General features: G+C 61.8%; 100 protein-coding genes, 4 tRNA genes and 1 riboswitch (1 of these 105 running past the window's edge). Of the genes, 62 read left to right on the top strand and 42 right to left on the bottom strand.

Going from position 1 to position 115,343, the window contains the following annotated elements; translation table 11 throughout:
* From C0V73_RS05130 to C0V73_RS05145, 4 genes are all read left to right on the top strand, one after another.
* On the top strand, nt 1-974 hold a 974-nt coding region (locus tag C0V73_RS05130), incomplete at its 5' end, for a calcium-binding protein (protein WP_143708308.1).
* 147 nt (nt 975-1,121) lie between these two features.
* Complete coding sequence (locus C0V73_RS05135) at nt 1,122-3,971, top strand: M10 family metallopeptidase C-terminal domain-containing protein (protein ID WP_172450068.1); 2,850 nt, start codon at nt 1,122-1,124, stop codon at nt 3,969-3,971.
* A 226-nt stretch (nt 3,972-4,197) separates the two neighbouring features.
* Nucleotides 4,198-5,238, top strand: a complete 1,041-nt coding sequence (locus C0V73_RS05140; protein ID WP_102018956.1) for a 4-hydroxyproline epimerase — start codon at nt 4,198-4,200, stop codon at nt 5,236-5,238.
* Nucleotides 5,239-5,395: 157 nt separating this feature from the next.
* Nucleotides 5,396-6,130: a Crp/Fnr family transcriptional regulator gene (locus C0V73_RS05145; protein ID WP_102018957.1), complete on the top strand. Its 735-nt coding sequence runs from the start codon at nt 5,396-5,398 to the stop codon at nt 6,128-6,130.
* Between the two features lie 3 nt (nt 6,131-6,133).
* Here C0V73_RS05145 and C0V73_RS05150 read toward each other — a convergent pair whose 3' ends face one another.
* Nucleotides 6,134-6,562 (bottom strand): RbsD/FucU family protein, encoded by a 429-nt coding sequence (locus C0V73_RS05150; RefSeq protein WP_102018958.1) that lies wholly within the window; start codon nt 6,560-6,562, stop codon nt 6,134-6,136.
* Nucleotides 6,546-7,790 (bottom strand): ROK family transcriptional regulator, encoded by a 1,245-nt coding sequence (locus C0V73_RS05155; RefSeq protein ID WP_102018959.1) that lies wholly within the window; start codon nt 7,788-7,790, stop codon nt 6,546-6,548. Before C0V73_RS05155 ends, C0V73_RS05150 begins: the two co-directional genes overlap by 17 nt.
* A gap of 231 nt (nt 7,791-8,021) precedes the next feature.
* On the opposite strand from C0V73_RS05155, the gene C0V73_RS05160 reads away from it, so the two are divergent.
* The 9 genes from C0V73_RS05160 (at nt 8,022) to pyrC (ending at nt 17,247) form a co-directional block, all read left to right on the top strand.
* Nucleotides 8,022-9,047 carry a sugar ABC transporter substrate-binding protein gene (locus tag C0V73_RS05160; RefSeq protein ID WP_102019589.1) on the top strand — a complete coding sequence of 342 codons (1,026 nt, stop codon included), beginning with the start codon at nt 8,022-8,024 and terminating at the stop codon, nt 9,045-9,047.
* A gap of 140 nt (nt 9,048-9,187) precedes the next feature.
* Complete coding sequence (locus tag C0V73_RS05165; protein ID WP_102018960.1) at nt 9,188-10,270, top strand: ABC transporter permease; 1,083 nt, start codon at nt 9,188-9,190, stop codon at nt 10,268-10,270.
* Entirely contained in the window at nt 10,270-11,052 is a 783-nt protein-coding gene (locus C0V73_RS05170) for an ATP-binding cassette domain-containing protein (protein ID WP_102018961.1), read from the top strand. Before C0V73_RS05165 ends, C0V73_RS05170 begins: the two co-directional genes overlap by 1 nt.
* On the top strand, nt 11,049-11,672 hold the full coding sequence (locus C0V73_RS05175) for a nucleoside triphosphate hydrolase (protein ID WP_102018962.1): 624 nt from the start codon (nt 11,049-11,051) through the stop codon (nt 11,670-11,672). Before C0V73_RS05170 ends, C0V73_RS05175 begins: the two co-directional genes overlap by 4 nt.
* 203 nt (nt 11,673-11,875) lie before the next feature.
* Nucleotides 11,876-12,271, top strand: a complete 396-nt coding sequence (locus C0V73_RS05180; RefSeq protein WP_102018963.1) for a response regulator — start codon at nt 11,876-11,878, stop codon at nt 12,269-12,271.
* Nucleotides 12,272-12,287: 16 nt separating this feature from the next.
* Nucleotides 12,288-12,782 (top strand): molybdopterin-dependent oxidoreductase, encoded by a 495-nt coding sequence (locus tag C0V73_RS05185; protein WP_102018964.1) that lies wholly within the window; start codon nt 12,288-12,290, stop codon nt 12,780-12,782.
* 2 nt (nt 12,783-12,784) lie between these two features.
* Nucleotides 12,785-15,040, top strand: a complete 2,256-nt coding sequence (locus C0V73_RS05190) for an ATP-binding protein (protein WP_102018965.1) — start codon at nt 12,785-12,787, stop codon at nt 15,038-15,040.
* 17 nt (nt 15,041-15,057) lie between these two features.
* The gene (locus C0V73_RS05195) at nt 15,058-16,143 is read left to right on the top strand and encodes an HD domain-containing phosphohydrolase (protein WP_102018966.1); all 1,086 of its coding nucleotides are present in this window, start codon (nt 15,058-15,060) and stop codon (nt 16,141-16,143) included.
* Nucleotides 16,144-16,209: 66 nt separating this feature from the next.
* Nucleotides 16,210-17,247 carry a dihydroorotase gene (gene pyrC / locus C0V73_RS05200; RefSeq protein WP_102018967.1) on the top strand — a complete coding sequence of 346 codons (1,038 nt, stop codon included), beginning with the start codon at nt 16,210-16,212 and terminating at the stop codon, nt 17,245-17,247.
* A 69-nt stretch (nt 17,248-17,316) separates the two neighbouring features.
* On the opposite strand, the gene C0V73_RS05205 is transcribed toward pyrC, so the two are convergent.
* Entirely contained in the window at nt 17,317-17,472 is a 156-nt protein-coding gene (locus tag C0V73_RS05205) for a DUF3096 domain-containing protein (protein ID WP_102018968.1), read from the bottom strand.
* Between the two features lie 132 nt (nt 17,473-17,604).
* Here C0V73_RS05205 and C0V73_RS05210 point away from each other — a divergent pair, with 132 nt between their 5' ends.
* The 4 genes from C0V73_RS05210 (at nt 17,605) to C0V73_RS05225 (ending at nt 20,725) form a co-directional block, all read left to right on the top strand.
* Nucleotides 17,605-18,297 carry an orotate phosphoribosyltransferase gene (locus C0V73_RS05210; RefSeq protein WP_102018969.1) on the top strand — a complete coding sequence of 231 codons (693 nt, stop codon included), beginning with the start codon at nt 17,605-17,607 and terminating at the stop codon, nt 18,295-18,297.
* A gap of 78 nt (nt 18,298-18,375) precedes the next feature.
* Nucleotides 18,376-19,302 (top strand): carbohydrate kinase, encoded by a 927-nt coding sequence (locus C0V73_RS05215; protein ID WP_102018970.1) that lies wholly within the window; start codon nt 18,376-18,378, stop codon nt 19,300-19,302.
* Between the two features lie 47 nt (nt 19,303-19,349).
* Nucleotides 19,350-20,141 carry a glycosyltransferase family 25 protein gene (locus tag C0V73_RS05220; protein ID WP_102018971.1) on the top strand — a complete coding sequence of 264 codons (792 nt, stop codon included), beginning with the start codon at nt 19,350-19,352 and terminating at the stop codon, nt 20,139-20,141.
* Between the two features lie 152 nt (nt 20,142-20,293).
* The gene (locus C0V73_RS05225; protein WP_210200152.1) at nt 20,294-20,725 is read left to right on the top strand and encodes a hypothetical protein; all 432 of its coding nucleotides are present in this window, start codon (nt 20,294-20,296) and stop codon (nt 20,723-20,725) included.
* 119 nt (nt 20,726-20,844) lie between these two features.
* Here the strand turns inward: C0V73_RS05225 and C0V73_RS05230 are convergent, their stop codons facing one another.
* The 3 genes from C0V73_RS05230 to C0V73_RS05240 all read right to left on the bottom strand — a co-directional run bounded on the left by C0V73_RS05230 (nt 20,845) and on the right by C0V73_RS05240 (nt 25,231).
* Nucleotides 20,845-21,735 (bottom strand): phosphotransferase, encoded by an 891-nt coding sequence (locus tag C0V73_RS05230; RefSeq protein WP_102018972.1) that lies wholly within the window; start codon nt 21,733-21,735, stop codon nt 20,845-20,847.
* Nucleotides 21,736-21,792: 57 nt separating this feature from the next.
* Nucleotides 21,793-23,421, bottom strand: coding sequence for a glucose-6-phosphate isomerase (gene pgi / locus C0V73_RS05235; protein ID WP_102018973.1), 1,629 nt, complete (start codon nt 23,419-23,421; stop codon nt 21,793-21,795).
* Nucleotides 23,422-23,524: 103 nt separating this feature from the next.
* A complete protein-coding gene (locus C0V73_RS05240) occupies nt 23,525-25,231 on the bottom strand; it encodes a long-chain fatty acid--CoA ligase (RefSeq protein WP_102019591.1) in 1,707 nt (568 codons plus the stop codon).
* A gap of 230 nt (nt 25,232-25,461) precedes the next feature.
* Between C0V73_RS05240 and C0V73_RS05245 the strand changes: the two genes are divergently transcribed.
* On the top strand, nt 25,462-25,857 hold the full coding sequence (locus C0V73_RS05245; protein ID WP_102018974.1) for a PRC-barrel domain-containing protein: 396 nt from the start codon (nt 25,462-25,464) through the stop codon (nt 25,855-25,857).
* 234 nt (nt 25,858-26,091) lie between these two features.
* On the opposite strand, the gene C0V73_RS05250 is transcribed toward C0V73_RS05245, so the two are convergent.
* From C0V73_RS05250 to C0V73_RS05260, 3 genes are all read right to left on the bottom strand, one after another.
* Nucleotides 26,092-26,167, bottom strand: a tRNA-Thr gene (locus tag C0V73_RS05250).
* Between the two features lie 124 nt (nt 26,168-26,291).
* Nucleotides 26,292-27,347 carry a DUF1176 domain-containing protein gene (locus tag C0V73_RS05255; RefSeq protein ID WP_102018975.1) on the bottom strand — a complete coding sequence of 352 codons (1,056 nt, stop codon included), beginning with the start codon at nt 27,345-27,347 and terminating at the stop codon, nt 26,292-26,294.
* A gap of 49 nt (nt 27,348-27,396) precedes the next feature.
* Nucleotides 27,397-28,356: a nitronate monooxygenase family protein gene (locus C0V73_RS05260; RefSeq protein ID WP_102018976.1), complete on the bottom strand. Its 960-nt coding sequence runs from the start codon at nt 28,354-28,356 to the stop codon at nt 27,397-27,399.
* A gap of 264 nt (nt 28,357-28,620) precedes the next feature.
* Between C0V73_RS05260 and C0V73_RS05265 the strand changes: the two genes are divergently transcribed.
* A complete protein-coding gene (locus C0V73_RS05265; protein ID WP_102018977.1) occupies nt 28,621-29,814 on the top strand; it encodes a hypothetical protein in 1,194 nt (397 codons plus the stop codon).
* Between the two features lie 39 nt (nt 29,815-29,853).
* Here C0V73_RS05265 and ppk2 read toward each other — a convergent pair whose 3' ends face one another.
* Complete coding sequence (ppk2, locus tag C0V73_RS05270; RefSeq protein WP_102019592.1) at nt 29,854-30,735, bottom strand: polyphosphate kinase 2; 882 nt, start codon at nt 30,733-30,735, stop codon at nt 29,854-29,856.
* A gap of 202 nt (nt 30,736-30,937) precedes the next feature.
* Between ppk2 and phoR the strand changes: the two genes are divergently transcribed.
* From phoR to phoB, 7 genes are all read left to right on the top strand, one after another.
* On the top strand, nt 30,938-32,218 hold the full coding sequence (phoR, locus tag C0V73_RS05275) for a phosphate regulon sensor histidine kinase PhoR (RefSeq protein ID WP_245407889.1): 1,281 nt from the start codon (nt 30,938-30,940) through the stop codon (nt 32,216-32,218).
* A 187-nt stretch (nt 32,219-32,405) separates the two neighbouring features.
* Nucleotides 32,406-33,446 (top strand): substrate-binding domain-containing protein, encoded by a 1,041-nt coding sequence (locus tag C0V73_RS05280; protein WP_102019594.1) that lies wholly within the window; start codon nt 32,406-32,408, stop codon nt 33,444-33,446.
* A gap of 68 nt (nt 33,447-33,514) precedes the next feature.
* Nucleotides 33,515-34,975, top strand: a complete 1,461-nt coding sequence (pstC, locus tag C0V73_RS05285; RefSeq protein ID WP_102018978.1) for a phosphate ABC transporter permease subunit PstC — start codon at nt 33,515-33,517, stop codon at nt 34,973-34,975.
* Nucleotides 34,976-35,001: 26 nt separating this feature from the next.
* Nucleotides 35,002-36,324, top strand: a complete 1,323-nt coding sequence (gene pstA / locus C0V73_RS05290) for a phosphate ABC transporter permease PstA (RefSeq protein ID WP_245407915.1) — start codon at nt 35,002-35,004, stop codon at nt 36,322-36,324.
* Nucleotides 36,325-36,359: 35 nt separating this feature from the next.
* Nucleotides 36,360-37,145 (top strand): phosphate ABC transporter ATP-binding protein PstB, encoded by a 786-nt coding sequence (pstB, locus tag C0V73_RS05295; RefSeq protein WP_245407916.1) that lies wholly within the window; start codon nt 36,360-36,362, stop codon nt 37,143-37,145.
* Nucleotides 37,146-37,191: 46 nt separating this feature from the next.
* Nucleotides 37,192-37,905 (top strand): phosphate signaling complex protein PhoU, encoded by a 714-nt coding sequence (gene phoU / locus C0V73_RS05300; RefSeq protein ID WP_102018981.1) that lies wholly within the window; start codon nt 37,192-37,194, stop codon nt 37,903-37,905.
* 25 nt (nt 37,906-37,930) lie between these two features.
* Complete coding sequence (gene phoB, locus C0V73_RS05305) at nt 37,931-38,614, top strand: phosphate regulon transcriptional regulator PhoB (RefSeq protein WP_006727960.1); 684 nt, start codon at nt 37,931-37,933, stop codon at nt 38,612-38,614.
* 128 nt (nt 38,615-38,742) lie between these two features.
* Here phoB and C0V73_RS05310 read toward each other — a convergent pair whose 3' ends face one another.
* Nucleotides 38,743-39,279 carry a GcrA family cell cycle regulator gene (locus C0V73_RS05310; RefSeq protein WP_102018982.1) on the bottom strand — a complete coding sequence of 179 codons (537 nt, stop codon included), beginning with the start codon at nt 39,277-39,279 and terminating at the stop codon, nt 38,743-38,745.
* Nucleotides 39,280-39,726: 447 nt separating this feature from the next.
* Here C0V73_RS05310 and C0V73_RS05320 point away from each other — a divergent pair, with 447 nt between their 5' ends.
* The 4 genes from C0V73_RS05320 (at nt 39,727) to C0V73_RS05335 (ending at nt 45,099) form a co-directional block, all read left to right on the top strand.
* Nucleotides 39,727-40,929 carry an aspartate aminotransferase family protein gene (locus tag C0V73_RS05320; protein WP_102018984.1) on the top strand — a complete coding sequence of 401 codons (1,203 nt, stop codon included), beginning with the start codon at nt 39,727-39,729 and terminating at the stop codon, nt 40,927-40,929.
* Between the two features lie 16 nt (nt 40,930-40,945).
* Entirely contained in the window at nt 40,946-41,863 is a 918-nt protein-coding gene (gene argF, locus C0V73_RS05325; protein WP_102018985.1) for an ornithine carbamoyltransferase, read from the top strand.
* A 121-nt stretch (nt 41,864-41,984) separates the two neighbouring features.
* Nucleotides 41,985-42,974, top strand: coding sequence for an Hsp33 family molecular chaperone (locus C0V73_RS05330; protein ID WP_102018986.1), 990 nt, complete (start codon nt 41,985-41,987; stop codon nt 42,972-42,974).
* A 307-nt stretch (nt 42,975-43,281) separates the two neighbouring features.
* On the top strand, nt 43,282-45,099 hold the full coding sequence (locus C0V73_RS05335) for an EAL domain-containing protein (RefSeq protein ID WP_210200153.1): 1,818 nt from the start codon (nt 43,282-43,284) through the stop codon (nt 45,097-45,099).
* A gap of 65 nt (nt 45,100-45,164) precedes the next feature.
* On the opposite strand, the gene C0V73_RS05340 is transcribed toward C0V73_RS05335, so the two are convergent.
* The 3 genes from C0V73_RS05340 to C0V73_RS05350 form a co-directional block, all read right to left on the bottom strand.
* Entirely contained in the window at nt 45,165-46,091 is a 927-nt protein-coding gene (locus C0V73_RS05340; protein WP_102018987.1) for an MYG1 family protein, read from the bottom strand.
* A gap of 80 nt (nt 46,092-46,171) precedes the next feature.
* Nucleotides 46,172-46,564, bottom strand: a complete 393-nt coding sequence (gene apaG / locus C0V73_RS05345) for a Co2+/Mg2+ efflux protein ApaG (protein ID WP_102019596.1) — start codon at nt 46,562-46,564, stop codon at nt 46,172-46,174.
* A gap of 193 nt (nt 46,565-46,757) precedes the next feature.
* Nucleotides 46,758-47,936 (bottom strand): O-succinylhomoserine sulfhydrylase, encoded by a 1,179-nt coding sequence (locus C0V73_RS05350; RefSeq protein WP_102018988.1) that lies wholly within the window; start codon nt 47,934-47,936, stop codon nt 46,758-46,760.
* A 45-nt stretch (nt 47,937-47,981) separates the two neighbouring features.
* Nucleotides 47,982-48,060, bottom strand: a riboswitch (SAM riboswitch).
* Between the two features lie 73 nt (nt 48,061-48,133).
* On the opposite strand from C0V73_RS05350, the gene C0V73_RS05355 reads away from it, so the two are divergent.
* Nucleotides 48,134-49,231: a 2'-deoxycytidine 5'-triphosphate deaminase gene (locus C0V73_RS05355; RefSeq protein WP_102018989.1), complete on the top strand. Its 1,098-nt coding sequence runs from the start codon at nt 48,134-48,136 to the stop codon at nt 49,229-49,231.
* 84 nt (nt 49,232-49,315) lie between these two features.
* Nucleotides 49,316-49,389: transfer RNA gene (locus C0V73_RS05360), tRNA-Gly, on the top strand.
* Between the two features lie 10 nt (nt 49,390-49,399).
* Here the strand turns inward: C0V73_RS05360 and C0V73_RS05365 are convergent.
* Nucleotides 49,400-49,951: an NADPH-dependent FMN reductase gene (locus tag C0V73_RS05365; protein WP_102018990.1), complete on the bottom strand. Its 552-nt coding sequence runs from the start codon at nt 49,949-49,951 to the stop codon at nt 49,400-49,402.
* A 54-nt stretch (nt 49,952-50,005) separates the two neighbouring features.
* Here C0V73_RS05365 and C0V73_RS05370 point away from each other — a divergent pair, with 54 nt between their 5' ends.
* Nucleotides 50,006-51,550, top strand: a complete 1,545-nt coding sequence (locus tag C0V73_RS05370) for a VOC family protein (RefSeq protein ID WP_102018991.1) — start codon at nt 50,006-50,008, stop codon at nt 51,548-51,550.
* On the opposite strand, the gene C0V73_RS05375 is transcribed toward C0V73_RS05370, so the two are convergent.
* Entirely contained in the window at nt 51,499-53,418 is a 1,920-nt protein-coding gene (locus C0V73_RS05375; RefSeq protein WP_245407890.1) for a glycosyltransferase family 2 protein, read from the bottom strand. The genes C0V73_RS05370 and C0V73_RS05375 overlap by 52 nt on opposite strands.
* 140 nt (nt 53,419-53,558) lie before the next feature.
* On the opposite strand from C0V73_RS05375, the gene C0V73_RS05380 reads away from it, so the two are divergent.
* On the top strand, nt 53,559-54,431 hold the full coding sequence (locus C0V73_RS05380; protein WP_102018993.1) for a transporter substrate-binding domain-containing protein: 873 nt from the start codon (nt 53,559-53,561) through the stop codon (nt 54,429-54,431).
* Between the two features lie 37 nt (nt 54,432-54,468).
* Here C0V73_RS05380 and C0V73_RS05385 read toward each other — a convergent pair whose 3' ends face one another.
* The 5 genes from C0V73_RS05385 to C0V73_RS05405 form a co-directional block, all read right to left on the bottom strand.
* Nucleotides 54,469-54,882 (bottom strand): tellurite resistance TerB family protein, encoded by a 414-nt coding sequence (locus C0V73_RS05385; protein ID WP_102018994.1) that lies wholly within the window; start codon nt 54,880-54,882, stop codon nt 54,469-54,471.
* 96 nt (nt 54,883-54,978) lie between these two features.
* The gene (locus C0V73_RS05390) at nt 54,979-55,692 is read right to left on the bottom strand and encodes a thermonuclease family protein (protein ID WP_102018995.1); all 714 of its coding nucleotides are present in this window, start codon (nt 55,690-55,692) and stop codon (nt 54,979-54,981) included.
* Between the two features lie 12 nt (nt 55,693-55,704).
* The gene (locus tag C0V73_RS05395; protein WP_102018996.1) at nt 55,705-56,373 is read right to left on the bottom strand and encodes a helix-turn-helix transcriptional regulator; all 669 of its coding nucleotides are present in this window, start codon (nt 56,371-56,373) and stop codon (nt 55,705-55,707) included.
* 115 nt (nt 56,374-56,488) lie between these two features.
* Nucleotides 56,489-57,136, bottom strand: a complete 648-nt coding sequence (locus C0V73_RS05400) for a response regulator transcription factor (RefSeq protein WP_102018997.1) — start codon at nt 57,134-57,136, stop codon at nt 56,489-56,491.
* A 122-nt stretch (nt 57,137-57,258) separates the two neighbouring features.
* On the bottom strand, nt 57,259-57,693 hold the full coding sequence (locus C0V73_RS05405) for a hypothetical protein (RefSeq protein WP_102018998.1): 435 nt from the start codon (nt 57,691-57,693) through the stop codon (nt 57,259-57,261).
* Nucleotides 57,694-57,790: 97 nt separating this feature from the next.
* Here C0V73_RS05405 and C0V73_RS05410 point away from each other — a divergent pair, with 97 nt between their 5' ends.
* Both C0V73_RS05410 and C0V73_RS05415 read left to right on the top strand, forming a co-directional pair.
* Entirely contained in the window at nt 57,791-58,147 is a 357-nt protein-coding gene (locus C0V73_RS05410) for a DUF952 domain-containing protein (RefSeq protein WP_102018999.1), read from the top strand.
* The gene (locus C0V73_RS05415) at nt 58,147-59,235 is read left to right on the top strand and encodes a quinone-dependent dihydroorotate dehydrogenase (RefSeq protein ID WP_102019000.1); all 1,089 of its coding nucleotides are present in this window, start codon (nt 58,147-58,149) and stop codon (nt 59,233-59,235) included. Before C0V73_RS05410 ends, C0V73_RS05415 begins: the two co-directional genes overlap by 1 nt.
* Here C0V73_RS05415 and C0V73_RS05420 read toward each other — a convergent pair.
* From C0V73_RS05420 to C0V73_RS05430, 3 genes are read right to left on the bottom strand one after another with little or no spacing between them, the layout of a single operon-like run.
* Nucleotides 59,211-60,557: an MATE family efflux transporter gene (locus C0V73_RS05420; RefSeq protein WP_102019001.1), complete on the bottom strand. Its 1,347-nt coding sequence runs from the start codon at nt 60,555-60,557 to the stop codon at nt 59,211-59,213. The two genes, C0V73_RS05415 and C0V73_RS05420, sit on opposite strands and share 25 nt — an antisense overlap.
* 36 nt (nt 60,558-60,593) lie before the next feature.
* Nucleotides 60,594-61,091 (bottom strand): CAP domain-containing protein, encoded by a 498-nt coding sequence (locus tag C0V73_RS05425; RefSeq protein WP_102019002.1) that lies wholly within the window; start codon nt 61,089-61,091, stop codon nt 60,594-60,596.
* 6 nt (nt 61,092-61,097) lie between these two features.
* Nucleotides 61,098-61,364 (bottom strand): DUF6460 domain-containing protein, encoded by a 267-nt coding sequence (locus C0V73_RS05430; protein ID WP_102019003.1) that lies wholly within the window; start codon nt 61,362-61,364, stop codon nt 61,098-61,100.
* Nucleotides 61,365-61,530: 166 nt separating this feature from the next.
* Between C0V73_RS05430 and C0V73_RS05435 the strand changes: the two genes are divergently transcribed.
* The 4 genes from C0V73_RS05435 (at nt 61,531) to pdeM (ending at nt 66,565) form a co-directional block, all read left to right on the top strand.
* Complete coding sequence (locus tag C0V73_RS05435) at nt 61,531-62,472, top strand: methyltransferase domain-containing protein (RefSeq protein WP_102019597.1); 942 nt, start codon at nt 61,531-61,533, stop codon at nt 62,470-62,472.
* A 112-nt stretch (nt 62,473-62,584) separates the two neighbouring features.
* The gene (locus tag C0V73_RS05440; RefSeq protein ID WP_102019004.1) at nt 62,585-63,223 is read left to right on the top strand and encodes a YitT family protein; all 639 of its coding nucleotides are present in this window, start codon (nt 62,585-62,587) and stop codon (nt 63,221-63,223) included.
* A gap of 49 nt (nt 63,224-63,272) precedes the next feature.
* On the top strand, nt 63,273-65,792 hold the full coding sequence (locus C0V73_RS05445; protein WP_102019005.1) for a ligase-associated DNA damage response DEXH box helicase: 2,520 nt from the start codon (nt 63,273-63,275) through the stop codon (nt 65,790-65,792).
* A 56-nt stretch (nt 65,793-65,848) separates the two neighbouring features.
* On the top strand, nt 65,849-66,565 hold the full coding sequence (pdeM, locus tag C0V73_RS05450; protein ID WP_245407917.1) for a ligase-associated DNA damage response endonuclease PdeM: 717 nt from the start codon (nt 65,849-65,851) through the stop codon (nt 66,563-66,565).
* A gap of 49 nt (nt 66,566-66,614) precedes the next feature.
* Here pdeM and C0V73_RS05455 read toward each other — a convergent pair whose 3' ends face one another.
* From C0V73_RS05455 to C0V73_RS05465, 3 genes are all read right to left on the bottom strand, one after another.
* Entirely contained in the window at nt 66,615-67,418 is an 804-nt protein-coding gene (locus C0V73_RS05455; RefSeq protein WP_102019007.1) for a TIGR02186 family protein, read from the bottom strand.
* Between the two features lies 1 nt (nt 67,419).
* Nucleotides 67,420-68,337, bottom strand: coding sequence for a sulfite exporter TauE/SafE family protein (locus C0V73_RS05460; RefSeq protein ID WP_102019008.1), 918 nt, complete (start codon nt 68,335-68,337; stop codon nt 67,420-67,422).
* Between the two features lie 204 nt (nt 68,338-68,541).
* Nucleotides 68,542-72,351: a peptidoglycan-binding protein gene (locus tag C0V73_RS05465; protein ID WP_102019009.1), complete on the bottom strand. Its 3,810-nt coding sequence runs from the start codon at nt 72,349-72,351 to the stop codon at nt 68,542-68,544.
* 393 nt (nt 72,352-72,744) lie between these two features.
* Between C0V73_RS05465 and C0V73_RS05470 the strand changes: the two genes are divergently transcribed.
* From C0V73_RS05470 to C0V73_RS05480, 3 genes are all read left to right on the top strand, one after another.
* Nucleotides 72,745-74,538, top strand: coding sequence for an acyl-CoA dehydrogenase C-terminal domain-containing protein (locus tag C0V73_RS05470; protein WP_102019010.1), 1,794 nt, complete (start codon nt 72,745-72,747; stop codon nt 74,536-74,538).
* A 184-nt stretch (nt 74,539-74,722) separates the two neighbouring features.
* Nucleotides 74,723-75,931 (top strand): acetyl-CoA C-acetyltransferase, encoded by a 1,209-nt coding sequence (locus tag C0V73_RS05475; RefSeq protein ID WP_102019011.1) that lies wholly within the window; start codon nt 74,723-74,725, stop codon nt 75,929-75,931.
* Nucleotides 75,932-76,108: 177 nt separating this feature from the next.
* Nucleotides 76,109-78,325 (top strand): FAD-dependent oxidoreductase, encoded by a 2,217-nt coding sequence (locus tag C0V73_RS05480; RefSeq protein ID WP_102019012.1) that lies wholly within the window; start codon nt 76,109-76,111, stop codon nt 78,323-78,325.
* 72 nt (nt 78,326-78,397) lie between these two features.
* Here the strand turns inward: C0V73_RS05480 and C0V73_RS05485 are convergent, their stop codons facing one another.
* On the bottom strand, nt 78,398-79,429 hold the full coding sequence (locus C0V73_RS05485; protein WP_102019598.1) for a glycerophosphodiester phosphodiesterase family protein: 1,032 nt from the start codon (nt 79,427-79,429) through the stop codon (nt 78,398-78,400).
* 158 nt (nt 79,430-79,587) lie between these two features.
* On the opposite strand from C0V73_RS05485, the gene C0V73_RS05490 reads away from it, so the two are divergent.
* Entirely contained in the window at nt 79,588-81,303 is a 1,716-nt protein-coding gene (locus C0V73_RS05490; protein WP_102019013.1) for a GH32 C-terminal domain-containing protein, read from the top strand.
* 83 nt (nt 81,304-81,386) lie between these two features.
* The gene (locus C0V73_RS05495; RefSeq protein WP_102019014.1) at nt 81,387-82,859 is read left to right on the top strand and encodes a pyruvate kinase; all 1,473 of its coding nucleotides are present in this window, start codon (nt 81,387-81,389) and stop codon (nt 82,857-82,859) included.
* 36 nt (nt 82,860-82,895) lie between these two features.
* On the opposite strand, the gene C0V73_RS05500 is transcribed toward C0V73_RS05495, so the two are convergent.
* Nucleotides 82,896-86,402 carry a PAS domain-containing hybrid sensor histidine kinase/response regulator gene (locus C0V73_RS05500; RefSeq protein ID WP_102019599.1) on the bottom strand — a complete coding sequence of 1,169 codons (3,507 nt, stop codon included), beginning with the start codon at nt 86,400-86,402 and terminating at the stop codon, nt 82,896-82,898.
* A gap of 204 nt (nt 86,403-86,606) precedes the next feature.
* Here C0V73_RS05500 and mscL point away from each other — a divergent pair, with 204 nt between their 5' ends.
* From mscL to galE, 3 genes are all read left to right on the top strand, one after another.
* A complete protein-coding gene (mscL, locus tag C0V73_RS05505) occupies nt 86,607-87,032 on the top strand; it encodes a large conductance mechanosensitive channel protein MscL (protein ID WP_102019015.1) in 426 nt (141 codons plus the stop codon).
* Nucleotides 87,033-87,163: 131 nt separating this feature from the next.
* On the top strand, nt 87,164-88,333 hold the full coding sequence (locus C0V73_RS05510; RefSeq protein WP_102019016.1) for a pyridoxal phosphate-dependent aminotransferase: 1,170 nt from the start codon (nt 87,164-87,166) through the stop codon (nt 88,331-88,333).
* 177 nt (nt 88,334-88,510) lie between these two features.
* A complete protein-coding gene (gene galE / locus C0V73_RS05515; RefSeq protein ID WP_102019017.1) occupies nt 88,511-89,542 on the top strand; it encodes a UDP-glucose 4-epimerase GalE in 1,032 nt (343 codons plus the stop codon).
* Between the two features lie 228 nt (nt 89,543-89,770).
* On the opposite strand, the gene katG is transcribed toward galE, so the two are convergent.
* Entirely contained in the window at nt 89,771-91,948 is a 2,178-nt protein-coding gene (gene katG, locus C0V73_RS05520; protein ID WP_102019018.1) for a catalase/peroxidase HPI, read from the bottom strand.
* Between the two features lie 261 nt (nt 91,949-92,209).
* On the opposite strand from katG, the gene C0V73_RS05525 reads away from it, so the two are divergent.
* On the top strand, nt 92,210-93,118 hold the full coding sequence (locus C0V73_RS05525) for a hydrogen peroxide-inducible genes activator (protein ID WP_102019019.1): 909 nt from the start codon (nt 92,210-92,212) through the stop codon (nt 93,116-93,118).
* Here C0V73_RS05525 and C0V73_RS05530 read toward each other — a convergent pair.
* Nucleotides 93,105-94,067, bottom strand: coding sequence for a helix-turn-helix domain-containing protein (locus C0V73_RS05530; RefSeq protein WP_102019020.1), 963 nt, complete (start codon nt 94,065-94,067; stop codon nt 93,105-93,107). The two genes, C0V73_RS05525 and C0V73_RS05530, sit on opposite strands and share 14 nt — an antisense overlap.
* Nucleotides 94,068-94,113: 46 nt before the next feature.
* Here C0V73_RS05530 and C0V73_RS05535 point away from each other — a divergent pair, with 46 nt between their 5' ends.
* The gene (locus C0V73_RS05535) at nt 94,114-95,325 is read left to right on the top strand and encodes a serine hydrolase (RefSeq protein ID WP_102019021.1); all 1,212 of its coding nucleotides are present in this window, start codon (nt 94,114-94,116) and stop codon (nt 95,323-95,325) included.
* Nucleotides 95,326-95,444: 119 nt separating this feature from the next.
* Here the strand turns inward: C0V73_RS05535 and C0V73_RS05540 are convergent, their stop codons facing one another.
* The 3 genes from C0V73_RS05540 to C0V73_RS05550 are packed head-to-tail and all read right to left on the bottom strand — an operon-like array spanning nt 95,445 to nt 100,683.
* On the bottom strand, nt 95,445-98,525 hold the full coding sequence (locus C0V73_RS05540; RefSeq protein ID WP_102019022.1) for an efflux RND transporter permease subunit: 3,081 nt from the start codon (nt 98,523-98,525) through the stop codon (nt 95,445-95,447).
* Nucleotides 98,522-99,607 (bottom strand): efflux RND transporter periplasmic adaptor subunit, encoded by a 1,086-nt coding sequence (locus C0V73_RS05545; RefSeq protein WP_102019023.1) that lies wholly within the window; start codon nt 99,605-99,607, stop codon nt 98,522-98,524. The genes C0V73_RS05540 and C0V73_RS05545 overlap by 4 nt, the downstream gene beginning before the upstream one ends.
* Nucleotides 99,604-100,683 (bottom strand): efflux RND transporter periplasmic adaptor subunit, encoded by a 1,080-nt coding sequence (locus tag C0V73_RS05550; protein WP_102019024.1) that lies wholly within the window; start codon nt 100,681-100,683, stop codon nt 99,604-99,606. The genes C0V73_RS05545 and C0V73_RS05550 overlap by 4 nt, the downstream gene beginning before the upstream one ends.
* 92 nt (nt 100,684-100,775) lie before the next feature.
* On the opposite strand from C0V73_RS05550, the gene C0V73_RS05555 reads away from it, so the two are divergent.
* Nucleotides 100,776-101,402, top strand: a complete 627-nt coding sequence (locus C0V73_RS05555; RefSeq protein WP_102019025.1) for a TetR/AcrR family transcriptional regulator — start codon at nt 100,776-100,778, stop codon at nt 101,400-101,402.
* Between the two features lie 108 nt (nt 101,403-101,510).
* On the opposite strand, the gene C0V73_RS05560 is transcribed toward C0V73_RS05555, so the two are convergent.
* Nucleotides 101,511-101,585 (bottom strand) — tRNA-Thr (locus tag C0V73_RS05560).
* 235 nt (nt 101,586-101,820) lie between these two features.
* On the opposite strand from C0V73_RS05560, the gene C0V73_RS05565 reads away from it, so the two are divergent.
* From C0V73_RS05565 to C0V73_RS05610, 10 genes are all read left to right on the top strand, one after another.
* Nucleotides 101,821-102,054 (top strand): hypothetical protein, encoded by a 234-nt coding sequence (locus tag C0V73_RS05565; RefSeq protein ID WP_245407918.1) that lies wholly within the window; start codon nt 101,821-101,823, stop codon nt 102,052-102,054.
* Nucleotides 102,055-102,180: 126 nt separating this feature from the next.
* On the top strand, nt 102,181-103,473 hold the full coding sequence (gene murA, locus C0V73_RS05570) for a UDP-N-acetylglucosamine 1-carboxyvinyltransferase (protein ID WP_102019027.1): 1,293 nt from the start codon (nt 102,181-102,183) through the stop codon (nt 103,471-103,473).
* Between the two features lie 138 nt (nt 103,474-103,611).
* Nucleotides 103,612-104,049, top strand: a complete 438-nt coding sequence (locus tag C0V73_RS05575; RefSeq protein WP_102019028.1) for a DUF2948 family protein — start codon at nt 103,612-103,614, stop codon at nt 104,047-104,049.
* A 68-nt stretch (nt 104,050-104,117) separates the two neighbouring features.
* Nucleotides 104,118-105,416, top strand: coding sequence for a histidinol dehydrogenase (hisD, locus tag C0V73_RS05580; RefSeq protein ID WP_102019029.1), 1,299 nt, complete (start codon nt 104,118-104,120; stop codon nt 105,414-105,416).
* Nucleotides 105,417-105,419: 3 nt separating this feature from the next.
* The gene (locus C0V73_RS05585; protein ID WP_102019030.1) at nt 105,420-105,893 is read left to right on the top strand and encodes a UPF0262 family protein; all 474 of its coding nucleotides are present in this window, start codon (nt 105,420-105,422) and stop codon (nt 105,891-105,893) included.
* Between the two features lie 5 nt (nt 105,894-105,898).
* On the top strand, nt 105,899-106,360 hold the full coding sequence (locus tag C0V73_RS05590; RefSeq protein ID WP_102019031.1) for a low molecular weight phosphatase family protein: 462 nt from the start codon (nt 105,899-105,901) through the stop codon (nt 106,358-106,360).
* 143 nt (nt 106,361-106,503) lie between these two features.
* Nucleotides 106,504-106,722 (top strand): translation initiation factor IF-1, encoded by a 219-nt coding sequence (gene infA, locus C0V73_RS05595; RefSeq protein ID WP_004435948.1) that lies wholly within the window; start codon nt 106,504-106,506, stop codon nt 106,720-106,722.
* Nucleotides 106,723-106,761: 39 nt separating this feature from the next.
* Nucleotides 106,762-107,382: a Maf-like protein gene (locus C0V73_RS05600; RefSeq protein ID WP_102019032.1), complete on the top strand. Its 621-nt coding sequence runs from the start codon at nt 106,762-106,764 to the stop codon at nt 107,380-107,382.
* Nucleotides 107,383-107,384: 2 nt separating this feature from the next.
* Nucleotides 107,385-107,597, top strand: coding sequence for a DNA gyrase inhibitor YacG (gene yacG, locus C0V73_RS05605; protein ID WP_102019033.1), 213 nt, complete (start codon nt 107,385-107,387; stop codon nt 107,595-107,597).
* Between the two features lie 205 nt (nt 107,598-107,802).
* A tRNA-Phe gene (locus tag C0V73_RS05610) sits at nt 107,803-107,878 on the top strand.
* A 168-nt stretch (nt 107,879-108,046) separates the two neighbouring features.
* Here C0V73_RS05610 and C0V73_RS05615 read toward each other — a convergent pair.
* The 7 genes from C0V73_RS05615 to C0V73_RS05645 form a co-directional block, all read right to left on the bottom strand.
* Entirely contained in the window at nt 108,047-108,826 is a 780-nt protein-coding gene (locus tag C0V73_RS05615; protein ID WP_102019034.1) for a hypothetical protein, read from the bottom strand.
* 148 nt (nt 108,827-108,974) lie between these two features.
* Complete coding sequence (locus tag C0V73_RS05620) at nt 108,975-110,282, bottom strand: FAD-dependent oxidoreductase (RefSeq protein WP_102019035.1); 1,308 nt, start codon at nt 110,280-110,282, stop codon at nt 108,975-108,977.
* Entirely contained in the window at nt 110,279-111,151 is an 873-nt protein-coding gene (locus C0V73_RS05625) for an NAD(P)-dependent oxidoreductase (RefSeq protein ID WP_102019036.1), read from the bottom strand. The genes C0V73_RS05620 and C0V73_RS05625 overlap by 4 nt, the downstream gene beginning before the upstream one ends.
* A complete protein-coding gene (locus C0V73_RS05630; RefSeq protein WP_102019037.1) occupies nt 111,148-111,567 on the bottom strand; it encodes a dTDP-4-dehydrorhamnose 3,5-epimerase in 420 nt (139 codons plus the stop codon). The genes C0V73_RS05625 and C0V73_RS05630 overlap by 4 nt, the downstream gene beginning before the upstream one ends.
* Nucleotide 111,568: 1 nt before the next feature.
* Entirely contained in the window at nt 111,569-112,678 is a 1,110-nt protein-coding gene (gene rfbG, locus C0V73_RS05635) for a CDP-glucose 4,6-dehydratase (RefSeq protein ID WP_245407891.1), read from the bottom strand.
* Nucleotides 112,679-112,756: 78 nt separating this feature from the next.
* Nucleotides 112,757-113,539 (bottom strand): glucose-1-phosphate cytidylyltransferase, encoded by a 783-nt coding sequence (gene rfbF, locus C0V73_RS05640; RefSeq protein ID WP_102019600.1) that lies wholly within the window; start codon nt 113,537-113,539, stop codon nt 112,757-112,759.
* A gap of 22 nt (nt 113,540-113,561) precedes the next feature.
* Entirely contained in the window at nt 113,562-114,635 is a 1,074-nt protein-coding gene (locus tag C0V73_RS05645) for a hypothetical protein (RefSeq protein ID WP_102019039.1), read from the bottom strand.
* Between the two features lie 363 nt (nt 114,636-114,998).
* Here C0V73_RS05645 and C0V73_RS05650 point away from each other — a divergent pair, with 363 nt between their 5' ends.
* A protein-coding gene (locus C0V73_RS05650; protein ID WP_102019040.1) for a TetR family transcriptional regulator crosses the window boundary here: on the top strand, nt 114,999-115,343 show its 5' portion. Its footprint extends 258 nt past the window's final position; only the first 345 of its 603 coding nucleotides appear in the window; it begins with the start codon at nt 114,999-115,001; its stop codon lies off the right edge, out of view.

A 115,343-nucleotide genomic window follows, 5' to 3' on the forward strand; every position in this document is an offset into this window, starting at 1 on the left:
GCGGGGCGCAGAACGACATCCTCGACGGTGGCACGGGCAACGACCAGATGAGCGGTGGTGCTGGCGACGATACCTATTTTGTCGATTCGGCGAAGGACGTAATCACGGAGGCATTGAACGGCGGCATCGACTTGGTGCGGGTGACGGCATCGAGCTACACGCTGTCGGCCTATGTAGACAATCTGGAATACATCGGTAGCGCTGCCTTCAAGGGTGTCGGCAGTGCCGATGCCAATATGATGACGGGCGGTACCGGCGCAGACACGTTGGACGGTGGAGCAGGCAACGACCGTCTTTACGGCGGTCTCGGCAATGACAGCCTTGTGGGCGGGATCGGCAACGACCTGCTCGACGGCGAGGGCGGTGCCGACACGATGGCGGGCGGCGTCGGCAACGACAGCTACTATGTCGACAATATGGGCGACTTGGTGACGGAACTGGTGTCTGCGGGCACGGACACGGTGTTCACGACGCTGTCGGCCTATACGCTGGGTGCGCATGTCGAGAACCTGACCTATGACGGCTCAGGTAACTTCACGGGAACCGGCAACACGCTGGCCAACGTCCTGACGGGTGGCGAGGGCGAGGACCTGCTTTCCGGCCTCGACGGCAATGACTGGCTCTCAGGCGGCGAGGGCAACGACATCCTCATCGGCGGCACGGGTGCGGACATATTCTTCTTTGATGCCTTTGGCGACGAGAATGCGGATACGATTGGTGATTTCAACAGTGCCGCTGACACGATTCTGCTCGACATTGATGTCTTCACCGATGCCGGAGATTTGGGCGTGCTGCTGGAATCCGCGTTTGGGCAGGGAAGTGAGGCGACGGCGGCGGAGCAGCGCATCCTCTATGATCAAAATTCCGGCAACATCTTCTACGACGCCGATGGCAGCGGTGCGATTGATCCGGTCGTCTTTGCCCGGTTGACCAGTGGAACCGCGCTTGACCACAACGATTTCACCGTCGCCTGAAAATGGGGCTGCCGCCAATTCGCTAAAATTGTTGGCACAACGGTTGGGTGGTGTTTACCGCCTTCCGTAACCAGACTCTAAAACACGAATGATAGCTTCCGGATGCGAAATCACCGCTGGTGCGGTGAAAGCATGGTGGAGCATCGTATGGCATTGTCTTCTTGGACCGATCAGCAGCTGATCAACCAGCTCAATTCGGGTTCCAAATGGTCCGGATCGGTTATTACCTATTCATTTCCGACGGTCGTCACCGGCATGGCGCGTTACAATGGCGAGGGAACGGGCTTTTCGGCCTTCAATGCGACCCAGCAGGCGCGCGCCGAACTTGCGCTGACGCTTTGGGACGATGTGATCGCGACCTCCATTCAGAAAGTTGCTGCCGGCACGACGAGCACCGCCTCGAATATCGAGTTCGGCAATTCGACATCGGGCGTCTCCTACGCCCATGCCTATTTCCCGACCGTTGGCAGCGTCTGGATCAACAGCGCCTACAATTCCAGCCAGGGTACCAACGACCTAATGACGCCGAAGATCGGTGCCCATGGCTTCCTGACCTTCGTCCATGAAATCGGTCACGCGCTCGGCCTCGAGCACATGGGCGACTACAACGGCAGCGCCGATACGCCCTCGTCCTATCAGGACTCGACGGTTTATTCGGTCATGTCCTATTTCGGCCCGTCCTGGGGTTCGGGCTCGGCAAACGGCCAAGGTCTGGTCGCATGGGCAGATTGGGTCGGCGCAGACGCGAAGCTTTATTCGCCGCAGACACCGATGATGAACGACATCATGGCCATGCAGGCCATGTATGGTGTCGATACGACCACACGCACGGGAGATACGGTCTACGGCTTCCAATCGAATGTCACGGGAACGACAGCGGCGATCTTCGACTTCACCCAGAACCTCAATCCGATCATCTGCATCTGGGATGCTGGCGGCACCGATACGTTGAACCTGTCCGGCTGGAATACCGCCAGCAGCCTCGACCTGGCGCCTGGCTCTTTCTCGTCGGCCAACAGCATGACGATGAACATTTCAATCGCACGCGGCGCATGGATCGAGAATGCGGTTACCGGGAACGGCAACGACACCGTACAGGGCAATTCCCGCGATAACGTCATCACCACCAATGGCGGCAATGACACCATCCGGGCACTGGATGGCAATGACACGATCGCCGGTGGCGCCGGCAACGACACCATTGACGGCGGTGCCGGAAGCGATGTCGTGATTTTCAACGACAGCTGGTCGAACATCAGCTGGACCTACAGCGTGGCGACGGCAACCTTTACCTTTATGGGACTCGTGATCGGTACCGATACCGTGACGGCGGTGGAGCGCTTCATCGACTCGCTCAATGTCGAGCGGAGTTTTGAGTCGTTTCTTGATCCCAACCTGCTGCCGGCGCTCGTTTCGGTGAGCGCTGATACGATCGAAGTGACCGAAGGATCGGGTGAGCCGACGGCCGTTACCTTCACCGTATCGCTGAGCAAGGCAGCACTTTCGGAAGAAACGCTGACCTGGAGTGTGGCAGGAACGGGCTCCAGCGCCGCGAATGCGCAGGATTTTGCCGGCGCACAGTCGGGCACCGTGGCGTTCGCCGCCGGTGAGATATCGAAAACCATCACCATCTACCTCGCCGCCGACACGGCCTTCGAGCTGAAGGAGAACTTTGTCCTCACGCTCTCATCCCCGTCGCTCGGCCTGAGCCTTACCACGGCATCTGCGACAGTCTCGATCGTCAACGACGATGTTCAGTTGACGCCAATCGTGAAGCGGGGCGGGCAATCTGCCGATACGCTCGCGGGTACAGATGCCATGGAGCATCTTGATGGCGGCAATGGCAATGACACGTTGCGCGGTGCGGGCGGTAACGACACGCTGATCGGAGGTGCCGGCCACGATATGCTCGATGGCGGAGCGGGCGCCGACCGCATGGTCGGAGGCGTCGGAGACGATACCTATATCGTCGATTCCATCGGGGATGTCGTGGCGGAAGCGCGCAACGGCAACACCGATACCGTGCGGACGAGCCTCCAGGCTTACACGCTGACATCCTGGGTCGAGAACCTCGTCTACATAGGCGATGGCAATTTCATTGGCACGGGAAATGACCTGTCCAACAAGATCTGGGGCGGAACCGGAGACGATGTCTTGTCCGGTGGCACCGGCAACGACAGCATCTCCGGCGGTGGGGGCAACGATACCGTTTATGGCGGGAGTGGGAACGATGTTCTGTCGACCGGCGACGGTCACGACTACCTCAATGGCGGATCCGGCATCGACCGCATGACCGGTGGTGCCGGTAACGACACTTACGTGGTGGACAATGTGCGCGACGTCGTCGCGGAAATCGCAAGTGGTGGCACGGATACGGTACAGACGACTCTGACGAGCTACCGCCTCGGCGCTCATGTTGAGAACCTCACCTATCTCGGGTCTCGCTCCTTCTCTGGAACCGGCAATGAACTCGATAACGTCATGACGGGTGGCAGCGGAGCCAACACCCTCAACGGTGCCGGCGGTAATGATACGGTATACGGGAACGGTGGGAATGATGTCCTCATCGGCGGGACCGGCAATGACAACCTCTTCGGCGGGTCCGGAAATGATCGTCTGGACGGAGGCGTCGGAGATGACTGGCTCTACGGCGGTCTCGGCACCGACACACTCACGGGCGGAGCCGGAGCCGACATGTTCGTCTTCGGTGAGATTGGAACGGGCAATGCGGACCGAATCATGGATTTCGACGGGACCCTGGACCAGATCCTGATCGACGCGAATGTTTTTTCCGATATCGGCTATCTCGGAACCTTGCTCGAGGAAAACTTCGGGACGGGAACCGTCGCCACGACGGCATATCAGCGTATTCTCCATGACACGGCCACTGGCGCGATTGCCTATGATGCCGACGGCAATGGTGCGAGCTCGGCTGTCGTCTTTGCCCATGTGAAAGCGGGTCTGACGCTCCATCACGACGATTTTGCCGCGGCCTGACGAGGTCTCGTCACCGGCTTCAATGACGCCTACGGCAGCGTTGCCGTTTCCGCATTTCATTCAACAAAGCACTTGGATATGCGGTCAAGCTGAATTAACAGTTTCCGGCAACGTTGCAGGTCGTGACCTGTGACGTCTCCCCTTGAGGTCAGGCAGTCAGCTGTGCTCTTGAAGGGCTAGGGCCCGCATCTGTGTGGGCGTATCGACCGACTTTGGGAATTATGACATGAGATGGAAGCGCACGCTTCAGCTGCTCGACGTACATGCCGAAGGTGAAATCGGAAAGGTCGCTATCGGCGGCGTGCCGAAGATCCCCGGGGAAACCGTGGCGGAGCAGTTGCTCTGGCTGAACACGGATCCCAAGGGCGAGGCGCTGAGACGCATGCTGGTGCTCGAGCCGCGCGGCGCGCCCATCGGGTCCGTCAACCTGCTGCTGCCGCCGAAGAACCCCGCAGCCGATGCAGCCTTCGTCATCCTGCAGCCGGATCAGGCCCATGCGAGCTCCGGCTCCAATTCGATCTGCGTGACGACGGCGCTTCTGGAAAGCGGCATGGTCGAGATGCAGGAGCCCGAGACGATCGTGATGCTGGAAACGGCAGCCGGTCTCGTCAAGGCAACGGCAACCTGCAGCGATGGGCGCTGCGAGCGGGTGAAGCTCACCATGGTCCCGTCCTTCGTCCACGAACTGGATGTGACGCTCGACACCGAGCAATGGGGCCGTATCACCTTCGACCTGAGTTACGGCGGCATCTTCTATGCGCTGGTCGATGTCGGCCAGGTAGGTCTCACCATCGAGAAGGGCAATGCCCGGGCGCTGGTCGAAGCCGGCATGATCCTGAAAGAAGAGATCAATCGGAAGATCCCGGTGGTCCATCCCGAAATCCCGGCGATCTCGGGCGTGGCCTATGTGATGTTCCGCGATGTTGATCCTGATGGCGCAATCCGCACCTGCACGACCATGTGGCCGGGCCGTGTCGACCGTTCGCCCTGTGGTACCGGCAACTCGGCAAACCTGGCGACGCTTCATGCGCGTGGCAAGGTGAAGGTCGGCGACACGATGCTGTCGCGGTCGATCATCGGCTCCGAGTTCGAAGTCGGCTTCTCCGCCCTTGCCGAAGTTGCCGGACGCCCGGCGGTCATCCCGACCATCAGTGGTCGCGGCTTCACCTTCGGTCTGCACCAGGTGGCGCTGGATCCCTTCGATCCCTTCGAGCGCGGCTTCGCGCTGACGGATGTCTGGGGACCCTCTTCAGGGGCGATCGGTTGACTTTCTCAGCTGCGTTTCTGCATTGTTCCAAATTGAATGAAATTCTACGATATCCGGTAGCCGAATTGTAAGGGTCTTGGTTTTCGGCATCTTGCTATCGATCAAGGCCAGCGAATAAGTAAGCCTCACCGTCATGAACACGACAAGTAATCTGTAAATGAAAGCAAACGCTACGACAGGTTCCGCCCTGCCGCTTCCGGCAACTACGCCGCCGACACTGCGCGGTTGTGCGATTTTTGCTGGCCTCTCGCCGGAAGAAGACCGTGAATGGCTTGCTCGCTGCCATTCGCGCACCTTGAGTGCGGGGGAGAGCCTGGTCGATTTCGAAGACATGTCCAAGGATGTCTTCGTGGTCCAGACAGGGGAGATCCGCGCGGTCCTCAGATTTTCTGTCGGCAAGGAAGCGATCCTCGGCAGCTTCAAGCGCGGTGATATTCTGGGCGAGCAGGCGGCGATCGACGACATGGCGCGCTCGGCGAGCCTCATGGCCGTCAGCGACGCGACAGTGACCGTCATTCCCTGCATCGTCTTTCACGACATCCTGCGGCAGAGATCAGACGTCGCGCTGACCTTGTTGCAGCTCCTGTCCAAGCGCATCCGCGCCATGAACGACCGTCTGTCGGAGCTGTCCTTCCTCGACACCAAGCACCGCCTCTACAACACGCTGCTCAGGCTGTCGCGCGTGCGAAACGACGGTGGCCGCGAACGCATTATCTCGCCACCGCTCGTGCATGCGGAGCTGGCCGAGCATATCGGCGCGAGCCGCGAGACCGTGTCGCGCGAAATGTCGAGGCTGGCGCGCGAGCAGCTAGTGGAGCGCACCAGCCGTGCCATCGTTCTGAAGAACCCCGTGGAACTGTCCCGACGGATCTCGCGCGCCCTCGAGGGCTGAGGCTTACGGGTAGATCACACCCTTGCGCAGGACGACATTGGCATAGAGCCGCGGCTCGCCGGTCTGCACGACCGTATGGGCGGCCTTCACCCTGTTGTAGAAATCCGCACCGATCAGCTTCGTTACCGCTACTTTCGGCTCATGCTTTGCGCAGCAGTCGATGATTTCCTGGTGCACGGGATCGACCTGGTCCGGCTTGCCGCCGACCACGGAGCGGAAGATTGCTTCCGGCACGAAGTCATCGATCGGCATCACGCTCAGGATCGCGTTCAGCACGGGCACGAGGTGATGGCCGTCGAGGCGCACCAGACGTCGCGCATGTTCTAGCGCCGGGTAGTTGCCGTCGACGATGGCGATCTCGTCGCCATGGCCCATGGCGCGCAGGGTGGCGAGAAGCTCGGGGCTCAGGAGGGGATCAATTCCCTTCAGCATGGGTGGTATCCTTGAACAGTACGGTTTGATCGATGAGGTAGCGGTCGAAGATCGGCAGGCTGGCACCGCCGATCGCGCGGGCCTGGTCGCCGACTTCGCCTTCGACGATGTCCGGAATGACCACGCCCTGAAGGTCGAGGCGGTTCATGGCCTCGATGGTGGCCTTCACCAGACGATGGCGGACCCAGGCCGGGAAGCCGCCGTCGATGATGGCAGCGGCAAAGTCGATGATCGAGGCGGCGGCGATGACGGCCTGGGCGAGGGCGGCTGCCGTGTCCTGCAGCCAGATTTCCAGCGGCTCGCCGAAGTCGATCCACTCCTCTGCGGCATACCAGAGCGGCTGCGGATCGATGCCGCGCTCGCGCAGCAGATTTTCGAGCACGAAGATCGAGGCGATATCGAGCAACTGCCGGGTCTGGCCGTGTTTGTCGCGCACGGGGAGCGGGCCGATCGCGCCGGCAGTTCCGGTGCGGCCGACGAAGAGGGCGGAGTTGACGACAATGCCACCGCCGATGAACGAGCCGATGTAGAAATAGACGAAATCGGGATAGCGCTGCCCCGCGCCAAAGACGAGTTCTGCGCCGCAGGCGCTGGTCGCGTCGTTGCGCAGGTAGACGGGATGCGCCATCCGCGCCTGGACCTCGACCTGCAGGTCGACCTCGCGCCAGATGTCCATGGCTCCTTCGGGAGCGCCGACTTCCTCGGCCCAGTTCCAGAGTTCAAAGGGGGCGGCGATGCCGATGCCCGCAATTCGCGTCCGCATGGTCGCATCCATCTGGGCTTCGATCTCTGCAATCCCATCACAGATGAAGGGGAGCAGGTGGTCAGGATGCGGATAGCGATAGGTGAGGTGGCGCTGCTTGTGGATATTGCCAGCGAAATCCATCAGCACGAGATCGGCACTGCGTCGTCCGATCTTCACGCCGAAGGAAAAGACAGCCTCGGGATTGATGTACATCGGCACCGAAGGCTGGCCGACGCGACCCCGGATGGGCTCGCCGCGCACCAGCAGCTCGTCGCTTTCGAGCGACCGCATGATGACGGACACGGTTTGGGCTGAAAGGCCTGTCAGCCGGGCTATGTCAGCCTTCGAGCAGCCCGGATTCTGGCGGACAAGCGAAAGCACGAGCCGCTCGTTATAGGCGCGCACGCGCACCTGGTTCGAGCCGCCGCCGGCGCTCACCCTGGGCGCCGGATCCGCCAGTCGTGCATGATCATCCTGTGACACTTGAGGCCGCTCCTCCCGACCGCTTCCTTTTACGAAAGCCCCCGCAGAATGTCACACCGATTTAATAATTCAACTGGATTTATTTATTGACAGCCCAAATGTTCTGATGTTCTAAATGGTCTCGTGGAGGAGTGGATGCCTGATGGCACCCGATCGGATCGTCAAGGGGCGGTCCGTGCCGACACGTTGCGGCCGGAGGAGCTGGCCGACACCATTCGGGAGGAATACCAAATGAAAAAGTCTCTGATCACTGCTGCTCTGTCGACACTGGCCCTCGGCGTTGTCTTCGCCGCGCCGGTACAGGCAGCCGACGTTTCCGCCTGCCTCATCACCAAGACCGACACCAACCCCTTCTTCGTCAAGATGAAGGAAGGCGCGACCGCCAAGGCCGCCGAACTCGGCGTGACCTTGAAGGCCTATGCCGGCAAGGTTGACGGCGACTCGGAAAGCCAGGTTGCCGCTATCGAAACCTGCATTGCTGACGGCGCGAAGGGCATCCTGCTCACCGCATCCGACACCAAGGGCATCGTTCCGGCTGTCCAGAAGGCTCGTGACGCAGGTCTCCTCGTCATCGCCCTCGACACGCCGCTGGAGCCGATCGATTCCGCCGACATGACCTTCGCCACCGACAACCTTCTGGCCGGCGAGCTGATCGGCAAGTGGGCAGCTGCCACCCTTGGCGACGCTGCCAAGGACGCAAAGATCGCCTTCCTCAATCTGACCCCCTCGCAGCCGTCGGTCGACGTTCTGCGTAACCAGGGCTTCATGAAGGGCTTCGGCATCGACACCGCCGACATCAACAAGATCGGCGACGAAACCGATCCGCGCATCGTCGGCCACGACATCACCAACGGCAATGAAGAAGGCGGCCGTACCGCCATGGAAAACCTTCTCCAGAAGGATCCGTCCATCAACGTCGTTCACACCATCAACGAACCCGCTGCTGCCGGCGCTTATGAAGCGCTGAAGGCCGTTGGCAAGGAAGGTGACGTGCTGATCGTGTCCGTCGACGGCGGTTGCCCGGGCGTCAAGAACGTCGCTGAAGGCGTCATCGGTGCGACCTCGCAGCAGTATCCGCTGCTGATGGCATCGCTCGGCATCGAAGCGATCAAGAAGTTCGCTGACACCGGCGAGAAGCCGGCTGCCACCGAAGGCAAGAACTTCTTTGACACGGGCGTCGCCCTCGTCACCGACAAGCCGGCAGCTGGCGTCGAGTCCATCGACACCAAGGCTGGCACGGACAAGTGCTGGGGTTGATTTCAGCCTCCTGCGCCTGAACTGAAACGCCGGCGAGAGCAAACTCTCGCCGGTAGGCGCAACGCCCGGCCTTGCGCGGCGGCAGGCCGGGCGTATCCTTCATGTAAAAATTAGAGACAACGGCAGGGAGGATGACCCACATGCAGCCGGCCAATCCCGAGACGCGGACCACGCAAGAATTTGAGAAGGTCCTGTCGTCGAGTTCGACCGAAGTCGCCTCGTTCGACCGTCATGAAAAGAGTGCTCTTGAGCGCTTCCAGCATTTCCTGCATTCGAGCCCGGCAGCCGTCGCGCTGATCGTGCTGGTGCTGTCGATTGCGGTCTTCGGCCTCATTCTCGGCGGGAAGTTTTTCTCCGCCTTCACGCTGACCCTCATTCTCCAGCAGGTCGCCATCGTCGGCATCGTCGGAGCAGCGCAGACGCTGGTCATCCTGACGAAGGGCATCGACCTCTCTGTCGGCGCCATCATGGTGCTCTCCTCGGTCGTGATGGGCCAGTTTGCCTTCCGCTACGGCCTCCCGCCTGAGCTTGCCGTGATCTGCGGTCTCGGCGTCGGCGCCTTCTGCGGCTTCATCAATGGCGTGCTCGTAGCGCGCATGAAGTTGCCGCCCTTCATCGTCACGCTCGGCATGTGGCAGATCGTTCTGGCCACCAACTTCCTCTATTCGGCCAATGAGACGATCCGCAGCCAGGACATCGACGCCAACGCGCCGATCCTCAAATTCTTCGGCGAGAATATCCGCATGGGCGGCGCGGTGCTGACCTATGGCGTTATCGCCATGGTGCTCCTCGTTGCGCTCCTTTGGTATGTGCTCAACCACACCGCCTGGGGTCGCCACGTCTATGCGGTCGGCGACGATCCGGATGCAGCAGAACTGGCAGGCGTCAACGTCAAGCGCATGCTGATCTCCGTCTACACCCTGTCCGGCCTTATCTGTGCACTCGCCGGCTGGGCCCTGATCGGCCGTATCGGTTCGGTCTCTCCGACCGCCGGCCAGTTCGCCAATATCGAATCCATCACGGCCGTGGTGATCGGCGGCATCTCGCTCTTCGGCGGACGTGGCTCGATCCTCGGCATGATCTTCGGCGCGCTGATCGTCGGTGTCTTCCAGCTCGGCCTGCGCCTGATTGGTACGGATCCGCAATGGACCTACCTGTTGATCGGCGTTCTCATCATCGCCGCCGTGGCAATCGACCAATGGATCAGAAAGGTAGCAGGCTGATGACCAAGGACCCCATTCTCACAGCCCGCGGCTTGGTCAAGCGTTACGGCCGCGTCACCGCCCTCGATCAGGCAGATTTCGATCTCTATCCGGGCGAAATCCTCGCGGTCATTGGCGACAACGGGGCCGGCAAGTCCTCGCTCATCAAGGCGATCTCCGGTGCCGTTTCGCCTGATGAGGGCGAGATCAAACTCGAAGGCAAGCTGATCAATTTCCGCTCGCCGATCGATGCTCGTAACGCCGGCATCGAAACCGTGTACCAGAACCTCGCTTTGTCGCCGGCGCTCTCGATTGCCGACAACATGTTCCTCGGCCGCGAATTGCGCAAACCGGGCATCATGGGCAGTGTGTTCCGCAAGTTGGATCGTCCGGCGATGGAAAAGATCGCCCGTGACAAGCTTTCAGAGCTTGGCCTGATGACGATCCAGAACATCAACCAGGCGGTGGAAACGCTCTCGGGCGGCCAGCGTCAGGGTGTGGCGGTCGCTCGTGCGGCAGCATTCGGCTCCAAGGTGATCATTCTTGATGAGCCCACGGCAGCACTCGGGGTCAAGGAGAGCCGCAAGGTTCTGGAGCTGATCCTCGACGTGCGCTCGCGCGGTCTGCCGATCGTCTTGATCAGCCACAACATGCCGCATGTCTTCGAAGTGGCGGATCGCATTCACGTCCACCGGCTCGGTAAGCGTCTCTGCGTCATCAACCCCAAGGACTACACCATGTCCGATGCTGTTGCCTTCATGACGGGTGCGCGGCCGGCGCCTGAGGCCGAGCGGGCGGCATGAGCCAGGTGCTCGACGAACTCTTGTCGGAGATCGAAAGGCGGGCGCATGGGTGCGCCCGTCTGCTTGTCGGCGTGGCCGGCCCTCCGGGAGCCGGTAAGTCGACACTTGCGGATCGGCTACATGAGATCCTCACGCAGAGAGGACTGCGCAGCGCGGTCCTGCCCATGGATGGCTTCCATCTCGACAACGCGATCCTCGAGCAACGCGGCGATCTCGCCCGCAAGGGCGCGCCGCACACCTTCGACGTGCGCGGTCTTTCCGACCTGCTGCGGGCCGTGAAGGCCGGTGGAGAGGTCTTTGTGCCCGTCTTCGATCGGTCGAGAGAACTGGCGATTGCGGCTGCCCGTTGTATTGCGCCGGAGGATCGCATCGTGATCGCGGAAGGCAACTATCTTCTGCTCGATCAGGGGCGGTGGGCAGGTCTTGCCGACCTCTTCGATCTGACAGTCATGGTTGCGCCGCCGATCGAGGAACTGGAGCGGCGGCTCATTGCGCGCTGGGTCCATTACGGTCTCACTCCGGCACAGATCGAAGCGAAAGTGGAAAGCAACGATCTGCCCAATGGCAGGCTTGTTTTGGAGCGCAGCCGGACCGCGGATTTCACCTTCGACCTGTTCTGAAAGTGCCGCTTTTCAGGCGTAGTCGCACCTTCGAAAGTTATTAAGTTCTAATTAAATGTGCCATCCGTAAAATTGTATCGGTTTGGTTCAGCGAATTTCAGCCTCCCCCTGATACAACTCCTCCATGAAAGGTTAACGCGGCACCCGCTGTGTTGACGAGGTTGCTGGAAGCCTCGATCGGGTGCTTTCAAAGGGGGTAGAACATGGCCATTCTGATTGTCGAAGACAATCCGACCAACGCGATGATCATCAAGCATCTCGCGAAGAAGGTGACGGTCGAAGAGATCAAGGTCGCCGGGGATGGAAACACGGCCCTGATGCTGTGTCATGCCGAGAACTTCGAAATGCTGATCGTCGATCACATGCTGCCGGGCATGTCCGGACTGCAGTTCGTCAAGGCCGTTCGCCTCATGGATCGCTACCGAGACGTGCCGGTCGTGATGGTCACAGCGGATGATGAGCCGCGCTTGCGCGAAGAGGCCAAGGCGGCAGGTATCACCGATTTCCTGCACAAGCCGGTCGAAGCAGTCGCCTTCCGCAAGCTGCTGGCCGACCATCTGGGTGCAGCAGCCGTCCATCCTGAACGGCGTTCGGCCTAACAAGAGGAGCAGAACCATGAAGAGCATTCTCGTCGCGCTTCTTGCGAGCGCTTTGACTGCAACGGCCGCCCTTGCGCTGGATGCGCCGACCGGACCTGTCGTCCTCACGGTGAAGGGCACCATTTCCAACACCAATGCCGGCGATACCGCCCAGTTCGATCTTGCGATGCTCGAAGCGCTCAAAGGTCGCAAGGGCGAAATGGAAACACCCTGGACCGAGGGTAAGGTAACCTTCGAAGGCCCGCTGCTGCGCGAAATCCTCGCCGCGGTCGGCGCGACCGGCACCAGCCTCAAGGTCCGCGCGCTCAACGATTACGCCGCCGATGTGCCGGCTGAAGATGCCAAGCTCGATACCATTCTTGCCACCAAGCTCGACGGCAAGCCGATGTCCATCCGCGACAAGGGCCCGCTCATGCTGGTCTATCCCTTCGATCTCGACGCGGACCTCTATAACGAGAAGTACTTCTCGCGCTCCGTCTGGCAGATCAAGGAAATCGAGGTCGGCCAGTGACAATGACCGGAGCAACAGCGCGGAAATTTGCAGGCGGAGGCACAGTTGCCTTCGTCCTGCAGACCGTGTCTGCCGTGCTCCTGCTCGTTCTTCTGGTTCTCTTCGTCGATATCGCCCGCCAGTACCGCATCATGGAAGATGGCGTGCGGGAAAACTCGCTCTGGTCGGTCTACCAGTTGGATCGGGAAGTGCGCCAACTCAGCCACAGCATGGCAAATGTGCGCGGTGGCGAACAGAACCCGCAAATGCTCGATGAGCTCGCCCTGCGCTACGACATTCTCTATTCGCGCACAGCGATCCTCGATCAGGCGAAGTTCGGCACCTATTTTTCCGGCGACGAGAAGATCCGCGGCTATATCGCCGGCATAACAAAGACCGTCCAGGCAGCACAGCCGATGTTCGATGCCTATGCGGCAGGCACGCCGCCGGCCGCCGAACAGCTGGAGCAGTTCGAGGCGTCGCTCGTCCCCATGAGCCGCACGGCCGAGGACTTCCTCCTTTACACCAACACCCGCGTCAGCCACGAGCGTGCAGAGAGCCGCTCGACGATCCTCGACCTCGAGCGCACCTCCACGGTGATGCTGAGCCTGCTCATGGTGTCGGTGGTCTTTCTGGTCGTGACCCTTAATCGCCAGCTCCGTTCGGTCCGCCGATCGAGCCACGAGCTTCAGGTCATGGCAACGCAGCTGAGCGAGGCCTATGAGGCCGCCGATGGCGGCAACCGCGCCAAGTCGCAGTTCATGGCGACCATGGGCCATGAGATCCGCACGCCGCTCAACGCGATCCTCGGCATGTCCGAGCTCCTGGAACTTTCAGAGCTTCCCGACGATGCGCTGTCCAGCGTCAAGACGATCCGCTCCTCGGGCGAGGCGCTGCTCGAGATCATCAATGAGATCCTCGACTTCTCCAAGATCGAGCACGGCAAGCTGGAGCTTGAAGAGCGCGCCTTCGACGTTTGCGCACTCGCTGAGAGTACCGTCAGCATCATCCGGGGCCGCGCCGACGACCACGGCAATACCGTGATCCTCGATCTGCCGGATTCCCTCCACGCGCTCTACGTCAAGACTGATCCAACGCGCCTGCGTCAGGTTCTGCTGAACCTTTTGTCCAACGCCGTGAAGTTCACCCATCAGGGCACCGTCACGCTGCGCCTGCGCGACTTCTACCGCGAAGGCAAGCTGATGATCCGTTTCGAGGTGGAAGACACCGGTATCGGCATCGATGAGGCCGGGCTGGACAAGCTGTTCAAGCCTTTCTCGCAGGTCGATGCATCGATCAGCCGCCGCTACGGCGGAACCGGCCTCGGTCTCACTATCTGCAAGCAGATCGTCGAGAAGCTCGGCGGCGAGCTCGGCATGAGCAGCACCGTCGGCGTCGGCTCCATTTTTTGGTTCGAGCTGTCCGTTGTGCCGGTGACCCGGGAAGAGGCGAACGGACTTGCCGCCAAGGTGGTGGCGGAAGAGACCCTGCCGCGCTGCCGTATCCTTCTCGTCGAGGACAACAAGGTCAACCAGATCGTCGCCACCCGTTTCCTCGCCCGTCTCGGCCAGGATGTCGAGATCGCCAATGACGGTGCCGAAGCCGTCTCGATCTCCCGCGAGCAGGCCTTCGACCTGATCCTGATGGACATGCAGATGCCGGTCATGGACGGGATCGAGGCGACGAAACGGATCATTGCCGAAGGCGGCCCGTCCGCAGAAACGCCGATCATCGCCATGACCGCCAATGCCTCCGACGACGACCGCCGTCGTTGCCTCGAAGCCGGCATGAAGGGTTTCGAATCCAAGCCTGTTACTCTTGAAAGATTGAAGAACGTGATTGCTCATTCAACCTCTTCGACGCGCGAACCCCTTTCGATGCCCGCCACGACCACGGCGCCCCAGAAGCTTGAGCTGCCCGAGCTGGATCTCGGCGAGATGAAGCTCCAGTCCATGCCGGGTCTGGGCATCGAAGGGCTGGATGAAGCCCGCCATGCGGAGCTGGTGGATGCGCTCGGCGAAGACGTCTTCCAAGAACTGGTCGAATCCTTCTTCGACGATGCGACCGGCCTCATGGACGAATTGAACGAGGCTCTGCGCAAGAACGATCCCGAGAAGATCGATCGTGTTCTGCACACGATCAAGGGTGCGGCCTCCAATGTCGGTCTGAACGATCTCGCCGTGAAGGCCAATGCGCTCAGAAGCCAGACCCCGGCGCCTGCAGATATCGAAATGTTCGGCGAGGAAATCCTCGCACTCAAATTCAAACTGGTTGCCTGAGAAGCAAGGAGGCGTTCATGCGTATTTTGTTGGTGGACGACAACAGCACCAATCTGAAGCTCCTGACGAAGCTCGTCGGCAAGCTGGACAATTGCGAGGCATTGCCCTTCGCCAGCCCCGACGCCGTGCTGTCGGCCCTGCCGGAGCTCGATTTCGACATTGCGATCATCGATTACCAGATGCCGGTCTATAACGGCGTCGAGCTCTACACCGAGATCGTCCGCTTTGAGAAATATGCCGAAGTGCCAGTCATCTTCGTCACGGCCGACAAGGACATGACGACCCGCATGGCCGCGCTGAATGCCGGTGCGATCGACTTCCTGACCAAGCCGGTGAACCCCGTGGAGTTCCAGGCGCGCGTACAGAATATCGTGAGCCTTGCCCGCGCCCGCCGCCAACTCGCCGACCAGGCGGAATGGCTGCGCCGCGAGGTGGAGCGGGCCGTTGGCGAACTGCGCGAGCGCGAGCAGGAGATCATTCATCGTCTGACACTGGCCGCCGGCTACAAGGATCCGGAAACCGCACGCCACACGCTGCGCGTCGCCTCCTATTCCGAAGCAATCGCTATCGAGCTCGGCCTCTCCGCACAGCTGTGCCACGACATCCGCCTGGCGGCCCCCATGCACGACATCGGCAAGGTCGCCATGCCCGACACCGTGCTCCTCAAGCAGGGCCGCCTGACAGAAGCGGAGTATCGCCAGATGCAGTCGCATGCCGAGATTGGCAGCGATATTCTCGGGCGTTCCCATTCCTCGCTGCTGCAACTCGCATCCGAGATTGCCGCCAGTCACCATGAGCGCTGGGACGGGCAGGGCTATCCGAACCGTCTGGTCGGCACTGCGATCCCGATCTCCGGTCGCATCGTCTGCATCGCCGACAACTTTGATGCTCTGACGACCGAGCGCCCCTACAAGCCGGCCTGGAGCTTCGAGCGCACCGTGGAGCATATACTCGGCCGCGCCGGCACCCAGTTCGATCCGGATTGCGTGGCCGCTTTCGAGCGTGCACTGCCGCGCATCCAGGCGATCATGGAGCAGGATCGCCGCGAGCAGGCCGAGGAAGCGGAAAAGACGATGGCATCGGCGAACGAACGGGTCGCCTGATCCTTTGATCCGGCTGGGCGGACATGCTAAGGGCGGCGAGTTCTCGTCAAGCCGGAGGCCCCGCCCATGTCATCCCTCACCATCCGCCGCCCCGACGACTGGCACCTGCATCTGCGCGACGGCGCGATGCTGGAGGGCGTGATCGGCGACACCAGCCGGCACTTTGCCCGCGCAATCATAATGCCGAACCTCGTGCCGCCAGTGGTGACGACGGAAGACGCGCGCGCCTATCGAGAGCGTATCTTGAAGGCGCTGCCTGCAGGCGACCGCTTCGAGCCGCTGATGACGCTCTATCTCACAGAGCACACCAACCCTGACGACGTGGAAGAGGGCAAGCGTTCCGGCCTGATCACGGCGGTGAAACTCTATCCCGCGGGCGCCACGACAAATTCTCATGGTGGCGTGCGCGACATGGAAAAGGCTATGCCCGTGCTGGAGCGCATGGCGAAGATCGGCCTGCCGCTCTGCGTCCATGGCGAGGTGACGACACCGGAAGTCGATATCTTCGACCGTGAGAAGGTCTTCATCGACACGGTGCTCGATCCGCTGCGCAAGCGCCTGCCGGAGCTCAAGATTACCATGGAGCATGTGACGACCGAGGATGGCGTGCAGTATATCCGCAGCGCCGATCGCAACCTTGCCGGCTCTATTACAACCCATCACCTGATCATCAACCGCAACGACATCCTCGTTGGCGGCATTCGCCCGCATTATTATTGCCTGCCGGTCGCCAAGCGCGAGAACCACCGCCAGGCGCTGCGCAAGGCCGCGGTCTCGGGCGATGCGCGCTTCTTCCTCGGCACGGATTCCGCCCCGCATGTCGACCCGCTCAAGGAATGCGGCTGCGGCTGCGCCGGCATCTACACGTCGATCAACACCATGAGCTGCCTTGCCCATGTCTTCGAGCAGGAAAACACGCTCGACAAGCTGGAGGCCTTCACCTCGCTGAACGGCCCCGCCTGGTATGGCCTCGCTGCGAATGATGAGACGATCACGCTGGTGAAGCGAGACGCGCCAGTGGAGTTTCCGGGCAAGATCTTCACCGGTGCGGGGCCGGTGACGGTTTTCGACCCTATGTTCCCGATCCATTGGGATGTTGCCTGATACATGAAGAGCCTCGTGTGGGCCCACGAGGCTCTTGGTCGGGTCGATCAGGGCTGGCAGTCCTAGGGATCAGGGTGCCATCGTCGCAAGCTGCGGCCAGAGGCCAAGCACGCCCACAACGATCAGGTAGATCGCCACGACATAGTTGAGGAGGCGGGGCATGATCAGGATGAGAATACCCGCGATCAGGGCGACGAGCGGCTGGATGAGGAGGGCGTTGTCCATGTCTTCAGGATCCTTTGTGGGTTGGTGACCACTAAAGATCTGCTGAGGACGATTGTTCCATGGGGCCTGCATCTGGCGGGCAGGGCAGCTTGCTGCTATTGCGCTTTTGACCGTATCAGACAGGAGAGCGCCATGATCCAGACCCCCTTCACCGACCCCGCCGTCATGGCCGAACTCGTGGCGAAGATGCTCTGGGAGATCAAGGCGGTGCATTTCAATGCGGCCGAGCCCTACAAGCTGTCATCAGGCATGAAGAGCCCCGTCTATATCGACTGCCGCAAGCTCCTGTCTTATCCGCGCGTGCGCTCCGCCGTCATGGATTTCGCCGCAGCCACCCTGATGCGCAATGCCGGCTTCGAGCAGTTCGACTGTATCGCTGGCGGCGAGACGGCGGGTATTCCCTTCGCGGCGCTTCTCGCCGATCGCCTTGGTCTGCCGATGATCTATGTGCGCAAGGCGCCGAAGGGGCACGGCCGCAATGCCCAGATCGAAGGGCATATGCCAGAGGGATCGCGTGTTCTTGTCATCGAGGACCTGACGACGGCCGGCGGCAGCATGTTCAAGTTCATCGATGCGATCAGAGCCGCCGGCGGCGTCGTCGATCACGGCATTGCGCTGTTCTTCTACGGCATCTTCCCCGAAGCTCAGCAGCGCTTCGACGACGGTAAGGTGAAGCTCAACTACATCGCAACCTGGCGCAACGTTCTCGCCGTCGCCCGCGAGCAGAAGCTCTTCGACGAGAAGACATTGTCGGAGGTCGAGGCCTTCCTCGATGCGCCGCTCGCCTGGTCGGGTCGCAATGGTGGGATTTCGTCGCTCGCCTGAGCAAATGCCCAAAGTCGCACTGGAAAATGGGAGCGGCGTGGTTTAAATCGATTGAAACGGAATCCTTGGGAGGTCGAGATGATCCTGTGTTGCGGCGAAGCGCTGATCGACATGTTGCCACGCGAAACCACGCTCGGCGAGCGGGCCTTCTCGCCCTATGCCGGCGGCGCGATCTTTAACACGGCAATTGCCCTCGGTCGCCTCGGCATCGACACAGGCTTCTTCACCGGCCTCTCCGACGACATGCTGGGCGACATCCTGCGTGACACGCTGAAATCTTCCGGCGTTGATTTCAGCTATTGTGCGACGCTCTCGCGCCCCTGCACGATCGCGCTCGTCAAGCTGACCAACGGCCAGGCATCCTATGCCTTCTACGACGAAAACACGGCCGGCCGGATGATCACCGAAGCCGACCTGCCCACCCTGGACGACAGCTGCGAGGCCCTGCATTTCGGCGCGATCAGCCTGATCCCGGAACCCTGCGGCTCGACCTATGAGGCGCTGATGACCCGCGAGCACAAGACCCGCGTCATCTCGCTCGACCCGAACATCCGCCCCGGCTTCATCAAGGAAAAGGCCGCCCACCAGGCCCGCATCGCCCGGATGGCCGACATGTCCGACATCCTGAAATTCTCCGACGAGGACCTCGACTGGTTCGATCTCCCGGGCACCCAGGACGAACGCGCCGCCTACTGGCTAACGCGCGGCGCCAAGCTCGTGGTGCTGACCAAGGGTGCGGAAGGCGCGACTGGCTACACAGCGAACTTCAAAGTTTCTGTGCCCTCCAACAAGGTTGAGGTTGTCGACACCGTCGGCGCCGGTGACACCTTTGATGCGGGCATCCTCGCCTCCCTGAAGCGTCAGGGATTGCTGACCAAGGAAAAGGTTGCGACGCTCTCGGAAGAGGCTGTGCGCGAGGCGCTGACCGTTGGGGCGAAGGCCGCCGCTGTTACTGTGTCGAGGGCAGGGGCCAACCCGCCAACGGCGGCTGAGATTGGCTTCTGAGAGCCCGATCCGCGTTCCGACATCTATAATCTCGAAGGCCATCACGCTTGAAGATCAGGATCATCAGCAGGATTGGCGCCGAAAGCCGGCGCGCCTTTCAGGCCGCACAGATGCAGCGTCTCGGCCTGCCGTTTTCCTTCGTCGACGCCGTTGAAGCGACGGATCTGACCGACGCGTTGTGCCTGGAGGCCGCGCAGACCTGGCCGGGTGCGACGCTACCCCAGGATATCGCCTGGTTTCACTCGCATCGGAAGGCATGGGCTGAGATTGTCGAGGACAAGGCTCTCGGGCTGGTGCTGGAGGATGACGCCGTTCTCGCCGATACGATCGCCTCCGCTCTGGCGATGATCGAGGAAAGATACCGGGACTGGCGTCACGTCTACGACCTCGAATTCACGCCCGAGCCGCACATCATCGCCGAGCGCCCGACATGGCAGGCGAGCGGCGGATTGAGCGCGAGCCGTATCTACCGCAACCGCGTCGGTCTGGCAGGCTATGTCATCGGCCCGGAGGCGGCAGCGCGCATGCTGTCGGAAACACTGCACTACCGCCTGATCGATTCCTACCTCTGGCAACGCCCCTGGATGCAGGGCCAGATGATCGAGCCCGCCCAGGTGGTGCAGATGCGCTTCCTGCCGGACGCACCGGAGACGCCAGCCTTTGTCAGGTCCGCCGAGCCTCGCGTCTTTCGCCCGTCAAGCAGGGCAAGAAACTTAGCCCTTAAGATGGAAATCGAACTGCGACGCGGTTTCTCGCTGCTCCAGGCTGCGGGCAAATCGAAGCGCCGCGAACCGGAAATAGACTGGCAGCGGTTTTCGCCGGAAACGACGCCGGGGTGACCGCGCTTTGCGGCGGGCGTTCGATCAGCCGTTCTAAGAAGGCCGCGTGCCAGGGTGCTGCGACCGCGAGGTTCTCTGCTGCGCCTTGGTGTCGTTACAGCCTTACGCAAGACACGATTGCCAATTTGCGCAAAGCAAAAGGGAAGGCAATCATGAAGGTCGAGACGGGTGCCAGCTATCTGTTCTCTGGGTCGCGCAACCCTGCGGGGTCTCGCGTCGAGGATCAGCAGTTCGAGGCTATCCTATCCGAGCAGACGGCGGATACGCGTGATGAACCCGTCGATAGCCGCGGCGAAGATGGCACGCTCGATTTCACCAGCTTGACCCGGCAGGAATTGTTCGACTGGATGAACGGACAACTCCGCGACGGCGAGATGACGTTTGACGAAAGCTCGGCCTTTCTCGGCATGACCCTGAAGATCTCTGCAGTCACCGGCGAGCAGATGGATTTGGCGACCGATACCTCCCGCATAGACTTCACCGAGAAGGCGCGGCAGGGCATTGAGTTCTACCGCTCTCATTTCGACGATGCGTCTGTCGACAGGTTGCAGGATGCACTGGATAAGATGCTGGCAGGGCGGTAAGGCATCGAGCAGAATCCTGGGCAGCAGATTTTCAGACAGAGATCCGACGCTGACCGGGACATTTCCTGCGATGACCTATCGTTGGTGGACCTTGTCAGCAAAGTCGCGAAGTCGGAAACTCATGGTTCGTCCTCGACAAGTCGAGAAAGCGTGCTTCTGCCGAGATCGGCCATGACGGGGTTGGTGTCCTTGTAGTACCAGACCAAACCGATGGCTTGCTGAAACGCCCAGGCGGCACCTCGCTGCCATTCGACGTCATCGACCTCCAGTGCTTCACGGAAGATCGTGCGAGCATCCCGGTTCATGAGGTGCCACCCGGCAACGAGATCAAGCGCTCTATCGGCTGGACCAAAGCCGCCCGTATCGAGCACCCCGATCAGGCGACCCTTCAGCACCACAAGGTTCGTCGGTATGAGATCCTTGTGACTCATCGCGTCTGCCCGTGAAGGGGGAAGTGCCCGAAGGCGTCTCCACAGGCGGCGCAAGTGAGCGACATCCAGAAGGTTTTCGCTCTTTACGAAGCAAACCTCCATCCAATCATCGTGATCAGTCAGCTTTCCGCCTCGACCGGGACCGGAAAAGGTCCTTCCCTTCAGGTCAACCCTGCGCAATTCGCAAATCAAGCGCGCCAGATCGCGCGCGAAATCAGGTGAAGCGCTGAGGCCGCCAGGAGTGGCGATGTCGCCGTCGATCCAGGTCTGCACCAGCCATGGCATCGGAAATCCTGCGCCCTGTCGCCCGATGCCAACAGGTGCCGGACTGGGAAAGGGGCAGCACTCATGGAACTCGCGACTGGCCTCGGTTTCCTGTTCCAGGTTACGCAGACAGTCGGCCGGATTCATGAACCGGAGAGGAACGCGGGCCGCATATCTCTCGCCAATCCGGAAGATCGCATTGACCGTGCCAGCGGTCTCAAGGCAACGGATTTCCTGGCCCCGGAACTGCGGAAACTGAGCCGCGATCAGGGAGCGGGCTTGAGCCTCGGTGATGGTCAGTTGGTCATTGTGCACGGGCCGCTTACCCCGCAGTCTGGATTGCGTTGTCCTCAGCCCAGCTCAATTCCCAATTTACCCCATCTTCCGCTCCGCCAGCGCCGAGACCAGCCCGACCGTCGAGCTGTCGTGCCCCGTGGCCGCGACCTTGCCCTGCACCACAGGCAACAGCCCCGTCGCCAGTTCCTTGCCGAGCTCCACGCCCCACTGGTCGAAGGAATTGATGCGGAAGATCACGCCTTCGACGAAGACGCGGTGTTCGTAGAGCGCGATCAGGCGCCCCAGCGTAAAGGGGGTCAGCTGCTCGTAGACGAAGGTGATCGACGGGCGGTTGCCGGAGAAGACGCGGTGCGGGGCGAGGAAATCGGCTTCCTCGTCGGCAACACCCTTGGCGGTCAGCTGGCTCTTGGCTTCGGCAAGGGTACGGCCCTTCATCAGCGCTTCCGATTGCGCCAGGCAATTGGCGATCAGCAATTCGTGCTGGTGGCGCAGCTCCGGCTCGAAGCCGTTGGCGGCGATCAGGAACTCGGCCGGGATCACGCTCGTACCCTGGTGGATGAGCTGGTAGAAGGCGTGCTGGCCATTGGTGCCGGGTTCGCCCCAGACGACGGGGCCGGACGCGCCCTGGACCGGCTTGCCGTCGATCGTGACGCTCTTGCCGTTCGATTCCATATCGAGCTGCTGCAGGTACGCCGGGAAACGCGACAGGCGCTGGTCATAGGGCAGGATCGCCCGCGTGGCGTAGTTCAGCACATTGCGGTGATAGACGCCGAGTGCGCCGAGCAGCATCGGCAGGTTCTGGCGAAAGGGCGCATTTCGGAAATGCTCGTCCATGGCATGGCCGCCGGCAAGGAAATCGCCGAAGTTGTCAGGTCCGATCGCGATCATCAGCGGCAGGCCGATCGCCGACCAGATCGAATAACGACCACCAACCCAATCCCAGAAACCGAAGACGCGGGTGGGATCGATCCCGAATGCGGCGACCTTGTCGAGTGCAGTGGAGACGGCACAGAAATGGTGGCCGACGGCCGCTTCCCCGATCGCATCGGCGATGAAGGCGCGCGCCGTCTGGGCGTTCGTCATCGTCTCGATGGTGGTGAAGGTCTTCGACGCGACGATAAAGAGGGTGGTCTCGGCAGACAGCGTCTTCAGCGTGTCGGCGATATGAGCGCCGTCGATATTGGAGACGAAATGCAGGCGCGGGCCATCATGGAAGGGGGCGAGCGCAAGCGTGGCCATGACGGGGCCGAGATCCGAGCCGCCGATGCCGATATTGACCACATCGGTGATCGCCTTGCCGGTGGCGCCCTCCATCTCGCCGGAGCGGATGCCGTGGGCAAAGGCGCCCATGGCGTCGAGTACACCGTTGACGTCAGGCATGACGTCGCGGCCGTCCACCATGACAGGGCGGTTCGAGCGGTTGCGCAAGGCTGTGTGGAGAACGGCGCGGCCTTCCGTGAAGTTGATTGGCGCGCCCGAGAACATTTCGTCGCGCTTCTCGGCAACACCCGCAACCGTGATGAGCTGCTCGAGCTGGTCGAGAACTTCGTCATTCACGGCGCATTTGGAATAATCCATCAACAGGTCGTCGAGCGAGGCGGAAAAACGGCTGAAGCGCTGCGGATCGGCGGCAAAGGATGCGCGCAGGTCTTCGGCATGAGTGGCGGCGACCGTGCTCGTCAGCGTGTCGATGATGGATTGCATCGGAATGTCCCTGGTTCGACGATGAATGCCGGGGACCTTATTAGCGACTTGAGACGGGATCAAGACGAAGGGGAGGCTAGAGCCTCCCCAAATTTAAATCGATTTATTTTCCGTCGCGCAGCTCGCGTCGCAGGATCTTGCCCACATTGGTCTTGGGCAGTTCGGTGCGAAACTCGATATAGCGCGGACGCTTGTAATTGGTGAGGTTGGCGGCGCAATGGGCCTTCAGCTCGTCGATGGTGAGGTTCTCGTCCTTCTTGACGACGAAGAGCTTCACCGCCTCGCCGGAATGCTCATCCGGCACGCCGACAGCCGCGCATTCCAGCACGCCGGCATGCATGACGGCCACTTCCTCGATCTCGTTCGGATAGACATTGAAGCCGGAGACGAGGATCATGTCCTTCTTGCGGTCGACGATTTTCACATAGCCGCGTTCGTCCATCAGACCCATGTCGCCGGAGCGGAAGAAGCTATCATCGCTCATGACCTTGGCCGTCTCTTCCGGACGCTGCCAGTAGCCGGCCATGACCTGCGGTCCGCGGATGCAGATCTCGCCCACGTCGCCAATCGGCAATGTGTTGCCGTCCTCGTCGCGGATCTCGATGTCGGTGGAAGGAAGCGGCAGGCCGATCATGCCGGAGAATTCACGCGCGTCGAGACGATTGACGGTCGCAACCGGCGACGTCTCGGACAGACCGTAACCCTCGGTGATCGGACGCCCCGTCATCTCCAGCCAGCGTTCGGCCACCGGCCGCTGGATCGCCATGCCGCCGCCAAGCACCAGCATCAGCGAGGAGAAGTCGATCTTCTTGAATTCCGGGTTGTTCATCATCGCGTTGAACAGCGTGTTGAGACCCGGGAAGACATGCGCCTTGAAGCTCTGCAGCTCCTTGATGAAGGCCGGGATATCACGCGGATTGGCGATCAGGAGGTTATGGCCACCGAGTGCCACGCCCATCAGCGAATTCACCGTCAGCGCGAAGATGTGGTAGAGCGGCAGCGCGCAGACGAAGTTCAACACGTCTGGACGGGACTGCCCGGCAAAGGCTGCTTCCAGCCAGAGCGCGATCTGCTGCTTGTTGGCGAGCAGATTGGCATGGGTAAGTGTCGCGCCCTTGGAGACGCCGGTCGTACCACCTGTATACTGCAGGAAGGCAACGTCGCTCGAGATCACGTCGACAGGCTTCAGCTGCAGCTTTTCGCCTTCGGACAGCATGGCCTTGAAGTTCGTATGGCCCGGGATCGACCAGACCGGCACCAGCTTCTTCACCTTGCGCACGACCAGATTGACGATATGGCCCTTCAGGCCCAGCATGTCGCCCATGGCGCAGACCACGACATGCTTGACGTCAGTGCGCGCAACCACCTGCTCGACCGTATGGGCGAAGTTTTCCAGAACGACGATCGCTTTCGCCCCGGAATCCTTGAGCTGATGCTCGAGTTCGCGGGGTGTGTAGAGCGGATTGACGTTCACCACGATCATGCCCGCGCGCAGGATGCCATAGACGGCGACCGGGTTCTGCAGGATGTTCGGCGTCATGACCGCAACGCGGTCACCTTTGACAAGCCCCTTCGACTGCAGCCAGGCGCCGACCTTGCGGGACTGCTGCTCAAGCTCGCGGAAGGTCATAGACCGGCCCATGCTGGAAAAAGCCAGCCGGTCGGCGAATTTTGCGCAGCTCGCTTCGAAGAGGGCGCCCAGAGACTGGTGGGCATGCGGCGCGATCTCGGCCGGCACCGCAGCCGGGTAAGACTGGACCCAGATCTTGTCGGCGGCGCGGCCGCTCAGGCGGCTCAAAGTTTCCGTCATCATGTTCCTCCCGAAACCTTCGTTGTCTGCATGCCCGTCTCGGGGCCGATTCCTCCTCAGGTCCCCGAAAGCTTACGCGTTTCCGCGCCGACAGTGCAACTCGCACAAACGCTATCTAACCTTAACGTAAACGTCAACAATCCTGTCCGGGCTTTGCCCCTTCTCGAAAGGAACCATGCTTCGCGGTTCGCCGTTACCCTTTCATCCACAACCAGAAGGAGGATATCCCCATGTTGCAGGAAAATCGAACAGCGACCAGCGGCCAGGATCCCTATGTCAAGGACACGGCGAGCCTGATTGCCAGCGACAAGGTCGAAGGTACGGCGGTCTTTGGCCGCGATGGCGAGCGCATCGGCTCGATCCAGCGCATCATCCTTGAAAAGCGCGGCGGCCGCGTCGCCTATGCAGTCCTGAGCTTCGGCGGCTTCTGGGGCATCGGCGACGACTACTACCCGCTCCCTTGGGAAAAGCTGACCTATGACGAAAGCCTCGATGGCTATCGCATCGATCTCACCAAGGAACAGGTGGAAGCCGCACCCCGCTACAAGGACGACAGCGAGGACTGGTACCGCGACAACGGTCGCTCGGTCTACGACTACTATGGCGTCCCGCCTTACTGGATCTGACCGTTCCGATTATCCATGGACGATTGAAGGGCCTCGCAATGCGGGGCCCTTTTTCATGCGCAGGATGCTGAGGAATGGGAAAGTGGACGGCAGCGTAATCGCGCTGCAGCAGGAGAGACGTCAATCAACCCGCCCGAGCCCGTACTAAAGTTTACGGCACTCGCGCCCGACGGCGCTCTTGGCACAGAAAGCCCTGAGGGGGAAGGGGAGCTTGGTGAAACTTGGTTGGAAAAATGGTGCCGCTTGCAGGACTCGAACCTGCGACCCCATCATTACGAATGATGTGCTCTACCACCTGAGCTAAAGCGGCCTACGCTGGACAGGAATATCCCTGCCGCGTTTGGTGATGGGCTGATACAGGGATTGCCTGCTGATTTCAAGACGCATTTCAGTGGGCGTGGAAAATTTCCCCGCCCACTGCGCGATAACAGATCCTATTTCAGCGGCCAGGTCTTCGGCCATTCCGCAGGGTCGATGGTTTCGTTTTCGCTGATTTCCGATGGGCAGTCGCGGAAGGCTTCCTCGACCAGCACCAGCTGCGGCGCCATGGCGCCCTCGGAAAGCTTCCATTCGCTGAATGTGCCGCAATCGCCTACCCCGCGTCCCTTGAAGAATGACGAGAAGCTTTTGTCCTCGTAATCATAGCCGAGGTTGTAGGCCTGGGCCGTGGCACTCGGTGCGCCGTCCAGCATTACAGGGAACGCGAGTGTCGTGACCATGCCGAAGGAATCGACGAAGGCCTGGAAGGGAACGTTGTACGCTCCGCTCATTCCGCAGGGTGTCACATAGATGGTCGTGTTCTCATCCAGATTGTGTGACATCGAATTGCCGTCGAACATCAGAGGATCCGTATCAGCGCAGGCTCCGCCTTCTTGGAAATGCGCCCGGACCGCCTCCGGCAGTTCCGCGATGCTGCGAAGCTCCTGGATCGGCAGTGGCGGATTGGGCGCCTTGTCTCCTTTGGCGCTGAGTGCATCGGTATGGCCGATGCGCTTCTGATATTCGTCGATGAACAGGAGGCTGGCAGCAGCACCTGCGAGCGGTATGTCGGCGGAAAGGCTGGACGTTCTGGCCTTGATCTCGACCGTGGCAGTGGTCCCGTTCTTCAAGTCATCGATCAGGCCGTTGCCAATGAAGTCGCCGCTCAGGGAGACCGTCCCGCTGCCGGTATCGACGGTCACGTCCTTGGCGCTGATCGGAAGCGGCGCACCGCCATCGATGGCAATGCTGACCTCGAGGCTGCCAGCCTCCAGAATGGCACTCTCGCTCGGCGCAAACACGAGGGAGACCGGGCTTTCCGGTCCGCCGCGTCGTTGCAGTTCGAAGTTGGAGAGAGGATTGTCCGACAGGTATTGCCGCATGCTGCAGCTTTGTGTCTGGCTGCAGGAGACCTGCCAGGACTTGAATTCCTTGAAGGCACCGTCGCCGGCAAAGGCTGCCGCACCGCTGCCCATGATGACAGCGAGCGAAAGAGTAAGTTTGAGATGCATGACGATGTCCCCGCAAAACGATTCTGCGGGGACGCTAGCAGGGGTGGCTTCAGCCGCAAATCGCCTTTTTTGCGTCTAAATATTCGCGCTCCAGCCGGTCGACGACGGCTGCCACCGGCTCGACCGCCTTGACGGCCCCGATGCCTTGGCCGCAGCCCCAGATATCCCTCCAGGCCTTGGCGCCTGTGGTTGCCTTGTCGAAGTCCATCTTCGAGGGATCGGCCACGGGCAGGTTGTCGGGATCCATGCCGGCAGCCACGATCGACGGCTTCAGATAATTGCCATGGATGCCGGTGAAGTAGTTGGAATAGACGATGTCGTTGGCATGGGCGTCGACGATCGCCTGCTTGTACTCGTCAGAGGCGCGGGCCTCTTCCGTCGCGATGAAGGGCGAGCCGATATAGGCCATGTCGGCACCCATCGCTCGGGCCGCGAGCACCGCGCCGCCATTGGCGATCGCGCCGGCAAGCAGCAGCGGCCCGTCGAACCATTCGCGGATTTCCTGGACCAGCGCAAAGGGAGACAGCGTGCCGGCATGGCCGCCCGCGCCGGTGGCAACCGCGATCAGGCCGTCCGCGCCCTTGCGGATCGCCGAATTGGCATGGCGGTTATTGATGACGTCATGCAGCACGATCCCGCCATAGGAATGTACCGCGGCATTTACCTCCGGCACCGCGCCAAGCGAGGAGATCACGATCGGCACCTTGTACTTCACGCACATCATCAGGTCGTGTTCGAGCCGCTTGTTCGACATGTGCACGATCTGGTTGACGGCAAAGGGAGCGGCCGGGCGGTCCGGGTTCTTGGCGTTGTGGCATGCGAGCTCTTCGGTGATCTCGGCGAGCCATTCGTCCAGCTGCGCTTCCGGACGCGCATTGAGCGCCGGGAAGGAGCCGACGATGCCGGCCTTGCACTGGGCAAGCGTCAGCTTCGGATGCGATATGATGAAGAGCGGCGAGGCGACGACGGGGAGCCTCAGATTGTCTTTCAGGATCGACGGCAGGGCCATGACTTCACCTCCCATGAAGTTTACGTTTACGCAAACGTCAAATATCAGATCCTTCGCCGCGAGGAAAGCGGGTGCGTGGCCTATGTGCCAGTCTGAAGGATCCGACGCAGTTCCTCTGTATGGCCAAAGCTTCCGGCCTCATTCCTGTGTTTATTGCGCTCCATAGCGATCTTCCGGGCTTGTGCTGGAAAAATCGAGCGTTTACCGAATCTGAACTATGATGACGATGTGGCTGGGGCGACCCCAAAAGGAGTATGGCGGCCAATGAGCGGATTGGAAACGGCCATCAGAAACGCCCTGGAGCGCTCCGAGCGTACAAATGCGGAAGCGCGCGCCCGCGTCTATCAGTCGGCGCGCCAGGCTCTGGAAACGGGCCTGCGTAAGCAGAATATCGATGATCCGGAAGCAATCAACTATCAGCGCCGCCGGCTGGAGGCGCTGATTCATGAAATCGAGTTGGAGGAGCGTGCCCGCCTTGAGGTGAGGCCGGATCCGCCGGCAGAGCCGTTAGCGCCCGTGGCAGTACCCCGGACCGCGGCGCCCGCTGCAGTCGCGGCTGACCCACTCGCCGCCTCGCAGGCAGAGCGCCGCACCGGTCGCGTTGAGCCGGGATTTGCGTCTGTCGAGCCTGCAAGCCGTGCGCCCGAACCGGCGCGCGAGCCAGGTTTCGACGAGGATTTCCAGGCATCTCCGCGGGTCGATCGCGACACCCATGTCGATGATGAAGGTCCGATGCCGGACATGCGGTCCGAGCGCCCCTTGAAGGCGCCCCGTCGTCGCCGAGGGATTGTGGCGCGCCTTCTGATCATGTCGATCTTCGTGGCAACGCTCGGCATCGGTGCCTGGTGGGTCTATTCCTCCGGTCTGCTCTTGTCCGAGGCGGAGCGCGACACATCCGTTCCCAATCCGCCGCCACGGGTCGAGTCGGAGGATTTCTCCGGAACACCGGAAGCGACCGCTCCGGCCGCGCCGACCGGGCCGCAGGCCATCGATGCCCGAGGTGGCTTCTCCGATGACTGGATCGAGGTTTTCGAGCCCCAGCAGGTCTCCGCCCTTCGCCCACGCGCCAACGCGCTGGTCGATATCGTGACGGCAAGCGACGGAAGTGCCGCGCAGATTGTGTCGCGCAGCGGTGATGCAGCGGGTGTTGTGGAAGTGACCGTGCCGACCGAGATCCTGCGGGAATTGGCGGGCCGCACCTCGACGATCGCACTCACGGTGCAGTCGACGGATGACAAGCCCGTCCAGATCTCGGTTGAATGCGATTTCCCGCGCATGGGCGATTGCCCGCGTCATCGCTTCACGGTGAACCCGCAGAAGCTCGATGCTCTCTTCCGAGTTTCCTTTGACAATGGCATGGCGCCGTCGACGCCGGGCCGTCTTTTGATCAATGCGGATCTCGCAGGCGGCGGCCGAGGCGTAAACCTCTACGCCATCCGCATTCTGCCGGGCCAGTGAGGTATAGCTGGCGCAGGCTAGTGCCCTGCGCCAGCTCGCTCACTTCAGGAAGTCCGGCCCGCTGCCGATGATCTTCTTGTCGAGCTTACCGATCTTTTGCAGATCCTTGCCCTCATAATCCAGCGACAGAAGCATGTGGCGGATCAGATTGACCCGTGCCCGCCGCTTGTCATTGGCATGGATCACTGTCCAGGGAGCACGATCCGTATGCGTCTCCCGGAGCATGCGGTCGCGCTTCTGGGTGTAATCGTCCCATTTGTGAAGCGCCGCGATATCCATCGGCGACAGCTTCCAGCATTTCAGCGGATCATGCCGGCGGTCGTGGAAGCGCTTGAGCTGCATTTCCTGTCCGGTATCCAGCCAGAACTTGAAGAAGCGGATGCCCTCCCGGTCGATCAGCTTTTCGAAGCGCGGCACCTGTTCGAGAAAGCCCTCATATTGCTCCGGGGTGCAGAAGTTCATGACCGGCTCGACACCGGCCCGGTTGTACCAGGAGCGGTCAAACAGGACGAATTCCCCGGCCGTCGGAAAATGGGAAATGTAGCGCTGGAAATACCACTGGCCGCGTTCGGTTTCCGTTGGCTTGGTCAGCGCGACGACGCGGGCGGAGCGCGGGTTCATATAGGAGAGTGTCGCGTGGATCGCGCCGCCCTTGCCGGCCGCATCGCGCCCTTCGAAGAGCGCCATGACCCGCTCGCCGGTCTTCTGCATCCAGAACTGCACCTTCACCAGTTCGATCTGCAGGGCCGTCAGCTCGGCATCGTAGTCCTTCTGGGACAGCTTCTTGTCATAGGGAAAGCCACCGGATCTCAGGGCCTCGTCTTCGATCCAGTCCGGCAGATCCGGCAGGTCGATGTCGTAGACCCGTTGCTTGCCGCCGACCGTCAAGGTGACTGCCCGGCTCTCCGTCTTCGCGTCCATCATCTTCCCCCTGTCCAGTGTCTGATCTTGTTTCGCTACTTGAGCCTAAGCCGAAATGAAGTTCAAGCCTCCCGGTTCCCGCTTGGGCCCGATGGCTGCGCCGGGGATAAGCAAGCGGGCACAATGGCCCTGTGGTGTAACTTCTGTCATGAATCACGGTTATCAGGCATCGATGATGACGAAGCGGAGCGCGCGGCGCGCAATGACAAACGACACCGGGGCAGACCACGCAGGCGAAACAGGCGAGGGTTGGCGTGGCGATCTGCGGCGGGTTCTGTCCGCTTGGGTCTACATTCTCTCTGCGGCCGCGCTGGCGCTGGGTGCCTGGGCAACCGGTGCTGCCACCGGCTATGCCGTCACGCTCTTCGTGCTCCTGTTTCTCCTGGTGGTGTTCCGGCAGCTTCCGGCAGAAGCGCATCAAGCCATCATCGCGCCCGTGCAGGTCGCGTCCGCGACGCCACAAGAGCCGCTGCCTCTGATCCTGGCCTCACTGGATGCTCTGGACATGCCGATCTTCGTGCTCAACGCTGAGGCTGAGTTGATCGCCGGAAACAATGAGGCGGACAAGGTTTTCGGCGCCCCACCGATCGGGTTGCATGTCTCGACCCGCTGGCGCTCGCCCGGCATCCTCGACATGATCCGCGAGACAATCGAGACCGGCGCACCCAACCAGATCGAGCACTCTGAACGCCTGCCCTCGGAAAGGGTCTATATCGTCCGCGTCGCCCGCGTCCTGTCAGACGAGACGAATGCGACGCCCTATTTCCTCCTGTCTTTCCGCGATATCTCCGAACTGCGCCGCCTGGACCGAATGCGCAGCGACTTCGTCGCCAATGCCAGCCACGAGTTGCGCACGCCGCTGGCTTCACTGCGCGGCTTCATCGAAACCATGCAGGGCCCGGCCCGCGACGATGCGAAGGCAAAGGACCGCTTCCTCGCCATCATGCTCGATCAGGCGAACCGCATGAGCCGTCTCGTGGATGATCTTTTGTCTCTGTCGCGGCTTGAGCTGAAGGCGCATCTGCCGCCCGACCAGAAGGTAGAGCTGGCGCCGATCCTGGGCCATGTGCGCGACAGTCTCGCACCGCTTGCGGCTGATTTGGGCGTGGAGATCAAACTCGATCTTCCGGAAGAGAAGGTCGAGGTGATGGGCGAACGGGACGAACTGGTGCAGGTCTTCGAAAACCTGATCGAGAACGCCTGCAAGTATGGCCAGGACGGCAAGGTGGTCGAGGTGTCGCTGCGGCAGGAGCCGGGCGGTGCGACGGAGGTCAGCGTGCGCGACCACGGTCCGGGCATCCCGACGGAGCATGTGCCGCGTCTCACCGAGCGCTTCTACCGGGTGAATGTCGAGGACAGCCGGTCGAAAAAAGGGACCGGTCTCGGCCTTGCCATCGTCAAGCACATCCTCACCCGCCACCGCGCCCGCCTGATCGTGAAGTCCGAGCTCGGCACTGGGAGCGAGTTTACCGTCCGTTTCTGACATAAAACTGCAATCCTCCAACGGGCTGTTTTTGCATCCCATTGTTTTTCCATGGTTTTAATTGTCACAAATGTTTCACTGAACTGACATAAAAGCGTGAGCCTAGAGCCGCTAGAACGCACCTGCCGACGCTTGGCAGATGCCGCGACGGCCGCAAAGACACACAAGCCCATTCTGGGAGATGATCATGAACGCTCTGAAACTTTCCGTAGCTGCCTTGGCGGCCTCTGTGGCCTTCGCCGGCGCTGCCATTGCCCGCGACCAGATCCAGATTGCTGGTTCCTCCACGGTTCTGCCTTATGCCTCTATCGTTGCCGAAGCCTTCGGCGAAAACACCGACTTCGGAACTCCGGTTGTTGAATCGGGCGGTTCTGGCGCCGGCCGTAAGAAGCTCTGCGAAGGCGTGGGCGAGAACACCATCGACATCGCCAACTCTTCGTCGCGCATCAGCAAGTCGGACATCGAGCTCTGCAAGACCAATGGCGTGACCGACATCCAGGAAGTGCGCATCGGCTACGACGGCATCGTCTTCGCCTCTGACATTTCTGGTCCGGAATACGCATTCACCCCGTCGGATTGGCACAATGCTCTCGCTGCCAAGGTCCTCAAGGACGGCCAGCTGGTTGACAACCCGTACAAGGCTTGGAACGAAATCCGCGCCGACCTGCCGGCTCAGCCGATCCTCGCTTTCATCCCGGGCACCAAGCACGGCACCCGCGAAGTGTTCGACGTCAAGGTCATCGAAGCTGGTTGCGAAGAAAACGGCACGCTCGAAGCTCTCGTTGCTGCTGCCGGCGGCGACAAGGATGCCGGCAAGAAGGGCTGCATGGCTCTGCGCACCGACGGCACCTCCGTTGACATCGACGGCGACTACACCGAGACGCTCGCTCGCGTTGACGCCAACAAGAACGGCATCGGCGTATTCGGTCTGTCTTTCTACCAGAACAACACCGACAAGCTGCGCGTAGCCACCATGGGCGGCGTCATGCCTTCGGTTGAAACCATCGCCAAGGGCGAATATCCGGTTTCGCGTCCGCTCTACTTCTACGTCAAGAACGCTCACCTCGACGTTATCCCGGGTCTCCAGGAATACGTAGAGTTCTTCGTTTCTGACGAAATGGCTGGCCCGGACGGCCCGCTTGCTGCTTACGGCTTGGTTTCCGACCCGGAACTGGCTGCAACGCAGGCAGCCGTCAAGGCTCGCACGCCGATGGCGCCCCTGAACTAATCTGATCAAGCGACCGGCGGCACGTTTCGTGCCGCCGGTTTCTTTCTGTTGGGGAAATGGCGGGTAACATGAACGCGAGCATCATCGTCCTCTGTATTCTAGTGCTTGCGGCACTCGGCTTCGTTCTCGGCCGACGGCAGGCTCTTTCGGTTTCTGCCGCGCGCGGCGCGAAGCTTCATTCGCTGCCCGGCTACTACGGCCAGGTAGTGGCTCTGGTCACTGCCGTCCCGGCGCTGCTGCTGCTCATGGCCTGGCTTTTCATTCAGCCGGCCATCGTCGAAAGCCGCATCAGTGCGACCATTCCTGATAGCGTCGTGCCTGAAGGTGGCGCCCAAAGCCTCGTTATGGCGGATGTTCGCCGCATTGCCGACGGTCTTGCTGCCGTCGAAGCGCGCGCCGCAGAAGCCGGTGCCGATGTCGACGTCGAGGCGCTCGATGCCGGCAATGTCCGTGCCCGGCTCGCCGAAGTCGGCGTGGCTCTCGGTGCCGAGGTTCCCGTCGAAGTCTTCGAAGCCGCCAAGGCCTATCGCAGCCAGTCGGACTTTGGCCATCTGCTGATGACGATTGCCGTGCTTGCGCTTGCCGTTGCGGCTTTGCCGCTGGCCTATGTTCGCGTCAACCCAGACCTGCGCGCACGCAATCTGAGCGAAAGCTTCGTCAAGACGGTGCTCATGCTCTCTTCGCTGGTCGCCATTCTGACCACGGTCGGCATCGTCGGATCGCTGGTCTTCGAGACCTATGTCTTCTTCACCATGTATCCGGCGAGCGAGTTCTTCTTCTCGACCGTCTGGAACCCCCAGTTCCGCGGTGGGTCTGAACTCGGCATCCTGCCGTTGCTCTGGGGCACCTTCTACGTTTCGATCATTTCCTTGATCGTGGCTGTCCCGATCGGTCTCATGATTGCGGTCTATCTGTCGGAATACGCCGGTCCGAACACCCGCAGCATCGTCAAGCCGGCGATCGAGGTCCTGGCGGGCATCCCGACCATCGTCTATGGTCTGTTCGCCCTGGTCACCGTCGGTCCATTCCTGCGTGACTACTTCGCAGAGCCGCTCGGCCTCGGCACCTCGTCTTCATCCGTCCTGACCGCAGGTCTCGTGATGGGTGTGATGATCATCCCCTTCGTCTCGTCGCTGTCGGACGACATCATCAACGCCGTGCCGCAGGCTCTGCGCGATGGCTCCTATGCGCTGGGTTCCACGCAGTCGGAAACCATCAAGCAGGTCGTGCTGCCAGCAGCCCTTCCGGGTATCGTCGGTGCGGTCCTGCTCGCCGCAAGCCGTGCCATCGGTGAGACCATGATCGTGGTTCTCGGCGCCGGCGCCTCTGCCAAACTCGATATCAATCCCTTCGAGGCCATGACTACGGTGACGGTCAAGATCGTCAGTCAGCTGACCGGGGACACCGAATTCGCCAGCCCCGAGACCCTGGTCGCCTTCGCCCTCGGCCTTACCCTCTTCGTCATCACGCTCGGCCTCAACGTCGTGGCCCTCTACATTGTCCGCAAGTACCGGGAGCAGTACGAATGACCGATATCACCGCCATCGGCGCCCCCATGCCTACGGAAAAGAAGTCTATTCTGACGGTCGATGATCGCACGCGACGTCGCAACAAGGAGGAAGTCCGCTTCCGCTTGTGGGGCAAGGCTGCCGTCACCTTCGGGATCGTGGCCCTCATCGGACTGCTGCTCTCCATCATGTCGAACGGCTTGTCGTCGTTCCAGCAGACCTTCATCACGCTCGACGTCTACATGGACCCGGCAAGGCTCGACAAGGCTGGCAACCGCGATCCAGCTGAGATTGCCAAGGTCAGTACCTTTGGCTATGCGCCGCTCATCGAGCAGGCTGTCGCCAAGGCCCTTGAAGACAAGGGACTTGTTGCCGAAGGTCTCACCCCTAAGGCTGCAGCAGAGCTCATTTCGAAGGAAGCGGCCGCCGATCTTCGCCGCTTCGTTCTCGCCGACCCCTCTGTCATCGGCCAGACCTTCCCCTTTGACTTTCTCGCTGGTGGCCGTATCGACGGCTACTACAAGGGTCGCGTGACGATGGAGAGCGCTGCTCTCGATCGCAATGTCTCGCCGGAACAGCTCGTCCTCGCTGACCAGCTAAAGGAAGCCGGCATTCTGGTGACCAAGTTCAATTGGGGCTTCTTCACCGCGCCCGACGCATCCGACACGCGTCCGGAGGCGGCCGGCCTCGGCATTGCGGTCATCGGCTCGGCTTACATGATGCTGATCGTCCTGGTGCTGGCGCTGCCACTCGGTGTCGCCACCTCGATCTACCTCGAGGAATTTGCCCCGCAGAACTGGTTCACCGACCTGATCGAGGTCAACATCGCCAATCTCGCGGCCGTTCCCTCGATCGTCTTCGGTATCCTTGGTCTTGCAGTCCTGATCAACTTCGTCGGTCTGCCGCAGTCGGCACCGATCGTCGGCGGCCTCGTCCTGACGCTGATGACCCTGCCGACGATCATCATCGCTACCCGTTCGGCACTCAAGGCCGTGCCTCCGTCGATCCGCGATGCGGCCCTCGGCGTCGGCGCCTCCAAGATGCAGTCGATCTTCCATCACGTCCTGCCGCTCGCCATGCCGGGTATCCTGACCGGTGCGATCATCGGTCTTGCCCGTGCGCTCGGTGAAACCGCGCCGCTGCTGCTGATCGGTATGGTCGCCTTCGTCCGCGAATACCCGGCAGGCCCGCCGGACGGCTTCTTCGAGCCGGCTTCTGCCCTGCCGGTCCAGGTCTACAACTGGACGCAGCGTGGCGACCCGGCCTTCGTGGAGCGTGCCTCCGGTGCCATCATCGTCCTCCTGGTGTTCCTGATCCTGATGAACCTGATCGCAATCATTCTTCGTCGCCGTTTCGAGCGTCGCTGGTAAGGAGCTGTATCATGATGAACAATCTCGCGACTAAGATGACCACGACGAAAGCGCCACCTATGACTGAAACCAAGATCACCGCCCGCAATGTGCAGGTCTTCTACGGTGACAAGCACGCCCTGAAGGATGTCAACATCGACATCCGCCCCCGTTCCGTCACGGCCTTTATCGGCCCGTCGGGCTGTGGCAAGTCGACCTTCCTGCGCTGCATCAACCGCATGAACGACACGATCGCGAGCTGCCGCGTCGAAGGCAACATCATGATCGATGCGGAAAACATCTACGACGCCAAGGTCGATCCGGTGCAGCTGCGCGCCAAGGTCGGCATGGTCTTCCAGAAGCCGAACCCGTTCCCGAAGTCGATCTACGAGAACGTGGCCTACGGTCCCCGCATCCATGGCCTTGCCCGCAACAAGTCCGACCTGGACGAGATCGTTGCGACCGCCCTGCAGAAGGCCGGTCTCTGGAACGAGGTCAAGGATCGTCTGGACTCGGCCGGTACGGGCCTCTCCGGCGGTCAGCAGCAGCGTCTGTGCATCGCCCGCGCCGTAGCCGTCAGCCCCGAAGTGATCCTGATGGACGAGCCCTGCTCGGCGCTCGACCCGATCGCGACCGCCAAGGTCGAGGAGCTGATCCACGAACTGCGCGAAAACTTCACGATCGTTATCGTGACGCACTCGATGCAGCAGGCCGCACGCGTTTCCCAGCGCACGGCGATGTTCCACCTCGGCGAACTGGTCGAGGAGAACGACACCGACAAGATGTTCACCAATCCGGATGACCAGCGCACCCAGGATTACATCATGGGCCGCTTCGGCTGAGCCTCGACGTCATCCACGGTTGAACTCAATTTCAAGGACGTTTCAAATGGGCTCCTCTCACATCTACTCGGCCTTCGACGAGGAACTGAAGTTCCTGATGCGCCGCATCTCCGAAATGGGCGGTCTGGCAGAACAGATGGTCGCCGAAAGCGTGCGTTCTCTGGTGAATTCCGATGCGGCGCTTGCCCAGAAGGTGATCTCCGATGACGTCCTGATGGACGCCATGGAGCGCGAGATCGGCGACAAGGCCGTGATCACCATCGCCAAGCGTCAGCCGGTTGCCTCCGACCTGCGCGAAATCATCGGCGCTCTTCGCATCGCCGCCGACCTCGAGCGCGTCGGCGATCTCGGCAAGAGCAACTCCAAGCGCGTTGTCGCCGTCCAGGCGACCGGCGTGCCGCGCAAGCTCGCCCGTGGTCTCGAGCATCTCTCGGATCTGGCGCTGGCTCAGCTCAAGGAAGTCCTCGACGTCTACACCACGCGCTCGGCCGAAAAGGCCAAGTCGATCCGTGACCGCGACGAGGAGATCGATGCCATCTACACCTCGCTGTTCCGCGAGCTCTTGACCTACATGATGGAAGATCCGCGCAACATCACCAGCTGCACCCATCTTCTTTTCTGTGCCAAGAACATCGAGCGTATCGGCGACCATGCGACCAACATCGCCGAGACGATCTATTACATGACGACCGGTGCGCAGCCGGAAGGTGAGCGCCCGAAGGAAGACCTGACCTCTTCCGTCGGCGCGATCACCGAGTGACGTTGTCCAGCGGGGTTGATGCCTGATGCAGCCGAAAATTGCCGTGGTGGAAGACGAGGAGGCCCTCTCGGTCCTCCTTCGCTATAACCTTGAAGCCGAGGGCTATGAGGTCGAGACGATCCTCAGGGGTGACGAGGCTGAAATCCGCTTGCAGGAGCGGGTTCCAGACCTTCTGATCCTCGACTGGATGCTACCGGGCGTGTCCGGGATCGAACTCTGCCGCAGACTTCGGGTCCGCCCCGAGACCGAGCGCCTGCCGATCATCATGCTGACGGCTCGTGGTGAGGAAAGTGAGCGGGTGCGTGGCCTGGCGACGGGCGCGGACGACTATGTCGTCAAGCCCTTCTCGACGCCCGAGCTGATGGCCCGCGTCAAGGCCATGCTCCGCCGCGCCAAGCCCGAGGTTCTCTCCAGCGTCCTGCGCTGCGGCGATATCGAGCTCGACCGCGAGACGCACCGCGTCCATCGCAAGAGCCGCGAGGTTCGCCTCGGACCGACCGAGTTCCGGCTCCTGGAATTCCTCATGGCATCGCCGGGTCGCGTCTTCTCGCGTTCCCAGCTGCTGGATGGTGTCTGGGGTCACGACATCTATGTCGACGAACGCACCGTCGACGTGCACGTCGGGCGCCTGCGCAAGGCGCTGAACTTCTCGAACATGCAGGATGTTATCCGCACCGTGCGCGGCGCGGGTTATTCCATGGAAGCCTGAGCAAGCTAGTTTTTTCTCGATTAAGGGGCCGCACGGATCATCCGCTGCGACCCTTTTCGTTTCAGGCGAGAGCCCAAAAGAAAACGGGCCCCGAAGGCCCCGTTGCATGTCTCGATCTTGCCGATGGATTAGCGGGCGGCCTTGCGGCGTTCGCTGACCGGCTGATAGGCGAGCTTCGCGTGATAGGTGCAGTAAGGTGCGCTATCAGCGATCTCGCAGCCGCAGAAGTGGAAGTCGTCCTTCATCGGGTCGCCGATCGGCCACTTGCACGTGCGCTCGGTCAGTTCCGTCAGCGCCAGACGACGCGAGATCGGCACGACCACGTTGAGAGAGCGGCGAACTTCGACTTCCTCGTAGGCTTCGACTTCGACCTCTTCCTTCAGCATGGTTGCGCCAGCAGCGCGGGTCACCGTGCGGGTGGTCGTGGTGGCTGCCGGACGGTTCTGGAAGGCGGCCGGACGCTGGGTCTGCGCCGGGCGCTTTGCCGGACGGGCCGCAGACGAGCTGCCGCCCGCCTTTGCACGGCCGGGAAGGTTAAGGCGGTGCACCTTGCCGATAACGGCATTGCGGCTTACGCCACCGAGTTGTGCTGCAATCTGGCTCGCGCTGAGGCCTTCAGCCCACAGCCGCTTCAGTCTCTCGACCCTGTCGTCAGTCCATTGCATAGTCGTCATGCCAATTCTCTCCGCCGCTCGCGTCTGTGATGGCAGAATCCGTCACCGTTGCTTCGAACGAATCCGAAACAAAACCGCCTCGATACTGTCGGTGAGCACTTCCGCCGCATGCAATCTATTAATGAAATTTAACCTAGAGGTCGGGTGACTCCGTGACAAGAGTCGCAGGAATCATCTGGAATCGATTTCGCGGTTTTCCCCAACTTGCTTCCCGAGTGAGTCAAGTATGCAACAGGTGGAATCTGCCCAGGCGCTCGTGCTGCGCGTGTCGGCCGAATCCGTGCCTACTCCTGCGATTCCTGCAGAAAACGTTGACATCGCAGGGGCGAATGCCGATAGTGCCCCCGCCGCCGCGAGGCGGCATTTTTAATTTTTCCGGGACCTCTGAGGCGTCCCGCCGTCGCGTGTGACGGATCGTCGAGAAGGATTGTGACAGCCATGGCCGAAGCTACGCCGCTCTACCAGACCTACAATCGGGCGCCGCTGCGTTTCGAGCGAGGCGAGGGCGTCTGGCTTGTGACGGAGAGTGGCGAGCGATACCTCGATTTTGCAGCCGGTGTGGCGGTAACTTCCGTCGGTCACGGCCATCCGCATGTCGTGGGCGCTCTGAAGGATCAGGCCGACAAGGTCTGGCATCTGTCGAACCTCTATGAAGTGCCGGGCCAGGAAGTTTTGGCCAAACGCCTGACGGACGTCACCTTTGCTGATCGCGTCTTCTTCACCAATTCGGGTGCGGAAGCGCTGGAATGCGCGATCAAGACCGCGCGCCGCTACCACTTTGCCAAGGGGCATCCTGAGAAGTTCCACATCATCACGATGGAAGGCGCCTTCCACGGCCGCACCATCGCGACGATTGCCGCCGGTGGCCAGGAAAAGTACCTCGAAGGCTTCGGCCCGAAGGCCCCCGGTTTCGATCAGGTGCCCTTCGGCGATCTGGAAGCGGTCAAGGCATCCATGAGCGATGCGTCGGCTGCAATCCTGGTGGAGCCCGTTCAGGGTGAGGGCGGCATCCGTCCGATCCCGGTGGAAATGCTGCGCGCCTTGCGCGACCTTTGCGACGAGCATGGCCTGCTCCTGATCCTCGATGAAGTCCAGTGCGGCGTCGGCCGGACAGGCAAGCTTTTTGCTCACGAATGGGCCGGTATCACGCCTGACATCATGGCTGTCGCCAAGGGCATTGGTGGTGGCTTCCCGCTCGGCGCCTGCCTTGCGACCGAAGAGGCGGCCTACGGCATGAAGGCCGGCACGCATGGCTCGACCTATGGCGGCAACCCGCTTGGCATGGCGGTCGGCAACGCCGTTCTCGATGTCGTGCTGGAAGATGGCTTCCTTGAGAACGTGCGCGACACCGCACTCGTGTTCCGCCAGGGTCTGGCGTCGCTGAAGGACCGGTTCCCCGACGTGATCGAGGACGTGCGTGGCGAAGGCCTGATGCTCGGCCTCAAGGCCAAGGTCCCGAACACCGAACTCTTGTTGGCGATGCGTGACGAGCACCTGCTCGGCGTTCCCGCAGGCGACAACGTCATTCGTCTTCTGCCGCCGCTGACGGTCACGGCTGAAGAGGCCCGTGACGGCATCGCCCGTATCGAACAGGCCGCCGAACATATCCGCGCCAAGGCCGCAGTTGCAGCGTCTGCCTAAGACAGGACCCTCTTTCATGGCATCTCCCAAGCATTTTCTCGATCTCTCCGCTGTCACGGCTGGGGACCTCCGCGGTATTCTCGAAGACGCAAAGTCTCGCAAGCAGGCGACCAAGGCCGGCACCGCCGACAAACCGCTTGCCGGCAAGATGCTGGCGATGATTTTCGAGAAGCCCTCGACCCGCACGCGCGTGTCCTTCGATGTCGGCATGCGCCAGTTGGGTGGCGAGACACTGTTCCTCTCCGGCACCGAAATGCAGCTTGGTCGTGCCGAAACGATTGGTGACACCGCCAAGGTTCTGTCCCGCTATGTCGATGCGATCATGATCCGCACCACCGATCATGCCCGTCTCCTGGAGATGGCCGAGCATGCGACGGTCCCCGTGATCAACGCGCTGACGGATCTCACCCATCCCTGCCAGATCATGGCAGACATCATGACCATCGAAGAGCATCGTGGCCCGGTCACGGGCAAGACGCTTGCCTGGACGGGCGACGGCAACAACGTGTTGCATTCGCTGGTCGAAGGCTCGGCCCGCTTCGGCTACAAGATGAACATGGCCGTGCCGCTCGGCTCGGAGCCGGATGACAAGATCCTCAACTGGGCCCGCAACAATGGCGGCGAGATCATGCTGTGCCATGATGCCGACCGCGCGGTGACCGGTGCCGATGCCGTCATCACCGACACCTGGGTGTCGATGAACCAGGAGCACAAGGCCCGCGGCCACAATGTCTTCCAGCCTTTCCAGGTCAATGCGGAGCTGATGAAGAAGGCCAATGACGAGGCGCTCTTCCTGCACTGCCTGCCGGCCCATCGTGGCGAGGAAGTGACGGACGAGGTGATCGACGGCGTACAGTCTGTGGTCTTCGACGAAGCCGAGAACCGTCTGCACGCGCAGAAGTCGATCCTCGCCTGGTGCCTCGGCGCCATCTGAGGTCGGATTTCGGGCGCCTTTCGGGTGACTTGACGTTTCGCGCAGGTGATCCCATCTGTGCCCTTTCTGATCGGGCCTCTCAGGCCTAGCGTATGGCGCCCCGTGTGCCGGGAGTACATTCATGGCGATGAAACAAGCAGAACTCGGCGAATTCGGTTTCGCCGGTGACGATCGTGTGGTCCCCTTCCAGGTGGAGGGTCTCGACGTGCGCGGTCGCACCGTGCAGCTCGGTCCGCTGATCAACACCATCCTCGATCGCCACGCCTATCCGGCGCCGGTGGCCCGCCTTCTCGCCGAAGCGATTGTGCTGACGGTGCTGATCGGCACGTCGCTGAAGTTCGAAGGTAAGTTCACGGTCCAGACCAAGGGCAACGGCCCGGTGGATCTGCTGGTCGCCGATTTCAGCTCGCCCGAAAGCGTCCGCGCCTATGCCCGTTTCGACGAGCAGGCGGTGGCCGATGCCGTGGCTGAGGGCCGGGCTTCACCGGAACAGCTGCTTGGCGAGGGCGTGCTGGCCTTCACCATCGACCAGGGCTCCTACATGCAGCCTTATCAGGGCATCGTGCCGCTCGACGGGACCTCGCTCGAGGATATCGCCGGTGTCTATTTCCGCCAGTCGGAGCAGATCCCGACGCGGGTGCGCCTCGGTGCAGCCGAACTCTTCGATCGTGACGAAAACGGCAAGCCGCGCCGGACGTGGCGGGCCGGCGGTCTGATCGCGCAGTTCCTGCCGGAAGCGCCCGAGCGGATGCGCCAGCCCGACCTGCACGGCGGTGACGGCGATGATCGCGATACCGATCTGCATGGCGATGACGCCTGGGATGAAGCGCGCATGCTGGTAGAGACCATTGACGCCGACGAGCTCACCGATCCCCAGGTCGGCATTGAACGGCTGCTCTTCCGCCTGTTCCACGAACGCGGTGTGCGTGCCTATGAGCCGCAGGCCGTGCATGATCGCTGCAGCTGCTCGCGAGAGCGCCTGAAAGGCGTTCTCCAGGGCTTCAATGCAGAGGAGATCGAAGCAAGCACCGAAGACGGTAAGATCACCGTCAGCTGCGAGTTCTGCTCGACGAACTACGAGTTCTCTCCCGACGAACTCACCGCTGTCTAACAAAGACAGGCGATGGCAAAGGGCCCAAAGACGGGCCCTTTGCACGAAGAATGTGTCGGCGATCACTGCAGATTTGTTTGCGATACATTCTTTCTATACTATTCAGCTATTCTAAATGAATATCTCCTAGGGTGGCCTTAGCGCTTTGGGGACACCTTGAATGCATTCGTCACAGGACGCGGCTGGACGTCGCGGGGAATTGGTCGCAGGGAAGGACCCTCAGGCTCATGCTTGGTCTCTGGCCCAGCTGAGCATCTCCGCGAAGCGCCAATACCGGGTATGGACGAGTGCCACCAGACGACGTGCCATGGCCGAAGCCTATCGGCCCATCGTGCGCGGGTTTCTCCTGCCGGGCGCCGCCTACTACTTCCTGGTCAGCTGGCTCCATTGGCAGGACGAAAGCGGCTTCAGTCTTCTGATCCTCGGCGGCATTAGTTGGCTCACAGCCGTTTCCTACACGGCCTTCCGTTGGCTGCTTCTGCCAGCCGGCCGGACTTCGCTGCAGCGGCTTGAAGCCGTCGGCTTCGCCACCAATCTTCTGATGTATTCGAATGTACTCGCCTACATGCTTCTGCATTTTGAGGAGCAGAAGCTCATCTATTTCGTGCTGATGGCGGTGGTGTTCTCCACCTCAGGCGTCACCCTGCGCGCAACGCTGGCCAGCGTCGTCCTCTCCATCGGCAGCCTGTTCTGGTTTTCCGCTCAGGCCTCCCCCGATGTGGCCAAGCAATTCGTCTTCATCGGTCTGGCAACCTCCTTTGCCGCCTTCGGCATGGCGAGCCTCCTGCGCAAGGCGATCCTTCGGCAGATCGATGCCCGACTGCTCGCCGACCAGTTGGCGGCACGCGACAGCCTGACAGGCATTGCCAACCGCCGTTCGGTCTTTTCCCGCATCGATGAGCTTGTCGAAGAGAGGAAGCCGTTCTGGGTTGGCATTCTCGATCTCGATGGCTTCAAGTCGATCAACGACATCTACGGCCACGCTGTCGGCGATCATCTGTTGTGTGAGGTCGTCGAGCGGCTGAAGCTTCGCCAGCGACAAGGCCTCGAGTTCGGTCGCATCGGCGGAGACGAGTTCGCCATCGTGATCGAAGGAGATCCAGGTGAAATCGAGGTCGAAGACTTCGGCAACAGTCTGATCCACGACATCTCCCAGGACTATGATTTCCAGCCGCTGCAACTGTCCGTGAGCGGCACGATCGGCTTTGCGCAGTTTCCAAAAATGGGAATCACCGCAAGACAGATCTATGAGAAGGCAGACTTCGCCCTCTATCGCGGCAAGCAGTTTGCCCGCCACCAGTCGACGATCTTCACCGTCGATCAGGACAAGGAGATGCGCGAGAGCCTGGCGCTTGAACGGGCGTTGAGAGAGGCGCGCATGGAGGATGAGTTCCACCTCCTCTTCCAGCCGCAATTCGATATTGCCGCCCGCCGGGTGGTGAGCTTCGAGGCACTTGCACGCTGGCAAAGCCCGACGCTCGGTCCCGTGCGGCCGGACCGCTTCATCCGGGCTGCCGAGCGGGCGGGTCTCATCCAGCAGGTCACCCGCATTCTCTTCGGCAAGGCGCTTGATGCGCTGGAGCTTTGGCCGGATGAGATCACCATCTCGTTCAATCTTTCAGCCCAGGACCTGGCCGACCGTGCCTTCGTCTTCTCCCTCGTTGCCCAGGTCCATGCACGCGGCATCAGCCCCGCAAGGATCGAGTTCGAGATCACCGAGACGGCAGTGATGAAGGATATCGCCACGTCCCGCATTTTGCTGGAAGACCTCTCCTCCGCCGGCTTCAAGATCGCGCTCGACGATTTCGGCTCGGGCTATTCCAGCTTCGAATACATCGACCAGTTGCCGCTGAACAAGGTCAAGATTGACAAGAGCTTCGTGCGCAAGGTCGCCGATAGCGTCACCTCCCGGGAGGTGGTGGCTGCCATCATCACGCTCTGCCGCAACCTCCATCTCAAATGCGTGCTGGAGGGCGTGGAGACCGAAAGCGAGATGGCAACCCTTGCGCCCCTGTCGCCGCAGCTGATCCAGGGCTATCTCTTCGGTCGGCCGATGTCGCAGCGCGACGTGCTCAGCCTTCTCCTGCGCGCCGAACAGCAGGACGCCGACAGCAGCGCGGCGTGAGCGCTGACGCGCTCTTTCGGCCGCGGAGCTAGCTGCTCAACGGTTGGGCTTGGGAAGCTATCGGTCTATGCCGTCTCGAGCGCGACCTTCACGGCGATGTCTGCCATGGCGAGGATCGCCTCGCGCGAGTTGGCAGCGGCGATGAAACGGCCGTTGTGACAGAAGCTGGCACCCTTCACGCCGCAGACGGCCTCAAGGTCACCATTGCTCAAGCCCGCCCATGCGGCGGGCAGGTCGGCCCGCTGCTCGAAGCTGTCTTCCACCTTGCGGATCCCGGTGATGCACCAGTCCTTGTCGCGCGGATGCACGACAAACAGCAGATGGTCGGCCCCGGCTTTCACGATCGCCGGGCGGAAAGGCATGCCCATCGGCAGTTCGAGAATGCGACGGTCACCCGTTGCGGCGATGGCGTCGAGCACCATGCTTTCAGCCCGCAGCTTGGAGGCGCGTTGTGCAATGCCCGCTTCCACGATCGCGCGAGCGATCGACAGTGCCGCATGGAAGCCGCGATCATCGGCGCCAGGCTGCTTGTCGTCGAAGACGGGCTTCAGCGTTTCGAGCAGGCTCGGCAGGGTCAGATCCGCGAGCGGTCCGGCCGTTGCAGGGCTGAGCGCCCCGTTGTCCAAGAGGTCGACCGGCAGCACGAATTTGGTGTCGAAGCCCTTGTGAATGGCCTCGACATGCCCCGAGGGAATGCCCACGGCGGCGAGGTAGTCACGACCGTAGTGCTTCCAGATAAGGCCGAAGGAGCTGTAAGGCTGGCCGTCGTCGCGCAGTGGCGCGCCGCGCTGATGGTGATCGAAGATCCTGTTATCTGCGTCATAGGCACCGCCGACATCATAGATGATGCGGTCCGATGCTGGTGTGATCCAGTCCGGCGCGCGGCTGCGCACGACCGTCGCATCGGGGAAAAGGCGCGTCAGGATGACGGACGACAACAGTTCGTCGGCATGAAAGCCGCCACTATGGGTGACGAGATGGGTAATGCTCATGCCGGGCGGGACCTTTGGCTGACGATGCTGATCGAGCCTCCGAGATAGCGGCAGCCGCCGGTCAACTCAACTGCCAATCGTCAATTGAGGGTGCGCACCATGCCTGGGCTGTCGAGCGAGAAGGCGGGGATCTCGACGTCGAAGCTTTCTCCGTCGTCGGTTTCCATCCGATAGGTGCCATACATCATGCCGGATGGCGTATCGAGCGGGCAGCCGGAGGAGTATTCATAGGTGCCGCCGGGATCAAGGCGCGGCTGCTCTCCGACCACGCCGGGGCCGCTGACCTCGTCGACCTGGCCGTTCTGGTCGGTGATGTGCCAATAGCGATGGGTAAGGCGGACGGTTTTCGCCGAGTGATTGGAGATCACGATCCGGTAGCCCCAGACATAGCGACTGTCATCCGGGTCCGACTGTTCCTCGAGATAGTAAGGTTCGACCAGAACCTCTATGTCCCGTGTCAGTGCGCGATACATGCGTGGACCCTGCGAAAACTTGCCTGCGATCATGACAGAAATGGCGCTCTTTGTGGCGGTAACAAGATCAGCCACCGAACGTCACGATGCTTTCAAGGGATAACGACGCAACCGGACCCGTCAAGGGCAATTGCTCAGCCGCGAGGATTATCGCGGCTGAAATTGTTGCAATATGAAGCGCTTTGAACGGTGTTCAGAGGCTCTTGATGGCCTTGGCAAAGTCTTCCAGCAGGTCCTGCGTGTCTTCGATGCCGCAGGACAACCGAACGGTGCCGCCGGAGATTCCGAGCTCTGCCCGGGCCTCGTCGGAAAGGTTCTTATGCGTTGTCGTCGCCGGATGGGTGATCAGGCTCTTCGCGTCGCCGAGATTGTTCGAGATCTTGATGATCTCCAGCGCGTTCTGCAGCTTGAAGGCCGCTTCCTTGCCGCCCTTCATCTCGAAGCAGACCAGCGTCGAGCCGCCGGTCATCTGCTTGGCAATGATATCGGCCTGCGGATGGTCCTTGCGACCTGGGTAGATGACCTTCCCCACGGCACTCTGCTCGGCCAGGAAATCGGCAATCGCGGTTGCATTTTCCGTCTGCTGCTTCACGCGCAGCGGAAGCGTTTCCATGCCCTTCAACAGCGTCCAGGCGTTGAACGGCGACATGGCGGGACCCGTGTGACGGAAATAGTCATGCAGGTTCTCGTTGATCCATTCCTTCGACGATAGCACCACACCGCCGAGGCAGCGGCCCTGGCCATCGATGTGCTTGGTCGCGGAATAGACGACGACATGCGCGCCGAGTTCGAGCGGCTTCTGGAAGAGGGGGGTCGCAAAGACGTTGTCGACGATCAGCTTTGCGCCGATCTGGTCGGCGAGCTTGGCTACGCCTGCGACGTCGATCACCTCAAGCGTCGGATTGGTCGGGCTTTCGAGGAACATCACCTTGGTGTTCGGCCGGATGGCGGCTTCCCAGTTGGCGAGGTCACGGCCATCTACCAGCGTGCATTCCACGCCGTAGCGCGGTGCCAGCGTCTCGACGACATAGCGGCAGGAGCCGAACAGCGCGCGGGCAGCGACGATATGGTCGCCGGCCTTGACCTGGCAGAGCACGGCAGCAGCAACGGCTGCCATGCCGGACGCCATCGCACGCGCATCCTCGGCGCCTTCCATCATGCACATGCGCTTTTCGAACATGTCATTGGTCGGGCTGCCATAGCGGGCGTAGATATAGCCGTCGTTCTCGCCCTTGAAGCGGGCTTCTGCCGCTTCCGAGCTTTCATAGACGAAGCCCTGGGTGAGGAAGATCGCTTCAGACGTCTCGCCATAGGGAGAGCGCAGCGTGCCGCCATGGACGAGGGTGGTGGCCGGGCGCCAGTTCTTGCTCATGCACGTGCCTTTCGAACACAAAAAAACCGGTCGCGTGAACGGACCGGTTTCGTAAACCCGGTCTATTTAGCCACTTGTTTAACGTGGCTGCAAGCCGACCGGCCAAATCACCACGGGATAAGGCTGCCTTACGCCTTCGCGGGCCTTGCGTCAATTGGTGGGCTTTGGTTTTGTCGGGCCCAAACAGGATTGAGATCATGACCTTGAAACCCGGGATTTTGTCCGATCGCGCGATCGGCGCCTTGTTCGGTGGCGGCCAGCTGAAGAGCGAGGTTATGCTCGACAAGGACCAGATCCAGCCGGCAAGCCTCGACCTGCGTCTGGGCGGCAAGGCGATCCGCGTGCGCGCGAGCTTCATGCCGGGCCGCGGCCACACCGTGGCCGAAAAGCTGGAGCGGCTGACCCTGCACGAGATCGACCTCGAAAACGGGGCCGTGCTCGAAACCGGCTGCGTCTACATCGTGCCCTTGATGGAAAGCCTCGACCTGCCAGCGGAGATCTCGGCGTCCGCCAATCCGAAGAGCTCGACCGGCCGCCTCGACATCTTCACCCGCGTGATGGTCGACTACGCTCAGGAATTCGACAAGGTGCCGGCCGGCTACAAGGGCCAACTCTATCTTGAGATTTCGCCGCGCACATTCCCGATCATCGTGCGCCGTGGCTCGCGCCTGTCGCAGATCCGTTTCCGCACCGGCCAAGCTTTGCTGGGCGAGGCGGAGCTCTTCGACCTGCACAAGGCCGAAACGCTGGTCGCGAGCGACATGCCAAATGTTTCGGGCGGCGGCATTGCGCTGTCGATCGATCTGAAGGGTTCCGGCCCGCAAGGGCTGATCGGCTATCGCGGCAAGCACCATACCTCGGTCATCGACGTCGACCTGAAGGGCGCCCATGAAGTGCTCGACTTCTGGGAGCCGCTCTACAGCCGCGGCCGCGACGAACTGATCCTCGACCCGGACGAATTCTATATCCTAGTCTCGAACGAGGCCGTGCATGTACCGCCGCTCTATGCGGCCGAAATGACGCCTTATGACCCCTTGGTCGGCGAGTTCCGCGTGCACTATGCCGGCTTCTTCGACCCGGGCTTCGGCCATGCGCCGGCCGGTGGCTCAGGCAGCCGCGCGGTTCTGGAAGTCAGAAGCCACGAAGTGCCCTTCATCCTCGAACACGGCCAGGTCATCGGCCGCCTGGTCTACGAGCATATGCAGGAGCGCCCGGAGGGCCTCTACGGCACGGGGCTCGGCTCCAACTACCAGGCACAGGGCTTGAAACTCTCCAAGCACTTCCGCCTGCCCTGACAAAAGAGGGCGCAGCATTCGCGCCCCTTTCCGTCCCATCCGGCTTGACACTCCTGCCGAACTGTTGGATTTCTCATCCCCGTTGCGGGTGTAGCTCAATGGTAGAGCAGCAGCTTCCCAAGCTGAATACGAGGGTTCGATTCCCTTCACCCGCTCCAACTTTCCCAGCTATTTTCCAGCAAACTTCGCAAACGCCGCCAGCAGATCCCCAAGTCGCTTGGCCATGGCCTCGTCTGTCAGCTTTCCCTCCCCATCGAACAGCGTATGTGCCCGCGACACCATCAGCCGCTTCTCTGAAAATGTCCGGCAGCCGAGCGTGTGCAGCACCGTAAGCCAGGCATTCTGGCTGAGCAGCGTGCCGAAATTTCCGGGAGAAGCGCCGACGAGAGCGAAGGGCTTGTTGCCGAAGACCTTGGCCATGTCGGAAGAGGGTCGCGACAGCCAGTCGATGGCGTTCTTGAAGGCGCCGGGGATGCCGTTGTTGTATTCGGGCGTGAACAGGATCACGCCGTCGGCGGCGATGATCTTTTCCTTGAGGGCTGTTACGGCGGCAGGAATGCCTTCGGCATCTTCCAGGTCTCCGTCGTAGAGCGGAATCCCATGAATGCCGGCTGTCTGCAGAGCGTAACCCTCGGCCGGCAGGCCGGCTGCGGCCTTCAAGAGCGCCGTATTGAGCGAGCCCTTGCGCAGGCTTCCTGAAATGCCGAGCAGTGTCACCATGGTCTTTTCCTCGTCTCGATTTGTTATAAGGGAGGGTAGAACAGGGAGACGAGCATGACCAGCGGCCTGCACCACATCACGGCGATCACCCGGAAAATCCAGGCCAATGTGGACTTCTATTGCGGCTTCCTCGGCTTGAGGCTCGTCAAGCGCACGGGCGGTTTCGAGGACGCGACCCAGCTTCACCTGTTTTACGGCGATGACGTGGCCAGCCCCGGCTCGCTGGTGACATTCCTGGCCTGGGAAGACGGCTCCCCCGGGCGCGTCGGCCATGGTGCGGCAAGCGAGATCGCCTTTGCAATTCGCCCCGAAGCGATCGGCTTCTGGCTGACGCGCGCGCTGCAGTTCGGCGTGGCAGCCACAGGTCCCGCAACCGAATTCGGCGAGCCGGTGCTGAGGCTGACCGACCCTGATGACATCATCGTAAAGCTCGTCGGGACGACGGAGGTCGAGCCAGGGGAGACTTGGGCGGTACGCGGCATCGAGCCGGGCGACGCGATCACCCGGCTCCGCGCCGCGACCTTGCTGTCGGAAAAACCGTCTGACAGTGTCAACTTCCTCTGCCGGCATGCCGGCTTTGTAGTCGCGGCAACCGAAGGCACGATCACGCGGCTGACCTCGATGAGTGGGCAGGCGGTGGACGTGCGCGATGCGGGCGGCTTCTGGCCGGCGGCTCTTGGCACGGGCGCCATCGATCATATCGCCCTGCGCATGACCGATCGGGCGGCCGTCGAAACCCAGGGGACGGCTCTCAGATCGCACGGTGACGACACGATCAACATGCACGACCGCAAATATTTCTACTCGCTCTATGTCCGAGAGCCCGCCGGCGGGCTGATCGAACTTGCCTCGGATGGACCGGGCTTTGCGATCGACGAGCCATCGGACACGCTCGGCAGCCAGCTCTTCATCCCCGAACACTTTCATCTGCGCCCTGAAGACATCGTGCCCATGCTGCCGCAATTCGGGCTTCCGGGTGAGCCGCGCATCATCTATCGCGACCTCCCCTTTGTGCACCGGATCCATGAGCCGGAGGCACCGGATGGATCGACGCTTGTGCTCCTGCATGGAACGGGCGGCAACGAGGCGAGCCTCCTGCCATTTGGGCGCAAACTGGCGCCTTCCGCCACTCTGATCGGCCTCAGAGGCCGCTCGACGGAGGAGGGCATCGCACGCTTCTTCCGCCGCTTCGGCCCCCGGGATTTCGATCAGAAGGATATCCGCGCGGAAGCGGAAGCCTTCGCCGCCTTCGTTGAAGAGGCCACGCAGGCTTACGGCCTGGACACCACGCGCCTGTGTTTCGCCGGTTATTCCAATGGCGCGAATTTCCTCGCCGCAGCCATCATGCTGCATCCGGGCCTCGTGCAGGATGCACTGCTGCTGCGTCCGGTGCCAGTACTGGCTGATCCGCCGGATGTCGATCTTCAGGGCACCCGCATCCGTATCCGGACGGGCGCCGACGATCCAGCTGCCGGCGAGGCATCCGATCTCGCGGCCCAACTCCAGGCGCGGGGTGCCGAGGTCGAACTGCTAATCGTGGCGGGAGATCACACCTTGTCGAATGCCGATGTCAGCGCCTCGGCGGACTGGTTCGGTTGAACGAGGCCGGGCGGTAGAGATCCGCTATGGCACGGTCTGTGTGGCGTCTTGTTCCAGTGGAAGGGTTTGAGCCTCAGCTCGATGACCGCCTTCCAGGCGGCGAGCGACACGGCCATCCAGTAGATCGGGATCATCGCCCATTTCCAGCCCATGCCCTTCTTCTCCCGGTCGGTCATCGGGGTCGCGCCCAGCGCGAAGAAGACCGCGTAGCTGCCGAGGATGTTGAAGACATCCATGGCGAGCATCATCGTCGTGAAGACATTTGGCTGCGGCGCGGGGATCTGCATCAGCGAAAGCACGGACAGCGTGACGAAGACGATCAGGCCCGGATGGCTCAAGGCAGCGACCAACATCCCGCCGACGAGGAGCTGGAACACGAGGAAAGAGAGGGGCCCCATGTCGCGAGCGGTGCGCAGAGGCTGGCGCATCAGCACCAGCCATGTCTGCAGCCACCCCTTGTACCACCGGGTGCGCTGGGCGAGCCACACGCGAAACTCCGTCGGTGCATCCTCATAGGTCGGAAGCGTCAGCGTCGAAGAGCGGTAACCCATGCGACAGAGACGCATGCCGAGATCGGCATCCTCCGTGACATTGAAGGGGTCCCAGCCGCCGCTTTCGCGGAGCAGGGCCGTTCGAAAATGGTTCGACGTTCCGCCGAGTGGCAGCGGCAGTCGGTAGAAGCCAAGCGCCGGCAGTAGCCGACGGAAAAGCGCGGAATATTCGAGCGCAAAGATTGCGCTGATCCAGCTTTCTCCCGCATTGCCGATCACCAGCGGCGCCTGCAGGCAGGCGAGCTCTGAAGGGCCAAGCCGGAAGGCATGGAAGGCCTCTCGCAACTGTTGCGGATGCGGCCGGTCTTCTGCGTCGTAGATAGTTAGAAACTCGCCACGCGCTCCGGCAAGTGCATAGGTGAGGGCTTTCGGTTTGGTGCGCGGCGCCATATCGGGCACTTCCACCACCTCGATATGCGGCCCGGGACGCGCCTGGCGGATTGCCTCCAGCGTCTCGCGGTCATCCGCCTCGCAGACCAGCTTCACGTCGAGCAGGCTGCGGGGCCAGTCGAGCGCGTCGAGCGCTGCGATCAATTGCGGAACGACAGCAGCCTCACGGTACAGCGCGACCATCACCGTGTAGACCGGCAGGGCGTCAGAGGCGCTTTCGAGCGAGACTTCCGCCTTCGGGTGCCGTTTGCCATGCGAAACCGCCATGATCCGCAGGAAGAGAGCCGCCGTGTGGAAGAACGACAGCAGCATATGGGCAGCGACGATAGCGAGCAGGGGTGCGAAGACTAGAAGCAGGCTGATGAAGCAGAGGATTGCGCCTGCGACGAAACCTTGGTCGCCGGTGACCACCAGCCGCGCCGAGAGCGACTGTACGCTCTCGAACAATCCGCGCACGGCATGGCTAACCCGACGGGCCTCCCCCACCTTCCAGGTGGCTCTCCGGATGGCGGATGGCGTCGTGACGACAAGGCTGCCGGCGCCGTTTGCGTGGCGTCCGAAGCGTCTGGCAAGGCCTTCCATATGCAGGATCTGCGGTGCTACCGCGACCACCGGCGGCCTGTCCTTATGATGCAAGCGCAGCATGCGCGGCTCGACAAGCTGCGTGTCGCCATAGGCGTGATCGGAAAGCAGGGAGGGATCGATCTCGGCGAGAAAGGGCAGGCCATACATGCGCGCAAGGCCAGCGAAATAGGCCTCTTCTTCGATCGCACCGCTCGCCAGCAGTTCCACTTCGATCGAGGTGCCATTCGTTGCAGCCCGCTGCGCCATTCGCGCGATCAGCGGCTTGGAAATCCCAAGGATATGCAGAAGACCGGCTTCCGTCTTCAGATGGTCAAACCTTGAGGGGCCGGTCGCGCGGTCCACGCTCCGTTGGTCATGCTCTCGCGTCGACCCATGGCGCGCGGCGACGATCCGCGGGCCATATTCCCTCGTCCACACCAAGCTGCTACACGTCATTCGCTCGGAATAACGCCCCACTCATACCCCGGTTGATGATGATAGAGATGCGCGCAAAAGTTACATCCCTAGATTTAATGGGGTTGTGGGCCATGATTTTCGGCCTTTTGCTGTGCCTCCTTCTGTCGGCACCCCCAGCCCGGGCTCAAGCGACGGATCTTCCGATCCTGTTCGATGCCCGCGAGCGGCTGGTGCGGCCTGATGTCAGCAGCGTGTTGCGGCTTCGCTTTCTGACGACCACCGATTTCCCGCCCTTCAACTTCACCGACCAGAGCGGCCGTCTGTCCGGCTTCCACATCGACCTCGCCAGAGCGCTCTGCGAGGAACTCGGCCTGCAGGCGCGTTGCCAAATCCAGGCTCTTCCCTATGGGCAGCTCGTCTCGGCGCTTGAAGCGGGGCAGGGTGAGGCGGTGATGGCAGGTATTGCGGTGACGCCGGAGCTGAGGCAGCGGTTCAATTTCACCCGTCCCTATTTGCTCCTGCCGGCCCGCTTCCTGATGCAAGGCGACACGGTGCTGCCGCGTCAGGATGCCGAGGGGCTCTTCGGCCGCAAGGTCGGCGTGGTCAAGGATACCGCCCACGCGGCGATGCTGAACAACTTCTTCCCCGATATCGAAGCCGTCGCTTTCGAAAATCAGGACGCATTGATGAAGGCCCTGAAGGACAAGCAGGTACCGGCGGTCTTTGCCGATGCCCTGCAGCTGTCCTTCTGGATGATGAGCCCGGCGGCAGCCGGCTGCTGCCGTTTCCTCGATGGCCCTTTCCTGTCGGAAAGGCATCTGGGCGAAGGCATGACGATCATGGTGGGTGGCCAGGATGCCGCGCTCATGGCCGCTCTCGAAAGCGCGCTCGCAGCCCTTTCCAAGGACGGCCGGCTGGAGGAGATCTATCTCCGCTATTTCCCGGCCGGCCTGTTCTGAAGCAATTCCACCGAACGGCAGAACTGACTGAGAGCCGTCAGATCCGGCGGTAGCGGGCAGAGGCGCTGCGTTCCAGCGCCGCGCAGACCAGCTTGTCGAGCCCCAGGCGATCCCGCAGCATCTGCAGCAGGCGCAATTCCTCGGCGCGTACCGAGAGATCGACGGCGGCGATCTCGACAGCCAGCGCATAGGCCGTCTCATGCAACCAGTCCGGCAGTGCGTCGCGGATCGTTTCAAGCATGATATCGAGGCCTTCTGGCCCTGAGAGCAGGGTGGCGCAGCGTTGCGAAACCTCGATCAGGTGTTCCTTATCGAAATTCTCGAAGACCGGAAGAATGTCGATCAGCTGGCCGATGCGCACGAGTTCCTTTTCGGCCATGGCATTGTCGACGGCGGATGCCATGACCATGACGAAGATCAGGGCTTCTTCCGGAGATACGGGCTTGTTCATGTAAGGTGCTTTCCAGTTGCAGTCGCCAGAGAGTAGGAGGCGCAGTGAGGCCTTTCAAGGGATGTGGTCTCGCTGTCCCGAGTAGCGGTCTTCGCATTACCGCACAGGGTCACCAAAAAGCCCGCGTTTTGCGGCGCGGGCTTCCTCGGAGAGTACGGCAAGGGCGGAGCCCGGTTCGGCCTCAGCCCATCCGTATTTTGCAAGCCAGGACGAGACATCCTGAACACCGACCCAGCAGCGCGTGCGGATCTCCCCCTGCCATGCAGTAGAACCCGTCTCGCAGGTAAGAGACCGGTTGCGCAGGAAAAGCCGTTGCTGCGTGCGGGCCATGACCCCACAGGGCCAGGACGTGCCGTCCTGCGCAAGACAGGTCCTGTCCGGATCAGTCTCTGCAATATCGGCAAGGCGAATGCGCTGGTCATCGCTGAAGGCAACGATCCCGGCAGAAAGACTGAGCGGGCGATGTAGGAGAACGACCTTAGGCCGTGCCCGCTCCTCGACCGGCGAGAGCGGCGCCCGTGCGGCCACACGTTCCAGATCTCCGTTGTCTGTGAAGGCAGGGGAACCGAAAGTCTCTGGCTCGATCGCCCGGACAGCGCGCCGTGCTTCCGCCTGAGGAGCAAGCTCGATCATCTCGTCGTCTGCTACTCCGACTTCAGGCAGATCGAGCTCTGAGGGATCCGGCACGTCGAGATCCTCGATGTTGTAGTCGACGGGATCTTCCCGCAGACTCTCGCCGGCCTGCACGACCAGATAGGCCCAGAGAAGGAGCCCGATCGCGCCTGCGATGAAGGTGCCGATGCGTCGCATAGGTGCGTTTTCCTACTGGCTTGCCCAGATGATCCGCGCCACCCATTCGACATCGCTCATGTCGAGAGTGCGCGGCGGATGGTCTGGGTTGAGCGACTGCAACTCGATCGACTTGGCGCTTTGGCGGGCAAGGATCTTCGCCATGACTTCGCCTTCGCGGGTCTTCACCACGACGCGGTCGCCACGGCGGACCTGGGCGCCGGGCTCGACGATCAGAATGTCACCGTCGCGGTAGAGCGGCTTCATGCTCTCGCCCTGGACCTCCAGCGCATAGACGCCGTTGTTGCGGCCGGGCGCTGCCGGGAATTCGACGAGGTCCCAGCCCTGACCGGCGGGGAAGCCGCCATCGTCGAAGAAGCCGCCCGCACCCGCCTGGGCCATGCCCAACAGGGGGATCGAGCTTGCCTGCGGGGGAAACGTGCCCTGGGGCAGGGGGCTGCCGCGCAAGGCTTCGGGAGAGACATATCGCATGAACTGGTCGAGGCTGGCGCCTGTCGCCTCCAGCACCTTGGCGATGGATTCGGTCGAGGGCCAGCGCATGCGCCCATCGGCGCCGACACGCTTGGATTTGTTGAAGGAGGTAGGGTCGAGGCCCGCCCGGCGCGCAAGACCTGATGGCGTCAGCGAATGCTGCTCCGCCAGCCGATCGATCGCGGCCCATATGCTGTCATGCGAAAGCATGTTCGCGCCTCTTCAGCGCCGGATACATCGAGTTGCATTGTCCGGCTTTGGCGCAAATATTAGAGGATGGAACACGGTTAGTAAAGCCGAAAAGGAATAAAATCCTCTGCTCGGCTCAGGCAACCATGGCCATATTGATCTTGCCGAGCTGGATGACGGCCTGTGTGCGGCTGTCCACCTTGAGCTTCAACAGGATGGCCGAAACATGTGCCTTGATCGTTGCTTCCGACACGCCGAGTTCATAGGCGATCTGCTTGTTGAGCAGGCCTTCACCCAGCATGCCGAGCACGCGGCTTTGCTGTGGTGTAAGGGTTCTCAGGCGATTGATGAGGTCAGCGACATCGGGATCGGTTTCCTGCCCGCCCTGGTAGCTTGCGGGTGTGGCGATGTCACCTTCAAGCACAGACTGGATGCTCGATCGTATCTCGTCGATGCCGGCCGATTTCGAGATGAAGCCGGAGGCTCCAAGCTCGAGCGCACGGCGGATGGTGACGGCATCGTCCGTGGCCGAGACAATTACCAGCGGCAGGCTCGCAAATTCCGCGCGAAGCGACATCAAGCCGGAGAAGCCGGAGACGCCGGGCATGGCAAGATCGAGCAGCATGAGATCTGCGTCCGAATGCTCGGCGGCCGCCTGGCGTGCCGCTTCGAAATCGCCGGCCTCGATGATGGTTTGTGTTCCGTCGATGCCGGTCACGGCCTGGCGCAGCGCACCACGGAACAGCGGATGATCGTCGGCGATGATAAAGGTCGATGCAGCCATGTCACAGCCCCCTCCCAAGAGCGATGTCATATTGCGCGCGATTGCGTGCCCTTCTTTTAGCGCTTGCCGAGGCACTAGACAATGGTCGTGCAACGAATGGGCGAAAGCAGGCCTTGTAGAGGTCAGGTTCGATCTGGAACGGCGCCCTGCTGCGTTTGCTGCTCCTCGCCCTGGAACTCCTGTACAAGGCCGAAGAAGGCCCGCATGAAGCGCTCCATGATCCCGATCGATCGGTCGATCTCGGCGTCGCTCGGAAGCTCGCCGCTTCTGGCAGCCGTACCATCGGCAATCTGTTTCTCCAGAGCCTCTACCCGTTTTTCCAGCCGGGCGAGATCCTCTTCATAGGCTGCCCGTTCGTCCGCCGCCATCCGGCAGGTGAGTGTGCCATCGGCCTCGGTGCAAAGGGTCACTGCACCTGTCTGGCGATTCAGCCGCACGAAGCCACTCTCCGATTTCTCCAGCGTATAGCGGTCGGTCGCGGCTTGCTGTGCTATGGCGAAGGGAGTGCCGAGCGCAAGAAAAGCGAATGTCAGGACTGTTGTCTGATTGATGGCCATGGATGCCTCCTCCTCTCGTCCGTCTTGCCGGGCGTGGACATTTGTCCGCGTTTGCGGCAAACCGCCTCGACCCTCATGATCTGCGAGAGACCGGACCTTGGACAAGACCATATACAAGATCGTGCCGAGAGAATTATGGCAGGAGGCCCGCACGGCCGGGCTTTTCAAAGGCGCGTCGATCGATCTCAAGGATGGCTACATCCATTTTTCGACGGCTGCCCAGGCGATCGAGACGGCACGGCTGCATTTCGCCGGTCAGGCCGATCTCTTGCTGGTCGCTGTCGACGCCACTCTCTTTGGCGAAGCCCTGAAGTGGGAGACGTCACGTGGCGGCGATCTGTTCCCGCATCTCTATGCCGATCTTCCACTCGATGCCGTGCTCTGGGAAAAGCCCTTGGCCCTCGGGGATGATGGCCTGCATGTCTTTCCAAGCCTCGTCGAGGAGAACCGCTGATGCTTGACCTTTTCTCGCTCGGCCGTCGAGGCCTCTTCCTCTTCGATGCCGAAACGGCGCATGGTCTTTCGGTTGCAGCGCTCAAGACCGGCTTGGTGCCGGCTTGCAAGGCGCCCGCCGATCCGCGTCTCGCCCAGACGGTCGCCGGCATCCGTTTCCCAAATCCGCTTGGCATGGCCGCCGGCTACGACAAGAATGCCGAAGTGCCGGATGCACTTTTGTCTCTCGGCTTCGGTTTCGCCGAGGTCGGCACGCTGACGCCGAAGGGGCAGGCTGGCAATCCGAAGCCGCGCATCTTCCGCCTGGAGCACGACCGCGCGGTGATCAACCGCCTGGGCTTCAACAACGAGGGCCATGCCGCAGCGCTGGCGCGTCTCTCGGCGCGCGGCAATCGCTCCGGCATTGTCGGCGTCAACATCGGCGCCAACAAGGAAGCGACGGACCGGATCGCCGACTACGTCGCTGGCATCCGCCGTTTCTATTCGGTGGCCACCTATTTCACCGCCAACATCTCCTCGCCCAACACGCCGGGCCTGCGTGACCTGCAGGCAAAGGAAAGCCTCGATGCTCTGCTGTCGGCCGTGCTCGCCGCTCGCTCGGAAGAGGGCCTGAAGGCGGGCAAACGCCTGCCGGTCTTCCTGAAGATTGCGCCTGACTTGACCGAGGAAGGCATGGACGACATCGCCGAGGTCGCAGCCGCCCATGATCTCGATGGCCTGATCGTCTCGAACACCACGCTATCCCGCGACGGCCTTGCTGATGCGACGCTCGCAGGCGAGGCGGGCGGCCTGTCCGGCGCCCCGCTGTTCGACAAGTCGACCGCTGTCCTTGCACGGATGCGGAAGCGCGTTGGACCCACCCTTCCGATCATCGGCGTCGGCGGTGTCTCCTCGGCGGAAACGGCGCTGGAGAAGATCCGCGCCGGCGCCGATCTCGTGCAGCTCTATTCCTGCATGGTCTATGAGGGGCCGGCACTGCCGGGCCGCATCGTGAAAGGTCTCTCGACCCTGCTCGATCGCGAAACGGTCGCCAATATCCGCGAACTGCGGGACACGAGGCTCGATCATTGGCTGTCGGTGAAGGTCTGATCGGTCTTCGGCTTTAACCTTGCGAGAAGCAGCAGACCGCGCAAACCGAGAAACACGTTGAGCGCGATCCAAAGCCCGTGATTGGAAAACAGTGGCACGAGCACGGCGACGCTGGCGAGATAGCCGGCGAGCGCCAACAGCATCATGTTGCGCATCTCCGATGACCAGGTCGCGCCGATGAAAACGCCGTCCATGTGAAAGGCGAGCGCTCCGGTGAGCGCCGTCAGCGCCGCGTAGACGAGGTAGGTCTCGGCAACGCTGCGCACATCGCCGGCCGTGGTGATGAAGCCGATGATCGCATTTCCGAAGATCAGGAAGAAGGCGACGCTGGCCAAGGCCAGCCCGAAGGACCAGAGCCCCGTGAGCTTGACCGCCCGCTCGAAGGCTGACCGCTGCCGTGCCCCAATCGTCTCGCCGGTGATCTGTTCGGCTGCCGTAGCCATGCCGTCGAGGTAGAAACTCGCGATCATGAAGAAGTTCATGAGAACGGCATTGGCAGCGAGCGTCACCGCGCCGAAGCCGGCGCCGATCCGAGTCATGACCGTAAAGGCTGTGATCAGCGAAAAGGTGCGGATCAGGATATCGCGGTTGAGCCGGAAGAGCGCCATCAGTTTTGCACGGTCCGTGACCATGGAGACATGGGGAACGGCGGCCGGCCCATAACGCCAGAAGATGAAGGCAAAGCCGGCAAGCATGGCGACAACCTCGCCGATAACAGTGCCCCAGGCGACACCAGCGATGCCGAAGCCGAAGGTGATGCCGAGCAGGATCGACATGGCGATGTTGACGCCATTGAGCAGGATCTGCAGCGCAAGACCGACGGAGCCCAGTCCGCGTCCAAGCACGAAACCGAGCAGGGTGAAGTTCGACAGCGTCACCGGGGCGGCGAGAATGCGGATGCCGATATAGGTTGCAGCCGCCGCCTGCACGCCGCCATCCGCACCCATCATCGCCGGGCCGAAGCGGACAATGGCGGGGGATGCGATGAGGATGATGAGGCCGAAGCCCACGGACAAGACGATCGACCGCCAGAAGACGGCGAAGAGTTCGGTCGTCTCGCCACGCCCTTGCGCCTGTGCAACAAGTGCCGTGGTCGAGGCCCGGAGAAAATTCAGGCTGGCAAACAGCAGGTCGAACAAGGCCGCTGCAATCGCAAGTCCCGCCAGTTGCGCCGCGTCACCGCTCCGCCCGACGACGGCAGTGTCAGTGAGGCCGAGCAGCGGCGTGGTGACGAAACCGAGCGTCATCGGCACCGCAATTGCAAGCACGCTGCGATGGCTGACCTCGATCGGCCGGGATGGGAAAGCGGATGGGCTGTGCATGGAAAGCTCCGGACGGGACCGGAGCAGGAGAATCACTCAGGCCGAGAGCACCATGGCCCAGTAGGGGCGGTTGCCGGAAGCGGAATCCCAGGCGACCGCAACGCCAAGGCCGTTGAAACCACCGAGCATGTTGTCGAGATGCCGCTTGGAATCGATCCAGGCCTGAACCGCGCGCTCGACCGTGTCCTGTCCGGCCGCGATGTTTTCCGCAGCCGGCAAGGGAACGTCATGGCCCTTCATGCGGGCCCCGAAGCTGTCGTTGAAGCCGATCAGATGCGACATCTCCCCGGCGCGTGCCATGCGCTTGGCTTGTGCGATGGCCGCCGCTTCCGCCGGTCGGCTGCGCGACAAGGAAGAGAGGCCGCGCGACTGGCGTAACCGGTTGACCATCGGCAGCGCGGCCGTGGTTTCCGCTCGCGACGTGCCGTCATCGGGATTGAGGATATCGGTGGAGCGGCAGCCGGCAATTGCGGCTGTCAGGAGACCGGCCGAAATCAGGATCAGCCGGCGGCGGGGTACGGTGGCGTGCGACATGGACACTCAGTTCCTGGAGGCGAAGAGACGCAGCAGGATGAAGGCCGGAATGACGATCGTCGCACCGATCAGGAGGTATTGCCCGACCCGTCCAAGCGCGTCGAAGCCGGTATACCAGAGATCGATCAGGAAGTAGCGGACGCCGTTCAGGAGGTCGGCCGGATCGAGCCCGAAGACGGACATGACGAAGCCGACAATGAGCGAGACGACGATCAGCTTGACGAGCGTGCGGCCCGGGGTGTCGCCGAGAAATCGATTGATGCCATCAGCCATGCATATCTCCTGTTGTCATCCGCTGATATGGGCGCGGCCCGCCCGCCCTGCAAGCCGGCGAAGCAGGGCTTGCGATAGGACTTGAGTTTTTTCCGGCGATCGGTCAAGACCGCGAGCCGTCTCCATGCTGACCCACTCCATGCTGGAAGGCGTGAGGATCTCTTCGATGCACCCCACCCAGTTCTCCTCCGGCGACGTGATCGCCGACCGCCGCGCCGATTATGCCCGCATGCTTGCCGAGAATGGCGAACATGAGGCAGCGGCGGAATTGATGGAGCAGGCGCTGGAACTGGTGCCCGACTGGCCGGCGGGCCTCGTCCGGCTGGCCGATTATGCCGAGAAGGCGAACCTGCCAAAGAAGGCCGTGCCAGCATTGCGACGCGCGCTGGAACTCGACCCGGAGGATATCTTCGGAGCGCGGCTGAAACTCGCGCTTCTCGGCGCTGAAGACGTCCCGGATCAGCCACCCTCCCGTTACGTCGAGGCCCTCTTCGACGACTATGCCGATCGCTTCGATGCGGCACTCGTCGAACGGCTCGACTATACCGTTCCGGCCAAGCTCGCCCGGCTGATTGCTGACCATGACGACCGGCGGTTCGACATCGCGATCGATCTCGGCTGCGGCACGGGTCTCTTCGGGGCCGAGATCCGCGATCGGGTTGCTCACTTGGAGGGCTTCGATCTCTCGCTCAACATGCTGGCCAAGGCCGAGGAGAAGGGCCTATACGACCTACTTGCAAAGGCCGATCTGTCGCTCGATGCGGCCGGCTCAGGCCTCTTTGGAGACGGCCTGGCCGAAAACCGCGCCGACCTCGTCTCTGCAGCCGACGTGCTGATGTATCTCGGTGATCTCGCCAATGCCTTTGCGCTGGCGGCACGGCTTGCAAAGCCCGGTGCACTTTTCGCATTTTCGGTTGAAGACGCGGGCGAGGGAGATGGTTTCCTGCTGGCGCCGAGCCTGCGTTATGCCCATACCGAACAGCATGTCCGGCAGCGTCTTGCCGAAAACGGCTTCGAAGTCCTCGTTTTGACCCGCACCACCATTCGCATGGATGGCGGAAAACCGGTCTTTGGCATTCTGTTTCTTGCGAGCCGGACGGCAAGATAAGCAGCTTTCTTGCGAATTGCTCCATAGGTCAGCTTTGCTGACCTATCGTCCTTGTTTTCCAGGGGATCTCGAGTACCATTTGGGCTCCGAGATCGCTTTCTGGAGACGTGACATGGCGCAGTTGACGAGCATGCTGGGAATCTGGAATTCGAACCCGACCCGCCACACACCGGCGGAAGATCTGCAGGGCCTCGTGGCTGGCAGCCTGATCGCCGCCCTTGGCCTCTATTTCCTCGCCCAGGTCGGGCTTCTGACCGGCGGCATGGCCGGCCTCGCCTTCGTCCTGCATTACTGGAGCGGCTGGAGCTTCGGTCTCCTGTTCTTCGTGCTCAACCTGCCCTTTTACATCCTATCGCTGCGTCGCGTCGGCCTCGATTTCACCATCAAGACCTTTGCCGCCGTCGGCCTGACCTCCTTCATCGTCGAAATCGAGAGCCGCTTTCTCGTCATTCAGAGCATTGCGCCGGTCTGGGCGGCGATCCTCGGCGGCCTTCTGCTAGGCTTCGGCCTGCTCGCGCTCTACCGCCACCGCGCCAGCCTCGGCGGCCTCGGTATCCTCGCCGTCTATATCCAGGACCGCTTCGGCATTCGCGCCGGCCTCGTGCAGCTTGCCTTCGACCTCTGCGTCATGGCGCTCGCCTTTGCCGTCGTCAGCCCCTCCGTGGTGCTCTACTCGGTAATCGGCGCCGTGGTGCTGAACCTCTTCCTCGCGATCAACCACCGCTCGGATCGGTATATTGCGCTGAGGTGATACCTCTTTCGCCTCTTCTCTTTCACCGCCCGTCCACTACCTTGGGGCAGTGACGACAGCTGATTCCGCACTTGCTCTCCTGCCTGCCCCTTTCCTCCGTTGGTTCGGCGAAAAGGGCTGGCAGCCGCGCGACCATCAGCTGGAGCTGCTCGCCCGGGCGAGATCCGGCGAGAACGGCGGCGAAAGCCTGCTCCTGATTGCACCCACCGGTGCCGGCAAGACGCTGGCCGGCTTTCTACCGTCGCTGACTGAACTGACCGAGCGTGGCCGCAAGAAGCCGGGCGAGGCCTTCACAGGCATTCACACGCTCTACATATCGCCGCTAAAGGCGCTCGCTGTCGATATCGAGCGCAATCTGATGAAGCCCGTCACCGAGATGGGGCTTTCGATCACCATCGAGAACCGCACCGGCGACACGCCGGCTCACAAGCGTCAACGGCAAAAGACCAATCCGCCGGATATTCTTCTGACGACGCCCGAACAGGTCGCATTGCTCATCTCCCATTCGGACGCGGAGCGTTTCTTCAAGGACCTGCGCTACGTTATCTTCGACGAGTTGCATTCGCTGGTGACTTCCAAGCGCGGCCATCTGCTGTCGCTCGGTCTTGCGCGCCTGAGGAAACTCGCTCCTGGTCTAAAGACCATCGGCCTTTCTGCGACTGTTGCTCAGCCGATGGATCTGCGGCGCTGGCTGGTGGCCCAGCCGGAAGAGGGCGAGGCGGACGCGGGGCTGATCACCGTCGAAGGTGGTGCTAGACCCAATATCACCATCCTGCAGACCGAGGATCGCATCCCCTGGTCCGGGCACAAGGCGCATTATGCCATCCCCGAGATCTACAAGGTTCTCAAGGACTTCAAGACGACACTGCTCTTCGTCAACACGCGCTCCCAGGCCGAGATGCTCTTCCAGGAGCTCTGGACAGTCAATGACGACAACCTGCCGATCGCCCTGCACCATGGCTCGCTCGACGTCTCTCAGCGCCGCAAGGTGGAGGCCGCCATGGCCGAAAACCGGCTGCGTGCAGTCGTCGCCACCTCGACCCTCGATCTCGGCATCGACTGGGGTGACGTCGATCTCGTCATCCATGTTGGCGCGCCCAAGGGCGCCTCGCGCCTTGCCCAGCGCATCGGCCGCGCCAACCACCGCATGGACGAGCCCTCGCGCGCCATTCTCGTGCCGGCCAACCGCTTCGAGGTGATGGAGTGTCAGGCGGCACTCGACGCCAATTACATAGGCGCGCAGGATACGCCGCCGGTCGGCGAAGGTTCGCTCGATGTCCTAGCTCAACATGTTCTCGGCATGGCGTGTGCCGATGCCTTCGACGAGGATGAACTCTACCGCGAGGTGACCACGGCGCTTCCCTACGCCGCCCTGCCGCGCGAGATATTCGCCCGCATCGTCGATTTCGTCGCGACCGGCGGATATGCACTACGCACCTACGAGCGCTACGCCCGCATCCGCCGCCGGAAGGACGGGTTATGGCGCGTCTCCAACCCGCAGGTCGCCCAGCAGTATCGCCTCAACCTCGGTACCATCGTCGAGATGCCGATGCTCAATGTCCGGCTGGTCAAGCGCAACCATCTGGGCTCGATCGGCCGAGGCGGCATGACGCTTGGCAAGGTCGAGGAGTATTTCTTCGAGCAACTGACCCAAGGCGATACCTTCCTCTTCTCGGGCAAGGTGCTGCGCTTCGAAGGCATCCGAGACAACGAATGCCTCGTCTCCAATGCCTTTTCGATGGACCCGAAGATCCCCGCCTATGCCGGCGGCAAGTTCCCGCTCTCGACCTATCTCGCCGAACAGGTGCGCGCGATGCTGGATGATCCCGCCCGCCGCACTGGACTGCCGGACCAGGTGCGCGACTGGCTGGCGCTGCAGGCCGAAAAGTCGGTTCTGCCGAAGCGCGGCGATCTCCTGATCGAGACCTTCCCGCGCGGCGAGCGCTTCTACATGGTGATCTATGCCTTCGAAGGCCGGCTCGCGCATCAGACGCTCGGCATGCTGCTCACACGCCGGCTGGAGCGCATGCGGGCCAAGCCGCTGGGCTTCGTCGCAACCGACTATGCCCTCGCGATCTGGGCCTTGGAGGACATGGGCTCGCTGATCGCGCGCGGAGTACTCAGCCTCGCAGACCTCTTCGATCAGGACATGCTCGGCGACGATCTCGAAACCTGGCTCGACGAGAGCTTCATGCTGAAGCGCACCTTCCGCAACTGTGCCGTCATTGCGGGTCTGATTGAACAGCGCCATCCGGGCAAGGAGAAATCCGGTCGCCAGGTGACAGTCTCCTCCGACCTCATCTACGACGTGCTGCGCAGCCACGAGCCCGATCACATCCTCATGCAGGCAACGCGACAGGATGCCGCCGCCGGACTTTTGGACATTGCCCGCCTTGCCGATATGCTGGAGCGAATCAAGGGCCACATCCTGCACAAGCGCCTGACCCAGATCTCGCCACTCGCCGTTCCGGTCATGCTGGAGATCGGCAAGGAGCCTGTGGCAGGCGAGGCCCAGGAACACGTGCTTTCGATGGCGGCAGACGATCTGATCGCCGAGGCCATGGCGTGAATCAGACAGACCGGCTATGACGAGGCCGGATGCTGCGGAATGAGTAAATGACGGGTATGACGGCCCGGCGCCTGGCGCCGATCGAGACAGTGGAGACAACGACCGAGATCGCCCTCTCGGGCGTGGCCGCCGTCTGCGATCTCACCGGTGCCATGTACCTGCCAGATCATCGCACGCTCGTCGTCTCTGACCTGCATCTTGAAAAAGGCGCGGCCTTCGCAAGGCGTGGCCAGCTTCTGCCGCCCTATGACACGCTCGCGACCCTTCGTTTGCTGGAGAGCGTCGTCAATCGCTACCAGCCGGCGACCATTGTCAGCCTCGGCGACAATTTCCATGACCGCGTCGGGTCGGCCCTGATGCCCTCGGTCTTCCGCGAAATGATCCTTGGCCTCGCCGGTGGACGCGACATCGTCTGGATCAATGGTAACCATGACCCGGACGGCACGACGGCTCTGCCGGGGGTGTCGATGGATGAGTTCTCGCTCGCGGGCCTCACCTTCCGCCACGAACCTTCGCTCGCCCATGGCAAAGGCGAAGTGGCCGGCCATCTCCATCCCTCAGCCACCGTCCGTCGCCGCGAAAAATCCGTCCGCCGTCCCTGTTTTGCGACCGACGGCCTGCGCATGGTCATGCCATCCTTCGGCGTGACAACGGGCGGCCTCGATCTGCGCCACAAGGCCTTCACCGGCCTCTTCGCCCGCACCGACCTTATCGCGCATCTGCTTGGCCGCGACCGGATCTACTCGGTGCGCTACGGCAACCTTCTCGGCTAATTCGGCCTTTCAGCCTGGCGTGACCGCATAGCGCCGCCGGCTGATGCCGTTAGTCCTTTCGGAAGATCAGGCTCGCAGCCCAGCCTGTGACCAGGGCGAGCAGAACGGCAAATGTGCCGTAGGCGAGTGGCTGCTGGTGGGCCGCCTCGGTGATCGCTTCTTCGAGGCCCGTCTTAATGACGCGCAGCGGCAGTTCTTTTTCCGCGATGAACTCGCCCGACTTGAACAGATAGGCATGCACCATATGCACCCCGTTCGGGATGTTGGCCGGGAGCCTGAGCGTCGCCTTGAAGAGGCTCGACGACACGAAGCGCACACCGCCCGTGTCACGCTGATAGAGCCCGCCGGTCTGCTTCAATCTGCGGAAGGCATCGCGGAACTCGCCGAGATTGACGGAATTGCTGATGAAGCCCGTGGGCGTGAGCGCGACGTGGTCGATGCCGATGCCGAGCGAGGTCAGCACATCATCGGCTGCGATTTCCTCCACCGGCCGCGTGCTGGCGAGCGAGTATGAGATCGGCATCTGCTCGAAGGTCAGCGATGTGCGGTTGACCCAGATGCCGAAGAGCCGCTCCTTGCGGCGCACGGTGGTCCAGTCGCGTGGCCCCTCCAGTGTCACCACCACATCATACTGGCCGATGGCGAGCAGCAACTGGTCGGTATTGGTGAGCGCTCCGAAGATGGTGAGATCGGCGCCGGAAAAGTCCGAGGTGATCGCGATCTCGCTCGTGGAGGTGCCGATGTCGAGGCCTTCGGTTTCGGCCAACTGCGACGTCAAAGGATCCTGGGCGAACGCCGGAAGCGAAATCCCGATCGTGGCGAGAAGCGCAAGGGCGAGGAGGTGCGCTCTCATCTCAGCCTCCGATCGCCAGCGAGTAAAAGTCGTCTGGGGTGACGACCAGTTCGATCGCGAGACGCACGCCGACGGCAAGCACGAGAAGGCCGAGCAGCGCGCGCAGCTGTTCGCCGCGTAGTTTCTGTCCGACCCGAACACCGTATTGCGCGCCGATCACGCCAGCCACCATCAGGATGAAGGCCAGCACGATATCGACCGAATAGTTGGTCGCCGCCTGGACGATGGTCGTGTAGGCGGTGGTGAAGATGATCTGGAACAGCGAAGTGCCGACGACGACATTCGTCGGGATTCTGAGCAGATAGATCATCGCTGGCACCATGATGAAGCCGCCGCCGACACCCATGACCGAGGTCAGGATGCCGATGCCGAAACCGAGCGCCAGAATCGGGATCACACTCAGATAAATCTTCGATTTCTTGAAGCGCATCTTGAAGGGCAGGCGATGCACCCAGTTGTGCTGACCCGGCCGCTTCAGCGGTGCCGGTTCATTGCGGGCCGCGCGGCGGAGTGCGCGCAGGCTTTCCGCCAGCATAAGGCCGCCGACCGTGCCGAGAAAGACCACGTAGAGCAGCGAGATGATCAGGTCGAGCTGGCCGAGGCGCCTCAGCCAGGAGAAGATCCACACACCCAGCGTCGCCCCCGCAAGGCCTCCGATCAGCAGGACCGTGCCGAGCTTCATGTCCAGCGTCCCGCGCCGGAAATGCGAGATGGCGCCCGAGACGGAGGACGCGACAACCTGGTTCGCACCGGTTGCGACGGCGACGACTGGTGGGATGTTGTAGAAGATCAGAAGCGGTGTGATGAGGAAGCCGCCGCCCACGCCGAACATGCCCGAGAGGAAGCCAACAGCCGCGCCCATGCCGAGGATGATGAAGACATTGACCGACAATTCGGCGATCGGCAGATAGATCGTCACGTCAGGACCTCAAATGCAGGTAGCCGCGCACGATGGCGCGGTCACGTCAGGGTCTACAGCCCCTTGCTCTTTCTCATGCTGGGCGGGTGCAAGTCCTTGATCGGGCTTGCTCCCTTTCGAATTCTTTCTTGCGCCTCAAGGCCAATCAAGTCAATTCGCGAGCCCGTCATAGACCCTCAATCGCGGTCTTTTATGACAGGCCGATCATTTGTTACGGGCGAGCAGTTCCGTCACCAGCTTGTCCGTCACCTGGCCGGTCGGCTGTTCGCCGATCGAGGTCTGGAAAGCCTTGATCGCGGTGACTGTCTTTGCGCCCATCACGCCGTCGGGCGTGCCGGCATCGAAGCCGTTCTTGTTGAGAATGGCCTGGATGTTGCGGATCGCCTTTTTCATGTCGACGCTGGCGGTCTTCAGGCCCTTGCCGGCCCATTCGTCGGGCGTATTGGCCGAATTGGCGTCCGGGCTCAGCTCCTTGGCCTTCCAGAGATCCACTTCGGCGCGGGCGCGCTCCAGCTGATCGGGCTTCAGGGCATTGGCCACTTCGTCCCGCTTCTGCGCGGCATCGGTGTCGCCACCCTTTGCGGCAATCGCAAACCACTTGTAGGAGGTCACCAGATCCTGCGTCGTGCCATTGCCACGCGCGCTGAGGATGGCGAGGTTGAACTGGCTATCGGAAACGCCGTAGTCGGAGGCCTTGCCGAACCATTCGACAGCCTTCGCATAATCCTGCGCCCCGTCCTTGCCGGAGGCATAGATGACGGCGAGGTTGTGCATGGCGCTCGCATTGCCGGCATTCGCCGCCATTTCGTAGTAGCGCTTGGCTTCAGCAATGTTCGGCGCGACGCCGGTGCCTTTTTCCAGGAAATTGGCGAGGCGATACTGAGCAAGCGCGAAGCCCTTGTCGGCCGCCAGTCGATACCACTTGGCAGCTTCAGCAAAATCATTCGCGACGCCGCGGCCTTCGGTATAGCGCGCACCGATCTCGAATAGCGCCAGCGGATCGCCGTTCTTTGCGGCTATGGAGAGCGACGGCGGGGTGATCTCGGCGGGAACGACGATCTCTGCTGCGGGAGTAGAGGCAGGCTGGATCTCTTCAGCGACCACGACCTTTGCCGGCTCGGCGGCCGGCGCTGCTGCAAGCGTGTCGGCCGCAGGAGCCGAGGCCGGTGCTTCCAGTGTCTGGCCCGGCGCAGTCGGTGCGGGCGCCATCATGGCATTTACCGGTGCTGCGTTGCCGAGCTGAACCGGTGCGGCAGCAACGACGGGCTCCGGCGTCACCGCGACTTGCTCGTCTGTTTCGGCAGGCGGTTCGCTTGTGGCCAACTCGGCGGAGGGTACCGCTGCGCTCTCGATCGGCGCGGATGCGTCCATGCTGTTGCCGGCTTCCTCGGCCGGCAAAGGATCCGTCGGGGTGATCTCGCTCGTCTGGTCCGGAACGGCTTCCTCAAGCACGACAGGCGCTTCGCTGCGGGTCAGGGTGTTGACCAGCGGCATGGCCATGGCTGCGAGCAGGATGGCGCCGACGGCCATCAGGATCGGGCGGCGATAGCGGGCGAATAGCGAGGCCTCTCCAGCTTTCGACTTGGCCTTCACGTCGGCCATCATCTTGTTGCCGGTTGGTGCAACCTTCTGGGCGCGGTCCATTTCCATGGCGGCCGCCTGGGCGGCACGCCGTGCAGCAGCGATGTAGTCGGTGCGGTCATTGCTTTCGTCGGCGGACGGACCCGACTTGGCGGCCTGCTGGCTGGCGCGAACGCGCTCCAGGATCTTGCGCACATCAGGTGCACCCGAACCCGGCTCCAGCAGTTCATTGGCATCGTCAGGCGGCAGCACGTCGACGGCATCGACCGACGGCGCGGGATCGACGGCGGGCCGTGCTTCGACGGTCGCCTTCGGGGCCTTCTTGGCCGGCATCAGTTTCTTGCCGAGGCCGGCGAGCAGGCTCGGCTTGGAGGCCTTCTTCTCGCGCGCAGCATCGATGACAGGCAGCGCCGTCATGGTCTGGGCAAAGTCGTCAGCGGCTGCCAGCAGTTCCTCATCGATCGGGTGCGAGGCCTGAGGAGCCGGCTCGGCAACCATACGCGGAGGCTGGACAGCCGCCGGGCTTTCGGCGGCCCGGAGCGGCTGCGGGGTCGGCAGAGGCGCCTGGGCAAAGAGCGGAGCCGGTTCCGGATGATGCAGGTCGTCGAGGCGGCCGGCGATCTGGACGAGCGTGTCGTGCAGTGCTTCGAAGGTGCGGTGGGTGCGTTCTTCCGAGTGCCGGGTATAGTCTTCGAGCTGCCGCAGATGGTCGGAGAGGGCAGAAAGGGCGGAGATGTCGGCGGCGGCCGCCTGGCTTCCCGCCGGAAACCGGTGGGCAAAGTTGGCCATGACGGTTTCGGCTGCCTGACGGGCGGCCTCGATGATGTACTCGTCGCTGGTCGCCACATAGTCCTCGAGCGCCGAGATGCGCCCGGCAACTTCCGGATCGGCCGGCGAAGGCTGGCTGATCAGGGTGGAGAGGTGAGCGATCTGGTCTTCGAGCCCCTTCAGGCTGGCACTTTCGCCGCCGACAGGGCCTGTCGAGCTCGTCTCTTCCAGCCGGTCAACGACGGCATTCAGTCGATCTTCCAGATTGCGCAGCGCACTGTCGTCGATCATTGCGACTGGCGCGGGCGCATCCAGCTCCTCGATCCGCTGGGCGAGGATTTCCAGCCGGTCGGCAAGGCGATCATTGCCCGCGCCGCCGTCCAGCGCGTCGATCTTGCGCGAGATGTCAGCGAGGTAGCCGGTGAGTTCCGGTGCCGGAGCGGGCCTCTGAACCTTTTCCAGCATGTAGGAGAGCTGGTCGAGACGTTCTTCGATGCGAACGGCGCCCTGTTCGGCAGAGAGCTGTTCGATCCGCGCCGTCAACAGCTCCAGCCGCTCTGCCATCTCGTCGGACGCGTCGTGCTGCGGCGCGCGGCGATCTGACAGTGTCTCGATCTGCCGTGCGAGGCCGGAGAGCCGGTCCTCCAGGCGATGGAAGGTTGCCGGATCGTTGCCCGGGCCGCTGTTGCGGCTGCCGGCAGCAATCGCCCGGGTGATCTCGTCAAGACGCGTGTCGAGAGCTGCGAACTGCTCCATGACCATGCGTTCGTTCGGGTCGATATGCGCACCGATATGTTCAAGCGCGGCTGCGACCGTGACGAGCTTCTCTTCCAACGCCCGGATTGCGCGCGTGTCGCCCATGCCGCCAAGCTGCGACTTGATGTCATCGAGCCGGTCGGCAATGCGAATGATCTCGTCACGCATGGCGCCGGTGTCGAGCCCGTCGAGGCGAACCTCGACATCGTCCCAGCGGCGCTCCATGCGACGGACGGAATCCTCGCGGGCAAGGCCATCCATCAATGAGCGCAATTCGTTGAAGTCCTGGCGCAGCCCATCCGTGCCGGGGGCCTTGATGCCTTCGAGCCGCTGCAGGCTCTCGGCGAGGCGTGCGATATCCTGGCGCATGTCATCCTGCGGGCGGCTCTCTTCGGCCAGTACGCGGATGGAGCGCATCTCGTTGCGCAGACCTGCGATCTCCCGCGACAGGCTCTCGGCGATGTCCTGCTTCAACTCCTGGCGCAAGCCGCTCAGGGCTTCGGTGAACTCGAGGCCGGCGCGGGCCGGCGCAGCCGCGCGTGGCGGATAGGCTGGCTGCGGGTCGGCAAGCGGGGGCAGGGGTTGGCGCAACGGTGCGCGGGCCGGCGGTTCATCGCTGCGGCTGTAAAGCCTGCGGTCGCCGCCACGATTGCGGCTCTCCTCGAGCGCCCGCTGGCGCTGGCGGATTTCGGCAAGTGGATCCGGCCGCTGGTCGCGGTCGCTGCGCACAGGATCGTCGGCACGGCGGCCGGGAAGGACGCGTGACACGGGCTCGTCTGCGCGGCTGCGGGCAGCCTGTTGGCCGATCAACCCTTCGATGCGCGCCTCAAGCCCTTCGATCGTGCGGCTCAACGCATCCAGGGAGGATGGGCTGCCGGGCCGTTGGGTCTGGGATCGCGATCCGTTCATGGTTCTGCTCGCCTCGATGATGCCGGACGACGCTAGCGTCCGAATGCGTCCGGGTGGTCCATTTCGGCTTCGACAGAGGCGCCTGACGTTACGGCAGGCAGGCGAGTCGGAATCGCGGATGGATCACCAGCTTTCAAACGCAACCTTTCATGAAACATGGTAAACAAGCCGTTAAGCTTCTCCGGAAAAACGATGCGGCATGCATCTGCGTTGCCGCGTCACGCCCCGCACAAGCGGCTTTCTTTAGGACGAGCGGATAAAGCGAAAGTGACGGCTGAATCTCGCAAAAATGCCGCGCCTAAAAATTTTGACGTTTACGCGCACGTCAATTATTTGTATAAGCCAGAACAGTCCGATCCCGTCGGAACCGAAGTCTTTGGAGGAAGATGACCGATGCCTGTCTACAAGGCCCCCGTAAACGACACGCTTTTCATTCTCAACGACGTCCTTGGTCTCGAGCGGTACAACAACCTGCCGGGCTTTGAAGACGCGACCCCCGACATGATCGAGGCGATCGTCGGCGAAGCCGCCAAGCTGGCGGAAGAGCAGCTTTTCCCGCTCAACCTCTCCGGCGACCAGGAAGGCTGTGTCCGTTCGGATGACGGCTCGGTCAAGACGCCGAAGGGCTTCAAGCAGGCTTATGACGCCTATTGTCAGGGTGGTTGGCTGGGCCTCGCAGTGCCTGCCGAATACGGCGGCCAGGGCCTGCCCTACACCCTGCATTCGGCTGTCGGTGAATACATGTCGTCGGCCAATATGGCGCTGATGATGTATCCGGGCCTGACCCAGGGCGCGATCGCCGCGATCCTGGAGCACGGCTCCGACGAGCAGAAGCAGAAGTATCTGCCGAAGATGGTCGAGGGCATCTGGACCGGCACGATGAACCTCACCGAGCCCCATTGCGGTACCGACCTCGGCCTGCTGCGCACCAAGGCGGTTCCGAACGGTGACGGTTCCTACAAGATCTCCGGCCAGAAGATCTTCATCTCGGCCGGCGAACACGACATGTCGGATAACATCATCCACCTTGTGCTGGCCCGTATCGAAGGCGCGCCTGAGGGCACCAAGGGCATCTCGCTCTTCATCGTGCCGAAGTTCATGGTCGGCGACGACGGTTCGGTAGGCGCCCGCAACACGGTGACCTGCGGCGCCATCGAGCACAAGATGGGCATCCACGGCAACGCGACCTGCGTGATGAACTATGACGAGGCGACCGGCTATCTGATCGGTGCCGAGAACAAGGGCCTCGCAGCCATGTTCGTCATGATGAACGAAGCCCGCCTCGGCGTCGGCCTGCAGGGCCTGTCGATCTCCGAAATCGCCTATCAGAACGCTGCCAACTATGCCCGCGAACGCATCCAGGGCCGCTCTCTCTCCGGCGTCAAGGCGCCCGAGAAGAAGGCCGATCCGATCATCGTCCACCCGGACATCCGCCGCGTGCTCTTGACCATCAAGGCCTTCAATGAAGCCGGCCGCGCCTTCACGCTCTGGACGGCGCTGAAGTCCGACATCGCGCATCGTTCGGACGACGCTGCGGAAAAGCAGCTTGCCGACGACGTGCTCGGCCTGATGACCCCGATCCTCAAGGGCGTCTTGACCGACAAGGGCTTTGACCACGCGGTCATGGCCCAGCAGGTCTATGGCGGCCACGGCTATATCGAAGAATGGGGCATGAGCCAGTATGTCCGCGATGCCCGCATCGCAATGATCTACGAAGGCGCCAACGGCATCCAGGCACTCGACCTCGTCGGTCGCAAGCTCGGCCTCAATGGCGGTCGTGCGGTGATGGCGCTGTTCAAGGAAATCGGTGATTTCTGCGAAGAGAACCGTGGCGACGAGAACCTGTCGGCCTACACCAAGAGCCTGAAGAAGGGTCTGAACGACCTGCAGGCCTCGACCATGTGGTTCATGCAGAACGCCATGGCCAAGCCCGACAACGCCGGTGCCGGTTCGACCGATTACATGCACCTTTTCGGCCTCGTCGTGCTCGGTTACATGTGGGCGAAGATGGCCAAGGCCGCTAACGAGAACCTGGCCGCAGGCTCTGGCGATGCCGACTACTACAAGAACAAGCTGATGACCGGCCGCTTCTACATGGAAAAGGTCATGCCGGAGACGGCATTGCGCAAGGCCCGCATCGAAACCGGCGCCGACAGCCTGATGGAAATGGCCGCCGAAGCGTTTTGATCTTCCCCTTCTCCCCAGCGGGGAGAAGGTGGCCCATTAGGTTAGGCGCAACGCGTTGCGCCCGGGATGAGGGGGCGCTTGCGCAATCGGCCCCCTCATCCCCTCGCATTAGCTCGGCACTTCTCCCCGCTGGGGAGAAGTGGGAAAAAATTCCGGCGCCCCGTGCGCCCAAGGGAGAGAGACGATGACTGAAGTCTTCATTTACGACCATGTGCGCACGCCCCGCGGGCGCGGCAAGAAGGACGGATCGCTGCACGAAGTGCCAACCCCCCGTCTGGCCGCCAAGACACTGGAAGCGCTGCGCGACCGCAACGGCCTGGATACGTCGACCGTCGACGACATCATCTTCGGCTGCGTCGATCCAGTCATGGAAGCCGGCGCTGTGATCCCGAAGGCCGCTGCCTTCGAGGCCGGTTATGACTTTGCTGCTCCTGGCATCCAGATTTCGCGCTTCTGCGCCTCCGGCCTAGACGCGATCAACCTTGCCGCCGGCAAGGTCGTGGCAGGCTCCGATGACATCGTCATCGCCGGTGGCGTCGAAAGCATGTCCCGCGTCGGCATGGGCATGTCGGGCGGCGCCTGGTACATGGACCCCTCGGTCAACTTCCCCGGCTATTTCATGCCGCAGGGCGTTTCCGCTGATCTGATTGCCACCAAGTATGGCTTCACCCGTGACGACGTCGATGCCTATGCCGTCGAGAGCCAGAAGCGCTCCGCTGCTTCCTGGGTTGCCGGCAACTTCGCCAAGTCCGTTATCCCGGTGAAGGATGGCAATGGTCTAGTGATCCTCGACCGCGACGAGCACATGCGCCCCGGCACCGACATGCAGTCGCTGGCAAGCCTCAACCCCTCCTTCCAGATGCCCGGCGAAATGGGCGGCTTCGAAGCCGTCGCCATCCAGGCCCATCCGGAAATCGAGCGCATCAACTACATCCACCACGCCGGCAACTCCTCCGGTATCGTCGATGGTGCCGCGGCCGTCCTCGTTGGCTCCAAGGCCGGCGGTGAGAGCATGGGCCTGAAGCCCCGCGCCCGCATCCGCGCCTTCACCAATATCGGCTCTGATCCGGCGCTCATGCTGACGGGCCCGGTCGACGTGACGGAAAAGCTCCTGAAGCGCACTGGCATGAAGATCTCCGACTTCGACCTGTTCGAACTGAACGAGGCCTTCGCCGCCGTCGTCCTGCGCTTCATGCAGCATTTCAATGTCGACCATTCGAAGATGAATGTCGCCGGCGGCGCGATTGCCATGGGCCATCCGCTCGGTGCGACCGGCGCGATGATCCTCGGCACGGTGCTCGACGAGCTGGAACGCCGCGATCTGAACACCGCGCTGGTCACGCTCTGCATCGGCGCTGGCATGGGCACGGCGACGGTTATCGAGCGCGTTTGAGGGGGGAAGCTCCCCCTCATCCGCCTGCCGGCACCTTCTCCCCGCTGGGGAGAAGAGGGGTCGCCGCAGCGCTGGCCAATCCTCCTCTCCCTCTCGGGGAGAGGGTGGCCGAGCGAAGCGGAGACCGGGTGAGGGGGATGCTCCTCGCAACATCGAATTTCAGGGAAGAGGAATCCCATCATGACCTACAAGAACTTCACCATCGAGACTGACGCAGACGGCATTGCCCTCGTCACCTGGGACATGCCCGACAAGTCGATGAACGTCTTCACCGTCGAAGTGATGGACGAGATCGAGAAGATCCTCGACCAGACCGTGGCCGACGACGGCATCAAGGGCGTGGTCTTCACCTCCGGCAAGTCCTCCTTCTCGGGCGGTGCCGATCTCACCATGATCAAGGGCATGTTCTCCATGCTCGAAGAGGAAAAGGCTAGGGATCCGGCCGCGGCTGTCCAGAAGCTCTTTGACGCCGCCGGTCGCATGACGTGGCTCTGGCGCAAGATCGAGACCAATGGCAAGCCCTGGGTCTCCGCCATCAACGGCACCTGCATGGGTGGCGCGACCGAGCTGTCGCTCGCCTGCCATGGCCGCGTGGCGTCCAACGCCAAGTCGGTCAAGATCGGCCTGCCGGAAGTCAAGGTCGGCATCTTCCCCGGCGCCGGCGGCACGCAGCGCGTCGCACGTCTTGCCAACACGCAGGACGCCCTGCAGATGATGACCACCGGTCAGACGCTGTCGGCCGCCCGTGCCAAGGCGATGAACCTCGTGCACCAAGTCGTGGAGCCTGGCGAACTGATCAATACTGCCAAGCAGATGATCAAGGACGGTCTGAAGCCGGTCGCTCCCTGGGACGAAAAGGGTTTCAAGGTTCCAGGCGGCGGCATCTGGACCCCGGCCGCAGCCCAGCTCTGGCCAGCCGCTTCGGCCATCCTGCGCCGCGAAACCGCCGGCAACTATCCGGCAGCGCTTGCCATCCTAAAGAGCGTCTATGAAGGCCTGCAGGTGCCCTTCGACACGGGTCTCAGGATCGAACAGCGCTACTTCACCGAGATCGTCCAGACCACCGAAGCCTATTCGATGATCCGCTCGCTCTTCGTCTCGATGCAGGAGCTGAACAAGGGCGCCCGTCGCCCGGCCGGTCAGCCGAAGTCGGACATCAAGAAGGTCGGCGTCGTCGGTGCCGGTTTCATGGGCGCCTCGATCGCCTACGTGACGGCTGCGGCCGGCATCAATGTCGTGCTGATCGACCGTGACATGGAAGCCGCGGGCAAGGGCAAGACCCATTCGGAGGGTCTCGTTGCAGGTGCCGTCGGTAAGGGCAAGCTCACCAAGGACGAGGGCGACAAGCTGCTCGCACTGATCACTCCGTCTGACGATTACGGCACGCTCGCTGACGCCGATCTCGTCATCGAAGCCGTCTTCGAAGACCGCGACGTGAAGAAAGCAGTCATCGAAAAGGTCGAGGCCGTGCTGCCGGAAGGCGCGATCTTCGCCTCTAACACTTCGACCCTGCCGATCACCGGTCTCGCCAGAAACTCCAAGCGCCCGGTCGATTTCATCGGTATCCATTTCTTCTCGCCGGTCGAGAAGATGATGCTGACCGAAGTCATCCTCGGCAAGGAAACCGGCGACAAGGCGCTCGCTGTCGCCCTCGACTATGTCGGTGCGATCAAGAAGACCCCGATCGTCGTCAATGACACCCGCGGCTTCTTCGTCAACCGCTGCGTCCTGCGCTACATGGCCGAGAGCTACAATATGCTCATCGAAGGCGTGCCACCGGTCATGATCGAAAATGCTGCGAAGTTCGCCGGCATGCCGGTCGGTCCGCTGGCGCTCAACGATGAAGTGGCGATTGACCTCTCCTACAAGATCCTCAAGGCGACCGTCGCCGATCTCGGCGAAAAGGCGGTCGACCCGCGCCACATGGAGCTGGTCGCCCGCATGGTCGAGAAGGAAGAACGCTTCGGCCGCAAGAACGGCAAGGGCTTCTACGACTATCCGGCCAAGCCGGCGAAGAAGCACATCTGGCCGGGCCTGAAGGATCTCCATCCGCAGCAGAAGCCTGACGATGTCAACGTCAAGACACTGCAGGAACGCTTCCTCGCCACCATCGCACTTGAAGCCGCCCGCACCGTCGAGGAAGGCATCGTCACCGATCCGCGCGAAGCCGATGTCGGCTCCATCCTCGGCTTCGGCTTTGCGCCGTATACCGGTGGCGCGCTGTCCTACATCGACGGGATGGGCGTGAAGACCTTCGTCGAGCTCTGCGAACGTCTCGCGAAGGACTACGGCCCGCACTTCACGCCGACGCCGCTCCTCAAGGACATGGCCGCCAAGGGCGAAACCTTCTACAGCCGCTTCAACCCTTACGGTGAAGCTGCCAAGGCCGCTTGAACTCTAGATTTGAATGGATTCGAAAAGGCGGCTCTCGGGCCGCCTTTTTTGTTTCAGATCGAGTGTGAGGCCTCAGTTCGTCAACTCATACGACCGACGCAAGCCTTCGCGCTCAAGCCAGGCGATCACAGCCTCCGGCTCATCCGTCTGGATGATCGTCACTCCGCGCTCGACGAAGAAACCCCAGACATCCTCAGGCCGTCCGGTGGACAATGCGAGGTAATCGCCGCGCCCACCGGCGACCATGCCCTCCGGCCGATCGGTGATCGGGTAGGTATTGATCCACAAATGCGCGTCGTTGCGGATCGCGGCTGCGCGGGAAAGCGGCGAGAGCAGGGGGCCGCCATCCGCAGTGATGGGCTGTGAGGCATCCCGATACCAATGCACAAGCTCCGCTGCCGGCGCCCCGAGTGCAGACTGCGTGCGGTCGATGAAGGCCGGTTCAGTCACCGCGTCGTCGGCGAGGATCGGCATGAAGGCGATATCGGCCCCGATTGCCCGGCGGATGTCGCGGGCGAGCTGCAGACGCTCGGCATTCCAGACGGCAAGCTTGAGCAGCACGCCATCCGGCATGCCAAGGCTGCGCGCAAGATCGGCGACTTCGACGAGGGCTTCCGGTTCGAGCTTGTTGTCGATGTTGATCAGGATGCGGCCGCGCGCATGCAACATGGCTTCTTCGAGGGTGAACACATGCTCGTCGGTCAGTTTCCGCTGACCTTCCACAACGAGCCGGCAAGACCTGAGTTCAGCTAGTGTATGCTCTGCCACCTTGCCACGACAGGTCGTGGTGCGGTCCAGCGTCTCGTCATGCATGATCACAAGCACGCCGTCCTTCGAACGGCGCACATCGAGTTCGACCATCTCCACGCCGGTGGAAGCCGCGTGATCGATGGCTGCGAACGAATTCTCGGCCCGGACGGTCACTCCATCCTTCTTCCAGCCCGCCCGATGAGCCACGACCATGACATGATCACGGTTGAGATTAGCCTGGGTCAGCCGTTCGTGGATGAGAGCCGCCCGGTTGGATGGCGGAATGGGCGCCAGGCTCGCTGCCCCGGTGACGAGGGAGAGCAAAAGGCCAAGGACGAGAACGGCGAGACGCATGAGCAGGGCTCCGATCTTCAATGTCGTTCCCGTCGCATTAGGTGCTTCGAGTGAAGCCGCCGTGACGGTTTTCTGAAGCCTCTGTGACAACGGAGAATGGAACAGGCCCGCCCGCCATGCCGTTGAGACATGCGGGAACATTCAAAAGGGAGAAGCGCATGACGACTGCGAACGGCATACCGGACGGCCACAGGGCTATCGACGTCGAACTTCCCGTCAATGCGGTTCTGCATCTCTGGTTGAAGGCGGTCACGCCGGATGAACCGGGATCTGTTTCTCTCTACAGCGTCAACGGAAAATTCGGTGAGGTCCAGGCGGTCAATGCCGAGGAAAACTCGTTCCGGATCTACCACGTCTTCGGTGGCGGAACGGTGACGCTCGCCTATGACACGCAGGTGACGTCAGTTTCGGTCGCCTATTGGTTCACGCCGTCGGATGTGCTGGAAACCGGCATCACGGTCATCCACACCAACCCTGCCAACGAGCCGCCGAATCTACCGGACGGCTATCATTTCCGCCCGCCTTTCGGCTGGATGAACGATCCCAACGGCTTCGGTCGCTTCGGCGGTAGGCCGCATCTCTTCTACCAGCATTATTCGCATGGCCGGACGTGGAACAACATGCATTGGGGCCATGCCGTTTCCTCGGACTATCTGCGCTGGCGACATCTGCCGGTCTTCCTCTTCCCTTCCGAGGAGTTGACCGTCAGACCCGACAAACGCGGAGGCGCCTTCTCCGGCTCGGCGATCGCGCGCACCGACGGTCCCGGTATCCGCGTCTTCTTCACCGAAAAAATTGCCGACCGCATTCCCGAACAGGAAATCCAGCTGACGGCGACCTCCACGGACCTCTTCAGTGCAGGTGCGGCCGAAGTCCTCCTTCCCCGACGACCGGATGGCGAAGGCCTCACCTTCGATTTCCGCGACCCCTATGTCTTCCGGGGACCTGACGGTCTCTGGAAGATGCTGCTCGGCAGCCAGAGCGCCGAGGGTGGTGTTGTTCTGCTCTACGAGACCGAGGATAATACGGCGGCAGATGGCTGGACCTATATCGGCAAGCTCTATACCGAGACCCGATATCAGACCTCGGCGCTCGAATGCCCCTGCCTACTGCCCATGGACGGGGATCATCGTGACCCCGCGACCCGCTGGGCGCTGATCTACGGATTGATGAATGGCGAGGACAAGGAGACCGGCAGGCGTAACCTGACAATGATCGATATCGGCTGGTTCGATGGGCGAAACTTTGCCAAATCCTTCGGCCGTGAGCTCGATTTCGGCACCGACAATTATGCTTTCCAGGCCTTCGTCGATGGCAATACACCCGTCGGTATCGGCTGGCTGGGCAACTGGGCCGATACCGGACCCACCATCGATTTTCCCTCCGCCATGACGTTGCCGCGGACACTGACGCTGGAAGGTGACACGCTGCTCACGCCGCCGATTGGCGCCGCCGAGAGCCTGCGCGCCCGCATGCTGGACCGCACAAGGCTGGCGGCGGGACAGGTCGTCTCGCTGCCGAACGGTGCGGCCGAGATCACGTTTGATCTCTCGGAGGCGGGGGGCGCATTCCGTCTGGAGTTCGATCATCCCGATATTCGCCTCGCCATCGCCCAGCACGAAGAGGGATTGGAAATCCTGCATGGCTATCTCGACCGTCCGGAGGAGCCGCCGGGTCCGCGCTATCTGTCTCGTGCCGCAAACGTCCGGCGCCTGCGCATATTCGTGGACTACGGATCGCTGGAAGTCTTCGCCGATGGAGGCCGGATCGCGGGCACCAAGCGGATTGCAGGCTTCGAGCCGGTTCGGTCCCTAAGGCTGATCGCCGAGCCCGGCATCGTCAGCAACGCGACTATCTGGTCCCTCAGGCTCTAACCTCGTCCCGTTGATCTCTGTCATTTGCCTGTCAACGAGCGCGGATTAGGGTCGCCGCAAGATCCCAACAGGGCTGCGATGACATGAGAGACAAAACGGACGCTTCAACCCGGGCAGCCGAAATTCATGCCGAGATGATGGCACTTCGACAGGCGATCCTGACCGAAGCCGCTCAGTCCGTCACCGCCGGGCAAACCGACGATCTGGCCATTGCCAATCTCGGCCATTATCTCGCCTTGCGTCGCCACGACATACGCTCCCTACAACGCCGGCTGATGGCACTCGGCCTATCCTCGATGGGGCGGCTTGAAGGGCGGGTGCTGCCCACCATCGATGCGGTTCTATCGGCCCTGTCTTGCCTCGCGAAGACTACCGAAAAAACCCCTGCGATGCCGTTGGAGGCTGACTTCTTTGCCGGCGAAGCGAGGCTGGAGGCAGAAAGCCTCGCCTTGTTCGGCGCTACGCCAGCCGGGCGTCGTACACGCATTATGGTCACGCTGCCCAGCCAGGCAGCCGACGGCCCCGACCTCACGCTCGATCTTGCCCGTGCCGGGATGGATGTGGCGCGCATCAACTGCGCCCATGACGGTCCCGAAGCCTGGCGCGCAATGACCGCTTTCGTGCGCGATGCGGCAGCTATCGTCGGTCGGGACATCAAGGTGCTGATGGATATTGCAGGTCCCAAGATCCGAACAGGCGCGGTTGCCTCCGTCGAAAAGAAGGCCCGCCTGCAGGCGGGAGACCGCGTTCGACTGGTCGCGTCCGGCGCGCCGCGCGTAGATGAACGCATATCCTTCTCTGCGGCCGTCTCCCTGCCTGAAATGGTCACCCGGCTTTCTGTCGGGGATCGACTGCGCTACGACGACGGCAAGCTCGAAGCCGTGGTGGAAAGTCTGGCCGAGGGCGAGGCAGTCATCCTGATCCGGCGAACGAAGTCCGGCGGCACCAAGCTGAAACCCGAAAAGGGCATCAACTTGCCCGATACGGCCCTTGGTCTATCGCCGCTCACGGCAAAAGACGAAACCGATCTGGTCACCGTCATCGAATGCGCCGATCTCATCGGCTACTCCTTCGTCAGCCGCCCCGAGGATATCGATCTCCTCGACACCGTGCTTGCCCGTCATGGCTTGCAGGATCGGCCTCTCGGCCTTATCGCCAAGATCGAGCAGCCGCTGGCGCTCACCAACCTTCCGGAGCTGATGGCGAGAGCCCGCAGGCGCGGCCCCTTCGGTGTCATGATCGCCCGTGGCGATCTCGCCGCCGAAATCGGCTTCGAGCGGCTGGCGGAGATGCAGGAAGAAATCCTCTGGATCTGCGAGGCGGCATCCGTTCCCTGCATCTGGGCCACACAGGTGCTCGAGGACATGGTCAAGGAAGGCATCCCGACGCGCGGTGAGATGACCGATGCCGCCATGGCCGCGCGCGCCGAATGTGTGATGCTCAACAAGGGCCCGGCCGTGGTCGAGGCAGTCTCCCTGCTCGACCGCCTGATGGGGCGGATGAACGACCACATGTTCAAGAAGACACCGACCTTGCGCGCGCTGAAGAGCTGGTGAGAGCGGCCGGAGCTTAGGCAGCGCTCAGGTCACCCCTCACTCCGCGGCAGCGCGGCGCTGAGAGGAAACCTGTGTGATGAAGGCGCGCAAGGCTGCAGGCCTTACCGGCTTGTGCTGAAGCGTGATCGAATGCCGTTCGGCCTCTGCCCGCACTTCTGCCGAGCGGTCGGCAGTGATCAGCAGCGCCGGCACGTCGGACTGGGTGAGCGCCCGAAGTCGCAGGATCGCACCCGTGCCGCTGCCGTCTCCGAGATGATAGTCGGCAATGACGAGATCCGGCGGGACGCCCGCTCTCAGCAGCTCGTCCATCTCCGCAATCGAGCCTGCGCATTCGACATTGCAGCCCCAACCCGAAATGAGGAGCTGCATGCCTTCGAGGATCTTCGGTTCGTTGTCGATGCAGAGCACCCGGAAGCCCTGGAGTGTCGGTGTGGAGCGACTGCCGCCATCGAGGGGGATAACGCCTTTCGCAGCCGGTTTGGCGATATCGAGTGGCATCACGACCTTGAAGGTCGTGCCCTTGCCAGGCTTGGAAGCGAGCTCCACCGGGTGCTGCAGAACCTTTGCGATGCGGTCCACGATCGACAGACCGAGGCCCAGGCCAGAGGCGGTCCGCATGCCCTCCTCGAGGCGGGCGAATTCCTTGAACACGGTCCGGAATTTGGACGCGGGAATCCCGATGCCGGAGTCCGTTACCTGGATCAGCACCTTGTCGCCCTGACGCCGGGCGCCGACGACCACGCGGCCGGATGGCGTGTACTTGATCGCGTTGGAGACGAGGTTCTGCACGAGCCGGCGAAGCAGAGTGGGATCGGAGCGCACCGAAAGCGTCGTGGGGATGACCACGAGTTTCAAATTCTTCTCCCGCGCCATAGGGGCAAAATCCGTCTCGATACGTTGCAACAGGCTGTTGAGCGGCACGCTGGAGAAGCGCGGCTTCATGGCGCCCGTGTCGAGCCGCGAAATGTCGAGAACGGCCCCGAGAATGCTCTCGACCGATTCCAGCGCAGAGTCGATGTTCTCGACCAGCGCACTGTTTTCCGAATCGCCCAGTCGCTCCACGAGCGAGGAGGAGTAGAGCCGGGCGGCATTGAGCGGCTGTAGAATGTCGTGGCCGGCCGCCGCAAAGAAGCGGGTCTTGCCGATATTCGCCTCGTCGGCAGCCGCCCGGGCTTCGGCGAGCGCATGGTTCACCCGTGTCAGCTCCGCCGTGCGCTCGCTGACGCGCTGTTCCAGGGTTTCATTGGCCTGTTTCAGCGCCTGATCGGCTTCCACGCGGGCGGTGATGTCGCTGAAGGTGGCGACCAACCCCTTGTCAGGCATCAGGTTGCAGCGGACTTCGATGATCCGCTTGCCGCCGCCCAGCACCATCTGGAATGGCCTGTCGAACTGATGGAAGCTGCGGATCACAGCTTGTGTGTCGCCCGCTGGCACATCGCCCCGCTGCGCCAGCATCGTGATCATGTCGAGCAGTGGAAAACCGACCTGCCCGACATGTTCGGGCAGATCGAGGAGCGTTCGGAAACGGCGGTTCCAGATCGTCAGCCGGTCGGACGCATCGAAGACGGCGATGCCCTGTTCCATCTGGGCTAGCGCCGTCTGCATCATGTCCTGATTGTATTGCAGCGCTTCCGAAGCCTGGTCCAGCAGCCAAACAGTATCGGCGGAAGGGTCCTCGGCCTTTTGCAGGATGAGCGACAGCACCAGGCGCGCCGAGGACGAGCCGATAGCGCTGCCGAGCAGCTGTTCGGAGAAATGGATGAAAGCCATGTCCGCCGGGCTGTCGTCTGCGAGTTTGCGCCCGACCGTCTGCTCGTACGACCGGAAGGACCTCTCCATGCGCTCGTTGCCGAGATAGCGCGCGATGGCAGCCTTCAGGTCGCCGACGGCGACGCTTGTCTTCCAGCCGCGCGTGGCGAAGTTTGAGCGCGGCTGGCGCTTGATGAAGATGGCTGACTGGATGCGTTCCACCGGACGCGGGTTGCGGCTGAGCGACCCGATGACGAAGGCGAGCGTATTGATCAGCAGGCTGAAGATCGTCGCATTGACCAGCGGATCCGCATATTGCGGTTCGAACATCGAAAGGCCCGGCAGTAGGAAAGCCAGCACCGAAGAGGCGATCCAGGAATGGTCTTCCGCGCCAAGGCTGGGCAGGAACAGCAGATAGGCCCAGACGAGAAACCCGATGGTGAGGCCGGCAATGGCCCCGCGCGCATTGGCCCGCCGCCAGATCAGCCCGCCGAACATCGCGGGTGCGATCTGCGCGATGGCCGTGAAAGAAAGAAGGCCGATCTTGGCGAGCCCGGTCGTGTTGTCGGCGGACCGGAAATAGACATAGCCGAGCAGCAAGACGCCGAAGATCGCGGTGCGGCGGATATGCAAGAGCGTCTTCGCAAAATCCTCGCGCTGGCTTGGCCGCCCCAACAGCTTCTGCCGGAGGAAGATCGGCAGGACCATGTCGTTGGAAACCATGATCGCGAGCGCGACGGAAGCGACAATCACCATGGCGGTCGCAGCCGAGAAACCGCCGATAAATGTCAGCAGTGAAACGAAGCCGGATCCGGCCTCAAGCGGCAGGGACAGCACGTAGAGGTCGGCGTCTCCGCTGCCGCCGAAGATGAGAATGCCGGCGATCGCCGCGGGCAGCACGAAGATGTTGATGGCGATCAGGTAGATCGGCATCAAGATCCCCGCGAGTTTCAATTCGCGGGGTGTCCGGTTCTCCACCACCGTTACATGGAACTGGCGTGGCAGCATGATGATGGCGAAGGCCGAGAGCGCGATCAGCAGGATCCAGCGGCTGGCTGGCGTCTCGTGCGACAGCGCCGCCATGACCGCCTCGCTCTCGGTCGCTTTCTGCCAGAGGTCGGCGGGGCCGTCGAACATGGTCCAGATAACGAAAACGCCGAGTGTCCAGAAGGCGACGAGCTTGACGACGGATTCCATCGCGATGGCAAGGATCAGGCCGTCCTGATGCTCGGTCGCATCGGTATGCCGGGTGCCGAAGATCACGGCAAAGCAGGCAAGAATGAAGGCGACGATCAGCGGCAGGTCGATGAAATAGAGATTGCCGGTGCCGATCCCATAGGCCGTCGGGTCCATCACGGCCGCGACCGAACTGGAAACGGCTTTTAGCTGGAGGGCGATATAGGGGATGATGCCGACCAGATAGATGACGGTCACCAGCATGCCGACAACAGGGTTCTTGCCATAGCGTGCCGCGACGAAGTCGGCGCCGGAGGTGATCTTTTCCGTCTTGGCGAGTTCGACGATCCGTCTCAGGATCGGCATGCCCAGCGTATACATGAGGATCGGGCCGATATAGATCGCCATGAACTCGAGGCCGTGCTGCGCCGCCAGTCCCACGCCGCCGAAATAGGTCCAGGAGGTGCAGTAGACGGCAAGGCTGAGGGCATAGACGACCGGCCGGCCACCCGCTGGAACGCCATGCACGCGCGTCTTGCGGTCGCCGTAGCTTGCCACGGCGAACAGGAACAAGAGGTAACCTATCGCTGACGCAACGATGATCCAGCCTGGGAACACCTTTTCCTCCTCGACTGCGCCCAAGGCGGAACCTTAGGACAAGTCCGCGGCTTTTGAAATCGTTTCGGATATTGACCTTAGTCGAAGCGAAACCGTCAGAAATGAAAATTCACCATTTTCGAATGGACAAAGTTTCATTAACCATGGCCAGGAGATCGGCCATCAGGGGCCACTCCGTTTAGGACCACAAAGGAGCAGGGGATAATGCTGCAAGAATTCAAGACTTTCATCGCGCGCGGCAACGTCATGGATCTCGCCGTCGGCGTGATCATCGGCGGCGCCTTCGGCCTGATCGTCAACTCGCTGGTACAGGACATCGTGATGCCGGTCGTCGGCGTCATCTTTGGCGGCTTCGACTTCTCGAACTACTTCCTTGCGCTAAGCAGCAACGTAACGGCCAATTCGCTGGCTGCGGCCCGCGAGCAGGGCGCAGTCTTCGCCTATGGCAACTTCATCACCGTCGTCATCAACTTCATGATCCTCGCCTGGATCATCTTCCTGATGGTCAAGGGCGTGAACGCCCTGCGCAAGTCCATGGAGAAGGAAGAAAAGAAGGCAGAGGAAGCCGCACCGCCGCCGGCTGACATTCAGCTCCTGACCGAGATCCGGGACCTGCTGAAGACCCGCTGAAGACATAAGGTGACCCGCATGCGGGTCGCCGAACCCATCAGCGAGATCGATATCAGCCTCAAGGAATATCATGGGATTTTTGCCCGGCGATCAGCTAGACATGCCGCACTGATCGAAGGAGTGAAGACCCCATGACCCTGCTGGACAGCCTCAGCCCCCGCGCACTCGCCGCCCCGGAAAGCGGTATCGTCGAGATTATCAACTATGCGCGGGGTCGTGACGGTCTGCTACCGCTCTGGGCGGGCGAGGGCGATCTTCCGACACCCGACTTCATCAATCGCGCCGCAAGCGAAGCTCTGCTCGGCGGCGAGACCTTCTACACCTGGCAGCGCGGCATCCCCGAGCTTCGCCAGGCGCTTTCCCGCTACTATCAGCGCCATTTCGCCGTCGATCTGCCGGTCGAGCATTTCTATGTCACGGCATCGGGCATGCAGGCGATCGCGCTTGCCGTCCAGGCGCTGACCTCCCCCGGCGACGAGATGATCTATCTGTCGCCCTGCTGGCCGAACATCGTCTCTGCAATCGATCTTGCCGGCGCGAAGTCCGTCTGCGTACCGCTCTCCTTCACCGATGGTCGCTGGACGCTCGATCTGGAGCTGCTGGAAAAGGCGATCACGCCGAAGACGAAAGCGCTGTTCATCAACACGCCGTCCAATCCCACGGGCTGGACGGCAAGCCGCGAAGACGTGAAGGCGATCCTCGAGATCGCTCGACGTCACGGGATCTGGATCCTCGCCGATGAGATCTATGCGCTCTACTACTATGGCGCTGAAGAGCGCGCGCCATCCTTCTTCGACGTGATGGAGGCGGGCGACAAGATCATGTTCGCCAACTCCTTCTCGAAGAACTGGTCCATGACCGGCTGGCGCGTCGGCTGGATCGTCGCTCCCCCGGAACTCGGCCAGACGCTCGAAAACCTCATCCAGTATTCAACCTCCGGCGTCGCCCAGTTCATGCAGCGGGGTGCCGTCATAGCCCTCGATCAGGGCGACGACTTCATCCGCGAGAACATCGCCCGAGCGACCGCCTCACGCGACATTCTCTGCGATGCCCTGATCGCGACTAACCGGGTCGAAACCCTGAAACCCGAAGGCGCGCTCTACGCCTTCTTGAAAATCGACGGCATCACCGACAGCCGCCAGGCGGCTCTCGACATCGTCGACAAAACGGGCGTTGGCATGGCACCCGGCACGGCCTTTGGCGAGGGCGGGCTGCCCTTCCTGCGCGCCTGCTTCCTGCGCAACCCCGCCCAGATCACCGATGCCGCAGAGCGTTTGAGCCGATATGTGAAGGCTCTCTAGGCAGATATCGGACGGGATGAGGACATTCGCTAAAATTTGAGCGGATGTCCTCACCCAGGCTTAACGACGAATCCTGAAAGTGAAGCTGTTTCAAGAGCTTGAGTGCCGTCCATAAGCACTCTGTAAGGTGTGCCTGCTTTTCTATCCCCGATAACAAGAACAACGGGAAGAAAAGTCATGGCGATCTTGGTGACGGGTGGCGCCGGCTTCATTGGCAGCCACATGGTCTGGGCTCTCCTCGAAGCGGGCGAGGAGGTCGTCGTCGTCGATCGGCTGTCGACCGGCTTTCGCTGGGCGGTCGCGCCGGCAGCACGATTCTATCTTGGCGACATCGGCAAGCCGAACGTGCTCAGACAGGTCTTCGCCGAAAACGACATCGAGGCGATCATTCATTTCGCCGGCTCGATCGTTGTGCCGGAATCGATCTCGGATCCGCTGAACTACTACGAGAACAACACCGAAAACACCCGACGTCTGCTCGCGGCGGCCGTCAAGGCCGGCATCGACAAGGTGATCTTCTCTTCAACGGCGGCAGTCTACGGCCTGCCCGACAAGCCGCTGCCGGTGCGCGAAGATGCGCCGCTCCGGCCGGAATCGCCTTATGGGCAGTCCAAGCTGATGAGTGAGATGATGCTGCGTGACACGGCGCGCGCTCATGGTCTCTGCTACGTCGCTCTGCGCTATTTCAACGTCGCCGGTGCCGATGTGAAGGGCCGCGCCGGCAATTCCGCGGCGGGTGCCACGCACCTGCTCAAGGTGGCCTGCGAGGCAGCTCTCGGCAAGCGATCCGCGATGTCGGTCTATGGTACGGATTATGACACGCCTGACGGCACAGGCGTTCGCGACTACATCCACATCAACGATCTCGTCGACGCGCATCTGCAGGCCTTGACCTATCTGCGCAGGGGCGGCGGTCCGCTTGTTGCCAATTGCGGCTATGGCAAGGGGTACTCGGTGCTCGATATCGTCGAGGCAGTGCGCCGCGCCACGAATGTCGATTTCAAGGTGGACTATGCGCCCCGCCGCCCGGGAGACGCGCCGCTGGTCGTGGCCGATTCCAGCCTCGCCAAGCAGGTTCTCGGCTGGGTCCCGCGCTATGACGACCTTGGTGTGATCGTTGAAACCGCCCTGTCCTGGGAGCGCCGCCTTGCGCAGGTCGCTGAGCCCGACATCAAGGATCTTCGTCGTCGGCTTGCCAGCGGCTTCTGAATACGCAGTTCGTTGCGCCAGAGAGACACCGCCCCGGCCTGCCGGGGCGGTGTTGTTTTATCCATGCGGCTGTAAGCAAAGATTTTGGCGGATCGGCTTCGTCCGCTCGCCCAGAAGCGTCAGCGCAAAATTCGGCTCAGAGCAAAGGAAAAGCCGGAGATGCGGCTTGCATCTCCGGCTTCCTCTATCGGTTCCGGTGCTCGGGCACGAGCCTCGGAGCCTTAGCTCTTAGGCTTCGAGATCGAAGCGGTCGGCGTTCATCACCTTGACCCAGGCAGCAACGAAGTCCTTCACGAACTTCTCCTGATTGTCGTCCTGGGCGTAGACTTCAGCATAGGCACGCAGGACCGAATTCGAACCGAACACGAGATCGGCGCGGGTCGCGGTGAACTTCTTCTCACCGGTCTTGCGGTCGCAGATGTCGTAGGAGTTCTTGCCCGTCGGCTTCCAGGTGAAGCCCATGTCGGTCAGGTTGACGAAGAAGTCGTTCGTCAGCTGGCCTTCGCGGGTGGTGAACACGCCATGCTTGGTGCCGCCATAGTTGGCGCCGAGAACGCGCATGCCGCCAAGCAGGACAGTCATTTCAGCGCCTGTGAGGCCCATCAGCTGTGCACGGTCGAGCAGCATTTCTTCGGGGCTGACGACATAGTCCTTCTTGGTCCAGTTGCGGAAGCCATCGGCCAGCGGCTCGAGCGGGGCGAAGCTTGCGGCATCCGTCTGCTCGGCGGTCGCATCGCCACGGCCTGCAGCAAACGGCACGGTCACGTCGTAACCGGCAGCCTTGGCAGCCTTCTCGACGCCGACATTGCCGGCCAGCACGATGACATCGGCGACACTGGCGCCGAATTCCTCGGCGATCAGTTCGAGCACCGAGAGAACCTTGCCGAGACGGGCCGGCTCATTGCCTTCCCAGTCACGCTGCGGGGCGAGACGAATGCGGGCACCGTTCGCACCGCCGCGCATGTCGGACTGGCGATAGGTACGGGCGCTGTCCCAGGCGGTGGCAACCAGTTCGGCGATCGAAAGGCCGGAAGCGGCGATCTTTGCCTTGACGGCGCCGATGTCGTAGTTCTTGGCACCAGCCGGAACCGGATCCTGCCAGATCAGCTCTTCGGTCGGTGCTTCCGGACCGATGTAGCGAACCTTGGGGCCGAGATCGCGGTGGGTCAGCTTGAACCAGGCGCGAGCAAACGTGTCCTGGAAGTAGGCCGGATCCGCCATGAACTTTTCGCAGATGGCGCGGTAGGCCGGGTCGACCTTCATGGCCATGTCGGCATCGGTCATCATCGGCATGCGACGGATCGTGGGGTCGGTGGCGTCCACCGGCATGTGCTCTTCGCGGATCCCGATCGGCTGCCACTGCTGTGCACCAGCGGGGCTGTGTGTCAGTTCCCAGTCATAGCCGAACAGCAGTTCGAAATAGCCCATGTCGAAGACGGTCGGGTTGGCGGTCCATGCGCCTTCGATGCCCGAGGTGACGGCCAGGCTCGCCTTGCCGTTCTGGTTCGGGTTCATCCAGCCAAAGCCCTGGTTTTCCAGGTCGCCAGCTTCCGGCTCAACGCCGAGTGCCTGTGCGTCGCCATTGCCGTGTGCCTTGCCGACGGTGTGGCCACCAGCGGTCAGCGCTGCGGTCTCTTCGTCGTTCATCGCCATACGGGCGAAGGTCTCGCGCACCTGTGCGGCGGTCGCCATCGGATCAGGCTTGCCGTTCACGCCTTCCGGGTTCACGTAAATGAGGCCCATCTGCACGGCGGCGAGCGGGTTTTCCATCGTGTTCGGCTTGGTAACGTCTTCGTAGCGGCTGTCGGAGGGGGCAAGCCACTGCTTTTCCGCACCCCAGTAGACGTCCTTTTCCGGGCCCCAGATGTCGGGACGGCCGAAGGAGAAGCCGAAGGTCTTCAGACCCATGTCTTCATAGGCAACGGTACCGGCAAAGAGGATGAGGTCGGCCCAGGAGATCTTGTTGCCGTACTTCTTCTTCAGCGGCCACAGCAGGCGGCGCGCCTTGTCGAGGCTGGCATTGTCAGGCCAGGAGTTGAGCGGAGCAAAACGGATATTGCCGGTGCCACCGCCGCCACGGCCGTCGGCCAGGCGGTAGGAGCCGGCGGAGTGCCAGGCGAGACGGATCATCAGGCCGCCGTAGTGACCCCAGTCAGCCGGCCACCATTCCTGGCTGTCGCGCAGCAGGGCCTTCATGTCGGCCTTCAGGGCTGCGGCGTCGAGCTGCTTGACGGCTTCACGGTAATCGAAGCCCTTGCCCATCGGGTCGGTCTTCGTGTCGTGCTGGTGCAGGATGTCGAGGTTCAGCGCGTTCGGCCACCAGGCCATGACGGTCGCGCCGCTTTCCGTGTTCGAACCATGCATGACCGGACATTTGCCGGTACCTTTGTTGCTCAGGGTATCCATTGTGTACCTCCTTGAAGAAACCGCTTTTCCAGGATCGAATTGCTGACACTCCCTTGAAGAGCACGTCCGCATCACAATCCGATGAACTGGCGGCAGGACTTTGGACCGCCCCGCCTGATCCGTCGTCCGCTTGGTCCCGTGCAGGGGCAAGCTGGAGACTAGCACCACTGAGGTGGCCCCCGACGACTTCTGGAATTGTTCTAGCAAAGTGGAACGATTAATGTAAGTTGGAAAATGTGATCAGTTCCATAGGATATGGTTATGATAAATTTCACCCTCCGGCAGCTGCGTTATTTCGAGGCGCTGGCCCGGCACGGGCATTTCGGGCGGGCCGCCGAGGCCTGCTCGATCTCCCAGCCGGCCTTGTCCGTACAGATCAAGGAGCTCGAAGAAGCCCTCGGCGCGGAGCTCTTCGAGCGCGCTGCGCGGCAGCTTCGCCTCTCGGCCTTCGGAGAGGAGTTTCTGCTCAGGGTGCGCGATATCCTGCGGTCGGTCGATGAACTGGGTGATCTCGCCCGCGCCCATCGCCGGCAGTTGGTTGGACGTCTGCGCATTGGCGTCATCCCGACAGTTGCGCCCTATCTGCTGCCCGGAATGATCTCGGCGCTGACCCGCGAGAATTCCGATCTCGACATCCATGTCCGCGAAACCGTAACGCCGAAACTTCTGCAGGAGCTGGCGGAAGGTCGCCTGGACACCGCGATCGTCGCCTTGCCGATCTCCGAGCCATCGCTCACCGAGATGCCGCTGTTCGAGGAGAACTTCGTGCTCGTCCGTCCGAGGGCGGATGCCGGAAAGCCCGTCCCCAGCAGCGACATGCTGCGCGAAATGCGCCTGCTGCTGCTGGAAGAGGGGCATTGCTTTCGCGAGCAGGCGCTTTCCTTCTGCGACATGGGCTCGGTACGTCCGCGCGAGATCCTCGATGGCAGTTCGCTCTCTACGCTGGTCCAGATGGTCGGCGCCGGGATCGGTGTCACGCTGATCCCCGAAATCGCCATGCCGGTCGAAACCCGCTCCGCCGACGTCTCCATCGCCCGCTTCGAGGATCCGCAGCCCTCAAGAACAATCGGCATGATCTGGCGCAAGACGAGCCCGATTGCCAAGCAATTGACGGAAGTCTCCGACGTGGTTCGCAAGGCCGCCGCCGATTTCGGCGTCAGTTTGCCTTGAGCGTTTCCCGCGGATGTCGGCCGAAGAAGGATGCATAATCACCCGAAAAGCGCCCGAGGTGAAAGAAGCCCCAGCGCGTGGCAGCCCGGGTTACGGTCAGGCCGCGAGACCGCGCCCTGAGATCACGGTGAACGCCGTTCAACCGCGCCATCCGGTACCATCGATCAGGGGCTTGTCCGAAGGCGGCGAGCGTTGCCTCCGCAACCTCGCTCTGTGCAAGGGACCAGCGTTCGCAGAGCGCTCCGAAGGTCTCGGGGATGTCGTCTACTTCAAGGAGCGCGCGTTCGAGTTGGCTGACAAGGTCGATCGCAGCAGACCGGCTGATCCTCTGGTTGGGCGAGGGTGCAAAAGCACCGGCACAGCTTGAAAGGCGCATCAGGAGAACCTCCTCCAGCGCAGCCGCCGCTGATGTGTCGAGCCTACCGCCAGCCGGCGCCTGGCCGAGGAGGCAAAGTAGCCAGTCGCGCAGAAATTCGTTCTCCGGCCGCAGCCTTCTGGACTGGATGACAGGTTCATCCGTATCGAGAGCGAGCAGAGAGGCCGGCATTTCCACATGGAGGAGTTCGCTGTCGCTGCCGGGCGCAACGAGCAGATGGGTCAGCCCCTGCCGCATGGCGATGACGGCGTCCGTCTCACACCGGCCATCGACGCGCCACCCCCCTTCGGATCGGAGCGGGAAGAACAGCGACACACGTCCCCCGGGACTGATCGTCTCCTGGCCGATCGGAAGATTGATGCGGTCGCGCGTGATGGTGATCTGTCCGATCGACAGCGTTTCCGAGAGCGCCGCATAGCGGCCCCGCCCCAACTGGTTGCTGGCGATCTGCCATCCTCCGACGGCGCCCGCCTGCTCGGTCACGTCGTTGAACGCCTGGCTCCGATAGGTCCATGCAACTCCTGCCCAATTATTGAGCGTATCCCCTGGAGGGACCTGGATAGAGTGCCCCATGCGCTTCACCTAGTTTGTATGCCTTGCGAACAAAGGAGGAGTTCTCATGAAATCGAAACTAGCCTGTTCTGTTGGCCTTGCGCTGTCAATCTCGACCACCGCTATGGCGGCCGAACCGTCGCGCTGGGAGACGCCGACGATGATCAATGGCCGAGCCGCCATGCTCATGCCGGAACTGAACTACCTGACTTTCCAGCACATGGATCAGCTTTTCGCCACGCGGCCTGTGGCGGCGGGGGACACCAGGAGAGAATTGTCGCGCGACGAGCGCGACATCGGCGACAGCTTCGTCTTCGAAGGCAAGGAGCAGGGGCTGGAAGACTTCCTCGAAAGCACGGCGACAAACGCGCTGCTGGTCATCAAGGACGGAAAGATCGTCAAGGAGATTTACCGCAACACCAGCGGTGAGCAGACCCGCTTCATGTCTTTTTCCATGGCCAAGTCCATGCTGGCGACAATGATCGGCATCGCGATCTCCGAAGGCAAGATCAAAAGCGTCGACGACAAGGTCGTCGATTACCTGCCCGACTGGAAGGGCACGGCCTATGCTGATGTCACGATCCTCAATCTCCTGCGCATGCGCTCCGGCATCGACTGGAAGGAGATCTACGAGTTCGGCAGCGAGACCCAGCTCACCAAGGTCCATGACAATTCGCTGGTCGGCTACAAGTACCGCTGGTGCGACTACGCGCGCAACGAGGCAAAGCCGCTGAACGAACAGGGAAGCACCTTCAATTACTCGACCCTCGATACGTCCGTTCTTGGCTGCGTCCTCGAAGCTGCGACCGGCATGAAGGGCGCGGACTATATGAGCAAAAAGATCTGGAAGCCGGCTGGCATGGAAGCGCAGGCCTTCTACGTGCTCGACGGTTCGGACGCGGTTGGTCGCGAGTTCTATGGTGCCGGCTTCAATGCCACCCTTCGCGACTATGGCCGGTTTGGCCTGATGATGCTGGAAAACGGCAAGGTCGGGGAAACGCAGGTCGTCCCGCAAGACTGGGTCAAAGCCTCGACCGTTGCGCCCGCCGATTCCGCGGTGGTCGATCCTGAGGTGGGCTATGGCTATGGCCACCAGTGGTGGACGATCAGCGGCTCGGACGCCTATTCCGCCGTCGGCCTCTACAATCAGTACACTTATGTCGATCGGTCGAACAATCTGGTGATCGTAAAGCTCGCAGCTCCCGCGAGCCCGCTCGGCTACGAGCGCGAGAACTTGGACTTCTTCAAGCGCATCTCGGAAACGCTCGCGACGAAATAAAAGGCCAGCACTCAAATGATGAAAGGGTCGGCTGCCGCCAGATGGCTGCAGCCGACCCTTTTCTTTTCAACCCATTGACTGGGCCAGCTTCCCGCCGCAGTCCGTGATGCGATGTCCTGTCAGACCGCCTCTGCCTTCGGCGTCTCGGCGTGTTCAGCAGCTTCCTCGGCGGGGATCCTGAACCAGGCAACGTAGAGTGCCGGCAGGAAGAGGAGCGTCAGCACGGTGCCGACCACGATGCCGCCCATCATGGCATAGGCCATGGGACCCCAGAAGACCTCACGCGAGATGGGGATCAGGGCCAGCGTCGCCGCCGCTGCCGTCAGCATGATCGGCCGCATGCGATGTTCTGTTGCCTCAACGACGGCGCGCCAGGGCGCCATGCCCTCGCTTCTCAACTGCTCGATCTGGACAACCAGGATGACCGAGTTTCGGATCAGGATGCCGACCAGCGCCAGAATGCCGAGGATCGCAACAAAGCCCATCGGCGCATTGCTCAGCAACAGTGCCGCCACGACACCGATCAGCGCCAGCGGAGCGACAGCGAAGACCAGGAACAGGCGGCTGAAGCTCTGCAGCTGGATCATCAGGATCGTTGCCATGGCAAACAGCATCAGCGGAGCAACGGCGATGATCGGCCCCTGAGATTCGGCACTGGATTCGACCGAACCCCCGATTTCGACCGTGTAGCCAACGGGCAGCGTCTTGGTGAAAGTCTCGACCTGCGGCTTCAGCTCCTCGACGATGGTGGCCGGCTGGGTAGACCCGATAACGGCCGCCTTGACGGTGATCGTTGGAATGCGGTCACGCCGCGCGATCAAGGGCTGTTCGAGTTCGTAGCGGAACTTGGCGACTGCCGACAACGGCACGGAATTGCCGCTGGAGCTCGGAAGCTGCAGGTTCTTCAGCGTTTCGATCGAGCCACGTTCGGAATCCTGGGCCCGCCCGATGACGTCGATAAGGTAGATGTCATCCTTGACCTTGGTCGCCGACGATCCTTCGACAATCCCGTTGATGCCATTGGCGATATCGCGAGAGGAAATGCCGAGCTGACGGGCCTTGTCCTGCAGCACGTCGATCTTGACCACGCGCGAGGGCTCGTTCCAGTCGAACGTCATGTTGGTCAGCTCGGGATGGCTGTTGACGATCGCGCCAAACTCACGCGCGAGGTCACGGACCTTCTGGATATCGGGTCCAGCGACACGATACTGGACCGGCTTGCCGACTGGCGGGCCGATATCGAGCAGCTTCACGAAGGCATCCGTCCCGGGGAAGGTCTTGGAGAGGTAGTCCTGCAGATCCGCCCGCACGCGATCGCGCGCTTCGAGATCCTTGGTCACGATCACGACCTGTCCCATCCAGGCGGCCGGAGATGAGACGTCGTAGGACAGGATGAAACGGGGCGCGCCTTCGCCGACATAGGTCGACCAGTGGTCGATATCGGGATTGCCGACCAGCTTTTCCTGCTCGAACTGGGAGATCTGGCGATTGGTCTCGGCGATCGTGCTGTTTTGCGGCAGGTCCCAGTCGACGATCAGTTCGACGCGATCCGATGCCGGGAAGAACTGCTGCTGGACGAGGCTCATGCCGCCGATCGACACCGCGAAGGTCACGACAGTCGCAATGATCGTCATCCAGCGCCAGCGCATGGCAAGCGCGAGAAGCCACGCAAACATGCTCGCGAAGCGGCCCTTCGTTTCGTGATGAGACTGCATTGTCTTCGGCAGGATCGTCACACCGAGAAGGGGTGTGAAGAGAACGGCAACCACCCAGGACACAATCAGCGACACTGCGATGACGACGAACAGCGTGAAGGTGAACTCGCCGGCAGCACTGTTGTTGAGGCCGATCGGGATGAAGCCAGCAACCGTCACCAGCGTTCCGGTCAGCATCGGGAAGGCGGTGGAGGTATAGACATGCGTCGCCGCACTCCGAAGCGTATCGCCGGCCTCCAGACGAGAGACCATCATCTCGACGGCAATCATGGCGTCGTCAACCAGCAGGCCGAGCGCGATGATCAAGGCCCCGAGCGAGATGCGCTGCAGCGAGATGCCGGTGTATTCCATGAAAACGAAGGTGATAGCGAGCACCAGCGGAATGGAGATCGCGACCACCAGGCCGGCCCTGACGCCAAGGCTGATGAAGCTGATGGCGAGAACGATGACCATCGCCTCGAACAGGGCCGTGGTGAAGCCCGAGACGGCCTCCTCAACCACCGCCGGCTGATCGGACACGCGCTCGACATTGACGCCGATCGGGAGGTCGGCGACGACCCGGTCAAGCTGGGCATCGAGCTGTTCGCCGAACGTCAGCAGGTTGGCACCCGTTTTCATGCCGATGGCGAGGCCGATCGCGGGCTCGCCCTTGAACCGGAACAGCGACGATGGCGGGTCGACATAACCGCGCTTGATCGTTGCAATGTCGGTGAGCGGGAAGAAGCGATCATTGATCCGTAGGTTGATCGCTTTCAGGCTTTCCTCGGAGGTGAACTGGCCGCTGACGCGCAGCGCAATCCGCTCGGCACCCGCCTCGACCACGCCCGATTGCGTGACGGCGTTCTGGGCCTGGAGCGTATCGATGATCTGCTGTTGGTCGATCCCGAGCGCTGCGATCTTGCGCGTGGAGAATTCGAGATAGATCACCTCGTCCTGGGCCCCGATGACGTCGATCTTGCCGACATTCGGAACGGTCAGGAGCTTGGCGCGCGCATCTTCGACGAGATCGCGCATCTGGCGTTGGCTGAGGCCATCCGAGGTGAAGGCGTAGATATTGCCGTAGACGTCACCGAAGCTGTCGTTGAAGAACGGTCCCAGCACGCCGCTTGGCAGATTGCCCTGGATGTCCGCGATCATGTTGCGGACGCGGACCCAGTTCTCCGTGACTTCGCTGGCTTTTGTGGACGACAGGAGCTCCACGAAGATCGTGGTCTGGCCGGCCTTGGTCACACTCTTCGTGTAATCGAGCGCATCGAGTTCCTCGAGCTTCTTCTCGATCCGGTCGGTGACCTGCAGCGTCACCTCCTCGGCAGAGGCGCCCGGCCATTGGGCATTGATGATCATCGTCTTGATCGTGAATGCCGGATCTTCCTCACGCCCCAGATTGAGGTATGAAAAGGTCCCAGCCAACACGAAGACGATCATGAAGTACCAGACGAGCGAACGGTGTTCGAGCGCCCAATCGGAGAGGTTGAAGGATTTCACTGGGTCATCTCCTGATCGACGCGGATGGACTGGCCTTCTTCGAGACTGTTGACGCCGGCAGTGACAACACGGTCACCGGCCTCCACCCCGGAAACCACGGCGACACGGCCGCCGGCAGCCGGGCTTCCTTCGATGGTCACGGCGCGCGAGGCGACCGTCTTGCTCGCCGGATCGACGATCCAGACGGAGGTCTTGTTATCCTCGGTCCTGATGGCCGAGGCAGGCAGGCGAATGGCCGGTGCCGTTCCATTGCTGCTCGTTGCCGTGATCACGGAACCCAATCGCATGACATCGGGCGGATCGATAAGGGTCAGTTTCGTGCGATAGGTGCGCGTGATCGCATCGGCCTGCGGCGCGATCTCGCGGACTACGGCCTTCGCGCGCAGTGTCGGGTCGAGTTGCAAGGCTACCTCGAATGGCGCGCCTGCCTGCAAGCTCGCGCCCAGCGCTTCTGGAACGTCGATGACGGCGTCACGCACCTCCGGCCGGGCAACCGTTGCGATCGCCTGGCCGGCCGAGACGACCTGGCCGATCTCTGCGGACGTAGAAGTAACCACGCCGTCGAACTCGGCGATAAGCTGCGCATAGCCGAGTTGCTCGGTTGCCTTGCCCAGATTGGCCTTGGCCTTGGCGACCGCCGCTTCGGCGGTCTTCAGCTCCAGTTGCGCCGTCTCATAGGCTGCCTTGGCGCCGGACTGCCTTTCGAACAGGGTCTTCTGGCGCTGCTCGGTGGTGATGGCATTGGCAAGCTGCGCCTCGCTGTTGGCGAGATCGGACTGGGCGCTCTTGACGGCGAGTTCGAGCGCCAACGGATCGATGGCCGCGAGCACGTCGCCCTTTTTCACGAGATCGCCTGTCTGGACATTGCGCGCGACGACCCGGCCGAGGATGCGGAAGCCGAACTCGGTCTCGACGCGGGCCTCCACCGTTCCCGACAGCGACAGCTGAACGGCAGGTTCCACCTGGGCGACGAGGGAGAGCACCGGGCGGGGAGCGGTGGCCTCAGGCTCCTGCTCGCCTTGGCAGGCCGTAAGGGCGCTGCCGGCCAGGAGAAGTACGGCGAATTTTGAGAGCGTGTTCATTGGACTGCTCCCTCAAATGCAACCACTTCGCCGTTGCTAATGAACTTGTTGCCGCTCGTCACGACGATGTCTCCCGGTGTAATGCCCGAGCTGACGGAGAAATATCCGTTGCCATAGGTGATGATGTCGACCGGGCGCAGCGAGGCCTTCGACGTCTTGGGATCCACGACCCAGACGGCTGTGCGGCCCGCATCCGAGGCGATCGCAGACCAGGGAAGTCGGATTGCCGTCACCGGCTTGTAGCGCGCCACCGCAATGACGGGGCTTCCAAGGCTGACTTTTGCACCTTCTTCGACGCTGAACTTGACCCGGATGGTGCCGGTGCTGCGGTCGATGGTCGGTGAAATTTCGCGCAGTGTTCCCTTCAACGGGTCGCCGCCGCTGAGCGGCACGATGTCGACCTCGCTCTCGAACTCACGACCGAAGCCGAGCAGCAAGGATTCGTCAACATTGAAGACGGCGTCCCGCGGCCCATCCTGGGCGAGCGTGAAGATCAATTGCGCGGCCTGTGCGACCTGGCCCACTTCTGCATTGCGCGTGGTAATCACACCGTCCGCATCTGCCTTCAATTCGGTCTGGGCAAGCGTGTCGCGGGCCGTGTCGGCCTGTGCCTGTGCCGAATCGACGGTCGCCTTTGCACGCAGCAGTGCTTCTCGCGCTTCATCCAGCGCCGCCTGCGTTGAAACACCCGTGGTAAAGAGACTTTCCTGGCGCTCCAGCGCCTGCTGCGCCTGGGTCCGCTGGGCCTCGGCAGATTGCAGCGAGGCGAGCGCGACCTGCAGATCGGCCTCCTGCTCCTCGGCATCCATACGCGCCAGGACCTGACCCGCCTCGACCTTGTCGCCGACATCAGCCAGACGTTCGGTGATCCGTCCGCTGATCCGGAAAGACAGTTCCGACTGGACGCGCGCGTTGATCTCGCCTGTGCTCGTAATGCTGTCGGACCAGGGCTCCGCCTTGACCGTGACCGTTTCCACCAGTCTGGCGGGTTTCTCAGCGGCTTCTTCGGTGGGAGCGCAGGCAATAAGGGAGGCGCAGGAGCACGCCACCATCAGGATTGAACGGAACCGTCGCATGGATGCCCCTTGAAGTTTGATGGCTCAGAGCTATATTTGAATGACTGGTTAGTCAATGAATTTTTGCGCAGGCTGCGGAACAAGGTATATTGATGCTGAACGAAAAGAAGTTAACGAGGGCCGCGCAAAAGGCGCTCCGGCCCAAACAAATCCTCGATGCCGCCTTCGAAGAGTTTGTCGCCCATGGCTTCACCGCGACCCGCGTCGAAGATATCGCCGATCGGATAGGGGTGACCAAGGGCACCATCTATGTGTACTTCCCGACGAAGGAGGATCTCTTCTCGGCGATGATTGCGCATATTTCGGTGCCGCTTGAAGAGCTGCTCCGCAATATGGAGACGCTCAAGGGCGGCTATGCCGAGCGTCTCCGATCTTTTCTGCTTCTCGCCTATGATCGCATCACCCAGGACAGGCGCGCGCGGGAACTTCTCCGCTTCGTCATCTCCGAAGGAGCGCGGTTCCCGCAGGTCATCGACATGCACCACGCAGAACTGGTCGACCCTCTCATCACGTGTACGCAAAGACTTCTGGAAGAGGGCGTCGCTGCCGGCGAATTCCGTGACTGCGAAGGCGCCAACGCCGAAATCATCGTCGCGCCGATCCTGGCGTTGATGATGGACCATCTGATCTTCGACGGCCGACGTGCCGTCGACATTGCCGCTTATGTGAGGTCCCATCTGGATTTGGTGTTCAACGGCCTCTCACCGCGAGGGGCGTGAGGGCGAGAACGGGTCGTTCTTATGCATCGAATGGGCGTAAGCCGACGGCTCGCGAACGACTGCAATTTGCGGGTGATGAAGTACGTGGGCGGGGGATGCGGGTAAGAATGGTGCTGCTAGAGAGATTTGAACTCTCGGCCTCTCCCTTACCAAGGGAGTGCTCTACCCCTGAGCTATAGCAGCATCTGGCGGGCGACGCATGTGGTCGGCCCGGAACGAGGCGCCTATTGCCATAGAGTTTCGGGCAGCGCAAGCCGTAAAGCGTTTGTGTAGCCAAGTTTTGTAACGGGGGCGGAAGGGACTTTTCGATTTTTATCCGATCGGATATCACGCGCTCATGACAAATGACCCGGAAAACAAGGGCGAAGCGGACGAGAGCCGGCTCGAAGGCGCGCCGCTCGCCGATCGTGGAAAACGTGTGCTCTCCGATGCCGAACAGCGGCGGCGGGAACGCGCGGCGGCAAAACTTCGAGAGAATCTCGCCCGTCGCAAGCAGCAGTCGCGGGCGCGGCGAGCCGGTGAGGCCGAAGACGGCGTGGGGCTGCCAGCGGCGCATGCGACTTCGGTAGAACCCGCGGCGGCGGGCGAGGGCGGTGATCGGGATGTAGGTTCCGCCGATCCTGCCGCAAATTCGTCCAAACCCGGTGATTAACCGAGCGTTGCAGCGTCAATTGAACCCTCTGTACTTTTCGTCTAAAGAGCCAGCCTCGCCGGATTGGCTTCCCCTCACACCTTCTCAAGGAAAGGCGGGCATTTCTCGCCCGTATCGCAGGCTCTCATGGATCGCATCAGGATTGTTGGTGGCAATGCGTTGAACGGGATCATCCCGATCTCGGGCGCCAAGAACGCAGCGCTTCCCCTGATGATCGCCTCGCTTTTGACGTCCGATACGCTGACGCTCGAAAACGTGCCGCATCTCGCCGATGTCGAAGGCCTGATCCGCATTCTCGGCAATCACGGCGTCGACATCGCCGTGAACGGTCGCCGCGAACATCAGGACGGGTCCTATTCGCGCACAGTGCATTTCACTTGCCGCACCGTGGCCGATACCACCGCACCTTACGAGCTGGTCTCGAAGATGCGCGCCAGCTTCTGGGTCATCGGCCCCTTGCTTGCCCGCGAAGGCCAGGCGCGCGTCTCGCTGCCGGGCGGCTGCGCCATCGGCACGCGTCCGGTCGACCTCTTCATCGAGGGCCTGACGGCGCTCGGCGCCGAGATGGAAATCGACGGCGGCTACATCAATGCCAAGGCGCCGAAGGGCGGCCTGATCGGTGCCCGCTACACCTTCCCGAAGGTCTCGGTCGGCGCGACCCATGTCATGCTGATGGCAGCTTCGCTTGCCCGCGGCACGACCGTGATCGGCAATGCCGCCCGCGAGCCTGAGGTCGTTGACCTCGCCAACTGCCTGAACGCCATGGGCGCGAAGATTTCAGGTGCCGGCACCTCGACCATCACGATCGAGGGCGTCACCAGCCTCTCCGGCGCGCGGCACCGCGTTCTGCCGGATCGTATCGAGACCGGCACCTATGCCATGGCTGTCGCCATGACGGGCGGCGACGTGACGCTGTCGGGCACCGACATCACGCTCCTCGACACTGCGATTGAGGCAATCCGTCGCGCCGGCGCCGAAGTCTCGGCCGTCGAGGGTGGCATCCGCGTCATCGGCCATGGCGATCAAATCCGCCCGGTCGATATCGTGACCGAACCTTTCCCGGGCTTCCCGACCGACCTGCAGGCGCAGTTCATGGGTCTCATGACCCGTGCGAATGGCGTCTCGCATGTCACCGAAACGATCTTTGAAAACCGCTTCATGCATGTGCAGGAACTGGCCCGCCTCGGCGCCAAGATTACGCTGTCGGGCCAGACCGCCCGCATCGAGGGCGTCACCCGCCTGCGTGGCGCCCCGGTCATGGCAACCGATCTGCGTGCCTCGGTGTCTCTGGTCATCGCGGGCCTTGCCGCCGAAGGCGAGACCATGGTCAGCCGCGTCTATCACCTTGATCGCGGTTTCGAGCGCCTGGAAGAAAAGCTCACCCGCTGCGGCGCCATCGTTGAGCGCATCAGCGACTGAGCCTCGGCTCGGTCGCACTCTTTCGCAGCGATGCGGGGCGAAAAGTCTTTTTGCCCCGTTGCCACTGGACAAGCCGCAACCTATGTCGAAAACATGAAATTCGACGGGCACCGCCGAAAGGCGATACTGTGAGGTGACATGACGGACTTGAAACTGCTGGCGCTCGATGCCGATGATCTCTCGATCATCTCGGCCCATATGCAGGATGCCGTGTTCAAGGTCGGTGACCTGAGCTTTTCGGCCCGCTCTGGCCTGTTTTCGCTGGCGGCCAATCGCTTCGTCTGGGAAAAGGCAGCGCGTGCGTCAAAGAGCTTCGAGCGCCGTCGTGCGGCTCTGAGCTTCAAGCGCGTCGAGGCGGTTCGCTCGATCGGTTTCGATCGCAGCAAGGCCGACGAAGTGATGAGCCTTCTCGCGATCCGTTACGTACCGAAGGGCGAGGGGCCTGATGGTGTGGTCGAACTGCTGCTCGCCGGTGGCGGCACGATCGCGCTTGAAGTGGAATGCATCGAGGCCCAGTTGGCAGATACCGGCGGTGCCTGGGAAACGACGACACGGCCGGAACACGAGGCTGGCTGATGAGGCCGAGCGGCGCGCAATCGTCGCGGCTTGATTGAATTGAGACTGCTTGAGAGGGAATACGGGGCGTGGCAATCTGGCTGGATCAGGCATCGGGAGATTTCGAGGCGCGTTTTGCGGCCTTCCTGACGACCAAGCGTGAAGTCTCCGACGACGTCAACGATGTCGTGCGCAAGATCATCGACGATGTGCGCGCGCGTGGCGACGCGGCACTCGCCGATTATTCCAAACGCTTCGACGGCGTGGATTTTTCGACTGTTTCCATGCGGGTGACGGATGAAGAGATCGCAGCAGCACTCGCCTCCACCGCGCCTGAGCTGATCGACGCCCTGAAGCTTGCCGCCGAGCGCATCGAGCGCCATCACGCCCGCCAGATGCCGAAGGACGACATCTACGAAGACGCGATTGGCGTTGGGCTCGGGTCGCGCTGGACGGCGATCGATGCCGTCGGCCTCTACGTGCCGGGCGGCACGGCAAGTTATCCGAGCTCGGTGCTGATGAATGCGCTGCCGGCCAAGGTCGCTGGCGTCCCCCGCGTCGTCATGGTCGTGCCGGCCACCGGCGGTGCCATCAACCCGACGGTTCTGGCGGCGGCCAGCATTGCTGGCGTCACTGAGATCTATCGCATCGGCGGCGCCCAGGCGGTTGCCGCCCTTGCCTATGGCACAGAGACCATCGCGCCGGTTGCCAAGATCGTTGGTCCGGGCAATGCCTATGTCGCGGCGGCCAAGCGCCATGTCTTCGGCACCGTCGGCATCGACATGATCGCCGGTCCCTCCGAAGTCCTCATTATTGCCGACAAGGACAATGATCCGGATTGGCTGGCAGCCGACCTTCTCGCCCAGGCGGAACACGATCCCGGTGCCCAGTCGATTGTCATCACCGATGACCGCGCACTCGGCGAAGCGGTGGAAGCGGCTGTTGAACGGCAGCTGAAATCCCTGCCGCGTGCCGAGACGGCATCGGCCAGCTGGCGCGATTTCGGCGCGATCATCATGGTCGAGAAGCTGGAGGATTCGATACCTCTGGCCAACCGCATCGCCGCCGAACATCTGGAACTCGCCGTGGATGATCCGGAACCCCTGATTGAAGGCATCCGCAATGCCGGCGCAATCTTCGTCGGTCGCCATACGCCGGAAGTGATCGGCGACTATGTCGGAGGTTCGAACCATGTCCTGCCAACGGCGCGCTCAGCCCGCTTTTCCTCGGGGCTAGGGGTGCTGGACTATGTCAAGCGGACCTCGATCCTGCGGCTCGGGCCGGAGCAGTTGCGCAAGCTTGCGCCGGCGGCAATTGCGCTCGCGAAATCGGAAGGGCTCGATGCCCATGCCCGCTCCGTCGCCATTCGCCTCAATCTCGGGGACTAGCACATGGCGGCGGGCGACTTCCGGCTCTCAGATGTCGTGCTGGACGAGACCATCGGGCGCTCGACACCCGATGTCGAGCATGAGCGGGCGGTCGCCATCTTCGACTTGATCGAGGAAAACACCTTCGAACCCGCCGGCCATCCCGGCGGCCCATACCACCTCTTTCTGTCACTGATGGATCGCAAGCTCGTCTTCTCGATCAAGACGGAAGCCGGCGAGGATGTCGCCGTGCACATCCTGTCGCTGACGCCATTGCAGCGGATCATCAAGGACTACTTCATGATCTGCGAGAGCTATTACGAGGCGATCCGCTCCTCGACACCGTCGCAGATCGAAGCCATCGACATGGGCCGTCGCGGCATCCACAACGACGGTTCCCAGACGCTGATGGACAGGCTCTCTGGCAAGATCAAGATCGACTTCGACACGGCACGCCGCCTCTTCACCCTGGTCTGCGTTCTCTATTGGCGGGGCTAGGATCGATGAGCGAGGGCGCAGACGACAGCCGCCGTCCGTCGCGGCCCGGCGCGATCCTCTTCATGTGCGGCCAGAACGTCATCCGCAGCCCCATGGCCGAGGCAATTGCGAGACAGGCCCTGCCGTCCGGCACCTGGGTTGCCTCTGCCGGCGTGAAGAAAGGCGAACGCGATCCCTTCGTCGATGTCGTGCTCGACGAGATCGGCCTGTCGCTCGGCCGGCGCCAGCCCCAGACGCTGGAGGATATGGAAGACGACTACTTCGACCTCGTGATTACTCTCACGCCTGAAGCTCATCACGCAGCGCTCGAATTGACACGGTCATCAGCGGTCGAGGTGGAATACTGGCCGATGCCGGATCCGACGGTCGAGACCGGCAGCCGCGAGCAGCGGCTCTCCGCCTATCGCGACGTGCGGGACCGCCTGACGAAGCTGATCCGTGACAGGCTGGTTCTCGCCCCAGATTAGCGGCGGTTTTGCCCCTCTTGAAACAAATTCCAAAAGCCGAATCTACAAGGTTCACAAATGCCGGGCGATTGTGTAGTTTCCGCCCACATTTTCGGGGCCCTTCGCGCGCCCCGCTTTAAAACCCCAGGAAAGACAACCGCTCTATGGCAAAAGAAGAAGTCCTCGAATTCCCCGGCGTCGTTACCGAATTGCTGCCGAACGCCACCTTCCGCGTAAAGCTCGAAAACGAACACGAAATCATTGCCCACACCGCCGGCCGCATGCGCAAGAACCGTATCCGCGTTCTCGCCGGTGACAAGGTTCTGGTCGAGATGACCCCTTACGACCTGACCAAGGGCCGTATCACCTACCGCTTCAAGTAAGCCTTAGGCCAAAAGCTGAGGCTTGAGGAGCGCGTTCGGATGGAATTGAGACAGAAGCTGATTTTGGCCTCCGGGTCGCCGCGCCGCGTGGATCTCCTCAAGCAGGCGGGCATCGAGCCCGCACGCCTGATGCCGATGGATCTCGACGAGACGCCGAAGAAATCAGAACATCCGCGCACGCTCGCCCGCCGCCTGTCCGCAGACAAGGCCGGCGCTGCCTACCAGCAGGTCCGCAAGGATCTGACCTGGGGCGGAAGCTACATCATCGCTGCCGACACCGTGGTCGCGGTCGGGCGCCGCATTCTGCCCAAGGCGGAACTGATGCAGGAGGCTTCCTCGGCGCTGCATCTGCTCTCGGGCCGCAGCCACTGGGTGTTCACCGGCGTCTGCCTGATCGCCCCTGATGGCAAGCTGCGCCAGAAGATCGTCGAGACCAAGGTCCGCTTCAAGCGCCTCTCCGGCTATGACATCGAATGCTATCTCGCCTCTGGCGAATGGCGCGGCAAGGCTGGCGCCTATGCCATCCAGGGTATCGCCGGCAGCTTCGTCCAGAAGATCGTCGGCTCCTACACCAATGTCGTCGGCCTGCCGCTCTTCGAGACGTTGCAGATGCTCTCGGGCGAGGGCTATGACGTGCATACGGGCTGGACGGAGGGCTGACCATGGCGGAAGGAGACGAACAGCGGACCGCCAAGGTCGAGCCGCTGCGCAAGGCACTGCCTTGCCCCGAATGCCGTCGCCCCTCGACGCGCGAGAACTATCCCTTCTGCTCGGACCGCTGCCGCAATCTCGACCTGTCGCGCTGGCTGAAGGGTTCCTATGCCATTCCCGTGGCAGACGACGAAGCCAAGGCCGACGACGACTACCGCGACTGACGGCTCCAGCGCCCGGAAACCCGGTCGCCCATCCTCTGCGATCCCTTTGTTCCCGCTCACCTTTCTGCGATTTTCACATCTTCTTCAAAAAAGTGGCTGAAGGCGCTGGACATGGCCGAACAAGATGTTATAACCCCGCTCGCTCCCGGGGAAATACCCCGGCGGTCTTGAAATAAAGACCGGCAGGCTTCCAAAAAGCCGAGATGCCCGGATAGCTCAGTTGGTAGAGCAGCGGATTGAAAATCCGCGTGTCGGTGGTTCAAATCCGCCTCCGGGCACCATTTCTTTTCAGTAAGATACATATGCATGATGTTTGCGGTGTTTGGCATCGAGGCCCCCGCCGTTGTTCGCGTCAACGCGTGATGCGGCCACTCTCGACCCCAAAAACAACAAGGCCGATCTGCGTGAGCAAACCGGCCTGGTCGTCTGGAATTCAGAACTTTAGCCGCTCAGAGCGGTGGTGGCGAGATCTTCGGCAAGACGAAGTCTTCGCCGAGCAGGTGCAGCCACAGGCGCTCCAGGATGTAACCATACACTGTAACGCCGGATACGGTGTATTTCAGCATGGTGCTCAGCGCCTCAGGCGAGATCGCGGCCACGCGCTTGTTGCGCACCGCGAAGATCGCGCCGTACGAGAAGACGCCGATCGAGTGTTGGTCCGCCTTGGCGGCCAGTTCGTCGAGCTTTGCAAGGCGCAGGAAGTGCGCCGCGATGTTGGTACCGTCAGGCAGCCCGCCATGAATGACGCGGTAAACATTGCCCATGCCCCAGGCACCTTGGTCGACGAAATCGATCGGGCCCCATGTCAGCAAGGAGAAGCGCTCCACCCTGACGCGAGGGCGTCCGAACAGGCCGCGCTGGTATTCCGCCAGCAGCGTGGTCGGCGGGACCATTTTGTCCTCAAGCCACTGCCAGGACATGGGTTGCAAGTCCTGCCAATGCTTCCAGGTATGCAGAAGATTGATGAAGTCAGGGCTGTGCTCGAAGGGGTCGCCCTGCGCATAGACGGTGAAATCGTCGTTATCCTCGGTCTCATTCAGCATGTGATTGAGATAGGTTTCCGACTCGCGGCCCACATTCGGACGGTCGATGATCCGCGTGGCGCGCTGGATGATCTCCGAAGAGGTTATCGGTTCGCCTTTGTTGTAGATCACGACTTCGAAGTCGTCCGGGATCAGCTTGATCCACTCCAACGGTTCCGAGTAGCGGGCGAGTATCACGCGATTCATGAAAGGCCTCCGGTTATCGAGGCACCTGAGCGGAAGCTTCTCTAGCCCAACTGCGCGGATAGCAGCCCTTTCAGTCCCCAACAGCCGTAGTGCATTAGCAATCTTGTGCGTGGCTTAAACGGATGAGTGACTGGTGGTGGTGGGGACTTCACCTGGCTATTGCATCAGCGGCGGCCCGGCCTGACATGAAGGCCTGGTTGGACCAAAGGTAGTCCCACTCGCCGAAGCGCCCAGCGAGGGCAATGCCCTGGCTTTCGACCCACGCGCGCACGGCATTGCGGCGTTTCTCCATCCCCAGGTCGAAGACGACATTGCCGAAGGGAAGGTGCTTGTGATGGGTGAGAACGATCTCGTCACGTTCCGCAAGCCCCATGGTCTCCACCGTCTGCAAGCAGTGTTCGATCAGCGCCTCGGGGGACAGGCCATGCTGCATCCGCTGTGAGGAATAGATTTCGAACTGCAGCGAGGAATGGCCATCCGGCGCGTTGTGAGGTGACTTGATGCTCGGCGAATAGGCCCGGGACGCGAGAATGGTGGTGTCGTAGATGTAGAACCACAGGCTCGGCGAAACGCGGGGCTTCCGAAAGCCGATCGAGACAATGTCGATGGACGTGGCAAACAGCGTATCCGCAAGCGCGCGGATATCCGGCGGCACATCCGTCATGATCTGGATCAGCAGGGGCAAAGGCATGGTTGAGATCATCCGCCCGTACAGCTGCACCTCGCCATTTTCGAAGCGGATGCTGCGGCTCCGATTGTCGATCTCGACCGCTTTCATGTCTGTCCGGACGTCAACCGTTTCGAGTAGCGGCATAAGGAATGCCCTATAGCCACCCCGCTCTGGATACCGCATCGTCGAGACATAATAGGTGTTGGGTGGGTTTTCGCAGACCGCTCCCAGCACGACCTCGCGCAGATCCGCGCGGCGCATGCGGTTGCCGATCCAGCCGGTTCCGAGCTCTGCCGCGTCAAGCGTCCAGTATTTCCTTGTGTATCGCAGAGGCCAGCGCTCGGCGATCTTGGCGCCGTACTGATTGTAGAGCCAGTCGCGATAGTTTTCGATCGGTGCGTCCGGTGAAACCTGCGCCAGATGATGGGCGAGATCGACCACCAGGTCGGCCTTCTCATCGGCGGCCAGGGGATACATGTTGTTCTGCACGGGATGCGGGATCCACAATCCCCCATCCCAGTTCAGCGAACGCGCCTCATGGCTGAGATAGGGCGTGCGGTCGAATATTTCGCGCACCTCCGGCTCGGACGCAAAGGACAGATGCACGGCATTGTCGAAGGTCCAGCTTCCCTCCGGCGTCTCAAGCGTGAAACTGTCCAGCAGGCCACCCGGACGAGAGGCTGCCTCGAACAGTGGGGCCTCGACACCATGCTCCCGCAGGCGGGCAGACGCTGCCAGCCCGGCAATTCCGGCGCCGAGAATGATCACCTCGTGGTCTGGCTTCATGGAGCCGCCTTTTCCTGTTCCAGCAGTGTCTGCACGTAAGCGCTCAGGGCCACGTCCCACTCCGGCATCCGGTCCAAGCCAAGGAGAGTGAGCTTGCTGTTCTGCGCCGCCTCGTTGGGCGACACGGGTGCCCGACGGACGAACCGCTTCGGCAGAAGAACAGGTGAAAGCCCGGCGGCAAGCAGAATGTGCCGCACGTAGTCAAATCGGGAGACTGCGCCGCCTGCCACGCAGTTGAAGGTCCCCTCGATGCCTTCTTCGATCAAGATCTCAGTCTGGCGGACGACGTCGTCAACGTTTGTCGGTGAGCCGATCTGGTAGGGATCCGAATAGATCTCGGCTTTTTGACGGGCTTCAATAATGCGAGCCCATACGAAGTTCTTGCGATGAGCAAGGTTGCCGCCATAGAGCCAGCCGAGCCGAAGGATCAGATGCCGGCAACCACTGGCGAGAACGGCAGCCTCGCCCTGGGCCTTGCTTCGGTGGTGCGCGGTCGTGGGATGAAGCGGCGAGAAGTCTGAATGCGGCTCGCTGCCAACTTCGGAAAGTCCATAGCAGCCGGTCGAGGAGAAATGCACCAGAAGCGCATCCATACGCTGCGCTGCCTGGCCGACAAGGCCCGGAAACAACGCATTGACAGCAAATCCGCGATCCGGCTCGCCTTCCGCCCGCTCGACATCCGTGTCGGCCACGCAATTGATGATGATGCACGCCTGCGTCTCCATGACCGCTTCGATCAGCTGTCGCGGTTGCGTAACATCCAGCAGAGAGCGGTCTAGAGTAACGACGTCGCGGCCGAGGAGCTGACTGGCAAAACGGCTGCCCAGCATGCCGCTTGCTCCAAGCAGCAGGATACGCGCCGGTCTCACGGCACATCTCCAAAGGCATCCAGCGGACGGGTCTCGGCCTCGTCCGGATCATGGGGAATAGAGGCCACGTTCAGAAGCGTGGAGGTGTGCGGTGCTACCCCCTGGAACGCGACAAAGTAACCGGGTGGCACAGTCAGTCGGTTATAGAGATCCGGCGCATCGGGTGAGAGTTGGGTATCGAGAACCATGCGGCCATCTCCATCGCGCACCATCACCCGGATCGCGCCTGCGACGCAGACGAGATTGAGCGTCATGCGCAGGTGTCGTTTCCATCCCTTCGTGTCGCCGGAAAAGACTTGCGAGAAATAGGCCTCTCCAAAACTCTCGTACCCCGCATCGCTGGCCTTCATCCCGTGCAGCACATCCCCTTTGGGGGTTGAAATTCGCTTCAGCGCCGTGAGGAAGGGGGCTGTCATGTCAGCGGTCGGCCGTCCAGACGAGTTCGCGATCGCGCGCAAACCTCGTGAAGCTTGCAATCTGCTCCAGGGTCACCGAAAGGGCTTGCTCCTTGCCCTTGAGAACGCGCCTGTACCAGGAGCCGGTCATGTCGGCGCATTCCTCGTATTTCAGGTTCGCTTCCCAGTTCAGGTCGAGCAGGGCCTTGTCACAGTTGAGCTTCAGCAGGCTCGCCTCATGGAATGGAATGTTACCCGTGACCTCATAAGGCGCGAGACCTTCTTCCAGCTGCCAGATCTTGCCAAGGCTGCCGATCAGATCGACCACGGTTCGGTTCTGCTCCGCCCTTGGGCCGAAATTGTAGGATTGCCCGTTCAGACGGTCCGACAAGGAGAGTGCCTCCGCAAGTGTCAGATAACCACTGAGTGGCTCCAGAACATGCTGCCACGGACGCGTTGCGGCAGGAGAACGGATCTCGACCGTCTTGCCGGCTCCCCAGGCGCGAATGCAATCGGCCACAATCCGATTGGCCGCCCAATCTCCCCCGCCGATCACATTGCCGGCGCGGGCGGTGGCAAGCCGCACCGAATGGTTCTTGCCCTGGAAGAAGGAGTGGAAATAGGAGCGGAAGATCAGCTCGGCTGCGCCCTTGGATCCGGAATAGATGTCCTTGCCACCAAGGGCATCCGTCTCGCGATAGCCCCAGACCCATTCCACATTGTCATAGCACTTGTCGGAGGTGATGATGACGGCATGGCAGGGCCAATCGACCTTGCGCAGAGCTTCCATCACATGCGCCGTACCAATCACGTTGCTCGTGATGGTCTCCAGCGGATCGTCATAGGAGACGGAAACAATGGCCTGGGCGGCGAGGTGAAAGACGAAATCAGGACGGAAGGTCTGGATGACGCCGGACAACTTCTCGAGATCCCGCACATCCCCGATATGGTGCTCGATCTCGCCTGCCAGGCCTGAGAGTTCGAACAGAGAAGGCGTGGTTGGAATATCGCGCGAGTAGCCGCAAACCTTCGCACCCAGACTGATCAACCAGGCGCTGAGCCAGGCTCCCTTGAAACCGGTATGCCCTGTAATCAGGACGCGGGCGTTGGAAAATGTGGTCTCAAGGCTCACTGGCATCTCTTGTCGGTTCGGGCAAGGCTGCCCTGATCATTGTTGTACGTATTCAGGGCTAAGGCCGCCGGCAGCGACCTACCAGATCTTCCAGGGCGCTTTGCCGCTTTCCCAGTGCTTCTCCAGCTGCGTCTTGTCGCGCAGGCTGTCCATCGGTTGCCAGAAATTGTAGTGGCGATAGATGGCAAGCTGTCCATCGCGGGCGAGACTTTCTAGCGGCTCCTGCTCCCAGGTCGTCTCGTCCCCTGCGATGAGTCCGGCGACATCGGGCGTCAGGACAAAGAAGCCGCCATTGATCCAGTTGCCGTCGCCAACGGGCTTTTCCATGAAGGAAACGACCTTGTCGTCCTCCAGCTTCAGGGCGCCGAAGCGACCGGGAGGCTGGGCTCCGGTGACTGTCGCCCGAAGGCCGTGGGATTTATGGAATTCGACCAACTGGGTGATGTCGACATCGCCGACACCGTCCCCATAGGTGAGGCAGAAGTAGGGATCGTTCTGGACGTAGGGTATGACGCGCTTCAGTCGACCACCGGTCATCGTGGTCTCGCCGGTATCCACCAGGGTAACCCGCCACGGCTCCGCTTTCGCCGCATGGGTTTCCACACGGTTGTTCTGCAGATCGATGGTGATGTCGGACATGTGCAGGAAATAATTCGCGAAATATTCCTTGATCACGTGACCTTTGTAGCCAAGGCAGATGATGAAATCATTGATGCCATGGGCGCTGTAGATTTTCATGATGTGCCACAGGATCGGCCGCCCGCCGATTTCGACCATGGGCTTGGGCTTTGTCGAGGTCTCCTCCGCCAGGCGGGTGCCAAGCCCTCCGGCAAGAATGATCGCTTTAGGCTTGAACTGCATGCTGAGCTCCTGGAGGGCCATCTTATCCGAACGCATACTTCCGGATTACGCCGCCATAGTTTTCGTAGGTTTTCGAAGAGCGGTAGAGTTCGGCCATGGAGCGCTCTTCCATGATCGCGGCCAAGACATCGTAGTTCTTGTTCGGCGGCCGGGTATGCGCCACGGCGATATCATCGATGATCGCAATGCGTCCGGGCACGCGGCCGCCGAGCTGCGACCAGATGTGATCCAGCCCGAATCCGCTGAACGATGCCTCGAAGGTGGGAAGGCAGATCTGCAGAAACGAACGGCTGAAGACGGGGCACATCAGTTCCACGAAGTTTGTATAGCGCACCAGGTATTCGGGGTTCTGTGCAGTGACCGGATGTGTGACGTATGAGGTTGCGACCAGCGAAGGCTGCGCAAGATCGAACCCGCCGATACGGAAGATGTTGAAGAGCTTGTTGATGTCGGCCCAGGTCATCATGAGGTCGTCGTCCGGCATGTAGACGTTCTCATAATCGAGCAGCGGGCTGCCCTCTAAGAAGAGCTTGTAGATCGCCGAGAACTTCCGGTCGTTCGGCTGGTGGGTGAAATACTCCCACTCCTTCAAGTCCGACGGTACCTCTTTGCCATACCAGCTGATGCAGAGATCCCAGTTGCGGTCCTCTTCCGGGATGTTGCGCGCCCAGTGAATATGAAGAGATTGCGCATTGGCTCGCAGAACGACGAGGTTGCGGCGCTTGCGGCCCGGCAGGCCTTCTGCCTGCCGAAGTTCGGGCACGTCGTCTGATGCGCTCTGCCCGAAGTCTCGCGCCGTCGGCATCTGAACGCGTTTCAGCACATGCACGACATTCGGGTCGACCTTGGAGCCCCCGGTTAGCCGCAGAAGGCCGTGCTCATCCCGCTCGCTTTCGTCAAATATGGTCGTGGTCTGGCCGGTGATGCTCTGAAAACGAAGAGCGCCGTCGACCAGCGCCCAGCAACGCTCGAAGGGATGGATGTAGCCGCCGACTATGCCGTTCGGCAGCAAGCGTACGACTGGAGCAATGACTTCCCCGTTTTCCCGCGAGAAGGCCCAGGTCTGATGAACAAGCTCATCGTTTTGAATTTTCATATCATCCAGCCGTAAAGTGGAGATTGGAGGATAAGCAAAATCTGCAGCAGCTGCAGTAGTCATAGCGTTGCATCCCTCTGTCCCTCAGACGCTCGTGAGCCGAGGAAGTTTACTTACCTCACACCACCTATTCTTCTGTGGCAAAGAGCTTGTGCGAAGCTGTAGACGCACGGGGAGGTGCGTGGGTGGCGCGCTATGCCACTTTAGCTTTCCGTAAGACTGTGCGTGTTAGGGCTACATTGATACGACTTGTGGTCGTGTGAGCGGCTCACAAATCGCCAGTCGTCAATCCGAACATATTGACCGATGCTGATTTATGATTTACGACTGACGAAATTCAAAATTCGTCAGTCGTAAATCGCCATGACTCAAAATGCTTCGCCTTTACCCGATGTAGCAGATACCGCGACCCGCATCCTTGAGGCCGCGGAGGCGCAGTTTCGTCACTATGGCTACAGCAAGACGACCGTCGCCGATGTGGCGAAGGAACTCGGAATGTCGCCGGCGAATATCTATCGCTTCTTCGGCTCCAAGGGCGAACTGCTGGAGGGCGTTTGCGCCCGCATGCTGCAACAGAGCCTGACGCTCGCCAAGGCCGCGGCCGACCTTCCCGTCAGTGCCGAGGAGAGGCTGCGTCGCTACTCCATGAACCATTTCGAGTTCACCGTCTCGACCATGCTCGATGAGCGCAAAGTGCATGAAATGGTC

It is taken from the genome of Rhizobium sp. TH135, assembly GCF_002855515.1.
GTDB lineage: Bacteria > Pseudomonadota > Alphaproteobacteria > Rhizobiales > Rhizobiaceae > Allorhizobium.

Coding starts and splice junctions, on each gene's coding strand:
- C0V73_RS05440 (WP_102019004.1), top strand. CDS start 62,585: ATGGCGCAGTTGACGAGCATGCTGGGAATCTGGAATTCGAACCCGACC.
- C0V73_RS05390 (WP_102018995.1), bottom strand. CDS start 55,692: ATGCGACGCATCGGCACCTTCATCGCAGGCGCGATCGGGCTCCTTCTC.
- apaG (WP_102019596.1), bottom strand. CDS start 46,564: ATGTATCGCGCACTGACACGGGACATAGAGGTTCTGGTCGAACCTTAC.
- C0V73_RS05365 (WP_102018990.1), bottom strand. CDS start 49,951: ATGGTGACACTGCTCGGCATTTCAGGAAGCCTGCGCAAGGGCTCGCTC.
- pdeM (WP_245407917.1), top strand. CDS start 65,849: ATGACGGCCCGGCGCCTGGCGCCGATCGAGACAGTGGAGACAACGACC.
- C0V73_RS05280 (WP_102019594.1), top strand. CDS start 32,406: ATGAACGCTCTGAAACTTTCCGTAGCTGCCTTGGCGGCCTCTGTGGCC.
- C0V73_RS05400 (WP_102018997.1), bottom strand. CDS start 57,136: ATGGCTGCATCGACCTTTATCATCGCCGACGATCATCCGCTGTTCCGT.
- C0V73_RS05150 (WP_102018958.1), bottom strand. CDS start 6,562: ATGCTGAAGGGAATTGATCCCCTCCTGAGCCCCGAGCTTCTCGCCACC.
- C0V73_RS05495 (WP_102019014.1), top strand. CDS start 81,387: ATGAGAGACAAAACGGACGCTTCAACCCGGGCAGCCGAAATTCATGCC.
- pgi (WP_102018973.1), bottom strand. CDS start 23,421: ATGCAATCCATCATCGACACGCTGACGAGCACGGTCGCCGCCACTCAT.
- C0V73_RS05260 (WP_102018976.1), bottom strand. CDS start 28,356: ATGGCCCTGCCGTCGATCCTGAAAGACAATCTGAGGCTCCCCGTCGTC.
- infA (WP_004435948.1), top strand. CDS start 106,504: ATGGCAAAAGAAGAAGTCCTCGAATTCCCCGGCGTCGTTACCGAATTG.
- C0V73_RS05145 (WP_102018957.1), top strand. CDS start 5,396: ATGAAAGCAAACGCTACGACAGGTTCCGCCCTGCCGCTTCCGGCAACT.
- C0V73_RS05585 (WP_102019030.1), top strand. CDS start 105,420: ATGGCGGCGGGCGACTTCCGGCTCTCAGATGTCGTGCTGGACGAGACC.
- galE (WP_102019017.1), top strand. CDS start 88,511: ATGGCGATCTTGGTGACGGGTGGCGCCGGCTTCATTGGCAGCCACATG.
- C0V73_RS05430 (WP_102019003.1), bottom strand. CDS start 61,364: ATGGCTGATGGCATCAATCGATTTCTCGGCGACACCCCGGGCCGCACG.
- ppk2 (WP_102019592.1), bottom strand. CDS start 30,735: ATGGACGCGAAGACGGAGAGCCGGGCAGTCACCTTGACGGTCGGCGGC.
- C0V73_RS05615 (WP_102019034.1), bottom strand. CDS start 108,826: ATGAATCGCGTGATACTCGCCCGCTACTCGGAACCGTTGGAGTGGATC.
- C0V73_RS05530 (WP_102019020.1), bottom strand. CDS start 94,067: ATGGGGCACTCTATCCAGGTCCCTCCAGGGGATACGCTCAATAATTGG.
- C0V73_RS05555 (WP_102019025.1), top strand. CDS start 100,776: ATGCTGAACGAAAAGAAGTTAACGAGGGCCGCGCAAAAGGCGCTCCGG.
- C0V73_RS05405 (WP_102018998.1), bottom strand. CDS start 57,693: ATGGCCATCAATCAGACAACAGTCCTGACATTCGCTTTTCTTGCGCTC.
- C0V73_RS05135 (WP_172450068.1), top strand. CDS start 1,122: ATGGCATTGTCTTCTTGGACCGATCAGCAGCTGATCAACCAGCTCAAT.
- C0V73_RS05420 (WP_102019001.1), bottom strand. CDS start 60,557: ATGCACAGCCCATCCGCTTTCCCATCCCGGCCGATCGAGGTCAGCCAT.
- pstB (WP_245407916.1), top strand. CDS start 36,360: ATGACCACGACGAAAGCGCCACCTATGACTGAAACCAAGATCACCGCC.
- yacG (WP_102019033.1), top strand. CDS start 107,385: ATGGCGGAAGGAGACGAACAGCGGACCGCCAAGGTCGAGCCGCTGCGC.
- pyrC (WP_102018967.1), top strand. CDS start 16,210: ATGTCATCCCTCACCATCCGCCGCCCCGACGACTGGCACCTGCATCTG.
- phoR (WP_245407889.1), top strand. CDS start 30,938: ATGACAAACGACACCGGGGCAGACCACGCAGGCGAAACAGGCGAGGGT.
- C0V73_RS05630 (WP_102019037.1), bottom strand. CDS start 111,567: ATGACAGCCCCCTTCCTCACGGCGCTGAAGCGAATTTCAACCCCCAAA.
- phoB (WP_006727960.1), top strand. CDS start 37,931: ATGCAGCCGAAAATTGCCGTGGTGGAAGACGAGGAGGCCCTCTCGGTC.
- C0V73_RS05535 (WP_102019021.1), top strand. CDS start 94,114: ATGAAATCGAAACTAGCCTGTTCTGTTGGCCTTGCGCTGTCAATCTCG.
- C0V73_RS05550 (WP_102019024.1), bottom strand. CDS start 100,683: ATGCGACGGTTCCGTTCAATCCTGATGGTGGCGTGCTCCTGCGCCTCC.
- C0V73_RS05465 (WP_102019009.1), bottom strand. CDS start 72,351: ATGAACGGATCGCGATCCCAGACCCAACGGCCCGGCAGCCCATCCTCC.
- C0V73_RS05380 (WP_102018993.1), top strand. CDS start 53,559: ATGCGCGCAAAAGTTACATCCCTAGATTTAATGGGGTTGTGGGCCATG.
- C0V73_RS05210 (WP_102018969.1), top strand. CDS start 17,605: ATGATCCAGACCCCCTTCACCGACCCCGCCGTCATGGCCGAACTCGTG.
- C0V73_RS05335 (WP_210200153.1), top strand. CDS start 43,282: ATGGCCGAAGCCTATCGGCCCATCGTGCGCGGGTTTCTCCTGCCGGGC.
- C0V73_RS05435 (WP_102019597.1), top strand. CDS start 61,531: ATGCACCCCACCCAGTTCTCCTCCGGCGACGTGATCGCCGACCGCCGC.
- C0V73_RS05190 (WP_102018965.1), top strand. CDS start 12,785: ATGACCGGAGCAACAGCGCGGAAATTTGCAGGCGGAGGCACAGTTGCC.
- C0V73_RS05160 (WP_102019589.1), top strand. CDS start 8,022: ATGAAAAAGTCTCTGATCACTGCTGCTCTGTCGACACTGGCCCTCGGC.
- C0V73_RS05340 (WP_102018987.1), bottom strand. CDS start 46,091: ATGAGCATTACCCATCTCGTCACCCATAGTGGCGGCTTTCATGCCGAC.
- C0V73_RS05140 (WP_102018956.1), top strand. CDS start 4,198: ATGAGATGGAAGCGCACGCTTCAGCTGCTCGACGTACATGCCGAAGGT.
- rfbF (WP_102019600.1), bottom strand. CDS start 113,539: ATGCAGTTCAAGCCTAAAGCGATCATTCTTGCCGGAGGGCTTGGCACC.
- C0V73_RS05170 (WP_102018961.1), top strand. CDS start 10,270: ATGACCAAGGACCCCATTCTCACAGCCCGCGGCTTGGTCAAGCGTTAC.
- C0V73_RS05205 (WP_102018968.1), bottom strand. CDS start 17,472: ATGGACAACGCCCTCCTCATCCAGCCGCTCGTCGCCCTGATCGCGGGT.
- C0V73_RS05245 (WP_102018974.1), top strand. CDS start 25,462: ATGTTGCAGGAAAATCGAACAGCGACCAGCGGCCAGGATCCCTATGTC.
- C0V73_RS05265 (WP_102018977.1), top strand. CDS start 28,621: ATGAGCGGATTGGAAACGGCCATCAGAAACGCCCTGGAGCGCTCCGAG.
- C0V73_RS05320 (WP_102018984.1), top strand. CDS start 39,727: ATGGCCGAAGCTACGCCGCTCTACCAGACCTACAATCGGGCGCCGCTG.
- C0V73_RS05590 (WP_102019031.1), top strand. CDS start 105,899: ATGAGCGAGGGCGCAGACGACAGCCGCCGTCCGTCGCGGCCCGGCGCG.
- C0V73_RS05255 (WP_102018975.1), bottom strand. CDS start 27,347: ATGCATCTCAAACTTACTCTTTCGCTCGCTGTCATCATGGGCAGCGGT.
- C0V73_RS05195 (WP_102018966.1), top strand. CDS start 15,058: ATGCGTATTTTGTTGGTGGACGACAACAGCACCAATCTGAAGCTCCTG.
- C0V73_RS05455 (WP_102019007.1), bottom strand. CDS start 67,418: ATGAGAGCGCACCTCCTCGCCCTTGCGCTTCTCGCCACGATCGGGATT.
- C0V73_RS05240 (WP_102019591.1), bottom strand. CDS start 25,231: ATGACGGAAACTTTGAGCCGCCTGAGCGGCCGCGCCGCCGACAAGATC.
- pstA (WP_245407915.1), top strand. CDS start 35,002: ATGCCTACGGAAAAGAAGTCTATTCTGACGGTCGATGATCGCACGCGA.
- C0V73_RS05510 (WP_102019016.1), top strand. CDS start 87,164: ATGACCCTGCTGGACAGCCTCAGCCCCCGCGCACTCGCCGCCCCGGAA.
- C0V73_RS05385 (WP_102018994.1), bottom strand. CDS start 54,882: ATGAACAAGCCCGTATCTCCGGAAGAAGCCCTGATCTTCGTCATGGTC.
- C0V73_RS05620 (WP_102019035.1), bottom strand. CDS start 110,282: ATGAAGCCAGACCACGAGGTGATCATTCTCGGCGCCGGAATTGCCGGG.
- C0V73_RS05425 (WP_102019002.1), bottom strand. CDS start 61,091: ATGTCGCACGCCACCGTACCCCGCCGCCGGCTGATCCTGATTTCGGCC.
- C0V73_RS05395 (WP_102018996.1), bottom strand. CDS start 56,373: ATGCTTTCGCATGACAGCATATGGGCCGCGATCGATCGGCTGGCGGAG.
- C0V73_RS05415 (WP_102019000.1), top strand. CDS start 58,147: ATGCTTGACCTTTTCTCGCTCGGCCGTCGAGGCCTCTTCCTCTTCGAT.
- C0V73_RS05525 (WP_102019019.1), top strand. CDS start 92,210: ATGATAAATTTCACCCTCCGGCAGCTGCGTTATTTCGAGGCGCTGGCC.
- C0V73_RS05175 (WP_102018962.1), top strand. CDS start 11,049: ATGAGCCAGGTGCTCGACGAACTCTTGTCGGAGATCGAAAGGCGGGCG.
- C0V73_RS05185 (WP_102018964.1), top strand. CDS start 12,288: ATGAAGAGCATTCTCGTCGCGCTTCTTGCGAGCGCTTTGACTGCAACG.
- C0V73_RS05645 (WP_102019039.1), bottom strand. CDS start 114,635: ATGAAAATTCAAAACGATGAGCTTGTTCATCAGACCTGGGCCTTCTCG.
- C0V73_RS05470 (WP_102019010.1), top strand. CDS start 72,745: ATGCCTGTCTACAAGGCCCCCGTAAACGACACGCTTTTCATTCTCAAC.
- katG (WP_102019018.1), bottom strand. CDS start 91,948: ATGGATACCCTGAGCAACAAAGGTACCGGCAAATGTCCGGTCATGCAT.
- phoU (WP_102018981.1), top strand. CDS start 37,192: ATGGGCTCCTCTCACATCTACTCGGCCTTCGACGAGGAACTGAAGTTC.
- C0V73_RS05475 (WP_102019011.1), top strand. CDS start 74,723: ATGACTGAAGTCTTCATTTACGACCATGTGCGCACGCCCCGCGGGCGC.
- C0V73_RS05180 (WP_102018963.1), top strand. CDS start 11,876: ATGGCCATTCTGATTGTCGAAGACAATCCGACCAACGCGATGATCATC.
- C0V73_RS05330 (WP_102018986.1), top strand. CDS start 41,985: ATGGCGATGAAACAAGCAGAACTCGGCGAATTCGGTTTCGCCGGTGAC.
- C0V73_RS05370 (WP_102018991.1), top strand. CDS start 50,006: ATGACCAGCGGCCTGCACCACATCACGGCGATCACCCGGAAAATCCAG.
- mscL (WP_102019015.1), top strand. CDS start 86,607: ATGCTGCAAGAATTCAAGACTTTCATCGCGCGCGGCAACGTCATGGAT.
- murA (WP_102019027.1), top strand. CDS start 102,181: ATGGATCGCATCAGGATTGTTGGTGGCAATGCGTTGAACGGGATCATC.
- C0V73_RS05165 (WP_102018960.1), top strand. CDS start 9,188: ATGCAGCCGGCCAATCCCGAGACGCGGACCACGCAAGAATTTGAGAAG.
- C0V73_RS05600 (WP_102019032.1), top strand. CDS start 106,762: ATGGAATTGAGACAGAAGCTGATTTTGGCCTCCGGGTCGCCGCGCCGC.
- C0V73_RS05485 (WP_102019598.1), bottom strand. CDS start 79,429: ATGCGTCTCGCCGTTCTCGTCCTTGGCCTTTTGCTCTCCCTCGTCACC.
- argF (WP_102018985.1), top strand. CDS start 40,946: ATGGCATCTCCCAAGCATTTTCTCGATCTCTCCGCTGTCACGGCTGGG.
- C0V73_RS05545 (WP_102019023.1), bottom strand. CDS start 99,607: ATGAACACGCTCTCAAAATTCGCCGTACTTCTCCTGGCCGGCAGCGCC.
- pstC (WP_102018978.1), top strand. CDS start 33,515: ATGAACGCGAGCATCATCGTCCTCTGTATTCTAGTGCTTGCGGCACTC.
- C0V73_RS05350 (WP_102018988.1), bottom strand. CDS start 47,936: ATGAGCAAGAACTGGCGCCCGGCCACCACCCTCGTCCATGGCGGCACG.
- C0V73_RS05355 (WP_102018989.1), top strand. CDS start 48,134: ATGACCTTGAAACCCGGGATTTTGTCCGATCGCGCGATCGGCGCCTTG.
- C0V73_RS05575 (WP_102019028.1), top strand. CDS start 103,612: ATGACGGACTTGAAACTGCTGGCGCTCGATGCCGATGATCTCTCGATC.
- C0V73_RS05215 (WP_102018970.1), top strand. CDS start 18,376: ATGATCCTGTGTTGCGGCGAAGCGCTGATCGACATGTTGCCACGCGAA.
- C0V73_RS05225 (WP_210200152.1), top strand. CDS start 20,294: ATGAAGGTCGAGACGGGTGCCAGCTATCTGTTCTCTGGGTCGCGCAAC.
- C0V73_RS05490 (WP_102019013.1), top strand. CDS start 79,588: ATGACGACTGCGAACGGCATACCGGACGGCCACAGGGCTATCGACGTC.
- C0V73_RS05310 (WP_102018982.1), bottom strand. CDS start 39,279: ATGCAATGGACTGACGACAGGGTCGAGAGACTGAAGCGGCTGTGGGCT.